The sequence below is a fragment of the Xanthomonas sp. WHRI 8932A genome (assembly GCF_035012785.1).
Classification (GTDB): Bacteria; Pseudomonadota; Gammaproteobacteria; order Xanthomonadales; family Xanthomonadaceae; genus Xanthomonas.
Window position 1 is genome coordinate 346,030 of record NZ_JAYGQQ010000001.1, and the last position, 115,343, is coordinate 461,372.

General features: G+C 64.5%; 98 protein-coding genes, 5 other RNA genes and 2 pseudogenes (2 of these 105 only partly in view). 53 read left to right on the top strand and 52 right to left on the bottom strand.

What is annotated here, in order from left to right:
* The 17 genes from VC212_RS01525 to VC212_RS01605 all read left to right on the top strand — a co-directional run.
* On the top strand, positions 1 to 486 hold the 3' portion of the coding sequence (locus VC212_RS01525; protein WP_323514145.1) for an ABC transporter ATP-binding protein. The gene continues 408 nt to the left of window position 1, outside the view; 486 of the gene's 894 nt are visible here — the last part of the coding sequence; its start codon lies beyond the left edge, outside the window; its stop codon occupies positions 484 to 486.
* Between the two features lie 12 nt (positions 487 to 498).
* Positions 499 to 4,089, top strand: coding sequence for an ABC transporter permease subunit (locus tag VC212_RS01530; RefSeq protein ID WP_323514146.1), 3,591 nt, complete (start codon positions 499 to 501; stop codon positions 4,087 to 4,089).
* Between the two features lie 395 nt (positions 4,090 to 4,484).
* Positions 4,485 to 4,934 carry a DUF2147 domain-containing protein gene (locus VC212_RS01535; RefSeq protein ID WP_055845208.1) on the top strand — a complete coding sequence of 150 codons (450 nt, stop codon included), beginning with the start codon at positions 4,485 to 4,487 and terminating at the stop codon, positions 4,932 to 4,934.
* Positions 4,935 to 5,193: 259 nt separating this feature from the next.
* Positions 5,194 to 7,284, top strand: a complete 2,091-nt coding sequence (gene metG, locus VC212_RS01540; protein ID WP_323514147.1) for a methionine--tRNA ligase — start codon at positions 5,194 to 5,196, stop codon at positions 7,282 to 7,284.
* Between the two features lie 262 nt (positions 7,285 to 7,546).
* The gene (locus VC212_RS01545) at positions 7,547 to 8,137 is read left to right on the top strand and encodes an HAD family hydrolase (RefSeq protein ID WP_323514148.1); all 591 of its coding nucleotides are present in this window, start codon (positions 7,547 to 7,549) and stop codon (positions 8,135 to 8,137) included.
* 6 nt (positions 8,138 to 8,143) lie between these two features.
* On the top strand, positions 8,144 to 8,563 hold the full coding sequence (rnfB, locus tag VC212_RS01550; protein ID WP_323514149.1) for an Rnf electron transport complex subunit RnfB: 420 nt from the start codon (positions 8,144 to 8,146) through the stop codon (positions 8,561 to 8,563).
* Between the two features lie 340 nt (positions 8,564 to 8,903).
* On the top strand, positions 8,904 to 9,692 hold the full coding sequence (locus tag VC212_RS01555) for a hypothetical protein (RefSeq protein ID WP_323514150.1): 789 nt from the start codon (positions 8,904 to 8,906) through the stop codon (positions 9,690 to 9,692).
* A gap of 85 nt (positions 9,693 to 9,777) precedes the next feature.
* On the top strand, positions 9,778 to 10,143 hold the full coding sequence (locus tag VC212_RS01560) for a hypothetical protein (RefSeq protein WP_055845219.1): 366 nt from the start codon (positions 9,778 to 9,780) through the stop codon (positions 10,141 to 10,143).
* A 58-nt stretch (positions 10,144 to 10,201) separates the two neighbouring features.
* Positions 10,202 to 10,765, top strand: coding sequence for a sigma-70 family RNA polymerase sigma factor (locus tag VC212_RS01565; protein ID WP_055845222.1), 564 nt, complete (start codon positions 10,202 to 10,204; stop codon positions 10,763 to 10,765).
* Positions 10,762 to 11,598, top strand: coding sequence for an anti-sigma factor (locus VC212_RS01570; RefSeq protein ID WP_323514151.1), 837 nt, complete (start codon positions 10,762 to 10,764; stop codon positions 11,596 to 11,598). Before VC212_RS01565 ends, VC212_RS01570 begins: the two co-directional genes overlap by 4 nt.
* Before the next feature lie 339 nt (positions 11,599 to 11,937).
* A complete protein-coding gene (locus VC212_RS01575) occupies positions 11,938 to 12,933 on the top strand; it encodes an acyl-CoA desaturase (RefSeq protein ID WP_323514153.1) in 996 nt (331 codons plus the stop codon).
* On the top strand, positions 12,930 to 14,180 hold the full coding sequence (locus tag VC212_RS01580) for an FAD-dependent oxidoreductase (RefSeq protein WP_323514154.1): 1,251 nt from the start codon (positions 12,930 to 12,932) through the stop codon (positions 14,178 to 14,180). The genes VC212_RS01575 and VC212_RS01580 overlap by 4 nt, the downstream gene beginning before the upstream one ends.
* Entirely contained in the window at positions 14,180 to 15,064 is an 885-nt protein-coding gene (locus VC212_RS01585) for a DUF1365 domain-containing protein (RefSeq protein ID WP_323514278.1), read from the top strand. The genes VC212_RS01580 and VC212_RS01585 overlap by 1 nt, the downstream gene beginning before the upstream one ends.
* Positions 15,061 to 16,347 carry a cyclopropane-fatty-acyl-phospholipid synthase family protein gene (locus tag VC212_RS01590; protein WP_323514155.1) on the top strand — a complete coding sequence of 429 codons (1,287 nt, stop codon included), beginning with the start codon at positions 15,061 to 15,063 and terminating at the stop codon, positions 16,345 to 16,347. The genes VC212_RS01585 and VC212_RS01590 overlap by 4 nt, the downstream gene beginning before the upstream one ends.
* 3 nt (positions 16,348 to 16,350) lie before the next feature.
* The gene (locus VC212_RS01595) at positions 16,351 to 16,896 is read left to right on the top strand and encodes a DUF2878 domain-containing protein (protein ID WP_323514156.1); all 546 of its coding nucleotides are present in this window, start codon (positions 16,351 to 16,353) and stop codon (positions 16,894 to 16,896) included.
* Positions 16,893 to 17,675 (top strand): DUF1295 domain-containing protein, encoded by a 783-nt coding sequence (locus VC212_RS01600; RefSeq protein ID WP_055845235.1) that lies wholly within the window; start codon positions 16,893 to 16,895, stop codon positions 17,673 to 17,675. The genes VC212_RS01595 and VC212_RS01600 overlap by 4 nt, the downstream gene beginning before the upstream one ends.
* A gap of 17 nt (positions 17,676 to 17,692) precedes the next feature.
* Positions 17,693 to 18,763 carry a cyclopropane-fatty-acyl-phospholipid synthase family protein gene (locus VC212_RS01605; protein ID WP_115553347.1) on the top strand — a complete coding sequence of 357 codons (1,071 nt, stop codon included), beginning with the start codon at positions 17,693 to 17,695 and terminating at the stop codon, positions 18,761 to 18,763.
* 370 nt (positions 18,764 to 19,133) lie between these two features.
* Here the strand turns inward: VC212_RS01605 and VC212_RS01610 are convergent, their stop codons facing one another.
* Positions 19,134 to 19,481, bottom strand: a complete 348-nt coding sequence (locus tag VC212_RS01610; protein ID WP_055845242.1) for a RidA family protein — start codon at positions 19,479 to 19,481, stop codon at positions 19,134 to 19,136.
* Positions 19,482 to 19,491: 10 nt separating this feature from the next.
* Positions 19,492 to 20,199, bottom strand: a complete 708-nt coding sequence (locus VC212_RS01615; RefSeq protein WP_323514157.1) for a DUF998 domain-containing protein — start codon at positions 20,197 to 20,199, stop codon at positions 19,492 to 19,494.
* 261 nt (positions 20,200 to 20,460) lie between these two features.
* On the opposite strand from VC212_RS01615, the gene mprF reads away from it, so the two are divergent.
* On the top strand, positions 20,461 to 23,025 hold the full coding sequence (gene mprF, locus VC212_RS01620) for a bifunctional lysylphosphatidylglycerol flippase/synthetase MprF (RefSeq protein WP_323514158.1): 2,565 nt from the start codon (positions 20,461 to 20,463) through the stop codon (positions 23,023 to 23,025).
* Between the two features lie 267 nt (positions 23,026 to 23,292).
* Here the strand turns inward: mprF and VC212_RS01625 are convergent, their stop codons facing one another.
* The 7 genes from VC212_RS01625 to VC212_RS01655 form a co-directional block, all read right to left on the bottom strand.
* A complete protein-coding gene (locus VC212_RS01625; RefSeq protein WP_323514159.1) occupies positions 23,293 to 24,666 on the bottom strand; it encodes an AcvB/VirJ family lysyl-phosphatidylglycerol hydrolase in 1,374 nt (457 codons plus the stop codon).
* Between the two features lie 69 nt (positions 24,667 to 24,735).
* A complete protein-coding gene (locus VC212_RS01630; RefSeq protein ID WP_115512170.1) occupies positions 24,736 to 24,918 on the bottom strand; it encodes an oxidoreductase-like domain-containing protein in 183 nt (60 codons plus the stop codon).
* A gap of 64 nt (positions 24,919 to 24,982) precedes the next feature.
* Positions 24,983 to 25,588: a hypothetical protein gene (locus VC212_RS01635; protein ID WP_323514160.1), complete on the bottom strand. Its 606-nt coding sequence runs from the start codon at positions 25,586 to 25,588 to the stop codon at positions 24,983 to 24,985.
* Positions 25,589 to 25,635: 47 nt separating this feature from the next.
* Positions 25,636 to 26,238, bottom strand: a complete 603-nt coding sequence (locus tag VC212_RS01640; RefSeq protein ID WP_323514161.1) for a 2'-5' RNA ligase family protein — start codon at positions 26,236 to 26,238, stop codon at positions 25,636 to 25,638.
* A gap of 278 nt (positions 26,239 to 26,516) precedes the next feature.
* Positions 26,517 to 26,972, bottom strand: a complete 456-nt coding sequence (locus VC212_RS01645) for a PA2169 family four-helix-bundle protein (protein WP_115512173.1) — start codon at positions 26,970 to 26,972, stop codon at positions 26,517 to 26,519.
* Between the two features lie 213 nt (positions 26,973 to 27,185).
* Positions 27,186 to 27,362: a hypothetical protein gene (locus VC212_RS01650; protein WP_323514162.1), complete on the bottom strand. Its 177-nt coding sequence runs from the start codon at positions 27,360 to 27,362 to the stop codon at positions 27,186 to 27,188.
* Positions 27,363 to 27,617: 255 nt separating this feature from the next.
* Positions 27,618 to 28,826, bottom strand: coding sequence for an MFS transporter (locus VC212_RS01655; protein WP_323514163.1), 1,209 nt, complete (start codon positions 28,824 to 28,826; stop codon positions 27,618 to 27,620).
* A gap of 244 nt (positions 28,827 to 29,070) precedes the next feature.
* Here VC212_RS01655 and VC212_RS01660 point away from each other — a divergent pair, with 244 nt between their 5' ends.
* The 3 genes from VC212_RS01660 (at position 29,071) to VC212_RS01670 (ending at position 32,424) form a co-directional block, all read left to right on the top strand.
* Positions 29,071 to 30,165 (top strand): alkene reductase, encoded by a 1,095-nt coding sequence (locus VC212_RS01660; protein WP_323514164.1) that lies wholly within the window; start codon positions 29,071 to 29,073, stop codon positions 30,163 to 30,165.
* A 234-nt stretch (positions 30,166 to 30,399) separates the two neighbouring features.
* The gene (locus tag VC212_RS01665) at positions 30,400 to 31,449 is read left to right on the top strand and encodes a L,D-transpeptidase (RefSeq protein WP_323514165.1); all 1,050 of its coding nucleotides are present in this window, start codon (positions 30,400 to 30,402) and stop codon (positions 31,447 to 31,449) included.
* 174 nt (positions 31,450 to 31,623) lie between these two features.
* A complete protein-coding gene (locus tag VC212_RS01670; protein ID WP_323514279.1) occupies positions 31,624 to 32,424 on the top strand; it encodes a hypothetical protein in 801 nt (266 codons plus the stop codon).
* 115 nt (positions 32,425 to 32,539) lie between these two features.
* Here the strand turns inward: VC212_RS01670 and VC212_RS01675 are convergent, their stop codons facing one another.
* Positions 32,540 to 32,875: a zinc ribbon domain-containing protein YjdM gene (locus tag VC212_RS01675; protein WP_323514166.1), complete on the bottom strand. Its 336-nt coding sequence runs from the start codon at positions 32,873 to 32,875 to the stop codon at positions 32,540 to 32,542.
* Between the two features lie 114 nt (positions 32,876 to 32,989).
* On the opposite strand from VC212_RS01675, the gene VC212_RS01680 reads away from it, so the two are divergent.
* The 5 genes from VC212_RS01680 to VC212_RS01700 all read left to right on the top strand — a co-directional run bounded on the left by VC212_RS01680 (position 32,990) and on the right by VC212_RS01700 (position 36,873).
* The gene (locus VC212_RS01680) at positions 32,990 to 34,036 is read left to right on the top strand and encodes a cation diffusion facilitator family transporter (protein ID WP_323514167.1); all 1,047 of its coding nucleotides are present in this window, start codon (positions 32,990 to 32,992) and stop codon (positions 34,034 to 34,036) included.
* Positions 34,037 to 34,203: 167 nt separating this feature from the next.
* Positions 34,204 to 34,280, top strand: a non-coding RNA gene (locus VC212_RS01685) — sX9 sRNA.
* Between the two features lie 245 nt (positions 34,281 to 34,525).
* Positions 34,526 to 34,999, top strand: a complete 474-nt coding sequence (locus VC212_RS01690) for a peptidylprolyl isomerase (protein WP_055845266.1) — start codon at positions 34,526 to 34,528, stop codon at positions 34,997 to 34,999.
* A gap of 123 nt (positions 35,000 to 35,122) precedes the next feature.
* Positions 35,123 to 36,499: an Hsp70 family protein gene (locus VC212_RS01695; protein ID WP_055845269.1), complete on the top strand. Its 1,377-nt coding sequence runs from the start codon at positions 35,123 to 35,125 to the stop codon at positions 36,497 to 36,499.
* A 188-nt stretch (positions 36,500 to 36,687) separates the two neighbouring features.
* Positions 36,688 to 36,873 carry a hypothetical protein gene (locus tag VC212_RS01700; protein ID WP_010366034.1) on the top strand — a complete coding sequence of 62 codons (186 nt, stop codon included), beginning with the start codon at positions 36,688 to 36,690 and terminating at the stop codon, positions 36,871 to 36,873.
* A gap of 120 nt (positions 36,874 to 36,993) precedes the next feature.
* Here VC212_RS01700 and VC212_RS01705 read toward each other — a convergent pair whose 3' ends face one another.
* The 4 genes from VC212_RS01705 to VC212_RS01720 form a co-directional block, all read right to left on the bottom strand.
* Complete coding sequence (locus VC212_RS01705) at positions 36,994 to 37,878, bottom strand: DUF4097 family beta strand repeat-containing protein (protein ID WP_055846246.1); 885 nt, start codon at positions 37,876 to 37,878, stop codon at positions 36,994 to 36,996.
* A gap of 11 nt (positions 37,879 to 37,889) precedes the next feature.
* Complete coding sequence (locus VC212_RS01710) at positions 37,890 to 38,438, bottom strand: hypothetical protein (protein WP_323514168.1); 549 nt, start codon at positions 38,436 to 38,438, stop codon at positions 37,890 to 37,892.
* Positions 38,435 to 39,019 carry a sigma-70 family RNA polymerase sigma factor gene (locus tag VC212_RS01715; RefSeq protein ID WP_115527398.1) on the bottom strand — a complete coding sequence of 195 codons (585 nt, stop codon included), beginning with the start codon at positions 39,017 to 39,019 and terminating at the stop codon, positions 38,435 to 38,437. Before VC212_RS01715 ends, VC212_RS01710 begins: the two co-directional genes overlap by 4 nt.
* Before the next feature lie 197 nt (positions 39,020 to 39,216).
* Positions 39,217 to 39,293, bottom strand: a non-coding RNA gene (locus VC212_RS01720) — sX9 sRNA.
* An 817-nt stretch (positions 39,294 to 40,110) separates the two neighbouring features.
* Here VC212_RS01720 and VC212_RS01725 point away from each other — a divergent pair.
* Entirely contained in the window at positions 40,111 to 40,704 is a 594-nt protein-coding gene (locus VC212_RS01725; RefSeq protein WP_055845278.1) for a mechanosensitive ion channel family protein, read from the top strand.
* A gap of 148 nt (positions 40,705 to 40,852) precedes the next feature.
* Here the strand turns inward: VC212_RS01725 and VC212_RS01730 are convergent, their stop codons facing one another.
* Positions 40,853 to 41,119 (bottom strand): DksA/TraR family C4-type zinc finger protein, encoded by a 267-nt coding sequence (locus VC212_RS01730; protein WP_055845280.1) that lies wholly within the window; start codon positions 41,117 to 41,119, stop codon positions 40,853 to 40,855.
* A gap of 131 nt (positions 41,120 to 41,250) precedes the next feature.
* Between VC212_RS01730 and VC212_RS01735 the strand changes: the two genes are divergently transcribed.
* Positions 41,251 to 41,505, top strand: a complete 255-nt coding sequence (locus VC212_RS01735) for a DUF2789 domain-containing protein (protein ID WP_055845283.1) — start codon at positions 41,251 to 41,253, stop codon at positions 41,503 to 41,505.
* A 145-nt stretch (positions 41,506 to 41,650) separates the two neighbouring features.
* On the opposite strand, the gene VC212_RS01740 is transcribed toward VC212_RS01735, so the two are convergent.
* Positions 41,651 to 41,824, bottom strand: a complete 174-nt coding sequence (locus VC212_RS01740; RefSeq protein WP_003489471.1) for a DUF1328 domain-containing protein — start codon at positions 41,822 to 41,824, stop codon at positions 41,651 to 41,653.
* A gap of 395 nt (positions 41,825 to 42,219) precedes the next feature.
* Between VC212_RS01740 and VC212_RS01745 the strand changes: the two genes are divergently transcribed.
* The 3 genes from VC212_RS01745 (at position 42,220) to VC212_RS01755 (ending at position 45,296) form a co-directional block, all read left to right on the top strand.
* Entirely contained in the window at positions 42,220 to 42,747 is a 528-nt protein-coding gene (locus VC212_RS01745) for a M48 family metallopeptidase (protein ID WP_323514170.1), read from the top strand.
* A 35-nt stretch (positions 42,748 to 42,782) separates the two neighbouring features.
* Complete coding sequence (locus VC212_RS01750; protein WP_323514172.1) at positions 42,783 to 44,039, top strand: 2OG-Fe(II) oxygenase; 1,257 nt, start codon at positions 42,783 to 42,785, stop codon at positions 44,037 to 44,039.
* Between the two features lie 156 nt (positions 44,040 to 44,195).
* Positions 44,196 to 45,296 (top strand): Glu/Leu/Phe/Val dehydrogenase dimerization domain-containing protein, encoded by a 1,101-nt coding sequence (locus tag VC212_RS01755; protein ID WP_055845291.1) that lies wholly within the window; start codon positions 44,196 to 44,198, stop codon positions 45,294 to 45,296.
* Between the two features lie 101 nt (positions 45,297 to 45,397).
* On the opposite strand, the gene VC212_RS01760 is transcribed toward VC212_RS01755, so the two are convergent.
* Positions 45,398 to 48,238 carry a S8 family serine peptidase gene (locus tag VC212_RS01760; protein ID WP_323514174.1) on the bottom strand — a complete coding sequence of 947 codons (2,841 nt, stop codon included), beginning with the start codon at positions 48,236 to 48,238 and terminating at the stop codon, positions 45,398 to 45,400.
* Positions 48,239 to 48,397: 159 nt separating this feature from the next.
* On the opposite strand from VC212_RS01760, the gene VC212_RS01765 reads away from it, so the two are divergent.
* From VC212_RS01765 to VC212_RS01790, 6 genes are all read left to right on the top strand, one after another.
* On the top strand, positions 48,398 to 49,573 hold the full coding sequence (locus VC212_RS01765; protein WP_323514175.1) for a thiolase family protein: 1,176 nt from the start codon (positions 48,398 to 48,400) through the stop codon (positions 49,571 to 49,573).
* A gap of 123 nt (positions 49,574 to 49,696) precedes the next feature.
* Entirely contained in the window at positions 49,697 to 50,038 is a 342-nt protein-coding gene (locus VC212_RS01770; protein ID WP_104614059.1) for a hypothetical protein, read from the top strand.
* 231 nt (positions 50,039 to 50,269) lie between these two features.
* Entirely contained in the window at positions 50,270 to 50,596 is a 327-nt protein-coding gene (locus tag VC212_RS01775; protein WP_039406588.1) for a hypothetical protein, read from the top strand.
* A 241-nt stretch (positions 50,597 to 50,837) separates the two neighbouring features.
* Entirely contained in the window at positions 50,838 to 52,559 is a 1,722-nt protein-coding gene (locus tag VC212_RS01780; protein ID WP_055845303.1) for a diguanylate cyclase, read from the top strand.
* Between the two features lie 97 nt (positions 52,560 to 52,656).
* Positions 52,657 to 53,217: a polymer-forming cytoskeletal protein gene (locus VC212_RS01785; protein WP_323514177.1), complete on the top strand. Its 561-nt coding sequence runs from the start codon at positions 52,657 to 52,659 to the stop codon at positions 53,215 to 53,217.
* Positions 53,214 to 53,579, top strand: coding sequence for a hypothetical protein (locus VC212_RS01790; protein WP_055845308.1), 366 nt, complete (start codon positions 53,214 to 53,216; stop codon positions 53,577 to 53,579). The genes VC212_RS01785 and VC212_RS01790 overlap by 4 nt, the downstream gene beginning before the upstream one ends.
* A gap of 160 nt (positions 53,580 to 53,739) precedes the next feature.
* On the opposite strand, the gene VC212_RS01795 is transcribed toward VC212_RS01790, so the two are convergent.
* A non-coding RNA gene (locus tag VC212_RS01795) (sX9 sRNA) lies at positions 53,740 to 53,816 on the bottom strand.
* Positions 53,817 to 53,912: 96 nt separating this feature from the next.
* On the opposite strand from VC212_RS01795, the gene VC212_RS01800 reads away from it, so the two are divergent.
* Genes VC212_RS01800 through pdeM form a run of 5 tightly spaced genes read left to right on the top strand, consistent with a single transcriptional unit; the run spans position 53,913 to position 59,886 of the window.
* A complete protein-coding gene (locus VC212_RS01800; protein WP_323514178.1) occupies positions 53,913 to 54,929 on the top strand; it encodes a ligase-associated DNA damage response exonuclease in 1,017 nt (338 codons plus the stop codon).
* The gene (locus VC212_RS01805; RefSeq protein ID WP_323514179.1) at positions 54,926 to 55,153 is read left to right on the top strand and encodes a hypothetical protein; all 228 of its coding nucleotides are present in this window, start codon (positions 54,926 to 54,928) and stop codon (positions 55,151 to 55,153) included. Before VC212_RS01800 ends, VC212_RS01805 begins: the two co-directional genes overlap by 4 nt.
* A complete protein-coding gene (locus tag VC212_RS01810; protein WP_323514181.1) occupies positions 55,150 to 56,754 on the top strand; it encodes an ATP-dependent DNA ligase in 1,605 nt (534 codons plus the stop codon). The genes VC212_RS01805 and VC212_RS01810 overlap by 4 nt, the downstream gene beginning before the upstream one ends.
* A complete protein-coding gene (locus tag VC212_RS01815; protein WP_323514182.1) occupies positions 56,751 to 59,252 on the top strand; it encodes a ligase-associated DNA damage response DEXH box helicase in 2,502 nt (833 codons plus the stop codon). The genes VC212_RS01810 and VC212_RS01815 overlap by 4 nt, the downstream gene beginning before the upstream one ends.
* Complete coding sequence (gene pdeM, locus VC212_RS01820; RefSeq protein WP_115561657.1) at positions 59,242 to 59,886, top strand: ligase-associated DNA damage response endonuclease PdeM; 645 nt, start codon at positions 59,242 to 59,244, stop codon at positions 59,884 to 59,886. Before VC212_RS01815 ends, pdeM begins: the two co-directional genes overlap by 11 nt.
* A 334-nt stretch (positions 59,887 to 60,220) precedes the next feature.
* On the opposite strand, the gene VC212_RS01825 is transcribed toward pdeM, so the two are convergent.
* The 10 genes from VC212_RS01825 to rlmD all read right to left on the bottom strand — a co-directional run bounded on the left by VC212_RS01825 (position 60,221) and on the right by rlmD (position 70,359).
* On the bottom strand, positions 60,221 to 61,492 hold the full coding sequence (locus VC212_RS01825) for an NAD(P)/FAD-dependent oxidoreductase (protein ID WP_323514183.1): 1,272 nt from the start codon (positions 61,490 to 61,492) through the stop codon (positions 60,221 to 60,223).
* 95 nt (positions 61,493 to 61,587) lie between these two features.
* Complete coding sequence (locus tag VC212_RS01830) at positions 61,588 to 61,794, bottom strand: cold-shock protein (protein WP_003488188.1); 207 nt, start codon at positions 61,792 to 61,794, stop codon at positions 61,588 to 61,590.
* An 87-nt stretch (positions 61,795 to 61,881) separates the two neighbouring features.
* Positions 61,882 to 62,634 (bottom strand): S-methyl-5'-thioinosine phosphorylase, encoded by a 753-nt coding sequence (locus VC212_RS01835; protein WP_323514184.1) that lies wholly within the window; start codon positions 62,632 to 62,634, stop codon positions 61,882 to 61,884.
* 229 nt (positions 62,635 to 62,863) lie between these two features.
* The gene (locus VC212_RS01840; protein ID WP_055845328.1) at positions 62,864 to 63,418 is read right to left on the bottom strand and encodes a hypoxanthine-guanine phosphoribosyltransferase; all 555 of its coding nucleotides are present in this window, start codon (positions 63,416 to 63,418) and stop codon (positions 62,864 to 62,866) included.
* Positions 63,418 to 64,419: a beta-N-acetylhexosaminidase gene (gene nagZ, locus VC212_RS01845; protein WP_323514185.1), complete on the bottom strand. Its 1,002-nt coding sequence runs from the start codon at positions 64,417 to 64,419 to the stop codon at positions 63,418 to 63,420. The genes VC212_RS01840 and nagZ overlap by 1 nt, the downstream gene beginning before the upstream one ends.
* A 375-nt stretch (positions 64,420 to 64,794) precedes the next feature.
* Positions 64,795 to 66,366 carry a cryptochrome/photolyase family protein gene (locus VC212_RS01850; RefSeq protein ID WP_323514186.1) on the bottom strand — a complete coding sequence of 524 codons (1,572 nt, stop codon included), beginning with the start codon at positions 66,364 to 66,366 and terminating at the stop codon, positions 64,795 to 64,797.
* A gap of 170 nt (positions 66,367 to 66,536) precedes the next feature.
* Positions 66,537 to 67,544 (bottom strand): FAD-dependent oxidoreductase, encoded by a 1,008-nt coding sequence (locus tag VC212_RS01855; protein ID WP_055845336.1) that lies wholly within the window; start codon positions 67,542 to 67,544, stop codon positions 66,537 to 66,539.
* Between the two features lie 42 nt (positions 67,545 to 67,586).
* A complete protein-coding gene (locus tag VC212_RS01860) occupies positions 67,587 to 68,270 on the bottom strand; it encodes a DsbA family oxidoreductase (protein WP_055845338.1) in 684 nt (227 codons plus the stop codon).
* A gap of 128 nt (positions 68,271 to 68,398) precedes the next feature.
* On the bottom strand, positions 68,399 to 68,923 hold the full coding sequence (locus tag VC212_RS01865; RefSeq protein WP_055845341.1) for a CYTH domain-containing protein: 525 nt from the start codon (positions 68,921 to 68,923) through the stop codon (positions 68,399 to 68,401).
* Positions 68,924 to 69,024: 101 nt separating this feature from the next.
* Positions 69,025 to 70,359 (bottom strand): 23S rRNA (uracil(1939)-C(5))-methyltransferase RlmD, encoded by a 1,335-nt coding sequence (rlmD, locus tag VC212_RS01870; protein WP_055845344.1) that lies wholly within the window; start codon positions 70,357 to 70,359, stop codon positions 69,025 to 69,027.
* A gap of 158 nt (positions 70,360 to 70,517) precedes the next feature.
* Between rlmD and VC212_RS01875 the strand changes: the two genes are divergently transcribed.
* Positions 70,518 to 71,240 (top strand): response regulator, encoded by a 723-nt coding sequence (locus VC212_RS01875; protein ID WP_055845347.1) that lies wholly within the window; start codon positions 70,518 to 70,520, stop codon positions 71,238 to 71,240.
* A gap of 117 nt (positions 71,241 to 71,357) precedes the next feature.
* On the opposite strand, the gene recO is transcribed toward VC212_RS01875, so the two are convergent.
* The 10 genes from recO to rpoE form a co-directional block, all read right to left on the bottom strand.
* The gene (recO, locus tag VC212_RS01880) at positions 71,358 to 72,080 is read right to left on the bottom strand and encodes a DNA repair protein RecO (protein WP_323514188.1); all 723 of its coding nucleotides are present in this window, start codon (positions 72,078 to 72,080) and stop codon (positions 71,358 to 71,360) included.
* Between the two features lie 144 nt (positions 72,081 to 72,224).
* A complete protein-coding gene (locus tag VC212_RS01885) occupies positions 72,225 to 73,001 on the bottom strand; it encodes a hypothetical protein (protein WP_238155896.1) in 777 nt (258 codons plus the stop codon).
* A gap of 26 nt (positions 73,002 to 73,027) precedes the next feature.
* Positions 73,028 to 73,927: a GTPase Era gene (gene era / locus VC212_RS01890; protein WP_115512206.1), complete on the bottom strand. Its 900-nt coding sequence runs from the start codon at positions 73,925 to 73,927 to the stop codon at positions 73,028 to 73,030.
* Positions 73,924 to 74,604, bottom strand: coding sequence for a ribonuclease III (gene rnc, locus VC212_RS01895; protein WP_055845353.1), 681 nt, complete (start codon positions 74,602 to 74,604; stop codon positions 73,924 to 73,926). Before rnc ends, era begins: the two co-directional genes overlap by 4 nt.
* Entirely contained in the window at positions 74,594 to 75,001 is a 408-nt protein-coding gene (locus tag VC212_RS01900; protein WP_115512207.1) for a DUF4845 domain-containing protein, read from the bottom strand. The genes rnc and VC212_RS01900 overlap by 11 nt, the downstream gene beginning before the upstream one ends.
* Positions 75,002 to 75,802 (bottom strand): signal peptidase I, encoded by an 801-nt coding sequence (gene lepB, locus VC212_RS01905; protein ID WP_055845359.1) that lies wholly within the window; start codon positions 75,800 to 75,802, stop codon positions 75,002 to 75,004.
* Positions 75,803 to 75,906: 104 nt separating this feature from the next.
* Entirely contained in the window at positions 75,907 to 77,697 is a 1,791-nt protein-coding gene (lepA, locus tag VC212_RS01910; protein WP_055845361.1) for a translation elongation factor 4, read from the bottom strand.
* A gap of 173 nt (positions 77,698 to 77,870) precedes the next feature.
* Positions 77,871 to 79,472, bottom strand: a complete 1,602-nt coding sequence (locus tag VC212_RS01915; protein ID WP_323514189.1) for a DegQ family serine endoprotease — start codon at positions 79,470 to 79,472, stop codon at positions 77,871 to 77,873.
* A gap of 109 nt (positions 79,473 to 79,581) precedes the next feature.
* Complete coding sequence (locus tag VC212_RS01920) at positions 79,582 to 80,460, bottom strand: sigma-E factor negative regulatory protein (RefSeq protein ID WP_323514191.1); 879 nt, start codon at positions 80,458 to 80,460, stop codon at positions 79,582 to 79,584.
* On the bottom strand, positions 80,457 to 81,077 hold the full coding sequence (gene rpoE, locus VC212_RS01925; RefSeq protein ID WP_005991949.1) for an RNA polymerase sigma factor RpoE: 621 nt from the start codon (positions 81,075 to 81,077) through the stop codon (positions 80,457 to 80,459). Before rpoE ends, VC212_RS01920 begins: the two co-directional genes overlap by 4 nt.
* A gap of 235 nt (positions 81,078 to 81,312) precedes the next feature.
* On the opposite strand from rpoE, the gene VC212_RS01930 reads away from it, so the two are divergent.
* A complete protein-coding gene (locus tag VC212_RS01930; RefSeq protein WP_323514192.1) occupies positions 81,313 to 83,394 on the top strand; it encodes a 3-hydroxyacyl-CoA dehydrogenase NAD-binding domain-containing protein in 2,082 nt (693 codons plus the stop codon).
* 165 nt (positions 83,395 to 83,559) lie between these two features.
* Here the strand turns inward: VC212_RS01930 and VC212_RS01935 are convergent, their stop codons facing one another.
* The 3 genes from VC212_RS01935 to VC212_RS01945 all read right to left on the bottom strand — a co-directional run bounded on the left by VC212_RS01935 (position 83,560) and on the right by VC212_RS01945 (position 88,801).
* Positions 83,560 to 86,412 (bottom strand): TonB-dependent receptor, encoded by a 2,853-nt coding sequence (locus tag VC212_RS01935; RefSeq protein WP_323514193.1) that lies wholly within the window; start codon positions 86,410 to 86,412, stop codon positions 83,560 to 83,562.
* Between the two features lie 316 nt (positions 86,413 to 86,728).
* Complete coding sequence (locus VC212_RS01940; protein WP_115527376.1) at positions 86,729 to 88,309, bottom strand: sulfotransferase; 1,581 nt, start codon at positions 88,307 to 88,309, stop codon at positions 86,729 to 86,731.
* Positions 88,310 to 88,348: 39 nt separating this feature from the next.
* Positions 88,349 to 88,801, bottom strand: a complete 453-nt coding sequence (locus VC212_RS01945) for a hypothetical protein (protein WP_115527375.1) — start codon at positions 88,799 to 88,801, stop codon at positions 88,349 to 88,351.
* 160 nt (positions 88,802 to 88,961) lie between these two features.
* Here VC212_RS01945 and VC212_RS01950 point away from each other — a divergent pair, with 160 nt between their 5' ends.
* On the top strand, positions 88,962 to 90,464 hold the full coding sequence (locus VC212_RS01950) for a sulfotransferase (protein ID WP_323514194.1): 1,503 nt from the start codon (positions 88,962 to 88,964) through the stop codon (positions 90,462 to 90,464).
* Between the two features lie 18 nt (positions 90,465 to 90,482).
* On the opposite strand, the gene VC212_RS01955 is transcribed toward VC212_RS01950, so the two are convergent.
* From VC212_RS01955 to VC212_RS01985, 7 genes are all read right to left on the bottom strand, one after another.
* On the bottom strand, positions 90,483 to 91,766 hold the full coding sequence (locus VC212_RS01955) for an aspartyl/asparaginyl beta-hydroxylase domain-containing protein (RefSeq protein WP_115584398.1): 1,284 nt from the start codon (positions 91,764 to 91,766) through the stop codon (positions 90,483 to 90,485).
* Between the two features lie 153 nt (positions 91,767 to 91,919).
* The gene (locus tag VC212_RS01960; RefSeq protein ID WP_323514195.1) at positions 91,920 to 92,885 is read right to left on the bottom strand and encodes a cation diffusion facilitator family transporter; all 966 of its coding nucleotides are present in this window, start codon (positions 92,883 to 92,885) and stop codon (positions 91,920 to 91,922) included.
* A 627-nt stretch (positions 92,886 to 93,512) separates the two neighbouring features.
* Positions 93,513 to 94,415 carry a 3-hydroxyisobutyrate dehydrogenase gene (gene mmsB / locus VC212_RS01965; protein WP_323514280.1) on the bottom strand — a complete coding sequence of 301 codons (903 nt, stop codon included), beginning with the start codon at positions 94,413 to 94,415 and terminating at the stop codon, positions 93,513 to 93,515.
* Positions 94,416 to 94,534: 119 nt separating this feature from the next.
* A complete protein-coding gene (locus VC212_RS01970; protein ID WP_323514196.1) occupies positions 94,535 to 95,728 on the bottom strand; it encodes an enoyl-CoA hydratase/isomerase family protein in 1,194 nt (397 codons plus the stop codon).
* Complete coding sequence (locus tag VC212_RS01975) at positions 95,713 to 96,510, bottom strand: enoyl-CoA hydratase (protein WP_323514198.1); 798 nt, start codon at positions 96,508 to 96,510, stop codon at positions 95,713 to 95,715. The genes VC212_RS01970 and VC212_RS01975 overlap by 16 nt, the downstream gene beginning before the upstream one ends.
* Positions 96,507 to 97,688, bottom strand: coding sequence for an acyl-CoA dehydrogenase family protein (locus VC212_RS01980; RefSeq protein WP_115512215.1), 1,182 nt, complete (start codon positions 97,686 to 97,688; stop codon positions 96,507 to 96,509). Before VC212_RS01980 ends, VC212_RS01975 begins: the two co-directional genes overlap by 4 nt.
* A gap of 10 nt (positions 97,689 to 97,698) precedes the next feature.
* Positions 97,699 to 99,204: a CoA-acylating methylmalonate-semialdehyde dehydrogenase gene (locus tag VC212_RS01985; protein ID WP_323514200.1), complete on the bottom strand. Its 1,506-nt coding sequence runs from the start codon at positions 99,202 to 99,204 to the stop codon at positions 97,699 to 97,701.
* A 134-nt stretch (positions 99,205 to 99,338) separates the two neighbouring features.
* On the opposite strand from VC212_RS01985, the gene VC212_RS01990 reads away from it, so the two are divergent.
* The 5 genes from VC212_RS01990 to galA all read left to right on the top strand — a co-directional run bounded on the left by VC212_RS01990 (position 99,339) and on the right by galA (position 108,007).
* Positions 99,339 to 100,727, top strand: coding sequence for a short-chain fatty acyl-CoA regulator family protein (locus VC212_RS01990; protein WP_323514201.1), 1,389 nt, complete (start codon positions 99,339 to 99,341; stop codon positions 100,725 to 100,727).
* A 368-nt stretch (positions 100,728 to 101,095) separates the two neighbouring features.
* Entirely contained in the window at positions 101,096 to 103,789 is a 2,694-nt protein-coding gene (locus VC212_RS01995) for a TonB-dependent receptor (protein ID WP_323514202.1), read from the top strand.
* Positions 103,790 to 103,850: 61 nt separating this feature from the next.
* Positions 103,851 to 103,928, top strand: a non-coding RNA gene (locus VC212_RS02000) — sX9 sRNA.
* A gap of 312 nt (positions 103,929 to 104,240) precedes the next feature.
* Positions 104,241 to 105,443 carry an arabinogalactan endo-1,4-beta-galactosidase gene (locus VC212_RS02005; RefSeq protein ID WP_323514203.1) on the top strand — a complete coding sequence of 401 codons (1,203 nt, stop codon included), beginning with the start codon at positions 104,241 to 104,243 and terminating at the stop codon, positions 105,441 to 105,443.
* Positions 105,440 to 108,007, top strand: coding sequence for a beta-galactosidase GalA (gene galA, locus VC212_RS02010; RefSeq protein WP_323514204.1), 2,568 nt, complete (start codon positions 105,440 to 105,442; stop codon positions 108,005 to 108,007). Before VC212_RS02005 ends, galA begins: the two co-directional genes overlap by 4 nt.
* A gap of 4 nt (positions 108,008 to 108,011) precedes the next feature.
* Here the strand turns inward: galA and VC212_RS02015 are convergent.
* Positions 108,012 to 108,087: non-coding RNA, sX9 sRNA (locus tag VC212_RS02015), on the bottom strand.
* Between the two features lie 1,321 nt (positions 108,088 to 109,408).
* On the opposite strand from VC212_RS02015, the gene VC212_RS02020 reads away from it, so the two are divergent.
* The gene (locus VC212_RS02020; protein WP_323514205.1) at positions 109,409 to 110,431 is read left to right on the top strand and encodes a hypothetical protein; all 1,023 of its coding nucleotides are present in this window, start codon (positions 109,409 to 109,411) and stop codon (positions 110,429 to 110,431) included.
* A gap of 313 nt (positions 110,432 to 110,744) precedes the next feature.
* The gene (locus VC212_RS02025) at positions 110,745 to 111,341 is read left to right on the top strand and encodes a hypothetical protein (protein WP_323525939.1); all 597 of its coding nucleotides are present in this window, start codon (positions 110,745 to 110,747) and stop codon (positions 111,339 to 111,341) included.
* Between the two features lie 834 nt (positions 111,342 to 112,175).
* Here the strand turns inward: VC212_RS02025 and VC212_RS02030 are convergent.
* Positions 112,176 to 112,435 (bottom strand): annotated as a pseudogene (locus VC212_RS02030) (hypothetical protein).
* A gap of 131 nt (positions 112,436 to 112,566) precedes the next feature.
* Positions 112,567 to 114,495 (bottom strand): alpha-L-fucosidase, encoded by a 1,929-nt coding sequence (locus VC212_RS02035; RefSeq protein WP_323514206.1) that lies wholly within the window; start codon positions 114,493 to 114,495, stop codon positions 112,567 to 112,569.
* Between the two features lie 439 nt (positions 114,496 to 114,934).
* Between VC212_RS02035 and VC212_RS02040 the strand changes: the two are divergent.
* A pseudogene (locus VC212_RS02040) lies at positions 114,935 to 115,042 on the top strand (IS5/IS1182 family transposase); the annotation flags it as partial.
* A gap of 186 nt (positions 115,043 to 115,228) precedes the next feature.
* Here VC212_RS02040 and VC212_RS02045 read toward each other — a convergent pair.
* A protein-coding gene (locus tag VC212_RS02045) for a hypothetical protein (protein ID WP_055845404.1) crosses the window boundary here: on the bottom strand, positions 115,229 to 115,343 show its 3' end. It continues 179 nt past the right edge of the window; the window shows 115 of its 294 coding nt (coding positions 180-294); the start codon falls outside the window, past its right edge; it ends in the stop codon at positions 115,229 to 115,231.

The following is a 115,343-nucleotide window of genomic DNA, read 5'->3' on the forward strand; positions in this document are numbered from 1 at the left end:
GGCACCTACTCCGGCGGCATGCGCCAGCGCTTCGGTATCGCGCAGGCGCTGCTGGGCAACCCGCAACTGGTGATCGTCGACGAGCCCACCGCCGGGCTGGACCCGGAAGAGCGCAACCGGTTTTTGAACCTGCTAGCCGAAATCGGTGAGAACGTGGTGGTGATCCTGTCCACCCACATCGTCGAAGACGTCACCGACCTGTGCCCGACGATGGCCATCATGAACAAGGGACAGGTGTTGCTGACCGGGAAGCCGGCCGATGCGATCGACATGCTCAACCAGCAGGTCTGGCGCAAACAGGTCAGCAAGAACGCCTTGCCCGATTACGAAGCGCGCTTCACCGTGTTGTCCACGCGGCTGATTGCCGGCCATCCGGTGATCCACGTGTTCAGCGCCGACTGCCCGGAACCGGGCTTCGAACAGGTCTCACCCGATCTTGAGGATGTCTATTTCCAGCGCCTGCGCAAGCAAGCGTTGGCTGCCTGACGGAGCGCCGCGATGATCCTGGCGTTCCTGCGCTTCGAGCTGCGCGAACAACTGCGCTCGCCCTTTTTGTGGTTGCTGGCCGCGCTATACGCATTGCTGGCCTTCGCCGCACTCTCCAGCGATGCCGTGCAGATTGGTGGTGGCATCGGCAATGTGCTGCGCAACGCGCCGACCGTCATTGCCAGCGTACTGGCGATCTTCAGTCTGCTCGGTCTGCTGGTGGCTGCCTTGTTCGTCAGCAACGCGTTGCTGCGCGATTTCGAGCTGGGCACTGCGGAGCTGGTGTTTTCCACACCGGTGCGCCGCCGCGATTACCTGATCGGCCGTATCGGTGCGGCACTGATCGCCGGCACGGTGATGTATCTGGTGATCGCGCTGGGCATGTTCGTGGCGCAGTTCATGCCGTGGATCGACCAGGCGCGGCTTGGGCCAGTCGCGCTGCTGCCATACCTGTGGTCGCTGCTGGTGCTGGTACTGCCCAACCTGCTATTCACCACCGCGCTGCTGTCGGTGCTGGCGGTGACCACGCGCAGCATCCTGTGGGTCTACATCGGCGTCATCGTGTTTTTCGTGTTGTATGGCGTGAGCCGTGCGCTGCTGGCCGATCTTGACAACGTCTGGATCGCCACCCTGGCCGATCCACTCGGCATCCGCGCACTGTCGCAGACATTGCGCTATTGGTCGGCCGAACAACGCAACTTGCAGCTTCCTCCGTTGACCGGTTACCTGCTCGCCAATCGCGCCCTGTGGCTTGGCATGAGCGGGCTGTTGTTCACTGCGACCTTCGCACTGTTCCGCACCGAACGCAGCGGCACGCGTCGTCGACGCGGCGCGGCGCCTGCTGCATCCACCAGCGCACAGGCAGCCAGCGTGCGCGTCACCACCACCCGCCTCGCCGTGACACCCGCCTTCGCGGCTACCACCGCTTTTCAGCAACTGCTGCGCCAGATCCGTTTCGATACGCTCGGCGTGCTGCGCAGCGCGCCGTTCGTGGTGCTGCTGATCCTGGGCCTGGCCAACTTCATCCCGACCGCCCTGTTCAATGCGCGCATTTACGGTACCGCCGTGCTACCGGTCACCTCGTTGATGCTGCAAGCACTGCAGAACAGCTACAGCTTTCTGCTGATCATCGTGGTGCTGTTCTATGCCGGCGAACTGGTGTGGAAAGAACGCAGCAACCGCATCGACGGCATCACCGATGCCATGCCGGTGCCGGACTGGGTTCCCCTGCTTGGCAAGTTTGTGGCCTTGCTGGCAGTGATCGCCAGCTTCCAGCTCGCCGGCGCGTTGACCTCGATCGCGCTGCAACTTGGCCGCGGCTACACCACCATCGAGCCGCTGCTGTATCTCAAGACCCTGGCGCTTGGCTCGGTGCTGTATGTGCTGATGGGCGGCATGGCCCTGGTGCTGCAGGTACTGAGCAACAACAAGTTCGTCGGCTACGCATTGCTGATGCTGGTATTGATCGGGCAATCGGCGTTGTCGCTGCTCGATTACACCCAGAATCTATACAACTTCGGAGGCTGGCCCAACGCTCCGTATTCGGACATGAATGGCTTCGGCCATTTCCTGCCCGGGCAGTTGTGGTTTCAAGGCTATTGGGGCGTGTTCCTGCTGGCCTTGTTGCTTCTGTCCTCGGCGTTGTGGCCACGCGGCGTCGGCCATGGACTGCGTCAGCGGGTGCGCCTGGGATTGCAGCGCTTGCGCGGCGCGACCGGCGTGGCATTGGCGCTCAGCCTGCTTGGCTTTACGGCGATCGGCGGCTGGCTGTACTGGAACACCAACGTCTACAACAGTTTCCTGTCGCCGGAGCAGCAGCTAGATCTGCAAGCGCGCTACGAGCGTGACTACAGCAAGTACAGGGACCTGCCGCAGCCGCGCATCATTGCCGTGGATAACCATGTCGACCTGCATCCGGAAACGCAATCGGTGGTGATCGATGCCACCTGGACCGTGCGCAATTCCCATCGCGCGCCGATCAGCGAAGTGCATATCGGCATGCAGGGACGCACTGGCGACCGCAGCCTGGTCAACGTGGATCTGGGCGGGCAGACGCTGATCACCCACGATCGTGCGGCCGGCTACCGCATCTACCGGTTGCAACGCCCGCTGCAACCAGGCCAAGAGCGCGTGTTCCGCTTCCGCCTGGACCAGCACCCGCATGGCATTACCGCCGGGCAGGCACAGACCGATCTGGTCGCCAACGGCAGCTTCTTCAATAGTCAGGTATTGCCCTGGTTCGGCTACAACAGCCAAAGCGAGATCACCGACCGCAACGATCGCCGCAAGCGTGGTCTGGGTGAGCCCACGCGCATGCCTAAATTGGAAGACCAGGCCGCACGCGCCAACACCTATGTCGGCAACGATGCCGACTGGCTCAGCTTCGCCAGCACCATCTGCACCGCACCGGACCAGATTGCGCTGGCGCCAGGCTATCTGCAGAAGGAGTTCCAGCAGGCTGGCAGGCGCTGCTTCCGCTATGTAATGGATCGCCCGATGCTGAACTTCTATGCCTACCTGTCGGCGCGCTGGCAGGTACGCAAGGCCTACTACAAAAAGATTCCGATCGAGATCTATTACGACCCCAAGCACCCGTACAACGTGCAACGCATGATCGAGAGCGTGCAGAAATCGCTGGCCTATGACGAGGCCAATTTCACCCCGTACCAGCATCACCAGGTGCGCATCATCGAGTTTCCGGGCTATGCGGGGTTTGCGCAGTCGTTCGCCAATACCATTCCTTATTCCGAATCGGTCGGTTTCATCGCCGACCTGCGCGACAAGGACGACATCGACTACGTGTTCTACGTCACCGCGCATGAAGTGGCGCACCAGTGGTGGGCGCATCAGGTGATCGGTGCGAATGTGCAGGGCGCCACGATGCTGTCCGAATCGCTGGCGCAGTACTCGGCGCTGATGGTGATGGAGCGCGAGTACGGGCGTGCGCACATGCGCCGCTTCCTCAAGTACGAACTGGACCGCTATCTGGAGGGCCGCGGCGGCGAGATCGTCGAGGAACTTCCGTTGTACCGGGTGGAGAACCAGCAATACATCCACTACCGCAAGGGGTCGCTGGCGTTCTACCGCCTGCGCGAAGAACTCGGCGAGCAGGCGCTCAATCGCGCGTTGCAGCGTTTCCTGCAGGCCAAGGCATTTCAGCAACCGCCTTACACCACCTCAGCCGAGCTGCTGCAGGCGATTCGTGCCGAGGCCCGCCCGGACCAGCAGGGAATGATCACCGACTTGTTCGAAAAGATCACCTTCTACGACAACCGTGTGGTTAGCGCACAGGCCCGCAAGCGCCCGGATGGACGCTTCGATGTGACCGTGCAGGCGCAGGCGGCCAAGCTGCAGGCCGATGGCCGCGGCAAGGAGCATGCGGTGCCGATGGACGACTGGATCGAAGTCGGGATCTACGGTCTGCCCGCGGGCAAGAACGCGCAGGCGCCGGTACTGGCGCTGCAGCGGCAGCACGTCACCAGCGCCACGCCCAGCTTCACCCTGACCGTCGACGCCCTGCCCATCGAAGCCGGCTTCGATCCCGACAACAAGCTGATCGACCAGGTGCCGGACGACAATCGCAAGCGGGTGACGCTGCAATAGCGGCAATCGCGATCACTGGCCGATGCTCGCTGCTCGGCCAAGACCGGCGACGAGTACAGCCAACGACTGCAAGCGAGCCGAATGATTCCGCGACCGCCGACGTGACGACGCGCCCTGCGCGCATCGTCGACTCAGTCGCATCGAACGGACTGCGTTCGCCCGTGCTCCCGGATGTCGGACAACGCGCGTCGCGTGATGGGATTTTCCGACTCCGCGCCGGACCGCAAGCAGTCAGCCTGCGCAGCCGGCGTTCTCAGTGGAGCGGCTCGGCGACGGCACCGCAGCCGCGCGGCATGAACGCATCCCGCAGTGCGGCTTTCCGCCACCATACCCCACGGTATACATTCGCCATCAGGCCGCCGACGGCGGCCACAGCAATCCCTGGGAGGGGAATCATGCGCAAGACCTTCAAGACCCTGATGGTGGCCCTGCCGCTGGCGGCCGCCTCGCTGCTGGCCCAGGCGTCCGATTCGCCGGTGGGTCGCTGGAAGACCATCGACGACGAGACCGGCAAGCCCAAGTCGGTGGTGCAGATCGAACAGGCCGCCAACGGCACGCTGAGCGGCAAGGTGGTCGAGATCCTGCAGTCCAACAATGGCCCCAATCCGATGTGCGACAAGTGCGACGGTGCACTGAAAGGCAAGCCGATCAAGGGCATGACCATCCTGTGGGGCCTCAAGGCCGACGGCACCGCCGTGTGGGGTGGCGGCTCGGTGCTGGACCCGGCCAAGGGCAAGACCTACAAGGCCAAGATCACCCTGACCGAAGGCGGCAAGAAGCTGCAGATGCGCGGCTACGTCGGCATCGAAGCGCTGGGCCGTACGCAGACCTGGGTGCGTGAGTAGCCGGGAATCGGGAATAGGGAATCGCAAGAGCGGGCGTCCTTCGGGGCGCCTTTTTTTGCGAACCCGGAGTACCGGCAGGCGAAAAGACCTGACATGCAAAGGTGACCGTCATTGCGCTCCCACAGCCGGCGACTAGCCTGCGCACATCAACAGCGCGACAAACCTGGCCTGCTTCAACCGATTCCCCATTCCCAATTCCCCATTCCCGCCCCTTTCCCGACTAGTGCGATAATCGCGTGTCCCCCGCATCACGCCTGCCATGACCCGCACCGCACTTGTCACCACCGCTCTCCCGTATGCCAACGGTCCGCTGCATCTTGGCCACCTGGTCGGTTATATCCAGGCCGATATCTGGGTGCGCGCGCGCCGGTTGCGCGGCGACAAGACCTGGTTCGTCTGCGCCGACGACACCCACGGCACGCCGATCATGCTCGCGGCCGAGAAGGCCGGCGTCACCCCGGAAGCCTTCATCGCCAACATCCAGGCCAGCCATGAGCGCGATTTCGCCGCGTTCGGGGTGACCTTCGATCATTACGATTCGACCAATTCGCCGGTCAATCGCGAGCTCACCGAAGCGTTCTACAACAAGCTGGAAGCAGCCGGCCATATCAGCCGCCGCTCGGTGGCGCAGTTCTACGACCCGGCCAAGGGCATGTTCCTGCCGGACCGCTACATCAAGGGCACCTGCCCCAACTGCGGCAGCGCCGACCAGTACGGCGACAACTGCGAAGTGTGCGGTGCCACCTACGCGCCAACCGAGCTGAAGGAGCCCAAATCGGTGATTTCCGGCGCCACGCCGGAGCTACGCGATTCGGAGCACTTCTTCTTCGAGGTCGGCCATTTCGATGGCTTCCTGCGTGAGTGGCTGGCCGGCGATGTGGCGTTGCCGGGCGTCAAGGCCAAGCTCAAGGAATGGCTGGATGCCGAAGGCGGCCTGCGCGCGTGGGACATCTCGCGCGATGCGCCGTATTTCGGCTTCCAGATTCCCGGCCAGCCGGGCAAGTATTTCTACGTGTGGCTGGATGCGCCGATCGGCTATCTGTGCAGCTTCAAGACGCTGTGCGCGCAGATGGGCGAAGACTTCGACGCGCATCTGGTGGCCGGCACGCAGACCGAGCTGCATCACTTCATCGGCAAGGACATCGTCAATTTCCACGGCCTGTTCTGGCCGGCGGTGCTGCACGGCACCGGCCATCGCGCGCCCACGCGCCTGCATGTCAACGGCTATCTGACCGTGGACGGCGCCAAGATGTCCAAGTCGCGCGGCACTTTCGTGATGGCGCGGACCTTCCTGGATGTCGGCCTGGAGCCGGAGGCGCTGCGTTACTACTTCGCGGCCAAATCCTCGGGCGGCGTGGACGATCTGGACCTCAACCTTGGCGATTTCATCGCACGGGTGAATGCCGATCTGGTCGGCAAATTCGTCAACCTGGCCAGCCGCTGTGCCGGCTTCATCGGCAAGCGCTTCGACGGCAAGCTGGCCGACGCGCTGCCCGATCCGGCGCAGTACGACCGCTTCGTCGCCGCGTTGGCGCCGATCCGCGAGGCGTATGAGCGCAACGACGCAGCCAGCGCGATCCGCCAGACCATGGCGCTGGCCGACGAGGCCAACAAGTACATCGACGACACCAAGCCGTGGGTGATCGCCAAGCAGGACGGCGCCGATGCGCAGCTGCAATCGGTCTGCACCCAGGGCCTGAACCTGTTCCGCATCCTGGTCGCCGGACTCAAGCCGATCCTGCCGCGCACCTGTGCCGAAGCCGAGGCGTTTTTGTCGGCGCCCATGACCAGTTGGGACGATGTGCAGCGCCCGCTCACGGCGCACACGATCCAGCCCTACACCGCCCTGTTCACCCGTATCGACCCCAAACAGATCGACGCCATGACCGACGCTTCAAAAGACACCATGGCTGCGGCTGCGGCTCCGGCTGCGACCAACGCCAGCAATGCAACGGTGGCCAAGACCGATGCAAAAGCAACTACGCCGGCCAATCCCCCCGCCTCCGTCTCGAATCCAGGGCTTATTGGCATCGACGATTTCGCCAAGCTCGATCTGCGCATCGGCAAGGTGCTGGTGTGCGAGTTCGTGGAAGGCTCCGACAAGCTGCTGCGCTTCGAGCTGGATGCCGGCGAGTTGGGCAAGCGACAGATCTTTTCGGGCATTCGCGGCAGCTACGGCGAACCGGAAACACTGGTCGGCCGCAGCGTGGTGTTCATCGCCAACCTCGCCCCGCGCAAGATGCGTTTCGGCATCAGCGAAGGCATGATCCTGTCGGCCGGCTTCGACGGCGGCGCCCTGGCGCTGCTGGATGCCGATAGCAGCGCGCAACCGGGCATGCCTGTCAGGTGAAGCGGGAGTGGGAAGTCTGGCTTGGGATTCGGGATTCGGGATTCGGGATCAGTAGAAGCCAGAGCCGATTGTTGAGGGAGACCTGACACGAGTGCTTGGCGCGTCCCCTCATCCGCCCCTGCGGGGCACCTTCTCCCGCGCGCGGGAGAAGGGAGATAGATCAACGCTGGAGTAGCACCTCCCCCGCATGCGGGAGAGGAGGACAACCAGTCACCGCGCCCTCACCCCATCCCGAATCCCAACTCCCCAATCCCAGCCCCCCATGCACCTGGCCCTGTTCGACTTCGACCACACCATCACCACCTGCGATACCTATGCGCGCTTTCTGCGCAAGGTCGCGGCGCCCGCGCAGTTGGCGTCGGCAAAGTGGCAGGTCGGTCCGTGGGTGCTGGGTTATCGGCTGGGCCTGGTGTCCGCTGCGGCGTTGCGTGCACGTGTGACCCGCATTGTCTTCAGCGGCCGCACGCTGGATGAGATGACCGCACACGGCGTGGACTACGCGCGCAGCGCACTGCCGGGCGTACTGCGTGCAGACATGATGCAGCGCATCGACTGGCATCAGGCGCAAGGGCACGAGGTGGTACTGGTGTCGGCGTCGGTGGATCTGTATCTGCAGCCGTGGTGCACCCAGCACGGGCTGTCGCTGATCTGCAATCGGCTGGAGCACAGCGACGGCCGCCTGAGCGGGCGCTATGCCGACGGCGATTGCGGCCCGCACAAGGCCGCGCAGATTCGCGCACGCTACGATCTGTCGCAGTACGCATGCGTGCATGCCTACGGCGACAGCCGCGAAGACACGCCGATGCTGGCACTGGCGCACCAGCGCTGGTATCGCGGCAATCCGGTGCACTGAGCGCGCATGCCCGACCCCGCGCCCACATTGGTCGAACGGCTCGACCGCCTGCTGCCACAGACCCAATGCGGTCAATGCGGCTACGACGGCTGCCGCCCCTATGCGCAAGCCATGGCCGATGGGCTCGCCGGTGTCGATCACTGCCCACCCGGCGGCGATGCCGGCGCGCGCGCCCTGGCGCAGGTGCTGGAGGTACCAGCACGCCCCTTCGATCGCAGCCGCGGCCCGCACAAACCACAACAAGTCGCCTGGATCGTGGAGGCCGATTGCATCGGCTGCACCAAATGCATCCAGGCCTGTCCGGTGGATGCGATCGTCGGCGGGGCCAAACACATGCATACGGTGATCGCGCCGTTGTGCACCGGCTGCGAGCTGTGTCTGCCGGCGTGCCCGGTGGATTGCATCGAGCTGAACGCCATCGGCTAGGCGCCGCAAGCGCGAGCCGCTACGCCGCCAGCCCAGCCCGACCGTCGCTGGATGCCGCAACTGTCGCAGGTGGTTCTGCCGCTGCCGCGCGCAAGCGCTCAACCGATGACACGCGTGCCGCGATGTGACAGGCAACCGAATGCACGCCACAAGGATGGCGCGGTCTTGCGGCGTGATCGCAGGCAGGTTCCACGCGCAACGCCCGGCATCGCGGCACCGTCCAAACCACCAGCCCGCGCGACCGCGTCCTACATTCCGTCAGGAACGTCCTGACGCCGCCGGCGCATCCATGCTGCGGCGGCGCCCGTATGAGTAGGCACTCCCATCGAGGAATCGGCCGATGCGCCCATTTGCTGCTGTCGTTGCTGCGCTGGCACTCCGCTGCCGGCCGATTCCGCCATTGTTGCTGCTGGTGCTGGGCAGCCTGCCGCTCAACGCGGTGGCGGTCACGCGGGTGGATGGCGACGTCTTCGATGCCGACAAGGGCGCCCTGCGCTACCGCGAATCGCACTGGCTGCTCGACGGTGGCGGGCGGCTGGTGCTGTACCGCTGCCCGAATGGGCAACCGTTCGCACGCAAACAGGTCGATGGCGGCAGCAGCTCGCCCGACTTCAGCCTGATCGATGGGCGCGATGGCTACCGCGAAGGCGTGCGCACGCGCGGCGGCGCGCGCGAGATGTTCCAGCAACAGCCCGGTAAACCCGAACGCAGCACGGCATTACCGGCCGGCAAGGACGAGCGTGTGATCGATGCCGGTTTCGATGCCTATCTGCGCAGCCACTGGGAGGCACTGGCCAGCGCATCGCAACGGGTGGACTTCGTGCTGCCCAGCCTGCAACGGCAGTTGGCGTTCCGGGTCGAACGTCTCGACGACAGCGCCGGCCAACGTCGCTTCCGCATTTCGCTCGATGCCTGGTATGGCTCAGCAGTGCCATCGCTGGAGGTGCGTTACTCCATCGCCAACAAACGCCTGCTCGAGTTCCGCGGCGTGGGCAATCTGCGCGATACGCAAGGGCGCTACCCGCGCGTGCGCATCGTGTTTGCGGACACCGCTGCGCGTGCTGTCAGCGCGGACGAACTGGGCCAGGCACGCGAGCAGCCGCTGACCAAGAGCTGCAACGCGTCGTGAGCCAGGCCCGCGCCATCTTCACGTTCGACCACGCGCCGTTGCGTACAACGGCCCGGGCACCCATTCCCCGTACAGGAGCACCTCCATGGCAAAGGCTTATCTCTGGCTCAACGCAGTGCTCTACGTCGTCCTGGCGATCTGGTGCACGCTGTCGCCGGCCAAGACCGCAAACGCGGTTGGCTATACCCAGCTGTCGCCGGCCGGGCAATCGGAGTATCTGGTCATCTATGGCGGCCTGCAGTTGGGCATGGCGTTCCTGTTCGGTTACTTCGCCTGGATCAATCAACCGCGCACCGGGCTGCTGGTCGCGCTGGCGTTCTACGTCCCCATCGTGCTGTTCCGCAGCGTCTCGCTGTCGCGCTTGTGGCCGGTTTCCGCACCAACCGTCGCGCTTGCCGGTGTCGAGATCCTGTTGCTGCTCGCCGCCGTGCTGCTGTGGCTGCGCAAGTGACAGACAGCGCCTGCACAGTCCGGTAGCATCGCCCCCACCTTACCCAACGCCCGATCGCATGAGTGCCATTCCTGGCCAGGACGACGATGAAACCGGACGCCTGCTGACCGCAACTGCGGGCGGCGACCGGCATGCCTTCGAAGCGCTGTACCGGCAGACCTCGCCCAAGCTGTTCGGGGTCTGCCTGCGCATGATTCCGCAACGTGCCGAGGCCGAAGAGGTGCTGCAGGACGTGTTCACGCTGATCTGGCACAAGGCCGGTCAGTTCGATCCCAGCCGTGCCCGCGGGCTGACCTGGCTGGCGATGATCGCGCGCAACAAGGCGATCGATCATCTGCGTGCCAACGCGCCGCAGCGCCGCAACGTGGCGCTAGACGATGCCGGCGAACTGCGCGATGGCGATGCGTCTCCGCTGGAACGCACCGAGCGCGCCAGCACGCGTCGTCGCATCGACCACTGCCTGGCCGAACTCGAACCGCCGCGCAGCGAACTGATTCGCACCGCGTTCTTCGAAGGCATCACCTACGAAGAGCTCGCCGCGCGCACCGACACACCGATCGGCACGATTAAAAGCTGGATCCGTCGCGGCCTGGCCAAACTCAAGGCATGTCTGGAACGATGAGCACGCCCTTTCCCATCGACCAGGAACCGCCGCGCGACGTGTTGGCCGGCGAATACGTGCTCGGTCTGCTGAGCGCAGAAGAACGTCTGGCGGCAGAACAACGCATCGCGACCGACGGCCAGTTCGCCCAGGCGGTGCTGCAGTGGCAGGATCTTCTGGCCCCGTTGCTGGAAGAAATCTCCGCCGTGACCCCGCCCGATCAGGTGTGGGCGCAGGTGCGCCAGACGCTTGGCTTCGATACGCCGCTCCGTGCGGTGACATCGGCCGCGCCTGCAGCCACCACCGACAAGCCGGCCGCGCCATTGTGGAACAACGTGCGCGTGTGGCGTTGGGCCAGCGCTGGCGGCCTGGCGACCGCTGCAGTGTGCGTGCTCGCGTTGTTGAACCTGCGCACGCCGCCGGCACCGGTACCGCCTGTTGGCGATACGCCGGTGGTACAGACCCCGGTCACCCCGCCTGCGGCCACCACACCCCCGGCCACCGGCATTGCAATGACCTCCACGCTGGCCACCGAAGACGGGCGTCCGGGCTATGTGGCGCTGATGGATGCCGACAAGCACACCATCACGGTGACGCCGCTGGATCGCACCGCAACGGCCGACAAAGTACCCGAGCTGTGGCTGATCACGCCGGACGGCAAGGCGCATTCGATGGGCATCTTCGACGATCAGCGTGCGCGTCGCGCGCAGATCCCGGATCAGCTGATGCCCATGCTCAGCAACGAGGCGATTCTGGCGGTGACGCTGGAACCGCCGGGCGGTGCACCGGGTGGCGTGGCCACCGGCACGGTGGTTGCCAAGGGCGGCATCAGCACGCTGGCAATGGCGCCCTGATCGGGCGCATGAGCACCTGCTGCGCGGCCGCAAGACGCGGCGCAGCAGGTGCTTGAGAGGGCCACCTCTCCTCACTGGCAATGCGTGCCATCCGTCCGGGATGAGCACGGCTGCGTAGCGCTGCTCCTGCACGCTCGCCTGCGACACCCACGCAGGCAACTTCACAAGCCACCTCATCAGCGTCAGTGATACTGAGCGCACACATCCGGGTGCGCGGTTGCGTCATTGCGCTGCGCAAACGCGCCAATCCTGTCCTTGCATGCGACGATCAAGCGACCTGGTGCATCTGTTTGCCGGCAGCTTGCGTAAAGGGTGTCGATAACCTACGGAGAACCACGCGTGCCGAGCACTGGACTCGACCCCCGCGCCGCAACGCCTCAACCCTCGCCCACACGTCGTGGCTGGGTTGCATCGCGCATCGGTAGCCTGCGTCGCTGGGTAGATTCGCAAACCGATGAGCCATTGGACGAGGCGCGCGCCGATCGTATCGACTGGCTGCGCGCCCTGCCCTTCATCGCGCTGCATGTGGCCTGCCTGTCGGTGATCTGGGTGGGCGCATCGTGGTTTGCGGTCGCCCTCGCACTGGCGCTGTACGCGCTGCGCATGTTCGCGCTCACCGGCTTCTATCACCGCTATTTTTCTCATCGCGCGTTCAAGACCTCGCGCGTGTTGCAGTTCGTGTTTGCCGCCATCGGTGCGACCTGCGTGCAGCGCGGGCCGCTGTGGTGGGCGGCGCATCACCGCAACCACCACCGGCATACCGACACCGGCCGCGACCCGCATTCGCCGGCCCAGCACGGGTTCTGGTGGAGCCACACCGGTTGGTTCCTGACCCCGCGTAACTTCCGCACCGATTGGGAGGTGATCCCGGACCTGCGCCGTTTCGGCGAGCTGCGTTTTATCGACCGCTTCGACATCGTGATGCCAGTGCTGCTCGCGCTTGGCCTGTATCTGCTTGGCGACTGGCTGGCCGAGGCTGCGCCCGCGTTGCACACCAACGGCCCGCAGCTGCTGGTATGGGGATTCGTGCTGTCCACCGTGGCGCTGTTCCATGCCACTTTCACCATCAATTCGCTGGCGCACCGCTTCGGTAGCCGGAGGTTCGAGACGCGCGACGACAGCCGCAACAACTGGCTGCTGGCGCTGATCACCTTCGGCGAAGGCTGGCACAACAACCACCATTTCTTCCCCGGTTCGGCGCGGCAAGGCATGCGCTGGTGGGAGTACGACGTCACCTGGTACGGCCTCAAGGCGATGTCGTGGGTGGGGCTGGTGTGGGATCTCAAGCCAATGCCGGCAATGCTCACCCGCCGCGCGCAACGGGTGGCGCGATGAGCGAGGGCAGGATTGCCGTGGTCGGCAGTGGAATCGCCGGCCTGGGTGCAGCGTGGCTGTTGTCGCGTCGCTATGAGGTTTCCCTGTTCGAGGCGGCCGATTATCTCGGCGGCCACACCCACACGCACGACATCCAGCTGGATGGGCAGCGCTATGCGGTGGACAGCGGCTTCATCGTGTTCAACCCGCAGCACTATCCGTTGCTGACCCGCATGTTTGCCGAGCTGGACGTGGCATCGCAGCCGACCACGATGAGTTTTTCGGTGCACGATGCAGGCACCGGGCTGGAATACAACGCCGGCAGTCTGGATGGATTGTTTTGCCAGCGGCGCAATCTGCTCAGCCCGCGCTTCTGGCGCATGCTGGCGGACCTGCGGCGTTTTTATCGGCAGGCGCCGGCCGTGCTGCACAGCGACGAGCGTTTCAGCACGCTGGGCGCGTATCTGCAACGGCATGGTTACTCGGCAGCGTTTCGCGACCAGCACCTGGTGCCGATGGCGTCAGCGCTGTGGTCCTCGCCGTCGCAGACCATTCTTGAATTTCCGATGGGCCAGCTGATCGGCTTCATGGCCAACCACCACATGCTGCAGATCAGCGGCCGGCCGCAGTGGCAGGTGGTGCGCGGCGGGTCTAACAGCTATATCCGTGCATTGCGTCGGCGCTGGCAGGTGCTGGAGCGCCTGTCCACGCCGGTGCATGCGATCCGGCGCACGCCCGATGGCGTCATGCTTGCCTCGCTGCGCGGCGAAGAGTACTTCGACGAAGTCGTGCTGGCCTGCCATGCCGACGATGCACTGGGATTGCTGAGCGATGCCACCCCGGCCGAGCGAGAGATCCTGGGCGGCATCACCTACCAGGACAACGACACCGTGCTGCACACCGATGCCCGCGTGTTGCCGCGCGACAAGCGCGCCTGGGCAGCGTGGAATGCACATGTGCCGGCCGACCCGCAGGCGCCCTGCACAGTGAGTTACTGGATGAACGCGCTGCAGTCGATCGATGCGCCGCAGCCCTTCATCGTCAGCCTCAATCGCGACCACGACATCGACCCGGCCAAGGTGCTGCGGCGCATGCGCTATCGCCACCCGGTGCAGAATGCTGCCGCGCTGGCGGCGCAGGAGCGCAAGGCGGAGATTCAGGGCCGCCACCACACCTGGTTTGCCGGTGCGGCGTGGGGCTTCGGCTTCCACGAAGACGGCCTGCGCAGCGGTGTGGACGTGGCCCACGGCCTGGGAGTGAATTGGTGATGCAGCTGCTGCGCGAAGCCAGCACCGATGCCGTGCCGCTGCCTCCCGGTGAGGACAGCGGCACCGGCAGCGTGGCCGGCGGCTTGCGCAGCGCGATCTACACCGGATGGGTGCGGCATCGCCGCTTCGCGCCCAAACCGCTGGATTTCCGTTACCGCCTGTTTTTGATGTACCTGGACCTGTCCGAACTGGATCAGGTGTTCGCCCATCGCTGGCTGTGGTCGGTAGGTCGCGCCAATCTGGCGCAGTTCCGCCGCAGCGATTACCTGGGCGACCCCACTGTTCCACTGGATCAGGCAGTGCGCGATTGCGTGCAGGTGCAGACCGGCGAGCGCCCGGACGGCGCCATCCGGCTGCTGACGCATCTGCGCTACTTCGGCCATGTGTTCAATCCGGTGAGCTTTTATTACTGCTTCGATCGGTACGACGGTTTGCGCTGGATCGTGGCGGAAATCACCAATACACCTTGGCAGCAACGTCACACCTATGTGCTGCCGGTCGCGCAGGCACGCACACATCGCGATGTGCACGCATGGCGGTTCGACAAACGCTTCCACGTATCGCCGTTCATGGGCATGCAGCACCGTTACGATTGGCGCTTCAGCGTGCCGGATGCGCAGCTGCGCGTGCACATGGATGTGCTGGACGCCAATGACGACGACGCTGCCGGCGCAATCGACAACAGCGGCACGCGCCGCTTCGATGCCACGCTGGTCTTGCAACGTCAGCCGCTGACCGCACGCACGTTGGCGCGCACCTTGCTCGCCTATCCCTTGATGACCGTGCAGGTGGTGCTCGCCATCCACTGGCAGGCCTTGCGCCTGTGGCTGCGCGGTAACCCCGTCCACGATCACCCCCATCCGCCTGTGCGAGATCCCCGATGAACGCCACGTCCCTGCCCGATACTGCTGCGCCACGCGCGGCTTCCTGGACGGACCGCCTGCTGCGCAAGCGCCTGCTGGCCACCTTGGGCGAACTGCGCGACGGGCAGCTGCAGCTGCACGAAGGCGACGCGGTGACCACGCTAGGCAATGCCAGCGGAGCGCACGCGCTGCAGATGCAGTTGCGCGTCATCGACCCGGACTTTTATCGACAGGCCGCACTCAACGGTAGCGTCGGTGCGGGCGAGTCGTACATGGATGGGCAGTGGCAGTGCGACGATCTAGTCGGCCTGATGCGCCTGCTGCTGCGCAATCGCGACCGGCTGGACGCAATGGAAACCGGCACCGCGCGCCTGGGTGGCTGGGCGATGCGCAGCCTGCATGCATTCGCTCGCAATACCCGCAATGGCAGCCGACGCAACATCGCCGCGCATTACGACCTGGGCAACCCGCTGTTCAAGCTGTTTCTGGATGACAACCTGATGTACTCGTCGGCGATCTTCGTCGATGGCGAAGAAGCGCAGGGCGAAGCGGCGCTGGAACGTGCGGCCACGCGCAAGCTCGAACGCATCTGTCAGAAATTGCGTCTGGGGCCGCAACACCACGTGGTCGAAATCGGCACCGGCTGGGGCGGTTTTGCACTGCATGCGGCGCGCGAACACGGTTGCCGGGTCACCACCACCACCATCTCGCGCGAGCAGTTCGATCTGGCGACGCAGCGTATCGCCGATGCCGGCTTGAGCGACCGGGTCACCGTGTTGCTGAGCGACTACCGCGATCTACAAGGCCGCTTCGATCGCGTGGTCTCGATCGAGATGATCGAGGCGATCGGCCACCAGTATCTGGACACTTACTTCGCCAAGGTCGGCAGCCTGCTTGCCGACGATGGCGAGGCGCTGATCCAGGCCATCACCATCGAAGATCACCGTTACAAGCAGGCGCTGCATTCGGTGGATTTCATCAAGCGGCATATCTTTCCCGGCAGCTTCATTCCATCGGTCGCGGCGATGACCGGCGCGGTGGCGCGTGCAAGCGATCTGCGCTTGTTCCATCTGGAAGATATCGGCCCGAGCTATGCGTTGACGTTGCGCGCCTGGCGGCAGCGCTTCATGGCGCAGCTGCCGCAGGTGCGCGCTCTGGGCTACGACGAACGCTTTATCCGCATGTGGGAGTTTTATCTGGCGTATTGCGAAGCCGGCTTTCTGGAGCGTTCGATCGGCGACGTGCACCTGTGGCTGAGCAAGCCCGGTGCGCGCCCGCCGCAGTTTGTGCCCGGTCTTGCGTGACGCATGAAGCAGCTCGGCAACTACCTCGGCTTGCAGGTGCTCTGGGTGGTGGCAGTGGCCGCCGCCGCGCACGGGCGCGTGTGGCCGCCGCTGCTGGTACTGGCGCTGTTTGCGCTGTATCAACTGTGGCCTCCGCGACGCGCGGTGGGCGACGTGCCATTACTGATCGCGGCATTGGCGCTGGGTTTGCTGCTGGACACCACGCTGGCGGCCGGGGGCTGGGTGCGTTATGCCGCGCCCTGGCCTGGCAGCGTGCTGGCTCCACCGTGGATTCTGGCGCTGTGGCTGGGCTTTGCGCTCACGCTCAATCATTCGCTGCGCAGCGTGATGCAACGCCCCTGGCTAGCGGTGTTGCTGGGCGCCATCTTCGGCCCGTTCTCGTACTGGCTGGCGCAACGCAGCTGGCATGCGGTGGAACTGGCGCCACCGTTGCTGCATGCGGTCCTCGCGGTCGGCATCGGCTGGGGCGTGGCCTGCGGCGTGTTGTCGCTGTATGCACGGCGTCTGGCGCGACCATTGCCGCACCATAAGACCGGAGAACTGCAATGACTGTTTGGCCGCTGCTGCATGTGGGCGTATTCGCAAGTGGGGTGATGGTGCTGGGCTGGCTCTGGCAGCGCCGCAGCGGCAATGCCGGCCCGGTCGACGTGTTGTGGGCCGCCTGCCTGGCGGTGGCTGCGCCGTATTGCGCGTGGATGTCCGACGGTGCGCTGCTACCACGCGTGTTGGTGGCAGTGCTTGGCGGTCTATGGGGCGCACGTCTGGCCTGGCATCTGGGCGTGCGCGTGTTCGGCGACCCGCACGAAGACGGCCGTTATCGCGCGCTACGTGAGCATTGGAACGGCGACCAGCGCAAGTTCCTCGGCTTCTTCCTGGCCCAGGCGGTGGTGGTGGTGCTGTTTGCGGTGCCGTTCCTGGCTGCGGCCAGCAACCCGAACCCGGCGTGGAGCGTGTGGAGCACGCTGGCGATCGTGGTGTGGTTGATTGCGGTCGGTGGCGAGGCACTGGCCGACCGGCAGTTGTCTGCGCACAAGGCCGACCCGGCCAATCGCGGCAAGACCTGTCGCACGGGGCTATGGCGATATTCGCGTCACCCCAATTATTTCTTCGAGTTCGTGCACTGGTTCGCTTATCTGGCCCTGGCGGTCGGCGCAGGGCCCTGGCCGGTGGCGCTGTGCGCGCTCGGGCCGGTGGTGATGTTCGTGTTTTTGTATCGCTTCACCGGTATTCCCTACACCGAGCAGCAGGCCCTGCGCTCGCGTGGTGAGGATTACGCGCAGTACCAGCGCACCACCAGTGCGTTTTTCCCGCTTCCCCCTTCGTCCTGAGTTGCCTGGAGAGTTGCATGTCCACCGTCACCGCCCCGCCCTCCGCGCTGCCCGAAGAAGCTTTCGCCACCCGTCTGGCCGAATCCGGCGTGCTGCCCGACGCTGCGTTGCGTCACGGCATCCGGCGTCTGTGCGCGCAACGCCTGCGCGATGAGCGCGGCGGCGATGCCGATGCCAACGGCGAGCGGCAGCGCGCTTTCATCGACAGCCTGCGCGCCAGCGCGATCGCGATCGAAACCGATGCTGCCAATCGCCAGCACTACGAATTGCCACCGCAGTTCTTCACCCTGTGCCTGGGCAAGCGACTGAAATACAGCAGCTGCTATTGGGACGCGAGCACGCCGAACCTGGACGCGGCCGAAGAACGCATGCTGGGGCTATACGGCGAACGCGCCGAGCTGGCCGACGGCCAACGCATTCTGGAGCTTGGCTGCGGCTGGGGCTCGCTGACCTTGTGGATGGCCGAGCGCTACCCCAACGCCACCATCACTGCGGTGTCCAACTCGCGCCCGCAGCGCGCGCATATCCTGGAGCAGTGCCGCGTGCGCGGTCTGGGCAACGTGCAGGTCATCACCGCCGACGTCAACGCGCTGGCACTGCCGCCGGGCAATTTCGACCGCGTGGTATCGGTGGAAATGTTCGAGCACATGCGCAACTACCGCGATCTGCTTGCACGCGTGGGCAGCTGGCTGGCGCCAGGCGGCAAGCTGTTCGTGCACATCTTTTGTCACCGCGATCTGGCCTATCCGTTCGAGGTGGCCGGCGAAGACAACTGGATGGGTCGGCATTTCTTCACCGGCGGGCTGATGCCGGCGGCCGATACGCTGCTGCATTTCCAGCAGGACGTGGTGATCGAACAGCGCTGGGTCTTGTCGGGCGAGCATTATGAAAAAACCGCCAATGCCTGGCTGGAAAACCAGGACCGCCACCGCGCGCAGATCATGCCGCTGTTGAAGCAGACCTACGGCGACGACGCGCAGCGCTGGTGGCAGCGTTGGCGCATGTTCTGGCTGGCCTGCGCGGAGCTGTTCGGCTACGACCACGGCCGCGAATGGGGTGTGGCGCACTATCGCTTCGTCAAACGCTGAGCGCACGGCGCGTTCAAACGCCTGCGTGGCGATGACTGGCAGGCAGGGGCGCACCTCGATAGGCATCCTACGCATCACGCGAGCCGTCGCACGGTTTGGCAATGCAGCGTAGGCGCAACCCGCGAGCCGCACCGAACGCGCGACGGGCGCAACGCGTCGCAAGCCAGGTCAGCGGCCAACGCGCTTCAACCGCCGACGGTGATGCGCGCCCTGCACAACGCGGCTGACCCAATGCCATGCAGCGTCATTGGTGCCAGGCGCGTACGGCGTTTACGAAAACGCAGTGCGCGGGGATGACAAACCGATGCTGGACACCGCCGCACATCCTGGCGGATGCGCGGCCGTGTTGGTTACCGCATGGAGTGCGCGATCAGCCCGCTGCTGCGGTGATCACGATCTCCACTTTCCATTCCGGCCGCGCCAGTTTGGCTTCGACCGTGGCGCGCGCGGGCGTGAAGCCGTGCGGTACCCATTCGTCCCAGGCGGCATTCATGCCGTCGAAATCGGCGATATCGGCCAGGTAGATTTCGGCGCGCAGGATCTTGGTCTTGTCGCTGGCCGCCAGCGACAGCAGTTTGTCGATCTCGGCCAGCACCTGGCGGGTCTGCCCGGTGATGTCTTCGCTGGTGTCATCGGCAATCTGGCCGGCCAGGTAGCACACGCCGCCATGGACGGTCATCTCGGACATACGCGGACCCGCATCGAATCGCTGCAGCATTTCAGACTTCCTACGGTTGATTGACCCGGCCATTGTCACGCGAATGCGCGATGCGTGCAGCCCCGCCCCGTACGGTGCGCGTCAGCCACAGCCCCACCCGCACCATCCAGACCACGATCAGCACGATGGCGATCTTCTGGCTGATCCCCAGCGGTGCGCTGGTAACCGTGACGTGGAACAGCAAGGCCGCAAATGCCGCCCAACCGAGCACGCATGCGCTGAAAGCATGCGCGCGCCACGCCCGATCGCGGCGGAAGTACCACGACTGCAGCAACACCGCTGCGATCACGCACAGAAACGTGGCATCGGCCGACAGCACATGCACCAGCTTTGCCGCGTTAGGCGCCAGCACCGGCATCCAGCTATCGCCGATGGAGACCGCGCACAAGCCCAGCGCTGCCAGCCAGAACAATCCCAGCACCGTGCGGCTGCGTGCCGTCGGTGCCAGTGCCGCATACAGACCAGCGGCCAGCCATGCCATCGCCGCAGCCAACAGGCAGTAAGCGGTGCGCAGCAGAAGACCGTAGGCGCCATGCAGATAGGCGCTGAGTTGCGCATCGATCCACCACAGATCGCCACGCAGCCATTGCAGCGCGAGCACCAGGCCGATGAACGCCATGCCGGCAACTGCAGCCACCCCACCGGCATGCCCGCTCCAGCGTGGCGCGCGTCCCGGCAGGGTCTGCGCAACATGCGCGCGAAGGTCGGTCGTGCGCATCAGCAGCCTGTCTGCCTTGCAACGGTGACGCCGTTCATCGGGTTCGCCTGCGGCACGCATATGCGTCTTTGCCCTATGATGCGCGCGGCCGTCCCGGACCGACAGGTGTCGGCTCTTACGAGCCTGCGTTCACCCCCGTTTCGGCACATCGCGATCACGCTGCATGCTTCTTCAACCCGCCTGGCACATGCAGATCTTTGCGCACGCGGCACGTATCGTGCATGCGTCCTTCTTCCCTCTTATGCAGATCCCGTTGCCCTCATGACGGATACCCCCGTGTCTTCCGAAGCGTCTGCCAGCGGTTGGCGTCGCGCCCTGCCGGTCATCATCAGCCTGGCGATCCTGGCGATGGCGCTGCACGCGCTGTCCTCGCAGTTCACCGACCATGGGTACCGCCAGATCCGCCAGGCGTTCCGGGCGTTGGGTGCGGGGCAGATCGCACTGACCTTGCTGCTCGGGTTAAGCAGCTACGCCTGCCTGGTGGGCTTTGACTGGGTGGGGCTCAAGCGCACCGGTAAGCGGCTGCATCCGGCGCGGGTGGGCATCACCGCCTTCATGGCGCATGCGGTTGGCCAGACCCTGGGCTTTGCCGCGCTGACCGGGGGCGCGGTGCGCTTGCGCGGCTATGGCAGCGTCGGGCTGACCCTGGCCGAGATCGGCCAAGTGGTGCTGATGAGCACGCTGGGCTTCATCTTCGGTGCCTGGGTGCTGCTCGGGCTTGCCCTGATGCTGGAACCGGAAGCGGCCGCGCGTGCCCTGCCGATCGCTGCCGAAGGCATCCGCATTGCCGGCATCGCCTTACTTTTCGGCTATGTGGCGATGCTGGTATTGGTCGGCAAACAGGGCCGCGAATTCGGCATCCGCAGCCATCGCTTCTGGCTGCCCGACCGCACCACCGTGCTCGGCGTCACCGCCCTCAGTCTGGTCGAGCTGGGCCTGGCCGCGGCGGCGTTCTACGTGCTGCTGCCGCCGGACCCGGGCACCGGCTACTTCGGTTTTATCGGCATCTGGCTGGTGGCGGTGGTGGCCGGCCTGATCTCCACCGTACCGGCCGGGCTGGGCGTGTTCGAGTGGAGCCTGCTCAAGCTGCTGCCGCATGTAACGCCTGCCGCCTTGCTGGCCGCGGCGCTGGCGTATCGCGTCACCTATTACATCGTGCCGTTGCTGATTTCAGTAGCGATGGCGGCTGCCTCCGGGTTGGGGGCACCGGTCCGCGCCAGCGCCAGCACCGCACGCACGGTGTGGAAGGCGCTGCGCCCGTGGCTGCCGCAGATCCTGGCCCTGGCGGTGTTTGCGGTAGGCGCGGCGCTGGTCATCGACGGCACCCTGCCAACACCCCGCGCGCGGCAGCAGGTCGCGCCGCTGCCACTGATCGAAACCTCGCATCTGCTGGTCAGCCTGGGCGGCATGCTGCTGCTGTTGATCGGCCAGGGCCTGCAGCGCCGCAGCCATGCGGCCTGGATGCTGGCGCTGGGCGTGTGCGTGCTGCTGCCGCCACTGTCGCTGCTGCGCGGCAGCCATATCTCGGTGTCGTTGTCGGCGGCCCTGGCAGCGGTCGCGCTGTGGGCCGCGCGGCGCGAGTTCTACCGCCAGGGGGCGCTGCTCGACGAAGCCTGGTCATGGCGCTGGCTGAGCAATCTGGGCCTGGTGCTGGTGGCCACTTTCTGGCTGCTGTTCTTCGTCTACAGCCATGTCGAATACAGCAACGACCTGTGGTGGCAATTCGCCACCTCGGCCAACGCACCGCGTGCGCTGCGCGCGGCGTTGATTCTATGCGTGGGCGTGATCGTGTTCGGCATGGCGCGGCTGCTGCGTGGCGGGCGCCGACCGATGCCGGCTGCCGATGCGCAAACCCTGCAGACGCTGGCCCCGATTCTGGAGATCAGTACCGACACCCAGGCCTGCCTGGCGTTGACCGGCGACAAGGCGTTTCTGTTCGATGCGCAAGGCCGTGGCTTTGTGATGATGCAGCGCTACGGCGGCTCGCTGATTTCGATGGGCGACCCGGTCGGCCCGCCGGAGGTGGCACGCGCACTGATCTGGCGCTTCCGCGAGGAGGCCGACCACATGGGCCTGCGCCCGGTGTTCTACCAGGTCGGCGAAAAATACTGGCAGACGTATCTGGACATGGGCCTGACCCTGGTCAAGCTTGGCGAAGAAGCGATCGTGCCGCTGGAGGGCTTCACCCTGGAAGGCCGCGACCGCGCCGATCTGCGCCAGGCCTGGAATCGCGGCAAGCGTGGCGGCCTGACCTTTCGCATGCTGCAACCCGAGCAGGCGGACGCGGTGTTGCCGCGCCTGGCCGAGGTGTCCGAACAGTGGCTGGAAGAAAAATCCGGCGAAGAAAAAGGCTTCTCGCTCGGCAGCTTCGATGCAGAGTATCTGCGCCGTTTCCCGGTGGCAGTGGCCGAGGCAGAAGGGCAGATCGTGGCCTTCGCCAATGTGTGGTGGGCACCGGCCGGCGGCGAGCTGTCGGTGGACCTGATGCGGCATAGCGCCGAGGCGCCCAAGGGCACGATGGATTTCCTGTTCATCGAGCTGTTCCTGTGGGGCCAGGCCAATGGCTATACGCGGTTCTCGCTGGGCATGGCGCCGTTGTCGGGGCTGGCCGAACACCGCCTCGCTGGCCGCTGGAACCGCTTCGCCAGCCTGGTCGCACGCCATGGCGAGCGCTTTTACGGCTTCAGCGGGCTGCGTCGGTTCAAGTCGAAGTTCGCCCCGACCTGGCGCCCGCGCTATCTGGTCGCTCCCGGCGGCATGCATCTGCCCGCCGCGCTGCTGGACGTGACCCGGCTGATCTCGGTGGACCCCGGCCGGCAGGAGTAAGGCCGCTGACGCACCTGTGCCCTCTTCGGCACAGGTGGGTTCATCGCTCGCACAATGTGGTTGCACGGCTTGAAGCGGCTGGCAGCACGTAGCGAGCCGCCGTCGGGTTGGCGCACGCAGAACCAGCGCGTGCGGCTGGCAGCTGTCATACCGAAGACCGGCCCCGCCCGCCTGGCGGTGAGCGCAGGCGTGTCGTTAGCCGCTCTTGATTGCGTGCTTGCCGCAGCGACGGATCAGCAGGGGGCATCATCGCGACGCCCCGCACTTTCAGGGTTTGGACAAGCCGTGCATCTGCTCCATGATCACCTTGGCCAGGGTGGCGTAGTCGCCCTTGAAGTGGTGATCGCCAGGCAGCGCCACGCGCTTGGCGGCCTGCGTAGGCAGGCTCGGGCACAACGCATCGTCGTCGTCCTGGCCATAGATGCACACCGTGGTGCCGGCCGGCAGACGCTGTACTTCCGGCGCGATCGGCAGGCCTTCGTCGTCCGAGCCCAGCCAGTTGCTGACATGGAATTCGTAGTCGGCCAGCTTGCCCACCGACAATAGCGCGGTCATGCGGATGTTCTGCTTGGTCTCCGCCGGTAATTTATTGATCGCCGCCGGCAACACATCCGCGCCTTGCGAGAAGCCGATCAGCACCACGCGCTTGCGCTGCCAGCGCTGCGCATAGACGCGCGCAATGCGGTCCAGGTCGGTGGCGAAGCCTTGCGGCGTGCGCTCGGTCCAGAAGTAGCGCAGCGAATCCAACCCGACCACCGGGATGCCCTGCGCGGCAAGCGCGTCGGCCACTTCTTCGTCCAGCCCGGCCCAACCGCCATCGCCGGACACGAAGATCACGAAGGTATCGTCGTCGCTGTCGCCGTCGGGTTTGGCCGGCAATTCGACCACCGGCAGGTCGGTCAGACCGCCCGGTGGCGGTGGCAGGGCGACCCCCTTCTGCTCGCCCAGCGAACGGGCGGCGGCGCGCAGTCCGGGCACGATGTCGCCTTGCGCAGACCGCTTGAAGGTGCGGGCCTGCGGAATCTGTTTGAGAAAGGCGTCTTCAGCTGCCGCAGGGCAGCGCTTGTCCTGGCTGCCGGCCAGCACCCAGGGAATCTGCAACGTCACCGGAACCAGGCTATTGCTGCCCGGGCGCACACCCGGCTGACAGATCGCCTGATCGGACACCGTGGCCGGGCACAGGCCGTCGGTGAGCACGCCAGCCAGCACATGCGGCTTGGCCTGCGCACCGATGGCGTACGCCAGCGCCGCACCTTCGCCATCGCCCACCAGCAACGGCAGACGATACGTGGGGATGTGATAGAAGGCCTGCAGATAGCGCGAGAAGTTCTCCACATCGCCTACCGAAAACGTGCACGTGCCGCCGGCCTTGCGCAGGACCGCGTACAGATGCGCGGTATCCACCACCGCCACCATCGCGCCATCGTCGCGCAGGGCTTGCGCCTGAGCCTGACGCGTGCCGGCATTGCCCGCGCCCGCCAGCCAGATCACCACACGCTGCGGCTCGCCCTTGGGCATCAACACCGGGATCTGTTCAAAACGCCCGTGGCTGACCGGTTCCGGAGCCTGTGCGGCGGCCACTCCCGACAGCGTCAACACCGCCGCGCCGCAGAGCGCACTCCATCGTTCAAGTCGTCGCATGTCGCACCATCGGGAAAAGTGATCCAAAGATAATCGTTCCGGCAGTCGCCGCGAAGCGCGACGTTTCGCTCATCGCGCCTGTGCCGCCTGACGTTCTTCCCAGGCGGCCAGGGCCTGGCGGTAACGTGTCAGTTCCTCGGCATACAGATCGTGCACGCACAACGGGCAGCCGCTCTCGCAACACTCGTTGGGCGCGGGTGCCTGCGGCGCTTGCGGACGTGGATCGGAGGCGGAACTGGCGCTGTCGTGCATGCGGCCATTGTAGCGTGCGCATCCGCAGCTTCTGGTTGACGCGGCGCGCGGCAGAAGCGCCGGCTCAGCGGCCCAGCCGGCGACGCAGATTGTCGCGCGCTGCCGAATCGATGCGTGCGTGAAAATACGCGCTGAGAAAGATGCGCGGCCGCTTGAGCAGCCCGGCCAGGAAGCGTCGGCGATTGAGCCGGAACAGCAACGCGGGGACATGCCCGCGGTATTCCTCGGCGATCGCACGGTCGTAGGCATCGAAAATGGCGGCGGGCGCGGCCAGAATTGCCATGTCGCAATCCAGGAACAGTGCCGCCTCCTCGTCCACATCCTGGGGTTGCAGTTGCCCATGGCGCGCGGTGAGCAGGATCAGCGCCTGCACGCGTTGCAGATCCACTTCGGCCTGCGGCCACCAGCGCGGGATGCAGTCCATGGCCCACTGCGCAGATTCGGCTTCGTTATCGCTGCGCCCGGGCTGATAGATCGCATCGTGGAACAGCACCGCCAGCCAGACCTCTACCGGCTGCTGCCACCCCGGCCCGGCAGCCACCTCGACATAGTGTTGCAGCAACGCGCGCACATGGCCGAAGTGATGGTAGGCGCGCGGCGGCGTGGCATAGGCCTGCTCCAACGCGGCCAGATGGTCGGCATGCAACGGCAGGGGTGTGGTGGCATCCATGCGCGCAGGCTACCGCGTGTGTGCGCGTCTGCACACACCGTTGCGGCTCAACGGAGCGGCCAGCGGCCTTCGATCTGGTAACGCGACTGGCCCAAAAAGCTGCGCACCAACGCAAAGTCGCGCACCGTCCAGGCAAGCGCATCGCAGCGCCGTTGCGGCAACGTATGGTTGCAATACAGCAGCGTCATATGCGGCGTGTACTGCGCATCGCCGGCGATGCCCACATGCGCCAGCTGACGGCCAAGCGCCCCTTGCAACGCATACAGTCCGCGCACGCGCTCTTCGCCACGCAGCACGCACGGCAGTTGCGAGCGTCGCCCGCCGAAGGTGCCGACGCGATCGAACTCGACGTCGAAGGCTTCCATCGCCACACGCTCGGCCGCTTGACTGGCACGGCTCACCAACGAAGGCGGCAGCCCACCGGCGTAATCGCCCAGATGGTGCAAGGTCACATGCAGCCGCTCGCGCCCCAGCGGTTTGCCATCCACCTGCCCGCTCTGCAGCAGCCCCTCGGCGATGCCGGCCGCAAGCCCGGCAGTGGCCGCATCGGCCATCACCGCAAAAAACAGCCGCTCGGTGGTCTTCTCTTCCCCCAGGCCCAGCGACAACTGCGCCTCGGCCGATGACAGATATAGAAACTGCTGCTTCATGGGTAATTCCACGACCGCCTGCGCGGGCCTGGCTGAAGAAGGGCGGCGGATACTAGCAGACCTGATGCGTGTGCGAATACGCCGCGCAACCCCGCGCCCACGTGGAACACTTCGTCAGCGTGGAACGGGACTGCCGCCGTGGTGATTTGTTCGCCAGCTGGCGCGCGGCATGCTGCACGCACAAAAAGAAACGGGCAGCTTGCGCTACCCGTTTCCCGCCTGTATCGATTTACTCCGAGAGCTGCATCAATGCAAATGCACTTCGGTCTTGCGACGCCTTACGCGGCGTTCTTCATCGCATGCTTGCGGTTGCGCATCACGTCGTGACATGCACGCACTTCCGGCAACAGACGCAGTGCAGCGTCGCGTGCGGCGACAGGGGTGTCTGCATCGGCGATGGTTTCATCGAATGCCTTCAGCAGGCGGTCTTCGGATTCTTCCAGCTCGGCCACGTAGCCGTACTTGGTATCGCCCAACGTTGCGCGCACCTTGCCGTAGAACTGCTGCATGCTGCCGACCATGGTGCCGTGTTTTTCCGGCGTGCCGCCGGCCGATGCGACCACGCTGCTCAGGCTGCTGACGATGTCGGTCTTGACCCCGGCAATGCGGCGGAACAACGTCGCCAGCTCTACATCGCCCACTTTGGCAGCGGCTTCGTCGTAGAAGTCTTTGCCGTCGCGGGAAATGGCGATGAGGTCGTTGAGGCTATGCTCGGTCTTGCTCTGAATGCTCATGTGTCGCTCCTTGTTGGATACACCAGCGTCGCGAGGGATGCAATGCGCTGGCTTTCGGGGAGAAGCGCAATCGATGGTTTGATTGCGATGCCGTGACCTTGTGTACGACTGCATCCTGGCGGCGCGACCATAATCGGCATGTGAGCGATACGGGTATCGTCCTCACGCCATCGTGCGGCCGATGAATTGCGATTCATCGTTGGCAACGACGCATCAAGATCCCTTCGGCTGGCGACTCGCCCACATGTTGTCGACCAGATTCGGATAGGGGCGCCCGGCATCTTCTGCACGCTGCTTCGCGGCGGCCTTCTGTGCGTCGGTCAACGGTGTGGAGGCGGTCTTTCGCTTGGGATTGGGACGCTTCCACGGCGGTGGAGTGAGGTCGGTCATGGCGCTGTTCGGTCCGGTTGCAGTGCGGGCAGTCTCGACGCGCGGCCGTGAGTTGTTTGTGGATGCGATGCTCGCACGCAGTAGCCACTTGCATCTGCAGCGAACGCAAGCGCAATGGGTCGCTGCTCAACCACTCGTACTGTCAGCGAGCACGCGCCGTGCACGTCACAGATGCAGGGATCGCACGTAGATCACCAGGGTCTACAAAGCGCCGCGATCAGCGGCGCAGCGCACGCAGCTACGACGGGTAGCCACTCAGTCGTTGGTCACCACACTGCGCTGACGTTGCTCCTGCCACACCGCCAGCGCGTAGACCAGCAACCCGCCGAGTGCGGTGGCTGCACCCACATACCCGGTAGAGGTCCAGCCCCAGCCTGCGGTGATCGCCATGCCGCCCAGCCAGGGGCCCAAGGCATTTGCGGTATTGAAGGCGGCGTGGTTGGACGCTGCGGCCAGCGTCTGCGCTTCGGCTGCCACGTCCATCAGGCGGGTCTGCAACGCCGGCGCCAGAGCGCCCATCGTGCCGACCGCCACAATGGAAACGAATACCCACAGGCCCGAATGCGCAGCCAGCGGGAAGGTCAGCATCACCACGATCGACCACACCAACAGCACCGGCACCGCGCGGAATTGCATGCGGTCGAACAACCACCCGCCCAGGATGCTGCCGAGCACGCCACCGACGCCGAATGCGGCCATCGCCAACGGAATGCGCGCAGGCGCTACGCCAGTGACCGCGGTCAGGGTCGGCGCCAGATAACTGAAAACGCAGAACATCCCGGAAAACCCCACCGCGCCGATCGCCAACGCCAACCACACCTGCGGCTGGTTGAACGCACGCAACTCGCGCAATGGCTGCTGACGTGGCTCGTCCGGCGCAGGCGGCAACAATGCAGCCACCGCCGCGACCGTGCCCAGCGCAATCACCGACACCGACGCATACGCCCAGCGCCAACTCACGATCTGCCCCAGCCAGGTCGCCAGCGGGTTGCCCACCAGCAAGGCAACGCTCAAGCCCAGCAGCACGCGCCCCACCGCAGTGGCGCGTTGATTGGGCGGGCTGATCGAAGCGGCAACCAGAGAGGCAACGCCGAAATACGCGCCATGCGGCAGCCCGGCGATGAAGCGACACAGCAACATCGTGTGATAGCTGGGCGCCAACGCACTGGCAAGGTTGCCAACCGCGTAGAACACCATCAGCAGCAACAACAAGGTGCGACGCGGCCAGCGCGCGCCCAGGATCGCCAGCAACGGCGCGCCGACCACCACACCCAGCGCATAGGCGCTGATGACATGGCCCACCTGCGGCTCGCTGATCTGCAGGCCCTGCGCGATCTGCGTCATCAGGCCCATTGTGGAAAACTCGCTGATGCCGATCGCAAAACCGCCCATCGCCAGCGCAAGCAGGATCAGCACGTAATCGCGCCGTGGCACACGCGGCATAGAGAGATCGATATCGGACATGCCCGACTCCAGGATGACGGGGCGGCTTATTATTGTGCAATGCAGCAATCAGCGAAAGGCTTCTGCTCGCAGCGATTCAGCGCCAACCCGCAGCACATCACAGTTCACCGCGCGTTGGCGTGCTGGAGACGCAGTGTCCTACTGGCATCGCTCGAATCTGCCTGGGTCCGCCACCATCGCTGTGGGGCACCGCGATCGGCGTGGTGCCGCGCCTGGCGCGCGATCCAACTCGAACTGGTTGCTGATGTCCAAATCCACTGAATCTCCGTTGTTCTCCCCGGTGCGCCTGGGCGCATTGGATCTTGCCAACCGCGTGATCATGGCGCCGCTGACGCGCAACCGCGCCGGCGCCGGCCAGGTGCCCTCGCCGCTCGCCGCCGAGTATTACGGCCAGCGCGCCACCGCCGGCCTGATCGTTGCAGAAGGCACGCAGATCAGTCCGCTCGGCCAGGGGTATCTGGACACCCCCGGCATCTACACCCAGGCGCAGGTCGAAGGCTGGCGCGTAGTCACCGACGAAGTACATCGCCGTGGCGGCAAGATCGTGCTGCAGCTATGGCATGTCGGCCGCGTCTCGCACATCAGCGTGTTGCCTCCGGGCGAAGTGCCGGTTGCGCCCAGCGCCATTCGTGCCGAAGGCAAGACCTACACCAAGAGCGGCTTTGAAGATGTATCCGAGCCGCGCGCCCTGGAACTGGAAGAAATTCCCGCACTGATCGAGGATTACCGTCTCGCTGCGCGCAACGCGATCGATGCCGGTTTCGATGGCGTGGAAGTGCACGCCGCCAACGGCTATCTGCTCGACCAGTTCCTGCGCGATGGCTCCAACAAGCGTACCGATGCCTACGGCGGCGACATCGAAAACCGCACACGCCTGCTGAGCGAAGTGGTGCAGGCCATCGCCGACGAGATCGGTGCCGAGCGTACCGGGGTGCGGTTGTCGCCGGTGACCCCGGTGTACGGCGCACACGACTCCGATCCGCAGCCGTTGTTCGAACGTGCGGTCGAGCGGCTCAACCTGATCGGCGGGCTGGCCTTCGTGCACGTGATCGAAGGCGCCACCGGTGGCGCGCGCGACAACATCGCCTTCGACTACGCCGCATTGCGTACCAAGTTCGATGGTGCATGGATTGCCAACAACGGGTACGACCGTGGCATGTCCGAACACGCCATCAGCAGCGGCTACGCCGATGCGATCGCTTACGGCCGCCCCTTCATTGCCAACCCGGATCTGGTGCGTCGCCTACACGAGAAAGCGCCGCTGGCAGCCGTCGACCAGGCCACCCTGTACGGTGGCGGTGCCAAGGGCTATACGGATTACCCCGCTCTGGCGGACTGATTCCGACCACAGCTCGCCCGATCACCGCTGCAACGAAGCGGCGGTGATCGGGCAGCGAATGCATCGCGCGTACAACGCGCGACGCCGTGCAGGGCGGCGACCGCAGGCCAGCCCAGTTAATCGGCCTGCGTGCAAGGCCACCCTTCGCGTCTCGCGCCGACACCACAGCGTCGCTACATGACGCGCCCGTTGCATCCGGATAGCATCCAGGCGGCCCTTGCTGCTGGAATTCCAATGCGCCGCTTTTTCTCGTTTGCCCTGTGCTGCACGCTGCTGATCGGCGAGCAAGCGCTTGCCGTGCCGTTCTGGGGCGCGCGCCAGTCCAGCCCTGCCGATACCCTGCCCACGCAGCTCAAGCCGGGCGAATGGATCTGGGGTGGCGTCAGCAAAGGCTGGGGGCCGATGGCGGTGATCGTCAGCCTGACCGAACAACGTGCCTATGCATATCGCAACGGCATCCTGATCGGTGTGTCCACCATCAGCTCCGGCAAGCCAGGGCACGAAACGCCGACCGGTGTGTTCACCATCCTGCAGAAAGACAAAGACCACCGTTCCAACATCTACAACGCGGCCCCCATGCCGTATCAGCAGCGGCTGACCTGGGACGGCGTCGCCCTGCACGCCGGCGGCCTGCCCGGCTATCCGGAATCGCACGGTTGCGTGCATCTGCCGTCGGAATTTGCGCGATTGCTGTTCGACAATTCCAACATGGGCGTGGTGGTGGTGGTTGCGCAGGCCGGCATCAGTGCCGACGATGTGGTGCATCCGCGCGCGCTCAGCCCGATCGATCCCACCACCGGCGCCGAGCGCGCCCTGCTGCCGCTACCCAACGGCCAGGCATTTGCCTGGCAGCCGGATCTAGCGCCGGCCGGCCCGATCTCGATGCTGATCAGCAGTACCGACCAGCAACTGGTGGTCTACCGCAACGGTGTGGAAATCGGGCGCGCGCAAGTCGCCTTGCACGCAGAGCCCGGCGCCGCACCGCTGGGCACGCAGGCTTTCATCGTCGGCCAGGGCTTTTTGCCGGGCGACCTCCCCGGGCTGCCCGGTCAGCGCATGCCCAACTGGATGCGGATCGGCATTCCCGGCAGTACCGCCGCGGCAGGACAGGCGCTGGATGCCAGCACCGTCGCGCGCCTGCAGGTACCGCCCGCATTTCTGGCCGGGCTGTTGCCGCTGCTGACCCCCGGCGTGGTGTTGGTCGCCACCGACCAGCACATCCTGCCCGAGACCACCGGCGCAAAGCTGCAGGTGCTGGATTCGGACCCGCCTGAAACGCCATGAGCGCGCTATCAGCGCGCTGCCTGGACAGGCCGGCCACTGCGGCGTTCGCTGCGTACTGCATGCCGCCATCCCCAGCGCGCGGCGTGTTGTTTCGACCGGGTGTTCCTTTGCTGCCGATGCGCGATTGTCAGCACAGCGCTGCTGGCACATGATGCGGTTACCTCATTGCCAAGGATGTGCGTGATGCGCCTGCTCGCTGCGGTTCTGTTCGGCATCAACGTGATGGCATGCACCATGGCCGATGCATCGGCACAAACCACGCGTCCTGCGCCGCCAAGCGCGGACTGCCTGGATGCGCGCCAAGTGACGGAATTGCATCAGGCCGATGCGCGCACGCTCGCTGTAGCACAGCACGACGGCCGCTTGTTCCGCCTGCAATTGGCGCAGGACTGCCCACAGCTCGCCGCGCAGGCAGATGCCAATCTGCTCGCGCCGCACGGTTGGGTCTGCAATGGCGCGCCGGCGTATGTCAGCGCCGGGCAGCAACGGTGCGCGATTGGCCAGGTCACCACGCTCAGCGCGCGCGACTACGCCGGCATTGCCCGGCAGCGCGACCGCGACGGTGTGCCCACACTGGAAGGCGTCAGCGTGCGCGAAGCACGTCGTCGCAACTTCGCCGGCTCGTCTAGCTACTGCTTCAATCCCAGCATGCTGCGCGCATGGTCGGAAGACGCGCAGGGCCTGGTGGTGGAAGTGTCGCCGCGCCATCCCGGCACGCATCGCCATTATCGCGTCGAGTTAATGGACAGCTGCCGCGAACTCAGCGGCGCACCGCCGATCCGCTTCGTGTCCGGCATGGGCTTGAATGCGATCTGCGGCAATCCCGGCGACAAGGTCGATGTCCTCGACGAAATCGGCCTTGCCGGCGCAGGCGTCGGAACGGGCCAGCAAGGCGACCTGAGCACCATGCGCGGCGGGCAGTTTGCGCGGATGCGCCAGAGCTGCATGGTGGCGGCGGTGTATCCGCGCGATTGATGGCACCTGCAAGACAGGCGCTGCACTGCACCGCGGGAGCGCGCGCGGTGCAGCTCTGCTGCCCGCATCGCGCACAAGCGCATTCCTGCGCGAGCGACTTACCCGCGGGTGACGCTCACGCCTTGCGCAAGAAGCAGGTCTTCAACACCAGCCCCTTGATCTTTTCCGAGTTGCCTTCGATATGTTCGGCATCGTCTTCGACCAGGCGGATATTGCGGATCACCGTGCCCTGCTTGAGCGGAATCGACGCGCCCTTGACCTTGAGATCCTTGATCACCGTCACCGTGTCGCCGGCCTGCAACACGTTGCCGTTGCTGTCGCGCACGACCGTCACGCTCGCGGTGGCCTCGCCTGCACTCCATTCGAAACCGCACTCCGCGCAGATCGACAACGCGCCATCGGCATAGGTGTTGTCCTGGCCGCATTGCGGGCAGGCGGGAACGGTAGACATGCGATTCCTTGATCGAAACGGGCGTGGATTGTAGCTCCCCGGCGCTGCGATCACGCACCCGGCACGGCGGCGGCGCGATAGTGCAGCGCTTATCGAATACCCCGCAGGTCGCACGTGTCCAACCCGCCAGTTCCCCCCACATCGAGCGCCGCACACGCTGGCAACGCCGGCGGCGGACCCAGCGATGCCGGATCCGGCGGCCCTGCAAAGCCCAAGGGCTCGCACCTGGTGGTTTACGTCGCGCTGGCCGGCAATCTGGCCATCGCAGTGGCCAAATTCATTGCTGCAGGCATTTCCGGCAGCTCGGCCATGCTCAGCGAAGGTGTGCATTCGCTGGTGGACACCGTTAACGAGGTGCTGTTGCTGTACGGCTTGCGTCGTGCCGCGCAAGCACCCACGCCGACACACCCATTCGGCTACGGGCGCGAGCTGTACTTCTGGAGTTTCATCGTCGCGTTGTTGGTGTTTGCGATGGGCGCCGGCGTTTCGCTATACGAAGGCATCGTGCATCTGCGTCATCCCGAGCCGGCCAAGAGCCATCTTGTCGCCTACTGCGTGCTCGGTGTCTCGATCGTGTTCGAAGGCATCTCCTGGGTGGTGGCACTACGCGAATTCCGCGCCAAAAAGGGCCGCATGGGCTACTTCGAGGCGTTTCGCCAAAGCAAGGATCCCAGCACCTTTACTGTCTTGCTGGAAGACAGCGCGGCGTTGATCGGACTGTTCATGGCACTGCTTGGCCTGGCCGGCGCGCAGCTGTTCGACATGCCCGAGCTCGACGGCATCGCATCGATCGGCATTGCCGGTGTGCTCGCTTTCACCGCGTTCCTGCTGGCGCGCGAAACCAAGGGCTTGCTGATCGGCGAACCCGCGCATGCGCATGTCACCGAGTCGCTGCTCCGCATTGCCGCCAGCGACCCGGATGTGCGCGCCGCCAACGGCGTGCTGACCATGCAGATGGGCCCGAACCAAGTGGTTGCCGCGCTCAGCGCCGAGTTCGAAGACAGCCGCACCACGCCGCAGATCGAAGCCTGCGTCGGGCGCATCGAAGCAGCAGCCAAGCGCCAGCATCCCGAGCTCACCGCGTTGTTCATCAAACCGCAGACACCGGAAACCTGGCGCGCGCGCCGCGCACAGATCGAGCGTGGCGCGCAGACGGAGTGAATGCGCACACAGTCGGCTAATGCAGCTGCGCTGCGCGCTCGATGTGCGGCGTTTTAGCGCCATGCGCGCTGTACCGTGACGCAGCGAAACGACAGCAAACGCATAAGAGCAGCCAACAAAACGACTGTACTCACCGCCAGGCGAGCGCGGCGGGTGCGCGGTGCGACATGGACCACGCGTGCACTCCGGTGTTGAGCACGCCGTCCACACCTCTCTGACCACTGCTCGCTATGCGTTGCTAGCCGCTCTTGATACACGAGCCGTGTAGCGAGCCGAACCGCACAAACTTCGCATATAAGCCTGCCTGGCACGGCACTGGCTTGCAGCAGCGCCGTGCCATGCAGTGCACCAAGCTGATCCTCGCCCAAACCGCAACGCCTGCTGCGGTTGCATGATCCGCTGCGATTGCCTACGGTGTGCATGCAGCATTTCTTCGCATCGTGAATCAGCCGATGCACTCCCCTCGATCACCCGTCATGGAGGTTTCCAATGGAAATCAGCCAAGGTCGCGTTGCGACCATTCACTACACGCTGTCCGATGACAGCGGCCTGGTACTGGACCGCTCCACCCCGGACACCCCGCTGAGCTATCTGCACGGTGCCGGCAACATCGTTCCCGGGCTGGAGCAGGCACTGGACGGCAAGCGCATCGGCGACACGCTCACTGCCGACGTTGCGCCCGAACAAGGCTATGGCCCACGTCATGAGCAGCTGATCCAGCACGTGCCGCGCGATGCCTTCCCCACCGATGTCGACGTCGTGCCCGGCGTGCAGTTCGAAGCCCGCACCCAACAGGGCCCGGTCCTGGTGACTGTGACCGACGTCGGCCCGGAGCAGGTGACTGTGGACGGCAATCACCCGCTGGCCGGGCAGACCCTGCACTTCGCAGTCGAAGTGGTTGAAGTGCGCGAAGCCACTACCGATGAATTGAACCAGGGCCACGTCGACGACATCGCGGCCTGATGCAAGATGCCGCGTGCCGCCCGGCACGCGGCACATCGGCCCGGGCGCAATGCCTGCGCGCCGGTCTGGACGGTGGACGCGGCAGCCGTAGTAAAGTGCGCGGCCCGCTCTCAGGCACTCTGCATGAAACTCGGCATCGACTTCGGTACTAGCAACTCCGCCGCCGCGGCGATCGTCGACGGGCAGGTGCAACCAGTGCGCTTCGGCGAGGCCTTGCAGTTCCGCACCACGGTGTATTTCCCCGACACCATGCGCGATCCGGAGAATTTCAGCCTCACGCCCGCACTGGAATACGAGATGGAGCGCTTGATCGACTCCGCCCGCCGCGATGCGACTGCCGCCGGCCGCACCCCCAATCAGGACAGCCTGCGCCGCGAGGCGTTGCGCATCGTGCGCCGGCAATGGATGGAAGAGCAGGTGCGCGAGCCGCGCAGCTCGGCGGCGCTGCTGCAGAACGCGGTGTACGGCGACGACGCGCTGGATGCCTACTTCCTCGAAGGCGAAGGCAATCTGGTGCAAAGCCCCAAGTCGATGCTGGGCTACAACCTGCACCCGCGCGCGCGCCAGACCATCACCGGCATCGCCACGCACGTGCTGGAACATATCCGTCTCACCGCCTCGCGCCAGTTCGATCTCAACATCCGCAACGCCGTACTCGGCCGCCCGGTGCAATTTCGCAGTTCGATCGGCGAAGCCGGCAATGCACAGGCGCTGGAGATTTTGCAGACCGCCGCCATCGCCGCCGGTTTCGACAGTGTGGAGTTTCTCGAAGAACCCGCAGCGGCAGCGATGCACTATCACGTCAGCCACGACACCCGGCACGACACGGTGGTGGTGGACATCGGCGGCGGCACCACCGACATCGCGCATGCCAGCGTCGGCGGCAGTGCCCCGCCGCAGGTGCACCGCGCCTGGGGCATTCCGCGCGGCGGTACCGATATCGATCTGGCGCTCAGTCTCGCCGCCTACATGCCGCTGTTCGGCCGCGGCATCACCCGCGTGCCGGCGCACCACTATGTGGAAGCGGCGATGGTGCAGGACATGACCCGTCAACGCGAATTCCGCCTGCACAAATACCAGGACGTGCCTGCCCCGTTCGACAAGCGCCTGCAGGCATTGCAGGACACCGGCAATACCGCGCGCCTGTATCGCGGCGTGGAAGCCTGCAAGATCGCGCTCAGCGAGCTCGACCAGCACCAGGCATCGCTGGAGTTCATCGAACGCGGGCTGGGCGTGGACGTGCAGGCCAGCGCACTGGTGGCGTCCGCTTCCAGCTATTTGCGCGAGCTGGAAGGTTTGCTTGCGCAGGTGCGGGCCGACATGGCCGCACCGCCGGCCACCCTGTTCCTGACGGGCGGCATGTCGCGCGCCGGCTATATCCGCGACACCGTGGCGGCGGCCTTTCCGGAATCGCGCATGGTGCATGGCGATCCCTCGTTCGGCGTGGTGCAGGGCCTGGCTTGGGCGGCGGCTCAGGGCGCCCGCCCGTCGGACGGTTAACACAAATCGGCGCTCAGCGCCTATAATGCGCGGTTGCTGCCTGACGCTCAGCCGTCTCGCCTGCAAGGCACGCCCGTCGTGCCGCCGCGATTGCGCACCGAACGCGATCGCACTTCTCGACACCGCTTTCGCGCGCACCACCCTCGCCGCACGCGGTGTCATTGCACTTCCCCGCTACAGGAGGCCACATGGCACGTCCCGCGACCAAGCAGAAATCCCAGCCCAGCATCGCTCGCAGCGAAGGCAAGTCGCAGCCGCTCAGTCGTGAGCGTATTGCTGCCGACATCGCCGCGTTCCGCAAGACCGGCGGCCGGATCGAAGTGCTCACCACCAACTTCGGCCCCGCCCGCAACGACGGCGACAAGATCGCGTAAGTAGCGAGCACGCTGTCACTTGCGCCCGCATCGCAGCGCGCGCTCGCGACAGTTGCAGCCAAGGGTTGCCTTGAAGTGTTACCGACGTGCCACCGCAAGGTGGCACGTCTGTTTTCGGCGTCAGTTGCTGTAGTCGATACGCACCGAACCCGAGTGCGACTCCAGTTTGATATCGCCGTTGCCGGCCCCCAGCGTCGCGCGCAGGCTCTTGCCAGGGCCGTACTCAGGCCGCTCCACCCGCCCGGCCACCGAGTGGATGTCGCCACTGAAGACCTCCACATTCAGCGCCGCCGAGACGTTGCGCGGCACGCCCAGCGTGATCGTGCCGCTGACACTCTCTGCAGAGATGCTGCCGCCCGGCGCCAGCCCGGCCACCGTGACCGAGGCTGAGCCAGACACGCTTTGCGAACGCAACTGCGAGACCTGTCCCGCGCCGATCCGGATATCACCGGAAACGGACTCGGCCGACACCACGCCGCTGGCACCGGCTTGCGCGTCGATTTGCCCGCTGACCGTGCCCAGCGTCACCCGCCCGCTGCTCACCGTGCTGCGCAACGTCCCGCTGACCGTCTCCAGCTGTGCTTCCTTGGCGCGGCCGCGTGCCACTACGTCGCCACTGACGGATTTGAGCCGCAGCTGCGCAAGATCGACCTGGTCCACGTCCACCGAGGCGCTGACCGCAGCCACCTGCAGCATGGCGCCGCGCGGCACGCGCAACTCCAGCTGCGCTCCCTTGCTACTGCGGCTGGTATGCGGATAGATCACCTCCAATTGCAGACGGTTCGAACTCGCATCGACCTCCAGCCGCTGGCCCTCGCCCAAGGTGCCGGTCAGCGCCACCTCGTCGCGGTCCCACCCACGCACACGGATCTGCCCGGCGATGTTTTCCAGCTCCACGCGCCCGCCACGTGCCAACGGATGACTCTGATTGACCGCAGTTTGGGCCGCCGCCGGCGCAGCGCAAACCGCAGCCAACAGCAACAGGGAAAGATGTGCGTAGCGCATGAACATGCTCCTCAACTTGGGAAGGATGTCTCGCCCTGAGAGGCAAGACGGGTCAATTGCAGCCGTTTGGCGTAGGTGCGCTGAAGTTGCGACAACAAAAAGGCGGACTGCGGGCTCTGCGCGATGGCCGCGTGGATGGCCCGCGCGCTTTGATCCAGCTCGTCCAGCGCAGGCCGCAGATCGGCTGGCACCTGCTGCAGCGGAACCTGGGCGATGGCCTGCTGGTATTGCCCGGCCAGCGCCTGCGCCTGCGCCACGAGCGCCGGCTGCGCAGCACGCGGCGGCGGCGGTGTGTGCTGCCTGATGCCGGGCACGACAGCGACCAAGGCCACGACCGCTGCCAACGCAACCCCAAGCACCGGCAGCGCCCAGCGACGACGACCCGGCCGGCGTGCCACCACAGTGGCATGCGGCACCAGCGCCGGCGCGATGCGCTCCCACAGCTGCGCAGGCGGCAAGCGCTGCTGCGGCAATGCCTGCAAGCGCGCGACCAGCGCAGCGTCTTCGGCCCGGGACTCGGCTTCGATGCGATCAGGGTGGTCGGGGTGGTCGGGGGTCATGCGTGTTCTCCAAGCCGCGCGCGCAGCAGACCGCGCGCGCGATGCAGTTGTGCCTTCGAACTGCCGACTGCCATCTGCAGTTGATCGGCAATTTCCTGGTGTTTCCAGCCTTCGATATCGTGCAGCACCAGCACCGCCCTGGCGCGCGGCGGCAGCGTTTCCAAGGCGCGCTCCAGATCCATCCGGATCGAGTGACAACCCGCTGCGTCGGGAACTGCCGCAAGCATCGCATCGGTGTCGTCACTGGCCTGATCGCCAAACGCCGCACGCGCGCGCAGCTCCATCAACGCGGTATTGACGGCAAGCCGATGCAACCAGGTGCCCAACGCACTCTGGAAGCGAAACTGCGGCAATGCCTTCCACGCGGCGATGAAGGTGTCCTGCAGTACGTCGTCGGCGCGCGCGGCATTGCCGCCACACAAACGCCAGACCAGCGCATACAGCCGCGGCGAATGGCGGCGATAAATCGCCTCATACGCAGCGCGTTCGCCAGCCGCAGCTGCACGCGCCAACGCCGCATCGTCGCGGTCGGCGGGGGTGGCGCATGGCAGGGCATCGATGGGCACGGAGGTGTCGAGCATAGCCAGTTGGATGCGCCGAACAGCGCAATGGTTTAAACCCGCGCCAACTTTTTTGGAAGCCCGCAGAACGGCGCGAGACCTGGCTGGTGTGCTGGCGGTGCGCATGGCTGGATCCGGGGCGAACAGCCGTCTCGCCACTGCAATCGCTGCAGTGCTCGCTAATCCTCAGCGCAGCAGCCGATCACCACTGCGAGAGCGGCCGACAAAGCGTGGCGAGCAGTCGTCAGGTGGTGCGCGGGCAACGCACTCAGAGCCGGGCTTACGAGTGGCACCTGCCGATTCCCGGCCACGGCCGCCTGCCGGTAAGCGCAGGACGCGCAGGACGCATATTCGCAGCTCTAAACCTTTTGGCCGGCCGCCGCATCCAAGGCTGCAATGGCGCACTCCCGCGCCGCATCGCCGCCCGCCGACGCCAACGCCAACGCGGCGTAGCGCCTGGTTTACGTTGGAGATCGTCATGCCACACCTGCTTGGACTGGCTCTGGCCTTGTGCACGCCCCACTGCCCCCAAGTGCAGCGACTGGACACAGTGCAGCTCAGGGTGACGCCTGCCCGAATCGATGTCCGCCTACTGCATGCCCCCTTGGCGCAGGCCTCCTGCATCGGTGCCAGTAGACCGGATCAGTGGGCACCGGTCCACGCGATTGCGCAGACCTGGCAGCGCTTGGCGGTCTTGGTCGCGGATGACGTGCGTATCGGCACTGAATGGCCACGATCGGATACAGCGAAGACGAGTTGGCTCCCAGCCAGCGCGCCTCCGCCATTGGCAGGACGCGATTGCCTCGAGGTTCGACCACTAACGCATCTGTAGAGCCGCTCGGCAAGCGTCGTACGACGCTGTCATGCCAGGCACTTGGTTAGGCGCGTCTGGCGTCGCCGCGGCCGTGAGCAGCGCTGCGTCGCAGGAATACCGTCGGTTTGGCCAGTCCGCACCCACCTCACCCACCTTAAAAAAACAGTACAAGCACTAGGTGTAGCAGCACCTGCTGCAGCCGGACGACTCAGACGCGCACGCACGTTCATCCCCTGCACCTGTCGCGTGCAGGTTGCGCCGTTACAATGGCAGTCCACCCCGCTTTTTGCCTGATCTGATGTCCGCGTCCGACCCCTTGCCCGCCATGATCCGCAGCCTGTTGCCTCACTGGAACCCGGAGTGGCTGGCAGTCGCAGTGCCAACGATCAAGATCGTGCTGATACTTGCCTTGGCGGGCCTGCTACGCCTGCTATTGCGGCAATTGCTGCGGCGCGTATGCACGCGCTACAACGTGCCCGCCGAGATGATGATCGGTATTCGTCGCGTTGGCAGTTTCATCATTTCGACCAGCGCGTTGCTGATGGTCTTGCACGTTGCCGGTGTCTCTAGCGAAACGCTATGGACGGCATTCACCGGCTTTGCTGCGGTTGGCGCGGTGGCGTTTTTCGCCGCATGGAGCGTGCTGTCCAATATCTTCTGCACCTTCCTGATCATCACCACACGTCCGTTTCGCCTGCACGATCACATCGAGCTGCTCGAAGGTGGCGACAAGCCCGGCCTGAAGGGACGGGTGATCGATATCAACGTGATCTACACGACATTGGAAGAAACCGGCGACCATGCGGGCAGCGTGTTGCAGGTCCCAAACAGCCTGTTCTTCCAGCGCACCACGCGTCGGTGGCGCGAAAGCAGCGGCTTCAACGCGAACTGAGCACGCATTGGCGTGGAGGGCATGCAGCCACCGTTCTTGCCGACCGCAAAGCTCCCGAACGTCAGCAGCGCTGCCGGAACAACGTGCTCTCGGCAACGCATGTTTGAGGTCAACAGGACACCCGCCGTTCGCGAGCGCGCCAACGCACTCAACGCAGTTGGCTGTCCTTGCTGCCGCGACGGTTGAATCCGCCTTGCGCGCCCTGTTCCAGGTCGTGCGCCTCCTGACAGTTCACGCACAACTGAACGCCAGGCACGGCCTTGCGTCGCGCTTCGGGAATCGGCGCATCGCAGGCTTCGCAATGGGTCAGGCTCGGCCCCTGGTGCAGCTGACTGCGCGCACGCTTGATCGCGTCTTCGACGGTGGCATCGATCTGGTCCTGCACTGCCCCATCACCCGCCCATCCGGTCGCCATGATCGTCTCACCCTTATCTGGTCAGGCTGGATAGATGGTCATTGGCGCAGGCAAATCCAAGCCGGCCGTGCACAGTGCCCTCAAACTGGGTGCTCTAACATTCAGGCATCCGCACCCACGAGGGATTTGCAATGGAACACCCTGTCCACCCGTTCTCCGAATTGTTCGCCCAACTTGGCTTGGCATCCGATGAGGCCAGCATTCGCACCTTCATCGCCGAACACTCGCCATTGCCGGGCGATATGCGCCTGGAAGAAGCGCCGTTCTGGACGCCCGCACAAGCGCAGCTGCTGCGTGAAGAACGTCTCGACGATGCCGACTGGATCGTGACCATCGACCAGCTCAATATCGCCCTGCATACGACCGCTGACGATACCGGCGTCTGACGCAGGCCCGCTCGATGCCTACGGTCGAGATCGCCTTCAGCGATCGCGCTGTACAACGCGCTGATAGAAAAAGAGCGGCCAATGGCCGCTCTTTTTTGCAGAAGTGCAGCTAACAGCGCAACACTGTCCAGCTGCACACTGCGCGTCAGGTCACCTTCTTGGCGATCGTCATGCCCAGCACAAACAGCACGATGGCGATGATGATGCCGGCCCAGAACAGGAACTTGGCAATTCCCATCGCAGCGCCTGCCATCCCGCCGAACCCGAGCGCACCGGCAATCAGTCCGATGATGGCGAAGATAATGGCCCACTTGATCATGTTGTTGTCTCCTAATCCGGCACGCTGCCGTTGTTCAATCGTGTGCTTGCGACACAGCGCCGCAAAACATGCGCTGCACGCTACCCATCCACATGTGCCGCATTCGTGAATACACCTGACACACGCTGCCACACGCAGACGGCGTTCAGCGCTACCGGCGCACATGTTTCCTGCAAAGACACTGCACGTTGACGGTTCGTCGACGTCACCAGGCAACTCGCGATCGATGCTGTTTTCAACACTGATCGAGTCGATAGCGACCACTCAGCAAACGAGCTGATCGCGCTCCACTGCATGAAACTGATGTCATTGACCGCAATCATCGGGAACCATCCGAATGCTCTGCAGCGCGCCTGCTCCTCACGGTTAAGATAGATTCGCCAGCATCGGCGATCATGCAGCTCTTGCAGCAGTCGATCGCCATGGACACTCTTCGCTATCTCACCGGTTACCCGCCCGCCGTCCTGGATCAGGTGCGCGAGCTGATCGCACAGGACAAGCTCGCCGCGGTCCTGGCGCGGCGCTATCCGGAGCGGCACAGCATTCGCACCGATCGCCATCTGTACGATTACGTCAAGGCGATGAAGGAGCGTTACATGCGCTCCTCGCCCACCTTGCACAAGGCGATTTACGACAACCACCTGCAGGTGGTGAAGCATGCGCTGGGCACGCACACGGCCATCTCGCGCGTGCACGGCGGCCGGCTCAAGGCCAGTCGCGAAATCCGGATTGCCTCGGTGTTTCGCGATGCGCCGGAGCCCTTCCTGCAGATGATCGTCGCCCACGAGCTGGCGCACTTGAAAGAGGCCGATCACAACAAGGCCTTCTATCAGCTGTGCAACCACATGACCCCGGACTACCACCAGCTCGAATTCGACCTGCGCCTGTATCTGACCCACCTGGCACTCGCAGCAGGCAGCTGATCGCGTTGTGCCGGGTCACGGATTAGGATGCAGCCATGCACGCCTCGTCCCTCGCGCAACTCACCCTCGCCGCACAAGGCCGACAGCCCGCGGCCATCAATGCGTTGGCGCAGGCGCTGGTGCGCGCTGGCGAGACGGAGCAAGCTCTCGCCTGGTACATCCGTGGCGCAGCCGCAGGCGATGCCACCGCCCAGATCGAAGCCGGTCGCATGCTGGCCTACGGCATCGGCGGCCCAGTGGATGTCGCTCAGGCCATCGCGCACTGGCAACATGCCGAACATAACGGCGTGGCTGCAGCGTCGTATCTGCTGGCGACGCTAGCTGTTGGCGAGGACCCTGGGCAGTTGGGAACACAAGCGCATGCGCGGTTGCACGCGGCTGCGACCGCACACTACCCGCCGGCGCTGCGTGCGCTAGCCATTCAATACGGTCGAATCGATCACCCGCATCAGCAACAACACTGTGTGCGCCTGCTGGAGCAGGCTGCATCGGCTGGCGACGTGCCAGCTGCGGTGCTGCTCGCCGAGCGCCTGCTGCGCGGCGAAGGCATTGCCGCCCAGCCCGACGCAGCCGAGCACCTGCTGCGGCAACTGCAGCCGCTGGGAGTCACGGCCCTCCCCGAAGTCCAGATCGCGCCTCCCGATCCGGTCGATGACAGCGCGCGCGAGCACATGCACTTCACCCCGCGCAGCGCACCGACGCGGCTCCACCAGTGTCCAACGATCGAAAGCCACTCCGCCGTGCTGTCCGCCGACGAGTGCCGGCTATTGATCCTGCTGGCACGCCCACATCTGCGCGCCTCCCAGGTGGTCGATCCGAATGATGCAAGCAGCCAGCGCACGCCGATCCGCACCAGCCGCGGCGCGACGCTGGACCCGATTCTGGAAGACTTCGCCGCCCGCGCTGCGCAGGCGAGGTTGGCCGCTTGTGCGCGGCTACCGCTGACGCATGCCGAGCCATTGTCGGTGCTGTGCTACGCACCAGGGGAGCACTATCGCGCGCATCGCGACTACCTGCCGGCCAGCAGAATCGCCGCTGATCGTCCCGCTGCCGGTAATCGCCTGCGCACGGCCTGTGTGTATCTCAACGCGGTCGAGGCAGGTGGCCAGACCGATTTCCCGCTCGCAGGTGTCTGCGTGCCGCCCTGCGCAGGGTCGGTGGTGTGTTTCGACAACCTGCACGCCGATGGCCGGCCCGATCCTGATTCGCTGCATGCCGGCCTGCCGGTCGCGGCCGGGAACAAGTGGCTGGCGACGCTGTGGTTCCGGCAGCGACGCTATCGGGATTGGTGAACAGGTTCATACACTGCGCCCCACTGACGTGGTTTAAAATGTTGCAGCGCGACGTGATCGGACAGGGTCTGCAGACGTCGTTTTTTTGTTTCCCCATTGCACGGGTGCATGCCCGGCGTCAGGGGAGGCACATCACGCAGCCCCGCGGAGCCTTCGATGCTTTTCGAAACCCTCGATACCACCGGTCACGAGCAGGTGATCTTCTGCCACAACCGCGACGCCGGCCTCAAAGCCATCATCGCCCTACATAGCACGCGGCTCGGGCCGGCCCTGGGCGGCGTGCGCATGCGCCCCTACCCCGATAGCGAAGCGGCGCTTACGGATGCGCTGCGGCTCAGCCGCACCATGACCTACAAGAACGCGTTGGCGGGGCTGAATGTCGGCGGCGGCAAAGCGGTGATCATCGGCGACCCCAAAACCGACAAGAGCGAGGTGCTGTTCCGCGCATTCGGCCGTTTTGTCGACACCCTGGGCGGGCGCTACATCACCTCCGAAGATGTCGGCACCGACGTCAACGACATGGAACAGATCTACCTGGAGAGCGAGTACGTCACCGGCGTGCATCAGGTGCATCGCGGCTCCGGCGACCCGGCGCCCTTCACCGCCTACGGTGCGTTGCAGGCGCTGATGGCCTCGCTCAATCGCAAGCTCGGCCACGAAGAGGTGGGCAAGGCGAGCATCGCGATCCAGGGCCTGGGCCATATCGGCATGGAACTGGTGAAATTGCTCAAGGAACGCGGCGCAAAGCTCTATGTGGCCGATCTGAATCAGGCGCTGGTGGATCGCGCAGTGGCCGAGTACGGCGCCGAAGCCGTGCGCCCGGACGAGATCCATCAGGTGCCGGCCGACGTATTTGCACCGTGCGCGCTGGAAGGTGCGATCAACGAAAACACCTTGCCGCAGCTCAAGGCCAAGATCATCTGCGGCACCGCCAACAATCAGCTCGCCAGCGCTGCGATCGGTGACGAGCTGCACAAGCGCGGCATTTTGTATGCGCCCGATTACGTGGTGAATGCCGGCGGGGTGATGAATGTGTCGCTGGAGATCGACGGCTACAACCGCGAACGCGCCATGCGCCTGATCCGCAGCATTTATCACAATCTGGAAAAGGTCTTCGACCTGTCCACGCAGTTGAACGTATCGCCGCAGCAGGCAGCCGACCAGATTGCCGAAACGCGCATCGAGGCCATCAGCAAACTCAAACTGCCGCTGGGCCGCACTGCACCGCGTTTTTTGCATAAATTGCGCGGCGAATAAGCACGCCAACAGGCGGGCCGCATTTAACGACACGTGCGATGACGCAACCGCGGCCGCACACACGACGCCCGGGCATTGCGCCCGGGCGTCATGCACACTGATCAGAAATCGGCGCTGTACTTCAGGCTCACCGCACGGTCGTCGCCGCGCTCGCCCACCCGCTGGTCGTAGCCGAAGCGTAGCTGGCTCTGCTGGCCCAACGGCGCCGAGGCCGCAATGCCGAACACGCCGCCCGAGCGCGCCGGCTGCATGCCGCGCAGCGGTGCCCATGCCTCCACACCGATGAAGCTGGCATCCAGCATCAATCCCTGGCTGCTCAACGCCTGCTGCCATTCGGCATAACCACCCAACTGCAGGCCGCGCCAGCGATAGGCCGAACGCATGCCGGCCAGCACTTGCGTGCTTGAGGACGTGCTTGCATCGGCACGCAAACCGAAACCATCGCCACCGCTTTCGCGGAACCCTTCGCTACGCAGACGCACGTAATCCAGGCCCATGTACGGCGTCAGCGACGCAGCTGCATGGCCCCAGCGATACCCGGTTTCCAGGTTGCCGCTGAGATAGCTGCCGCTGTAATCGCTGAAGGCACTGCTGCGGTCTTCGCCCAATTGCAGAGTGCGCTCGATCTGCCGGTTGACGTTACCGAAGCCCAGCTGGGCCAGTGTGTACGCCGATCCCAACGTGGTGCCCCAGTACAACTGCGCCTGCACCTGCCGATCGCGGCCGCGTGCGCCATCCAGATCGCCCAGGCTGTTGGAACGCGTTTCGCCGAAAGCAAAGCCGGTGACTGCACCAGACGCCAAGCGCAGATCGTTGCCCATCATCCAGCCGGAGGTAGCGAATCCTGCGGTGGTCACCCCACCCTCGCCCGGCCCGCCCAGTGCACGCTGCCATGTACCCAGCAGGCGCGGCTGTTGCGACAGACCATCGAAATGCGCGGCCAACGCGCGCCGGCCCAGATCGATGGTGTCGAAGGTCATCGCCGCAGACGCCGCATGCGCACGTCCGGACAGACTGCGCAGTGAATCCGCTGCGGTCTTGGCATCAGGTGATTGCTGCAACGCCGCCGCGGCACGAATGAAGTCGCCACTGATGCCGCCGCTGCCCTGCAGCTGCTGCGCGTCCACCTTCTGGAACGCCTGTTCGACGCGAATTGCCGACTCCATCGATGCCGTGCCGATTGCGCCCAGCGATGCGGCGACCGCCGTGACATCCATGCGCTGCAGCGACACGTACGCGTTGTTGGCGTCGTAGCTCAACGTGGCATTGAGAAAGGTGACTGCAGGCCCGCTACTGAGACTGGCAAACGTTCCCTGCAGACCGTTGGTTGCTTGTAGCACAGGATAGGTAGTGTTGTTGACCACATAATCCCGCCGCCCGAGCAACTGCAGGTCACCGTCGATCGTCGCTGTACCGCTCACGTTCAAGCGGTCGCCCACATTTAATGCCAAGCGTCCGAAGTCATCTTGGGTGTAGTTACCTCCGATTGCCAAAACCGCGCCACCGACCTGCAGCGTACTCCCGCGATTGGAGACCGTGCCGGCAATGCGTCCTGCTCCGATCAACGTTGCACCATTGAGGACGTCAACCCGCGCGCTCTGCAGACTGGCCGTTTGCAACGTGCCATCCAGCACCTGGGTATCGCCGGCAAACGTATTGTTGCTACTGCTGAGGATCAGCGTGCCGGATCCGCGCTTGGTTAATCCGCCGCTGCCAGTGATGTCGTTGGCCCAGGTCGAACGCAAGGTCGTGACCTCGACATCCACCGTCCCCCAATCGAACAGCGCCGGCCCCAGCACCGCCTTGCCCACGTTGAGCAGGCCGTAACCGAACGTCGGATCGACGCCAGGCGCGCCCAGATCGGTGGCTGTTCCCAGCAACGTCTGACGCACCAGATCGTTGTTGAAATACGGAAACGCCTGCCACACCAATGCCGCCGCACCCGATACCAGCGGCGCAGCGTAGGACGTACCGCTGCCATAGAAATAGCGGATGTTGCTGGCGGTTGCATCGGGATCGATAAACAGCGCCGTGCCCGGTGCCACCAGGCAATAACGCATCGCCACGCCGCATGCATTGGAGTACGACGCCAGCTGCGTGGGATTGGCGGTATCCAGCGCGCCAACCACTAGCCAGCCACGCTCCAGGTCTGCGGCCGGAAGCGTACCGTTCGGACCCAACTGACTGGGAAGCGCCGCCGTGTCGGACGGCTGCGCACGCGACTCGTTGCCCGAGGCAAATACCACCAGCCCATCGTTGCCGATGATGAAGGATCGATATTCCTGCGCGATCTGATTGGTGACCGTCGGGTCGTTCCAATACAGGCCGCCCCATGAGTTATTCATGATGCGCACGCCGGCGCTGATCAGATCGGCATGCACTGGGCCCAGACCGAGCGGCCCGTCGACTTCATTGCCTTGGCCACTGCCATCGTCCACCGGCGCGCGGTCGCTGATGATCCGCGCAGACACCAGGCCTGCACCCGGCGCAATGCCGCCTGGCCATTGCCCCACCGCACGCCCGGCCGCCAGTTCGGCGACAGCCGTGCCATGCCCGAGCACATCGCCCACTGCGACATTGCTGGTGCGCGGGTCGACATAGAGGAAGCTGTCGCTCACCCGCCCCTGCAAGGCCGGATGATTGGTATTGATACCGCTATCGATGATGCCGATGCGATAGCCCGCGCCAGTGAACCCCAGCGCCTGCGCTGCACGTGCATTGGTCAACGCCAGATGTGCGTCGATTGCCGGTTGCGGTGCAGTGACCGGCGGTGGAGGCGGCGGCGGTGAGGTGGGCGGCGGCGGAGGTGGTGGCGAGGTCGGTGGCGGTGCAGTCGGCGTGGTCGGACGAATACCGCCTCCACCACCGCCGCCGCCACACGCGGTCAACGCCACAGCTAACGCCGAGGCCAGGACAGTCCTGGCGACGTTTCTCTTCTTCATTCAAGTGTTCTCCCCGAACCCATTCCATGGATTGGGCCCCATCCCGGACCCTAGTCTCATCATATACGGCATCGCTTGGGGTCTGCAGCCGCACGTCAGCTTGCTGGCGCGAATCGGCCATGAGGCAGATAATCGTTTCACTTTAAACGGTATCCCCTTATGTCCGACATCGTCATCGTTGCTGCCAAACGCACTGCCATCGGCTCGTTTCTCGGTCAATTCAACGGGGTGCCGGCGCCGACGCTCGCCGCTGCCGCCATCGAAGGCGCGCTGGCGCAATCGGGAATCGCACCGGCCGACGTATCCGAGGTCATCGTTGGCTGCGTGTTGCCGGCCAACCTCGGCCAGGCCCCGGCGCGTCAGGCGGCCATCGCTGCAGGCATCCCGACATCCACCGGCGCCACCACCATCAACAAGGTGTGCGGCTCGGGCATGAAGGCGATCATGTTCGGACACGACCTGATCAAGGCCGGTTCGGCCAGCATCGTGGTGGCTGGCGGCATGGAGTCGATGAGCAATGCCCCGCACCTGCTGCCGAACTCGCGCACCGGCAATCGCTATGGCAGTTTCCAGGCGGTGGATCACATGGCATGGGATGGCTTGACCAATCCCTACGATGGTCAGGCGATGGGCGTGTTCGGCGAAGCCACCGCAGAAAAGTTTGGTTTCAGCCGCGCCGATCAGGATGCTTTCGCCATCGCCTCGGTCGAGCGCGCGCAGGCCGCGCAGCGCAGTGGCGCGTTCGCCGATGAAATCGTTCCGGTGACCGTGGTCACGCGCAAGGGCGAGATTGTTGTCGACAGCGATGAGCAGCCGGGCAAATCCGACGTTGCCAAGATCCCGACCCTGAAGCCGGCCTTCAAGAAAGACGGCACCGTGACGGCGGCAAGTTCGTCGAGCATTTCCGACGGTGCGGCAATCACGGTGCTCATGAGCGCCGACGATGCGCAGCGCCGTGGCGTGACGCCGCTGGCGCGCATCGTCGGCCACGTCACCCATTCGCAGGACCCGGAATGGTTCACCACCGCGCCGGTGGCGGCGATCCAGTCGCTGGTCGACAAGATCGGCTGGACGCTGGACGCGGTCGACCTGTTCGAAATCAACGAAGCCTTCGCCGTCGTGGCGATGACACCGATCAAGGAACTGGGCATCGTGCATGCCAAGGTCAACGTGCATGGCGGTGCCTGTGCGTTGGGTCATCCGATCGGCGCGTCTGGTGCAAGGCTGGTAGTGACATTGGTGAATGCGTTGCGCACGCGCGGCGGCAAGCGCGGAATCGCAACGCTGTGCATCGGCGGCGGCGAAGCGACCGCCATTGCTATCGAATTGATTTAATTGCCATTAACAGCGATTTTGCAAAGCTGAATGGGCGCGCGCTTGACACTCGTCTTCGGGCCGTCATCATGTCTGGGGCGCGCAATAGCGCGTTGCCTAATCTAATCGACGAGGATTGAAACAATGACCATCAACAAGCTGCTGATCGCAATGGCTCTGGGCCTGGCCCTGACCGCTTGCTCGAAGCCGGAACAGGCTCAGGACGCTGCTGCTTCGGCTAACGAAGCTGCAACCGACGCTCAGACCGCTGCTGACCAGGCTGCTGCCTCGGGCTCGCAGTCGGCTGACGCCGCTCAGGCTGCTGCCAACACCGCCGCTGCTTCGGCCGACACCGCTGCTGACGCTGCCCAGGCTGCTTCCGGCGCCGCGACCGACGCTGCTGCCGACCAGGCTGCTGACGCTGCCAAGACGGCTGAAAACACCGCCGAAGCTGCTAAGGACACCGCCGAAGAAGCCAAGAAGTAATCACTTCTTAGCTCCAAGCGAGTTCGGAAAAAGCCGCTGGTTTCCAGCGGCTTTTTCTTTGCCTGCGCGGCAGGCGCGACCGCCGGTTTGCACGGTGGCGCGGCTGCTCCGTTGGCCACTCCAGTCCGTATGCTGCCCGTGAGCTGAATGCGCGATCGCGTGTTGACGCGGACTGCATCGGCGCCTGCATAAGCTCCGCGTTCCAACACCGGAACAGGAACAGGACTACCCATGAAGACGATCCGCATGCTGTCGTTGAGTGCCATCGCCGCACTCACTCTCGCCGCCTGCCAGGGCCCTGATGCCGAGCAGGCGCGTCGCGATGCCGCGTCCGCTGCCAAACACGCTGCCGCTGCCACCGAGCAGGCCGCCGACCGCGCTGCGGTACAGGCCAAGGCCGCCACGGCCGATGCGCGCGTGGCCGCACGCGACCTGGCTGCAGACGCCAGCCGCGCGACCGCAAATGCTGCCGACGCCACCGCCGACAAGACCCGCGAGATGGCCAACAAGGCCGAGCAGAACGCCGACAAGCACGACGCCGAGCATCCGCAGCACTAAGCACACCGAAAACCGCGCTGCGCTCACCGACAGGTGGGCGCAGCCTGCCGCAAGAGTGGCGTTTTCTCATGCACACGAGTGCCAGCGCAGCGCCAGCCAGCCGACTGCAGCCTGCAAGCAATGTCAGCTGCTATGAACCGCTCACACTGCTGCGTCTATGCGCACACAATTTCGTGCCGATGCACACGTCTTGCATCGAGATTGATCTCGTGTTGTCGAGCTTGGCAGGCTAGCATTCGGCATGCCCACCTCTTTTACATCGCGGCGCCGCAATCAGCTGGCGCTGGCCTTCTCTGCGCTGATCTTTATCGTCATCGGCATCGGCATCTTTGTCGGCGCGCGCCGCTCGCTGGCCGATGCGGCGTTGGTCTCGCATACGCATGAAGTGATCGGGCGGGTCGACGAGATCCAGGCGCGCTTGCTGGATGCCGAATCGGCGCAGCGCGGTTTCCTGCTCACCGGCAATGAGGCCTACTTGCTGGATTACCAGACCAGCGTGGAGCGTCTGCCGATTTTGCTGTCCAATCTGCGTAGGCTGATTGTCGACAACCCCGCGCAAGAGCAGCATCTGGATCAACTGCAAACCCTGGTGGAGACGCGGCTGCGGCAAATCCAGCACACGCTGGATGTCTATGCACAGGGCGGCCTGGAACCGGCACGCGCAGGCATCCGGCAGAGCGCGTTCCGCACCACCAGTGCCATCCGCGAGCAGGCGCTGACGATGGTGCAACGCGAGCAGGAGCTGCTGGCACAGCGCGCGGAAAGCAGCCGGCAAAGTGCCACTTTGTTGCTAACGCTGGCCCTGGCCGGCATTCCGTTCGGGCTGCTGGTGGTCGGCGGTGTCTATGCGCTGCTGATGCGCGAACTGCGGCATCGCGCGCAGGCCGAACGCCTTGCCGCAAACGCCAATCGCGAGCTGGGCGACAGTGTCGGCGCGTTACAACGCAGTACCGCCGATCTCAATCTGCTCAGCCGCTATACCGGCCTGCTGCAAAGCTGCATCAGTGCCGAAGAAGCATTGGTGGTGACCAGCCGCACCCTGGCCAGCCTGCTACCGGGCATTGCCGGAAGCGTGTACCTGCTGCGCGCCTCGCAGGATCGCGCCGAGGCGATCAGCCACTGGGGCGAGCCACTGGTGCAGAGCGCGCCGCATCTCTTGCCGGAAGAATGCTGGGCATTACGCCGCGGCCAGCCGCACATCATCGAGGACCTCGCGCGGGATGCGCTGTGCGCGCATATCGACGTGCCGGACACTCAGACACCGATCACCACCGCATGCCTGCCGATGTCGGCGCAGGGCACACAGCTCGGCTTTCTGTTCTTGTCGTCACCCGGTCCTGGGCCGATGCCGCGCCTGGAAATCGCCGAGGCGGCCGCCGAGCAGTTGTCGTTGGCGTTGAGCAATCTGCGCCTGCGCGAGTCGCTGCGTCGCCAATCGATCCGCGACGCGCTGACCGGGCTGTACAACCGCCGCTATCTGGAAGAATCGCTGAGTCACGAACTGGCGCGTTGCGCGCGGCGCGGCCTGCCGTTGTCGGTGCTGATGCTGGACGTGGACCACTTCAAGCAATTCAACGATAGCCAGGGGCATGCCGGCGGCGATCTGCTGCTGGCAGCGGTCGGCGAGCTGTTGCTGACCCGGTTGCGTGCCGAAGACGTGGCCTGCCGCTATGGCGGCGAAGAATTCACCGTGATCCTGCCCGAGGCCGATAGCGAGGAAGCCATGCGCGTGGCCGAGCAGATCCGCGGCCATATCGCGGCGCTGGCAGTCAGCGATGGCCAGCGTGCGTTGCCGCGCGTGACCGCCTCGATCGGCGTGGCCAGCTTTCCGGTCGATGGCGAGCTCGGCGCAGGTCTGATCCAGAAAGCCGACGCAGCGCTGTACGCAGCCAAGCATCGCGGGCGCAACCGGGTCGAGCGTCATGGTGCCGCACAGCCGCGCGGGACTGACGCGGAGGCGTGAGCAGGCACGGCGTCGATGTCGGATTGCGCGCTCTGTCACACAAAAGATCGATTGACGCAGCGATAGTCGGCCTTGACCCCCGAAGCGAGGCAATCCGATGTCGATGTGGCGCGATCAAGGTCCCAACAAGAAAGACGGCGCTCCCGCAGCGCCGGATGCTCCTGCCGCCGATGGGCGGCTGTTCAACGCCGACGCCAGCCCTGCCCCGCCGGTGCCGGCCGCCGCCGCTGCGCCCAGCGTCGTCCCCACCGCCGCGCCGCCGCAACGCCAGAGCGAGGCCAAGGAATCGCTGATCGCCGCCGACATCAGCATCGAAGGCAAGATCGAAGGCGCCGGCCACGTACGCCTGGCCGGCCGCTTCAAAGGCGATGTCAACGTCAAGGGCGATCTGACCATCGAACGCGGCGCCAAGCTCAATGGCGGCGTGCGCGCCAACAAGGTCATCATCGCCGGCGAGCTGGAAGGCAATATCGAATCGGCGGCACAGGTGGAGCTGCAGACCTCCGGCGTGCTGGTCGGCGACGTCAAGGCCGGTAGCCTCACCGTGGCTTCGGGCGCCCGCATGCGCGGCCAGGCCGACTTCGGCTGGGGCGAGGACACCGGCAAACCGACCGCCACGCCCAAGCCGGTGGTGAGCGGAGACAGCGACGCCACATGAGTGCACCCCGCCCGGGCACGCCCGGAGCCACGCGCAGCTGCCCGCATTGCAAGGCGACGATTCTGGAAAGCGCCATCATTTGCCCTGCCTGCAAGCATCATTTGCGCTTCGACTCGGCGGCTGCGCAACACGCGCAGCCGGCGCCGATCGTGCCATTGAAGGTCGACGGCACCATCCGTCATCCCGCCGACGGCGATCCGTGGGAATACACCGTGGTGGTGGTGGTGCGTAACGGCAAGGGTGAGGAGATCCGCCGCCACGTGGTCGATGTGGGCGCGATGCATGGCGGCGAAGAACGCGGATTTACCCTGGCGGTGGAAGCTAGCGCGGTGCGTGGATCGGGACGACGGACGCGGCATTAGCGCGCTGGGTGCGGCATCGCCGCTGTGGAATCAGACTGGCGCAGCTTTCGCAACAGCAGTGACGCTGAGGACAACGGCGTCCATCGCAAAGCCGCGTATCGCTTTGCCGTTGCGCGCCGACGCAGGCTGACTATCGGCATCGCACTCCAAAGCTTGGAGCGGCTAACACCACCTAGCGAGCAATCGTCAGGCGAGTGTAGACGGCGCGCTCAGCACCGGAGCGTACGCGCGCTACATGGTGACTCGGCGCATCCGCTGCGCCCGCATGGTCGCGCCGATACGCGCCATTCCCATTCTCAGGATCTGCACACCGGCTTGGCCAGAGTTGCGGGCATGCGCAACGGTAACGACACGAACACACACGGCGATCTGGTGGTGCTTGGCCCCGAGGGGCTGTATTGCCCGCGGGGCGACTTTCATATCGATCCCTGGCGGCCGGTGCCGCGTGCGGTGATCACACACGGCCACGGCGATCACGCGCGTGGCGGCATGGGCGAATACCACTGCACGCGCGACAGTCTGCCGATCCTGCAATGGCGGCTGGGCGAGCAGGTCTATCACACGCATGCCGATGGCGAAGCGTTTACGTTGGGACGCGCGCGTGTTTCGCTGCATCCGGCCGGACATGTACTGGGCTCGGCGCAGGTGCGTATCGAAGTGGATGGCGAGGTCTGGGTGGCATCCGGCGATTACAAGCGCCAGCACGACCCCACCTGCACGCCGTTCGAAGTGGTGCCGTGCGACACCTTCATCACCGAAGCGACCTTTGGGCTGCCGGTGTATCGCTGGCCGGAAACATCTGAGGTAGCGGCCGATATCGTCGCCTGGCGGCGCGAATGCGCCGAACGCGGCGAGGCCGCCATCTTGTATTGCTACGCCTTAGGCAAGGCGCAGCGTGTGCTGGCCGAATTGCGTGCCTGGGACACCCAGCCTGCGCTGTTGCACGGTGCGATTGCAGCCGGAGTGGAGGTGTATCGCCAGGCCGGCATCGCGATGCTGGACACCCAACCGGTGAGCGAGCATGCGCGCGGCGCCGACTATGCCGGCCAACTGGTGCTGGCACCGCCGTCGGCGGCAGGCAGCCCCTGGATCCGCCGCTTCCGGCATGCGCAACAGGGATTCGCATCGGGCTGGATGCGCATTCGCGGCAATCGGCGTCGGCGCAATTACGACCGCGGCTTTGTAGTGTCCGATCATGCCGACTGGCCGGATCTGCTGCGCACCATCGAAGACACCGGTGCGCGCCGGGTGATCGCCACCCATGGCAATACCGATGCGTTGATCCAGCACCTGCGCGAGCGCGGCGTTGCGGCGGAAGCCTTCCGCACCGATTTTGGAGCCGAGGAATGAACCCGCTCCCCGCCTGCAGTGATGCACGCGCGCGTCTGCGCTGGAGCGGCGCGCTGGCGTTTGGCCGGCACGCATTGGTATGTCGCGTGCATCGCAGCGCGCCGGCCGCGTCAATCGGCCCACTCCGCCTGCTGCGCCGTGTGCGCATGTCAGGCGCATGCACTCGCCGTGCGCCGGAGCTGCGCGCTGCAACTCCCGACACAACGACCCAGGCGCGGCCGTGAAGCGTTTTGCCGCGTTGTACCGCACCCTCGACCGCAGCACCGGCACGCTCGACAAGCGCGCTGCGCTGGTGGCGTATTTTCGTGAAGCGCCAGCGCTGGATGCGGCCTGGGCGCTGTATCTGCTGGCCGGCGGCAAGGTCGCCGGCGCACGCATGCGCATCGCCAGCAGCGGCGAGCTGCGCGAGTGGATCACCGACACCGCCGGCATTGCCGATTGGTTGGTCGCCGACAGCTACGACCATGTCGGCGATCTGGCCGAAACGCTGGCGTTGTTGCTGGACGACCCGATCACCGAAGCGCCCGATCTGCCGCTGGCGGAATGGATCGAACAGCGCTTGCTACCGGTCGCCAACCAGGACGTTGCGCTGCGCAAGGCATGCATCGTGCAGGCCTGGCGCAGCCTGGCCTTCGATGAGCGGCTGGTGTTCAACAAACTGTTGACCGGCGCATTGCGCGTGGGCGTTTCGCAGCGGCTGGTGCAACAAGCGCTGGCCGAACTATCGGGCGTGGACATCGCACGCATCGCCCAGCGCATGCTCGGTAGTTGGCGACCGCACCCGACCTATCTTGCCGATCTGCTCACCAGCGAAGAACTGCCGGGCGATCGTCAGCAGCCCTACCCGTTCTTTCTCGCCTCGCCGCTCGAAGCCGAGGTCGACACACTGGGCGCCATCGACGACTGGCTGCTGGAATGGAAATGGGACGGCATCCGCCTGCAGCTGATTCGGCGCGCCGGCGAAGCGGCGCTGTGGTCGCGCGGCGAAGAACGCCTGGATGGCCGTTTCCCGGAAATCGAACATGCCGCGCTGCAGTTGCCCGACGGCACGGTTATCGACGGCGAGCTGCTGGCCTGGCAACCCGAGCAGCCGTTACCGATGCCGTTCACCGCCCTGCAAACGCGCATCCAGCGGCTCAAGCCCGGTCCCAAGACATTGGCGGCCGCGCCTGCGCGCGTGGTGGCCTACGACCTGCTCGAACTGGACGGCATGGATCTGCGCGAGCGCCCCTTGCACGAGCGGCGTGCGCTGCTGGAGGACGTGCTCACCGCGCTCGACGATCCGCGCATCGTCGCCTCGCCACGGGTGCAAGCCGGCGATTGGCACGCCGCCGCACAGCTGCGCGTACAAGCACGCGAACGCGGCGTGGAAGGGCTGATGCTCAAGCGCGCCAACTCGGTGTATCAGGCCGGCCGCCGACGGGGCGATTGGTGGAAATGGAAGATCGACCCGCTCACCATCGATGCGGTGCTGCTGTATGCGCAGGCCGGCCATGGCCGCCGCAGCACGCTGTATACCGACTACACCTTCGGGCTGTGGCACGAGGGGCAACTGGTGCCGATCGCCAAGGCGTATTCGGGGCTGGACGACAAGGAGATTTTGCAACTGGACCGCTGGATTCGCGCCAACACCACCGAGCGTTTCGGTCCGGTGCGCGCGGTCAGCCCGCAGCATGTATTCGAGCTGGGTTTTGAAGCGGTCAACCGCAGTGCGCGGCACAAATCCGGCATTGCGGTACGGTTTCCGCGCATCCTGCGCTGGCGGCACGACAAGCCGTTTGCCGAGGCCGATCACCTGAGCACTCTGCAGGCATTGGCGCGGTGACGGCGACGCAGCAGGCACGCGGCACGCCATTGCAGCAGTGGCGCGACTGGTTCGCACAGCGCGGCTGGGCGCCGTTGCCGTTTCAACGCGATGTATGGAAGCGCTATCTCGCTGGCGAATCCGGGTTGCTGCATACGCCGACCGGGAGCGGCAAGACGCTGGCAGCATTCGGCGGCCCATTACTGGACGCCCTGGCCGCGCGTGGCTGCACGCTGCCGGTCACATCGGCCAAGCCTGCCGCTGCCGCACGCCGACAGCAACAACGCAACTTGCAGGTGCTGTGGATCACGCCCTTGCGTGCGCTGGCCGCCGACACCGCACGCGCACTGCGCGAACCGGTGGACGCGCTGGGACTGGATTGGCAGGTGGGTTTGCGCACCGGCGATGCCAGCGCACGCGACAAGCGGCTGGCGCGCAGCGGCAAGCTCGATGTACTGGTCACCACCCCCGAATCGCTGGCCTTGTTGCTGTCGTATCCGGACACCGCACCGCAGCTATCCGCGCTGCGCTGCGTGATCGTCGACGAGTGGCACGAACTGCTCGGCAACAAGCGCGGCGTGCTGCTGCAGCTGTGTCTGGCGCGCCTGCGCGGTTGGGCGCCTGCGCTGCGCATCTGGGGCCTGTCGGCCACGCTGGGCAATCTGGCGCAGGCACGCGATGTGCTGCTGCCGCATCGCCCCGATGCGGCGCTGGTGTCGGGAGTCAAACCGCGCGCCATGACGCTGGAGACGCTGTTACCCAACAGCGGCGAACGCTTTCCGTGGGCCGGCCATCTGGGCCTGGCACAGTTGGCGCGCGTGCTGCAAAAAGTCATGCAGCAGCGCACCAGCCTGGTCTTCACCAATACGCGCGCACAGGCCGAGTTGTGGCACCAAGCGTTGAGCGCGGTATGGCCGGACGATCTCGCCACGCTTGCGCTGCATCATGGCTCGCTGGACCCCAGCCTGCGCGCCGCCGCCGAACAGGGGCTGCGCGACGGCAGCCTGCGTTGCGTGGTCGCCACCTCCAGTCTGGATCTGGGCGTGGATTTCCCGGCGGTGGATCAGGTGCTGCAAGTCGGCAGCCCCAAGGGCATCGCGCGCCTGCTGCAACGCGCCGGCCGCGCGCGGCACCGCCCCGGCGAATCCGGGCATGTGGTGTGCGTGCCCTCGCACGCCTTGGAACTGGTCGAATACGCCGCGGCACGTCGCGCAATCGCGCACGGCCATATCGAAGCGCGGCCGCCACCGCGTTTATCGCTGGATGTGCTGGCCCAGCACTGCGTCACCCTCGCATTGGGCGGCGGCTTCGATGCCGCTGCGTTGTTCGAGGAAGTGCGCGGCACCGATGCCTTCGCTGCGCTGGACACACCCACCTGGAACGCGGTGCTCGACTTCATCGTGCAAGGCGGCAGCGCATTGGCGCATTACCCGGATTTCCACAAGGTGGTGCACGACGAGGACGGCGTGTATCGCGTCACCGATCGCCGCGTTGCGCTGCGCCATCGTTTGTCCATCGGCACCATCACCAGCGATGGCAGCGTGCGCGTGCAGTTCCTGCGCGGCGGCCGACTCGGTGCGGTGGAAGAACAATTCGTCGGCCGCCTGCGCCGCGGCGATCGCTTTCAATTTGCCGGGCGTTTGCTGGAACTGGTGCGTCTGGAAGACATGACCGCCTACGTGCGCGTGGCCAAGGGCGGCAGCGGTGTGGTGCCCAAATGGATGGGCGGACGCATGCCGTTGTCGTCGGCATTGGGCCGCGAAGTGGAAGCGCTGTTCGCCGCGCCCGGCGATGCGCCTGAAATGCAGGCGCTGGCCCCGCTGCTGCACTTGCAGGCATCGCTCTCGGCGCTGCCTGGCCCGGACCATCTGCTGGTGGAAAGCATCAAGGCGCGTGATGGCCGGCACGTGTTTGTGTATCCATTCGCCGGACGGCAGGTCAACGAAGGGCTGGCCGCGCTGCTGGCCGCGCGCTGGGGACGACGTCAGCGCAATACCTTCAGCTTCGCTGCCAACGACTACGGCTTTGTGCTCTCGCCCGCGCAGGATGTGGAGATCGACGCCGACGTGCTGCGCGCCTTGCTGTCGCCGGCAGGGTTGTTGGACGATCTGCGCGACAGTCTCAACCTGGGCGAGCTGGCACGCCGGCAGTTCCGCGAAATCGCGCGCGTGGCCGGGTTGCTGTCGCCGTCCCTGCCCGGCCGTGCGCCACGCAGCCTGCGCCAGCTGCAGGCCTCCAGCGGACTGCTCTACGACGTGTTGCAGCGTTTCGACCCGGAGCATCTGTTGCTGGCCCAGGCCGAGCGCGAAGTCTTTGAAGGCCAACTCGAACTGGCACGCCTGGCGCATGCATTGGAGGACTGCGCACGCCGCGACCTCCGCCTGTGCACGCCACGCAGCCTCACCCCGTTGTCGTTCCCGCTGTGGGCCGAACGCATGCGTGGTCAATTGAGTACCGAGGACTGGAAGGCGCGTGTGTTGCGCGCCGCAGAGCAACTGGAGCGCAAGCATGGGCGATAGCGTGCAGCTGCAGTTGGCCGGCGAAACGGTGGAACTGCTCGGCGAACGTGCGTTGTATCGACCCGCGCAGCGGGCCTTGCTGATCGCCGATCTGCATCTGGGCAAGGCCGACGTGTTCCGACGCGCCGGTATCGGCCTGCCCGCAGGTGGCACCGCGCACGATCTCGAGCGCCTCGATGCACTGCTCGCGCAGCGCCAGGTCGAGGCATTGTGGATACTCGGCGACCTGCTGCATGGTCCTGCGCCGCGCGCAGCCTGGCATCGCCGTTGGAGCGCATGGCGCGAGCAGCATGCCGACCTGCGCGTGATTGCCATCCGCGGCAACCACGACCGCGCCGTGGCCGGTGCCGATCTGCAGATCGAAGCGGCCGGCGAACAGGTCGAAGACGGGCCGTTCGTACTGCGCCACGACCCGTTGCCGCATCACACCGGCCACGTGCTGTGCGGGCATCTGCATCCATTGGCGGCACTGCCGGGCCTGTCGCGGCGTTGGCCGGCATTCTGGTTGCGCGACCGCGTCACCATCCTGCCGGCGTTCTCGCATTTCACCGCGGGCGTGGTGCCGACACTGCTCGAAGGCGAGCGTCTGGTGGCCTGTGTGGAAGGCGATGCGGTGGCCTTGCCGGTGCGTTAGCCACTGCGCCGCTGGGAACAGTCAACAAAAGGACTGCGCACTGCCAGGCGGGCGCGGCGGGCGCTCGGTACGGATGGATTCCTCGCGCACTCCTACTTGCGCACTCAGGTTCTGAGTGCGTGGCCTACACCCGACGCCTGCTCGCCAGGCTTTTTAGCTGCTCCTGGCAGCCGTGCGTACACCCGCTACGTCAGCGTTGCTAATACGCGTAATGGCACCACACACAGCCCCGAAGCATCGTCGAGCGGTGTGGCCGATACGCTCGACACCGAAGCATCCAACGATACCTGCCCCTTCCAACTACCCGCCGCGCGCGGCGAGCACCTCCGTGCGCTCAGCCGCTGTTGGCAACGCTCTGCGGCCGTGGCAGTGCTTGCGGTAATGGTTGCGACAACGCGTCCACGAACTCCGGCGCCAGCGCCAACTTGCCGAACCAGCCATGCTGGGTGCCGCTGAGTACGCGCAGCATGTGACCACGACCGCCCGGTACGCGCCCCATCGGCTGCAGCAACAGGTCGCGCCCGCGTGCCCATACATCGCGCTCGGATTGAAACAGCGGCGTGAGCCAGCGGCTCCAGCGGTGATAGATCGCCACATGCGCCTGGCGCTCGCGCTGATAGCGCTGCAAGGCGTCATCGATATCCTCGCCCGCGCGCAAGGCATCGCGCATGGCCAATGCATCCAGCAATGCCATGTTGACGCCCTGGCCCAGCTGCGGGCTCATCGCATGTGCGGCGTCGCCGGCCAGCACGAAACGGCCACGATGCCAGCGCGTCATCACCGCATCGCGGTAGCTGGCGCGTGCCAGCGCGGTGTGCACCTGCACGCTGTCCAGACGCAGATGCGCGTCCGGCCACATCTGCGCCACCTCATCGCGCCACGCGCCGATGCCGCGCTGCTCCCAGGCGGCAAAATCGCTGCACGGCAGGCTCCAGAAAAAACTCAGGCGCGGGGTGTCGTCGCCAGGCCGCGTGCCTACAGGCAGCAGCCCGATCATCTTGCGCGCACCGATATAACGCTGGCGCAGTTCGTCGACAAACGGCCAATCCTCGCGCGGCAACAGACACCACAGCGCGCCCCACGGATACACCCGATCCAGCCGGGTGCCCTGCACCTGCGCGCGCAGTGTGGAAGCCGAGCCATCGGCAGCGATGATCAGATCGTACGGACCATGCCATTGCCCGCGCTGGTCCTGCACACGCCTGCCCTCGTGATCGATTGCGGTGATCTGGGTATCGGTCTGCAGCTGCGCGTACTCGGGCCAGGCATCGCACAACAGCGAGAACAAAGCACCGCGCTGCATGCCCAGACCCATCAGGCGGACATCCAGATCGCGGTATTGCATATCCATCACCGCGCGCCCGCATGGCGTTTCGCCATACAGGCGGCGCACCGGCGCGCCATGCATCAGGGCCTGCGACAACAAACCCATCTTCCACAACACCTGCAGGCCGCTGGGCTGCAGCAGGAAGCCGGCACCGACCGGCCCCGGCTTGGCGGCGCGCTCGAAGACGTCCAGTCGATGGCCATCGGCGCCCAGCAAGACCGCCAGCGCCTGCCCTGCCGTTCCATAGCCCACTACCGCAATCCGTAATGCTTGTTGCATCGTCCCTGCTCTGGTTCGCGAACACCGTCCTGCGTGGACCGGTGCAAAAAAAACCCCGCCGTGGCGGGGTTCTTCAACCGCACAATCGAGTCAGATTACTCGACCGGCGTGATGTTCGAAGCCTGGGCACCCTTGGGACCCTGGGTCACGTCATAACTGACGCGCTGGCCTTCCTGCAGGCTGCGGAAGCCCTTGGAATTGATCGCGGAGAAGTGCGCGAAGACATCGGCGCTGCCGTCCTCCGGTGAGATGAAGCCAAATCCCTTGGCGTCGTTGAACCACTTGACGGTACCGTTCGGCATGGTGATGCGAGACCTTTGCAATAATTAATGGGTGGTGTACGGCGGTGCGTACGCGCCGAGTATGCAAAGCTTATTCCCCAATGACAATCACCCGCGTGCAAGTTCGCCAATCAGTTCGGGCAACCCGGACGAGGCGGCATCCACGTTGGCCAACACCTCGGCCATGGTGATTTCCTGCGCGTCGCCGCAACCGGCCGCCCAGTTCGCCACGATCGCCAAACACGCATATTCCAGGCCTTTTTCGCGCGCAAGCCCGGCTTCGGGCATGCCGGTCATGCCGACCAGATCGCAGCCGTCGCGACGCATGCGGGCGATCTCTGCAATCGTTTCCAGACGCGGCCCTTGCGTCGCGCCATAGCACCCGCCGGGCACCATCGTGACGCCGGTCACCTTGGCCGCAGCGATGACCTTGCTGCGAAACATCGGCGAATACGGATGACCGAAATCCACGTGCTGCACCTCGCTACCCGGCTCCTCGCAGAAGGTGGACACGCGCCCCCAGGTGTAATCGATCAGCTGATCGGGGCATGCCAGCACGCGCGGGCCGAACTGTTCGGTGATGCCGCCGACCGTGTTGAGCGCAAGCACGCGCGAGACGCCAATTTGCTGCAACGCAGCGATATTTGCGCGGTAATTGACCTTGTGCGGCGGCAGCGAATGGCCTTCGCCATGCCGGGCCAGGAACGCCACCCGATGGCCGAGCAGCATGCCGACGCGGATCGGCCCCGACGGCGCGCCGTAGGGCGTGTCCAGTTCGTGGGCCTGCACGTCATCGAGCTGCGCGAGCTTGTAGACACCAGTGCCGCCGATAACGGCCAATGCGATGGAATTGGAAGACACAACCGACCTCTGCAACGTAACGGACGTGGAAGCGCGCAAGCGCGCACGAGTGCCCGCGCAGTGGCGGGCCAGTGTTTCAAGAGCGACCAGTAAAGCGTAGCGAGCGATCGTCCGGCCGCGATGGGCGCCAAGGCAACACCGGGAGACACAAACCGTGCACGCCGATTGCGCGCAGCGGCCGCGTCCGCCTGGCGGCTACGCCGCCGCGTTGCTGATCACCGCGCGCGCTTTACTGCTTCATCGCATAGATGGCAGGAATACCGCGCAGCTGTTCGTTGACGTCCATGCCGAAGCCGAACACATAGCGGTCGGCCACTTCGACGCCCACGTAATCGGCGGTGACGCCCGGCACGCAGCGGTCGTGACGCTTGACGGTCAACACTGCCACGCGCACGTCGGTGGCGCCCTGCTCCAGGCACCACTGGCGCACGCCCTGCAGCGTGTAGCCCTCATCAAGAATGTCGTCGACCAGGATCACCCGGCGGCCGAACAGCGCGGTGGCCGGGCGGTGCTTCCACACCAGCTCGCCGCCAACGGTTTCGCCACGGTAGCGGGTGGCATGCAGGTAATCGAACTGCAGATCCTGCCCACGTGCGCCCAGTTCCAGCGCCAACTGGCCGGAGAACGGCAGCGCGCCGTGCATGATGGTGAGATACACCGGCACTTCGCCGGCGTAGTCGCGCGCGATGGCATCGGCAATGGTGCCGACGGCGGCATCGATGGCCGGGCGGTCGACCAGCAGATCGGCTTGGGCCAGGGCCTGGGAAATGGTGAGCGTGGACATCAGGCAATTGATCCGAAAGGGGCGGAAGGAGTGTTGAAAGAGGCATCGGTGCCGGCAAGCAGGCCGTCCCAGCCGAGCGCGCCGCGACCGATCAAGCCGATCAGCGCTGCGGTATTGAGGCTGCGGCCTTGCACGGCCTGCAGCGATTCGTCGACCAGTTCTGGATGGCAGACCAGCACCACGTCGCAGCCGGCATCCAGGTGCGCATGCACCCGGCCCGCCACGCCGCCAGCGCTGAACGAAGCGGCCATGCCGATGTCGTCGGAAAACACCACGCCGCGGAAGCCCATCTGGCCGCGCAGGATCTGCTCGATCCAGCGCTGCGAATAACCGGCCGGTTCCGGCGCGACCTGCGGATAAACCACGTGCGCCATCATCACTGCGTCGGCACCGGCCTCGATGCCGGCCACGAATGGCAGCAAATCGTCGGCCTGCAATTGCTCCAGCGAACGCGGGTCGCTGGCGTGATCCACATGGGTGTCTTCGAGCACCGTGCCGTGGCCGGGGAAATGCTTGAGCGTGGCGGCCATGCCGGCGCTGTGCAGCGCCTGCACATAGGCGCGGGTGAAGGTGGCCACGATCTGCGGGTCGTCGCTGAAGGCGCGATCGCCGATGGCGCGGTTGCCGCGGCCCAGGTCCACCACCGGCGCAAAGCTCAGGTCCACGCCGCTGGCACGCACTTCAGTGGCCATCAGCTGCGCGTGCGCACGGGCGGCGGCGAGCGCGCCTTGCGGATCCTGCAGATACTGCGTACCGAAACTTTGCAACGGCGCCAGCGCGCTGAAGCCGTCGCGAAACCGCTGCACGCGGCCGCCTTCCTGGTCCACGCACAGCAACACCGGGCGCGGCGCGGCAGCGCGGATGGATGCCGACAGCTCGGCCACCTGGGTGCGCGAGGCGAAGTTGCGCTTGAACAGCACCACGCCGGCAACGGCATCGTGCTGCAGCCAGTCGCGTTCCTGTGCGCTGAGTTCGGTACCGGCAACGCCGATCAGAAGCATGTTGGGGGACTCCCGGGCCAGGCGCCACGAGGGCGCAGCGCGGCATTGTCGCAGATGCGCGTTGCAGCGTCAGATCGCGCATTCAGGCGGGGGCTGACGTCCACTGACCGAAGCGCCTTGCGGTCAGGCGTTGCGGCGCCCGCGCACCGATACCGCAAGCCACGTGATCGCCTTTGAGCTCGGGTACCTGCGCTGACAGCGCCGGTGCCGTCATTCGCACCGCGAACGCAACAGCCTGCGTCCCCGGGCAGACACCGCCGCTGTGCTGCCCAGCTCGCCAGCGGCTTACGGCATGCAGCGGCCTGCAGCGGAGACGCATGCGGCAGGTTTACGACCGCGCTGGCCGTCCAGCAGACGACTTCGGTCTTCGCCGCCTCAAAGACGGTCCAGATTCGCCCGCCAGTGTGCGGCCTGGATCTGGATACCCTCCAGCACCTCGGGCGCCATGTCATCGAGCTGCCGATACGGCATCGCCAGGCGTTCGTTCGTGCCTAGCAGCGGACGCTGCCGCGCGAGGAAATCCCAGTACAGCGCGTTGTACGGGCAGGCCCGCGCACCGGTGCGCGCCTTGCGCTGATAGCGGCAGCCGCTGCAGTAATCGCTCATGCGATCGATATAGGCCGCACCACTGATATACGGCTTGCTGCCGAGCAGGCCACCGTCGGCAAACTGACTCATGCCCACCGTGTTGGGCAACTCCACCCACTCGAACGCATCGATGTAGACACCCAGATACCAGCGATGCAGCGCCTGCGGGTCCAGCCCCGCCAGCAGCGCAAAATTGCCGATCACCATCAGCCGCTGGATGTGGTGCGCATGCGCATTGGCCAGCGAGTTACCGACGGCGTCGGCCAGGCACCGCATGCCGATCTGCCCGTCCCAGAACCACTGCGGCAGCGGCGCATGCTGATCGAGCTGATTGGACTGCGCATAGCCGGGCATCTGCGACCAGTACACGCCGCGCACGTATTCGCGCCAGCCCAGGATCTGCCGGATAAAACCTTCCACCGAGGCCAGCGGTGCGTGTCCTTGCCGCCATGCCGTTTCGGCACGCGCAATCACTTCGGCCGGGTGCAGCATCTTGACGTTGAGCGCGAACGACAGCTGCGAATGGAATAGCCGCGGGCTGCGCGTGCTCATCGCATCTTCGTAGCGGCCAAAATCCGGCAACGCAGTGGCGATAAAGGCATCCAGATGCTGCAAGGCTTCATCGCGGTCCAGCGGCCATGGCAGCGCCTGCGCATTTGGCATACCGAAACTGCGCACGCCGGCAGCTTCGATGCGTTGCCACAACGCGCCATGGTCGTGCGCGGCACGCCACTCCTGCGGCGCTGGCGGATCGCCGGGCCACGGCGCGCGATTGTCGTGATCGAAATTCCAGCGCCCGCCTTCCGGTTGGCCGGAGGCATCGAGCAGGATGCGATGGCGCGTGCGCATCCGTCGATAAAAGACCTCCATGCGCCACTGGCTTCCGGCGCGGAAACACGCCGCCACCTCATCGCGTTCGGTCAGGAAATGCTCGCTGTCGACCATGTGCGTGGCAAATGCGCAGCCAGCGCTCCAGTGGCGCAGCGCCTCATCCAGCCGCCATTCGTCCGGCGCCTGATACTGCAGATGCTCGGCGCGGTAATGCGCCATCAACGCTTCAAGATTGGCCGGAATGGATTGCCGATTACTGGCGGTATCGATCGCGACATAGCGCACGCGATGCCCGTGCTGCCGCAAGCGCGCGGCAAACGCGCGCATTGCCGCAAAGATCGCCAGGATCTTCTGCGCGTGATGCAGCACGTAATCGGTTTCCTCCCGCACCTCCATCAGCACGTAGACCACGCCGGGGTCGTGCGTCGCAAACCAGCTGTGCTGAGGGTTGAGCTGATCGCCCAGGATCAGGCGCAGCGTGTGCGCAGGCGTTTGCGAAGCGCTGGTGGTCGTATCGGAGTCACGCATTGGTGCTGAGCTCACGCATGCAGACAGGGCGCGCTTGCATCAGTCAGGCGCTCGGGCAGGCATTCGGCAGCGCTGCGCACGGCATCTGTGCATCTGCGCTGTCTGCAAGGCAAAAGCCGCTCTGCCATTGGGCGACATTAAGGCTCAAACACCACGACTGCACCACCGGCTTATGCATCTGCATGGTGCGTGACACCGTCGGCACACACCCGCTGCGCCAAGGCGGTTCCGCTTTGCCACGCGCCCTCGACCTTGCCGCCCGCCAGCCAATCGCCGCACAGGCCAAGGCCAAGCGGCGCATCCCAGACACAGCCGATCTGCAACGGCGGGTCGGTGCTGGCCACCTCCCACCGATAGGCGTCGCAGGCCTGCGGCGGCGGCAGGCCGAGCGCGGCCAATTCTGGCAGTAGCGTGGCGATGACATCCTCTGGCCTGGCATCGAAATGCAGCTGGCTCCAGTCGGCGGTGGCATGCAGCAGCCAGGTCTCGGCGCCGTGCCGTGCCGGTTTGCTGGCGTCGCGCGCCACCCAGCGCACTGGTCCTGCATTGACGAACAACGCGTCATAGCCAGGATCGATGCACGCATCGAACCGTAACACCACCGCCCAGGCCGGCTGCATGTTTGCATCGCGTGCGATGGTCGCAAGCGCAGGCGCGTTCTCTGCCAACAGCGCGGCCGCATCCGGCGCAGCAAGCGCGAGCAACACCGTATCGACCACATGCAGCGCGGGCACGCCGTGCACGCCCAACGCCCAGCCCTGGCCACTGCGTTGCAAGCTGCGGACAGACGCCTGCAACCGAACATCCAGCCCTGCCGCCAGCGCACGCGCGGGAGCGGCCATCCCCGGCACTCCGACAAAACGCGTCAGCGCGGTGTGCGAAGCGCGCATTGCACGTCCATCCCAGCTTGCGATGCGCGCAGGCCAACGCGCCGCGACGCCGGCGGCGACCCAGCTGTTCACCACTGCGGCAAAATCCGGATCGCGTGCGGTGAAATACTGCGCGCCCACATCGCACTGCCAGCCGGCGCCCATGCGAGCACGCATGCGCCCACCAACCGCATCGCTCTGCTCGTACACCGTCACTACCGCGCCGGCCGCCTGCAGCGTTTTGGCACACGCGAGCCCGGCCAGGCCGGCGCCGATCACCGCAACCGTTCGCGGGCGGTGTGGCTGCATCGCCCGGTCAGTCGCCGGCACGGGCATGACGCAGGCGATCTGTCACACCGCACATCCATCGGGCCCGCACGCATCGGCGCCGCCAATCGGCACCGATTCGGCCGCCAATTGCAGCAGCGCCTGCGCAAACGTCTCCGACGGCTGCGCGCCCTGGATCAGGCTACGCCCGTCGATCACGAAGCTGGGCACTGCACGGATGCCCAGCGCGCTGGCCTGTGCCAACTGTGCCTGTACCTCCACAATGCCTTCGTCGGAGTCGAGCATCGCCTGCACGCGCGAGGCTGCAAGCCCGCCGGCCTCACCCGCACGCAGCAGCGTGTCGGTGGCAGCCACGTTCTGGCCTTGCGCAAAATGCGCATGAAACAAGGCTTCCATCACCGCACCGACATCGCCCTCGTGCGTGGCCAGCCAGAGCAAGCGATGCGCCCGCAACGTGCTGACCTGTACCTGGCCACGCCCGAAGTCGAATGGCAGGCCTTCCGCGCGTGCGGTGTCCTGGGTCTGCGCAAGCATCTGATCCACGCGCGCCGCACCGCCGAACTTGCGCGCCAACGCATCGCGCAATGGCACCGGTTCGGCACCGGCATCCGGGTCGAGCTCGAACGCGTGGTAATGGATGTCCAATGCCGGCAGCTGCGCCCCTAGCGCAGCGACCGCCTGTTCAAAACGGCGCTTGCCGATCCAGCACCAGGGGCAGACCACGTCGGACCAGATGTCGATGCGCATGAGCGGGGATTCGTCGGTGGGGATTTTAGGATTCGCAAAGCATAAGCCCAATACCGAGACAGGGATTGGAGAATCGTGATTGGTGATGCGCAAGGCATCGCCCAGGGCCGACGCATGCGCCTTGGCTTCTACGAATCCCGAATGCCCAATCCCGAGTCCCGGCTCTCCACCCACTGCGAGAACGGATGGGAGGCCAGTGCCAGGTTGTAATAGCGCACGTCGTCGGTGACTTCCGCACCGATCCATTGCGGCTTGGCGAACGCCTCGTCAGCACTGCCAAGCTCGATCTCGGCCACCACCAACCCTGCGTTATCGCCCAGGAATTCATCCACTTCCCACACATGCCCCTGGTACTCGACCAGATGCCGGCGCTTGTCGATCAAGCCGCCCACGCACAACGCCAGCAGCGCGCGCGCATCGGCGAGGGAGATCGGGTACTCGAATTCCTGACGGGTATGCCCGACCTCGCGCGACTTCAGATTGAGAAACGCACTTTCGCCCTGGATGCGCACGCGCACCGACGCGTTCTGCGCGCCACTGCGCAACGACGCCTGATCGTTGATGTACCCCTGCGCCATCGGGATCACCGCATGCGCAGCGCTACGCCAGCCGTCGCCGGTGACAAGAAACTTGCGTTCGATTTCTGTAGGCATGGGAATCGGGAATCGGGAATCGGGAATCGGGAATCGGGAATCGCAACAGCATACGGCGAACCGCCTTCACCATTCCCGATTCCCTATTCACCATTCACCATTCACCGCCGTTCAAACACCGCAATGCTTTCCACATGCGCGGTGTGCGGGAACATATCCATCGCACCGGCTGACACCAGCGTAAAGCGCTGCTCGTTGACCAGGTAGCCGGCGTCGCGCGCCAGCGAACCCGGGTGGCAACTGACATACACGATGCGCTCGAATTTCTTCAGCGGCAGTTGCTGCAGCACTTCCAATGCGCCCGAACGCGGTGGGTCCAGCAGCAGCTTGTCGAAGCCCTGCCGCATCCAGGGCGTATTGCGCTGATCCTGGGTCAGATCGGCTGCATAAAACTGCGCGTTGTCCAGGCCATTGCGTTGCGCGTTTTCCTTGGCGCGCGCCACCAAGCCGGCATCGCCTTCCACGCCGACCACCTCGCGCACCGTTCTTGCCAGCGGCAGGGTGAAATTGCCCAACCCGCAAAACAGATCCAGCACGCGGTCATCGGGTTTGGCATCGAGCAGCGCCAGCGCGTGCGCAATCATCTTCTGGTTGAGCGAGGCATTGACCTGGATGAAGTCCAGCGGCCGGAACGCCAGCTCGACGTCCCATTGGGGCAGGCGGAACGACAGCGGCACGTCCTGCGGCCACAACGGATGCACGCTGTCCACGCCGCCGGGCTGCAAGAAGATCGCAAACCCGTGGGTCTGCGCAAATTCCACCCAGGCCTGCCGATCGCGCTCGCTAAGCGGCTGCATGTGGCGGATGGTCAACGCCACCGCATCGTCGCCGGCGATGAACTCGATCTGCGGGATGTCGCGCTTGCCATCCATGTTTTCGATCAGAGCCGCCAGCAGCGGGATCTTTTCGCCGATCTGCGGAATCACCGTGTAGCAGACCGACAGGTCGGCCACGAAGCGCGGGTCAAGTTCGCGAAAACCGACCAGGGTCTTGTCCTTTTTCTCCACCCGCCGCACCGAGAAGCGACCTTTACGCCGATAGCCCCAGGTGTCGCCGACCAGCGCCGGCAGCACCGTCTGCGGGCTGACGTGGCCGATGCGCTCCAGGTTGTCCATCAGCACGCGCTGCTTGGCCACGATCTGCTGCGACTCCTCCAGATGCTGCAACACGCACCCGGCGCACACGCCGAAATGCGTGCAGCGCGGGGTGACCCGCTGCGGCGAAGCCTCCAGCACGTCCACCGTCTTGGCTTCATCAAAATGGCGGCTGCGCGCGGTGGGCTCGGCACGCACCAGTTCACCGGGCAAGGCGCCACTGATGAAGGTGACCTTGCCGCCCTCGCCGTCGCGGCGCGCCACTCCGCGGCCGTCATGGCTCAGGTCGGTGATCGCGGTCTGGAAGGGGGTACGGTCGAAACGGTTTCGGGTTCTGGCCACGTGGCGACAAGCTGCGGGCAAAAAGGGTGCGTATTGTCGCAGATGCGATCGACCGAGGCCGCCTTGCGTGGCGTGGCAATTGTCGTGCCCCGCAAACACAGGCAAACTTCGCCTGCGCGCGGCAGCTCAGGACGCGGCATCGCTGACAAGGAGGCAGCATGAACATGGCGACACGTCAGGAACCCCATCCACGACTCTTGTTGGTGGAAGACGACCCGATCAGCCGCGGCTTTCTGCAGGCTGCCCTGGAAAGCCTTCCGGCCCTGGTGGATTGCGCAGATTCGTTGTCGTCGGCGCTGGACCGCGCGCGCGAACGTCGCCACGACCTGTGGCTGATCGACGTCAATCTCCCCGATGGCACCGGCAGCGGCCTGCTGCGCGCGTTACGTCTGCTGCACCCGGACGTGCCTGCGCTGGCGCATACCGCCGATGGCGACATGGCGATGCAGCGTGGTCTGCAGTCCGATGGCTTTCTGGAAATGCTGGTCAAGCCGCTGACCACCGAACGCCTGCTGCAGGCGGTGCGTCGCGGTCTGGCGCGTGGCCGCTACAGCGTGGCGCCGGTCGGTGTGGTCGACATCGCCGCCAGCGATTGGGATGAGGCGGCAGCGCTGAGCGCGCTCAACGGCCAGCAGCATCACCTCAACGCACTGCGCGAACTGTTCCTGGCAGAGCTGCCGGGCACACGCGACGCGGTCACCTCGGCACTGAACATCAGCGATGAGCAGGCGCTGCGCAATCATCTGCATCGCTTGCAGGCCAGTTGCGGTTTCGTCGGCGCCGCCCGGCTGGCCGGCGCGGTCCGCCTGCTGCGTGGCGACCCGCAATCGCACACCGCGCAGACCCAGTTTCATGCGGCGGTGGCGGCGTTATTGCACTGAACTGAGGTTGTAGTCGTCAGCGCCACCCGCGGGTCAGGCGCTGACTGAATGTCGGCAGGATCGGATACGCGATTCGTCAAATGACACGCGACACTGGACTTGGCCGCGTCGTGCAGATCAACGCCGCCGCGCCAGATCCTCCAGCATTTCCCAGGATTTCAGGCCGCGTCCGTTCAGATGATGCAACAGCACGCTACGCATGCTGCGGCGCAAGCCGGGCATGTCATCAGTAGCCGGCATTGTGTCCTCCCCCAGCGCCAGCAACGCCGCACCGGTGACAGTCTCACGCCGATCCTGCGCCAGACGCTCGCTCAGTACCCGCATGGCACCTTCCTGCGGATCGAGTCGATAGCGCGCCGCCGGGTCGATCGGCTGCCCGTCGCTGTCGTGCTGCAGATCGAAGGCAAACCCCAGCCCCTCCAGCACATCGCGCTCGAACTGGCGCAACCCCCATGCCAGCGACAACTCCGAGGCCAGATGCGCACGTGCCTGCGCGTAGCACGCATAAAGCTCGGGAACCGCATCATTGCGTGGGGCCAGACGCAGCAACAGCTCGCTGATATAGAAGCCGGCGAGCATGCGTTCGCCGACCAATCGCGGCGCGGTATCCAGCGCTTCGGCCTGGCGCAGTTGCGCAAGTTCTCCGCGCTGCACGGCGGTGAACTGAATCAGTTGCAGCGGCTGCAGCGCCGCACGCAGCGCCTGCTTGCGCGGGCCTTGCACGCCACGCGCCAGCAACCCCACCCGCCCGTGCTGCTCGGTCAGCACTTCCACCAGCAAGCTGGTCTCGCGCCAGGCGCGCACATGCAGGACGAAGCCGTGTTCGTGCTCGATCAGCATCTCAGGCTAGCGCTCACCAGCACACTTCCAGCCCAGGCCATGCGGTCATCATGCGTTCGGTAGTGCAGGTGCCAGTGCCCCTTGCGGCATTTTTCCGTACGTTCCTGAGGACGACAGACAGGGCACATGCAACGCTGCAATCGGCTACGAGGCGCTGCCTGCGGCAATACACCGCCTCAATTCATCTCTGGCCTTGTGGCCGTCGTGCCACTCGATCTCGAATACCTGCTTATTGTCGATGAGTAATCTGTAGCGCGCCTTGTCGTCTATCCCGTCAAGCATTGCCTCCGCGCTGGGGACCGCGAAGGCGATCGTGACCAAGTCAGTACCTGGAGTGAGATAGTGAAAGGCGCGTACGGTCGCCGGCTTTCCATCGCCATCATCCAAGGTCACCTTGATCAAGCCGTCTTTCTTGGGCCGCGGCAATCCGGGACCGGTGAACGCAATCAGCGCACGGCGATAGTCGCCTGCAGGGCCGGCCAGGGTCACAATGCCTTGCAGATTACCGTAGGCCGCAACGCAGTTATCGCCAGGCTTCGCGTCGGCACTAGGGTCGAAGTGTTGCCAGAAGCCCTTGCTGAAACGCTGATAATTTGGATCACTCGCAAGCTTGGCTTTTTCGCTCAGGAGCATCTGCGCCATGCCCAGGGCAGCGGTCGCGCGCGCCTTGAGCGGGTCGTATTCTGGCTGCGCCGCACCAGTGGACGCAGCACCATCACGGACACACAGCGGTGTAGGTGCAAGGCCGGGACCACCGGGTGCCGTCCCTACCATGCGCTCACCTGCTCCGGGTGTATTGGAACATGGGAAGGTCTGCGCACTCACTGCAAATGGCAGCAACCCCAGCACCAGCGCGCTAGCCACCAGCCTGCCGACACCACAAGACCTTAGACCACTAAAGTTCGCTTTCTTGAGCCACATCGTGCACCTCCCTGTTGATTCCAAGATTAGTCGCCGTACCCAAATGCCTTGAGCGCGCTCTCGTCATCCGACCAGCCTTCGCGCACGCGTACCCAGGTTTCCAGAAACACTTTTGCACCGAACAGCCGCTCCATCTGCAGACGCGCCTTGCCGCCGATTTCCTTCAGACGGGTGCCGCCCTTGCCGATCACGATCGCCTTCTGACCTTCGCGCTCGACCCAGATCACCGCACCGATCCGCAGCAGCGCGCCGTCTTCGGCAAAGCGCTCGATTTCCACGGTGGTGGCATACGGCAGTTCTTCGCCCAATTGACGCATCAGCTGCTCGCGCACCAGCTCGCCTGCCAGAAAGCGCTGGCTGCGGTCGGTGATTTCGTCTTCGCCGTACATCGCCTCGGCTTCGGGCACCAGCTTGAGCAGATCGCTCACCAACGCTTCCAGCCCCTTGCGCTTGAGCGCGGACACCGGATGCACGGCGGCGAACGTACGGCCCTCGCTGACCTGCGCCAGAAACGGGAACAACGCAGTCTTGTCCTTGAGCCGGTCGACCTTGTTGACGACCAGCACCACCGGCACCCCCGCGTCGCTGAGCACGCGAAACGCCAGGGTGTCTTCTTCGTCCCAACGGCCGGCCTCGATCACCAGCACCGCGGCGTCCACGCCTTCGAGCGAACCGCGCGCGGCGCGATTCATCACCCGGTTCATCGCGCGCTTTTGCTCGCGGTGCAGCCCGGGTGTGTCGACCAGCGCCAGCTGCCCTTCCGGGAAGGTAGCGATGCCCAGCAGCCGATGCCGCGTGGTCTGCGGGCGATTGGACACGATGCTGACCTTGGCGCCCACCAGGGCATTGGTCAGAGTAGATTTGCCGACATTCGGCCGGCCGATAATGGCAACGCTGCCGCTACGGTGGGGAGTGGTTTCGCTCACGTGTTTACATCCAGTTGTGCGATGACGGTAGCCGCCGCCTGTTGCTCGGCAAGACGGCGCGACGTGCCCTGGCCCTCGGCGCGGGCGATGGGCTGCTCCAGAATGCAGGCGACGTGGAACTGCTTGGCATGTTCGTCGCCGCTCTCGCTGATCAGAGCGTAATTGGGCAACGGCAGCTGCCGTGCCTGCAGCCATTCCTGCAGCCGCGTCTTGGGATCTTTTTCGGCCTTGCCGACCGGTAACGCCGCAAGCGATGACTCGAACCACGGCAGCACCACCGCGCGACAGCGCTCGAATCCGCAGTCCAGATAGATGGCCGCAACGATCGCCTCGACCGCATCGGCCAGGATCGAATCGCGCCGATGACCACCGGACTTGAGTTCGCCCGGGCCCAGCGTCAACCGCTCGCCCAGATTGAGCGTGCGTCCAATCACCGCCAGTGCGCCTTCGCGCACCAGCTCGGCGCGCGCGCGCGTCAGCGCGCCTTCGTCGGCCTTGGGCCAGCGCTGATACAACGCCTCGGCGATCAGCAGATTGACGATGCCGTCGCCGAGAAACTCCAGCCGCTCGTTATGCGGCGTCCCGGCGCTGCGATGCCGCAGCGCCTGGGCGAGCAGACCCGGATCGGCGAATGCATGACCGATCGGATCGCCACGTTGGAAGGTTCTATTCGACACCGCGTTTCGTCATGTCCTGCGAGGTATCGAACTTGCCGACAATATCCAGATTGCCGATCAGCTCGCGACGCACTTCGTAGTTGACCTTCATCCGCCAGCCGCCTTCAACACGCTCGAACTTGACGTCTTCTTTTTTGACGTTCTCCGAGTAATTGATGTACAGCCGACGAAAGAACAGATCCTGCAGCTTTGACGGATCCATGTCGGCACTGCCGGGCTCATTGGCCAGGCCCTTCATTGCGGTGCGGACGGAGTAATACTCCTGATACATCGGAAACAGCTTCATCCCGATGTACAGGCCAAATCCGACCACCGCCAGCACCACCACGAACGACGTCAACGTCATACCGCTTTGCTTGCGCTTCATTGTGCTATCCCCGGCACGCCGTGCGTGCATTTACTGGATTCCAGTCCCGATCCGCGACGGATCGAAACTCCCCTTACAGAACCACCCTTCGCAATTGAGCCAGATCAGAAACGCCTTGCCGCGCAGATTGGCTTCCGGCAAGAAATGCGTCTGGGTCCAGAACCGACTGTCTTCACTATTGTCGCGATTGTCCCCCATCACGAAATAGCTGTCTGCCGGCACCGTCCAGTCGCCCTGGCCGGCCGGCATGTTGCGGTCCACCCACTCCAGCACGGTATGCGTACGGCCCGGCAGGTCCTCGACCAGCAAGGTGGTGCCGGTCATCTCGGCGCCCTTGCCCTTGCCGATGTACTCGCCCTTGACCGTATAGCGCATCGGCTTGTCGTTGATATACAGCGTGTCGCCGTGGAAGCCGATCTTGTCGCCTGGCAGGCCGACCACGCGCTTGATCCAGTTCTGATCCGGCGCATGCGGGGGTTTGAACACCACCACGTCGCCGCGCTTGGGCTCGCTGGTCGGAATGAATTTGGTGTTGGTGATCGGCAGACGGAAACCGTAGGCGAACTTGTTGACCAGGATGAAATCGCCGATCAGCAGGTTGGGCATCATCGAACTGGATGGAATCTTGTACGGCTCGGCCACGAAGCTGCGCAGGATCAGCACCACCGCCAGCACCGGAAAGAACGCGCGCGAGTAATCGATGATCGCCGGCTCGCTGTCCAGCAGCCCGGCACGTGCGGCACGGCGCTTGGCCAGGAACAGCTTGTCCAGCAGCCAGATAAAGCCGGTGCCCAGCGTCAGCACAACCAGGATGATTTCAAACCATTTCATTGATGTTCCTTTCGGAAAGGGAATCGAGAATCGAGAATGGGGAATTGGAACAGCGGGAGCACGTGCACCCTTACGATTTCCGATTCCCGATTTACCATTCCCTGCTACTTATCCATCTGCAGCACGGCCAGGAAGGCCTCCTGCGGAATCTCCACGCGGCCGACCTGCTTCATGCGCTTCTTGCCTTCTTTCTGCTTTTCCAGCAGCTTTTTCTTGCGCGAAACGTCGCCACCATAGCACTTGGCCAACACGTTCTTGCGCATCGCCTTGACCGTGGAACGCGAGATGATCTGCGAGCCGACGGCGGCCTGAATTGCGACGTCGAACATCTGCCGCGGGATCAGTTCCTTCATCTTTTCGCACAGCTCGCGGCCGCGCCGGTCGGCATGGCTGCGGTGCACGATCAGCGACAACGCATCGACCTTGTCGCCGTTGATCAGCACGTCCACTCGCACGAACGGGCCGGCATCGAAACGCACGAAGTGATAATCCAGCGAGGCATAGCCACGGCTCACCGACTTGAGCTTGTCGAAGAAATCCAGCACCACTTCGGCCATCGGCAGCTCATAGCTGATCTGCACCTGGCTGCCCAGATAATTGATGCTGATCTGGGTGCCGCGCTTTTCTTCGCACAACTTGATGATGTTGCCGATGTATTCCTCGGGCGTCAGCACGTTGGCGCGAATGATCGGCTCGCGAATCTCCTCCACCAGGTTCAACTGCGGCAGCTTGGCCGGGTTGTCCATGTTGATGATGGAGCCGTCGGTCTTGAGGACTTCATACACCACGGTCGGCGCGGTGCTGATCAGGTCCAGGTTGTACTCGCGCTCCAGACGCTCCTGCACGATTTCCATGTGCAGCATGCCCAGGAAGCCGCAACGGAAACCAAAGCCCATCGCTTCGGAGCTTTCCGGCTCGAAACGCAGCGCCGCATCGTTCAGGCGCAACTTGTCCAAAGCCTCGCGCAGATCCGGATAGTCCTCGGCATCCACCGGAAACAGGCCGGCGAACACGCGTGGCTGCATTTCCTGAAAACCCGGCAACGCATACGGCGCGGGGTCGGCAGCCAGGGTCAAAGTGTCGCCGACCGGCGCGCCATGCACGTCCTTGATCGAAGCGTTGATCCAGCCCACTTCGCCAGCACCCAGCGAAGGCAGATCCTTGCGCTTGGGGGTGAACACGCCGACCTTGTCGACCAGGTGCGTGCGCCCGGTCGACATCACCAGAATCTTGCTGCCCGGCTTGATCTGGCCCTGCATCACGCGCACCAGCGACACCACGCCCAGGTAATTGTCGAACCAGGAATCAATGATCAGCGCCTGCAGCTTGTCGGTATCGCGCGGCTTGGGCGGCGGGATGCGATGCACGATCGCTTCCAGCACCAGATCGATGTTGAGACCGGTCTTGGCACTGACCGCGACCGCGTCTTCGGCATCGATACCGATCACCGCTTCGATCTCGGCCTTGGCACGGGCGATGTCGGCAGTCGGCAGATCGATCTTGTTGAGCACCGGCACCACTTCCAGCCCCTGCTCCACCGCGGTGTAGCAGTTGGCTACCGATTGCGCTTCCACGCCCTGGGCGGCATCGACCACCAGCAGCGCGCCTTCGCAGGCGGCCAGCGAGCGGCTGACTTCATAGGAGAAGTCGACATGCCCGGGGGTGTCGATGAAGTTCAGCTGATAGACCTGCCCGTCCTTGGCCGTGTACGGCAAGGACACCGACTGCGCCTTGATCGTGATGCCGCGTTCGCGTTCGATCGGGTTGGAGTCGAGAACCTGGGCCTCCATCTCGCGCGCCTGAAGGCCGCCGCATAGCTGGATGATCCGGTCGGCCAGGGTGGATTTCCCGTGATCGACGTGGGCAATGATGGAGAAGTTGCGGATGTACCGCATTGAATCAGAGGACATTGAGGTGGGCGCCGGCGGGGCCGTCGTCAGGGTAACGCAGCATTATCGCACGGCCGGCCCCATTGGGGCCGGGGGAATTGGGAATCGGGAGTAGGGAATCGTGAAAGCCAAGGCAGGCCGCGCTCTTACGATTCCCGATTCCCGATTCCCGGCCTCGATCACCCGCCGGCCTTCAGCGCCACATAGCTGGTGGCCTTGCCGTCGGTGACCAGCAGCATGACCACGTCGCCCTTCTTGTAGCTGGACAGCGCGCGGTTGAGTTCGGCGACGCTGCCGACCTTGGTCCGGCCGACGCGGGCGATGAGCAGGCCCGGCGACAGCGGCGGTTGGGTGCTACGCGCTGCTACGCCAGTGACCGCGGCAATCCGCACGCCCTCGCCCGCTTCCAGGCCCAGCCGACTGCGCTCGGCGGCGGTCAGGTCTGCCACCTGCAAGCCGAGCAAGGCCACACTGGCCGGAGCCTCCGGCTTGGCGTCGGCCGCTGCGGTGCGTGGCGCGGTGTCTTCGCTGCCATCCTGCAATGGCGCCAGCACGACTGACACCTGACGCGGCTTGCCGTCGCGCAGTATGTCCAGGTTGACCTTGGCGCCCGGCGGCATCAGGCCGATCATCGGCGGCAGATCGCTGGCCACCTCGATCGGCTTGCCATTGACCGCACGGATCACATCGCCCACCTCGACACCGGCCTTTGCGGCCGGGCTGCCAGCGGGAATGTCGTTGACCAGCGCGCCGCGGCTATCCGGCAGGCCCAGCCCTTGCGCCTTGAGCGAGTCGATCGCGCCAACCTGCACGCCCAGCATGCCGCGGCTGACCCGGCCGGTGGCCTTGATCTGCTCGGCCGCACTGAAGGCCAGGTCGATCGGGATCGCAAAACTGATCCCCATGTAGCCGCCCGACGCGGAGAAGATCTGCGAATTGATGCCGACCACTTCGCCGCGGGTGTTGAGCAGCGGACCACCGGAGTTGCCCTGGTTGATCGCCACGTCGGTCTGGATGAAGGGCACATAGCGTTGGTCGGCGTACGGATTGCTGCGGCCGGTGGCGCTGACGATGCCGGCGGTGACCGAGTGATCCAGCCCGAACGGCGAACCGATCGCCACCACCCACTGGCCGGGCTTGAGCGTATTGGAGTCGCCCAGGCGCACGGTCGGCAGCCCCTTGGCCTCGATCTTCAGCAGCGCTACGTCGAACTGTTCGTCGCTGCCCACCACCTTGGCCTTGAACTCGCGGCGGTCGGTGAGCTTGACGGTGACTTCGCTGGCGCCATCGACCACGTGGTGATTGGTCAGCACATAGCCGTCGGCAGAAATGATGAAGCCCGAGCCCATCGACTTGCCGGCGATGCCGCCATCGTCATCGCCACCACCCTGGCCCGGCCCCTGCCGCGGGCCGCCCGGCATCTGAAAATCCGGGCCGAAGAAGCGCTTGAAGAACTCCGGCATCTGCTCGTCGTCCGGCATGCCGCCCTGACCGGGCATCCCACCTTGCCCGCCGCGCCCGCCACGCGCCGAACGCGCCATCGCATCCTTGCGGGTGATGGTGGTTTCGATATTGACCACACCCGGGCCGACCTGTTCGACCAGATTGGTGAAGTCCGGCAGGCCGGCGACCAACTGCGGCGCCGGGGTGGTGCTGCGATTGGCGGCAATCGGCGCACTGGCCTTGGCGGCCGGCGCTGGCGCGGTTTGCTGAGCACAGGCTGCCAGCGGCAACGTCATGGCGATCAGGCCAAACATCTGGGTACGCATGCGGTGATTCATCGAGTTGCCTCCGATGGCAGGGCGACAGGGGCCGGAACCCGCGAGATGACACGGGCCCGGCAAGTTAACGGGAGGAAGCGCGCCGACTGGATGAAGATCGGCGGCCGGATCAGTTCTGCGGGACCTGCACCGGCAGCGGCCGGCTCTGCGCAGGGTTGCCGGTCGCCTGGGGCGCAGGCTCGAACGGATAGAACGCCGGACCCTGGCGGCTCTGGCTGAAACTGGCGTTGAGCGGGCTATCGCCTGCGCCGGACAACGCCGCGCGTGGCCACGGGCGCGCCTGCAGTGTCGTGTCCGGATGGGTAAATGGATTGGAGGTTGCTGCCGGGCTCACCGCTGCCGCAGGAGCCGGGGTAGCCGACGCCACCATCCGGGCAGGCGCCTGTTGCTGCCGTGCCGCTGCACTGCGCGCCACCTGCTGATTGCGGGTAGCGGCACCGCGGCGCGTGGACGCCAGCGCAGCGGCCGGCACCGCCGCGACAAGCGCGCCGCCATCGCCGGGATTGGCCGGGGCGGGCGTTGCCGGCGCTTGCGGGGCAACCGGCGGCGAGGCGACGGGCGGCAGCTGCGCCGCAGTCGCGTACACCGGCACAGCGGAGGCTGGCGGTGCCGTCTCCGGCAAGCGCTCGCGCGCCATGAACAAGGCGATTGCGGCAACCGACGCAGCAATCGCTGCACCGCCACCCCAACGCCAGCGTGCGGCCGAGCGCGGTGCCGGCTGCGCCTGCGGCGCTGGCTCATCGGCAATGGCGCTGCGCACACGCGCGGCAAAATCCAGCGGCGCCGGCGCGCTGGCCGCACCGCGCAGCACATCGCCGCACAGCTGCCAGCGCTCGTGGCAGCCGGCCAGCTCCTCATCGTGCGCCAGACGGCGCAGCAAGAAGCGCGACTCGTCGGCGTTCAACTCTCCGTCGACCAGCGCAGACAACTGCTGCCGGTAGTGACGTTCGAATTTGTCGGTGGTGGACATGGCAGGGTTATCGCTCATACACGGTGTCGCTCACGGGTAGCGCTTTCGGTCTCCAGCAGAGGCCGTAGCTCGATGTCGATGGCCTCGCGCGCCCGGAAGATGCGCGAGCGCACCGTTCCGATCGGGCAATCCATCTTTCGCGCGATGTCCTCGTAACTCAGCCCCTCCACCTCGCGCAGGGTGATGGCCGACCGGAGTTCTTCCGGCAGTGCTTGGACCGCACGCATCACCGTTTGTTCCAGCTCCTGTCGCATCAATTCGCGCTCCGGGGTGTCGTTGTCGCGCAACCGGGTCGCTCCATCGAACTGCTCGGCATCGCTGATCTCGATGTCGTCGGTGGGCGGGCGGCGGTTGTGCGCAACCAGATGGTTCTTGGCAGTGTTGACGGCAATGCGGTGCAGCCATGTATAGAACTGGGAGTCGCCGCGGAAACTGTTGATCGCGCGGTACGCGCGCACAAACGTATCCTGGGCCACGTCCTGACATTCGCTCCAGTCGGCGATGTAGCGCCCGATCAACGCAACGATCCGGTGCTGGTATTTGCGCACCAGCACGTCGAACGCTGCGCTCTCGCCGCGCTGCACACGCCGGACCAGTTCCAGGTCCAGCTCCTGAGGTGTATCGACTTCGGCCATGATGGGCCGCACTCCTGTCAGCCCACCGAAGTCGGGCAATGAGACCGCCATTGAAGAGGAAAGTTCATACCGATCGGTTCGATCGTCACGTAGCAGGGTAGCGGCTCCACTGCGCCGCTGGCGACGCCTCCCGCGAAGCGCATGCCGCCCTGTCGACTGGTATGGGTATTTGACGTGATGGAAACAACCTCTGGATGATAACGGCCTTTCCTTATATCGCCGGACGGCCAGACGCATGCTTCCAGGTTTCGACGGGCTCCGATTCAGCCATTGGCAGGCCGACCTGCGCGAGGACGGCGTGGTCGTCCTCAGCCTTGATCGACAAGGCGCACCGGTCAACGCGTTTTCGCAGGAGGTGCTGCTCGAACTGGGCGCGCTGGTCGAGCGGTTGGCACTGGACCCGCCCAAGGGCGTGGTGCTGCGCTCGGCCAAGGCCAACGGCTTCATTGCCGGCGCCGACCTGAAGGAGTTCCAGGACTTCGACCGCAAGGGCACGGTCAACGATGCGATCCATCGCGGCCAACAGGTGTTCCAGAAACTGGCCGAACTGCCCTGCCCTACGGTAGCGGCGATCCACGGCTTCTGCATGGGCGGCGGCACCGAAATCGCGCTGGCATGCCGGTACCGGGTGGCATCGGACGACGCCAGCACACGCATCGGCCTGCCGGAAACCAAGCTCGGCATCTTCCCCGGCTGGGGCGGCAGCGCCCGCTTGCCGCGTCTGATCGGCGCACCGGCGGCGATGGATCTGATGCTGACCGGTCGCACCGTCTCGGCCAAGGCCGCGCGGGCGATGGGGCTGATCGACAAGGTCGCCGCGCCTGCGGTGCTGGTCGATGTTGCCGCCGCATTGGCCTTGAACGGCACCACGCGCCCTTTCAAGCAACGCGCGACCGCCTGGGCCACCAACACGTTGCTGGCACGCAAGCTGCTCGCGCCGCAGATGCGCAAGCAGGTCGCACGCAAGGCGCGCAAGGAGCATTACCCGGCGCCGTATGCCTTGATCAACGTGTGGGAGCGCGCGGGCGGCAGCGGCATCCAGGCGCGGCTTGCGGCCGAGCGCAAGGCGGTGGTCAAGCTCGCCAGCACGCCGACCGCTCGCAACCTGATCCGCATCTTCTTCCTGACCGAGCGTTTGAAGGCGCTGGGCGGCAAGGAGGCAGGCGTGGCCGCGTTGCCGCCGATTCGCCATGTGCATGTGATCGGCGCCGGCGTAATGGGCGGCGATATCGCCGCGTGGGCCGCCTACAAGGGCTTCGAGGTCACCCTGCAGGACCGCGAGCAGCGCTTTATCGATACGGCACTGACGCGCGGCGGCGAGCTGTTTACCAAGCGGGTGAAGGACGACGCCAAGCGGCCGGCGGTGGCAGCGCGCCTGCGTGGCGATTTGGCTGGCGCGGGCGTAGCGCAGGCGGATCTGGTGATCGAGGCGATCATCGAAAATCCGCAGGCCAAGCGCGACCTGTATCAGTCCATCGAGCCGCAACTCAAGCCCGATGCAGTGCTGACCACCAATACTTCGTCGATTCCGCTGACCGAGCTGCGTGGTCACATCCAGCGCCCCGCGCAATTTGCCGGCCTGCACTATTTCAACCCGGTGGCGATGATGCCACTGGTGGAAATCGTGCAGCACGATGGCCTGGATCCGGCCAACGTGGCGCGCCTGGCGGCGTTCTGCAAGGCGCTGGACAAGTTCCCGGTGCCGGTGGCGGGCACGCCCGGATTCCTGGTCAATCGCGTGCTGTTCCCGTATCTGCTCGAAGCGGCCACCGCGTATGCCGAGGGCATTCCGGGACCGGTGCTGGACAAGACTGCGGTGAAGTTCGGCATGCCGATGGGGCCGATCGAGTTGATCGACACGGTGGGGCTGGACGTCGCTGCCGGCGTCGGCGCCGAGCTGGCGCCGTTCCTGCACCTGCCTATTCCCGCCGCGCTTGCCACGGTGGACGCCGGCAAGCGCGGCAAGAAGGACGGCCAGGGCCTGTACAAATGGGAGAACGGCCGCGCGGTCAAACCCGAAGTGGCCAACGGCTATGCCGTGCCCGCAGATCTGGAAGACCGCCTGATCCTGCCGCTGCTCAACGAAGCGGTCGCCTGCCTGCACGACGGCGTGGTGGCGGATGCGGACCTGCTCGATGCCGGCGTGATCTTCGGTACCGGCTTCGCCCCGTTCCGCGGCGGCCCGATCCAGCACATCCGCAGCGTCGGTGCGGATGCCTTGCTCGAACGTCTGCAGGCACTGCACGCCCGTTATGGCGAACGCTTCGCCCCGCGCCCGGGCTGGGATTCGCCGGTGTTGCGGGAAGCGGTGGCATGAGTCTCCGGTAACGGGATTTTGTCTGCGAAAGCACGCGCGCCGATTGATCGTCGGCTGATTCGAATCAAGGTGCGGCGACACAACGATCGAACGGGTCGTCACCGCCCAACAACAGAACGGCGAGCCAAGGCTCGCCGTTCTTTTTTACCGGTGCCGCAACGCAACTTAGAAGCGCAGACCCACACTGGTGAAGATGTAACGCCCCGCTTGGTCGTAACCCCCCAGGGAGTTACCGTTGAAGGTGAGGCTCCCACCCACCAGCGGCGGTTCCTTGTCGGCGATGTTGTTGACGCCCAGCGTCCAGGTGACGTAATCGCCCAACTGCATCGAACCGGACAGGTCGAAGTAGTTGTACGCCGACACCTTGTTGTCCTGGTTCACTAGGCGCACGTCGGTTGTGCCACGGGTTCCGTCGGTGTTCTGGTAGTCCAGCTCACCGATGTAACGCCAACGCAGACTTACTGTGTAGCGATCGAAGTTGTAGCGCGTGCTCAGCACATGCCGCCACTCGGCACTATTGCATGCCACGTTGACCACGCCAGCGCAGTCGTAGGTCACTTCCTGCACGCCCGGAACCGGCTCGTATTCCTGCTTGAGGGCATAGCTGCCCATCATCGAGGCGGTCAGGCGGCCCGGGCCGACACTCCATGCATACGACGCGGTCAGATCGATCCCCTGGAAGTGCAACGAGCCGAAATTGTCCTGGGAATTGAAGATCAGGCCAGAGACATCGGGGTCGCTGCCGCGGAACAGATCGCCGGTGGTGGCGTTGCGGCGGACGCGGCTGCAGATGTCCGCATTGCCGGTGACACCGCATGCGGTCAGGATGTTGGAAGAACCGATGGCGCGGATGGCGTCGTCGATCTTGATGTCGTAGTAGTCCACGCTCAGATCGAGCCCCTTGATCGGGCTGGCCGCAAAGCCGACCGTCCAGGTGTTGGCCGTTTCCGGTTGCAGCGCGGTATTACCACCAGCAATTTCGTTGTACTGCCCCGCTGGATTTGCTGCCACACGCCCGTATTGCACGGCCGTCACACCGGTGTTGGCGCACTGGGCCTGGGTAAAGGTCGGATTGGCGCCAGCGCAGGGGTCGCTACCGCTCCATAGCCCGATCGTATTTTCGTTGTACAGCTCGGTGACGTTCGGAGCGCGGATCGCACGGTTCCAGCCTGCGCGCAAATGATATTTGCCATCGACAAATGTCGCACCCAGACCGGCCTTGTAGGTGCTGACGCCACCGGAGATGTCGTAGTCCGAGTAGCGATAGCCAAGCTGCATATCCAGATGATCCAGGCTACCTGCGTTAGCCAGAAGCGGCACGGCGCCTTCCAGGAACAATTCCTTGACGCTGATATCACCGGATACATTGGAGGTCGGGCCACCGAGACCGGTGAAGTTACCGGTCTGCATATTGCTGTCGGCGACGCGTTTGAAGGTTTCAGTACGGGTTTCCACGCCACCGACCACGCTAATCGGATTCTCGCCGGCCCATGGCAGGCTGTAACCGAAGTTGCCGGTCACATATGCATTGAACACGCGCATCGAGGTTTCGTAATTGACGATACCTACGCCCTGTAGCGCCTGCGCTTCTGCTGCGGTCACGCTGTCATTCCAGACGCTGTACGGCACGCAGCCGTCGAATGCGCCAGGCTGACAGCCCAAAAGCGCATCGCGCACCCGGGTAGTGACAAAGTCGTTGATATTTTCCGACTTGGTGGTACTGCGGTTATAGGTAAAGGAGGCGTCGTACGACCAGTTGTCGTTGATATCGCCCTGCGCACCAGTGGTGATGCTGAAGCTGTTTGTGTCTGAATCGGTAATGCGCGGACCACCTTCGACGTTGCGCTTGGCAACGTAGACCGTGAACTCGTCGTCGGTGATACCGACATCGTTACACAGACTGCCGATCACCGATGTTGCGCAGTTGACGTTGAGGTCGGTAAAGAATGCACCGGATGGAGCGATCTGGGTGGAACTCTTGCGGTTGACGAAGAGTGTTTCGAGGTAGGGCTTGAAGTGCTCATTGACCTCGTACTTGATGCTACTGCCAGCCGTATAACGCGTGTCAGGCCGTTGGTAGTAATTTAACGGCGCAAAATTGTAGAGATTGGGCGAAGCGACCTGCGACCAGGTCCCGCCCGCGGACGGCTGCACATAGAACGCGCCGGCAGACGGAGCAACAACGTAGAAATTGGCAGGGTCTGCAGTCGCCGAACCGCCGCATGCAGTGCCCGCATTGCTCAATGCACAGGCAGAGTAATCGCGCTGCCCCTGCAGCAAGGGATCATTCTCGCGCCAGGTTGCCCAGGCGGTCGCATGACCGGATTCGCCGAAACTGCCGCCGATCGCCAGATCCACATTGCGGGAAATACCATCGAAACCGGAATTGCCGGTTGGATAATCGTACCCCGCATCATCCATCAGGCCGCGCATCAGCTTATTGCCGTTGTCGTGCTGAAAGGCGTTGTAGCCCATATCGACACTGACACCTTCAAACTCGTCGTCCAGTACGAAGTTGACCACGCCGGCGACTGCGTCCGACCCGTACACCGCAGAAGCACCGCCAGTGAGAACATCCACCCGGCGCACCAGTGCGGCAGGAATGATGCTGATATCCGGGCTTTCGCCGATGCCCTTGGGGATACGCCTGCCGTTGACCAAGGTCAGGGTCCGCTGCGCACCCAAGCCACGCAGATCGACGGTTGCATATCCATCCGAACCGTTGTTGGCAAAGTTGTCGAAGCTCGCGGCAAGCTGGGGATACTGATTGATCAGATCTTCGACCTTGGTCGCGCCGGTGTATTGAAATTCTTCCTTGTTGATTTCTGCCACGGGGCTGGAGGCAGTCATCGTCTGGCTTTTGATGCGCGTGCCGGTGACGTTGACCGTGTCCAGGCTTTTGGCATCCATCGATGGCTGCTCCTGCGCCATCACGGACCCTGTGAACGCCAGTGCAGCGGCGCCAACCGCGAGCGATACCCTGATGGCATCGCGCAACTTGCTGGTCTTCAATCTCATCTCTCTCTCCGACAGTGCGAACGGGTGGCGCAGGGCAAGACACGCCACCGGAGAGCGGCAGGTGCGCAACCACTGCGACGACGCGGGCGAGCGCAGTAAACGGCGCTGACCACATTGGCTAGCGGGGGGCGAAATAAGCGCCCGAAAAATGCTGCCAAGCCGATGCTAAGGCGATGTCAAAGAAAATTAAAGCCCTGTTCAGCAATGCTCTGAAAGGGTGCGCAAAAGCCCCAAAACGGTGCGTGGATCACACAGTCATTGGCTTGCAGGGCTCATCGCACCATTGGCCAACGGTCTATGTAGGCCGATGCACCGATCACCTTGCAGTGGGCACTTCAACACCGGCTATCTGCAGCCGCTTCACCAGTGCGCCAAGTCCAGACAAATGCCGACGTGAGCCATGTACCGAGCGCTGATGTATCTCTCCGCGTACTTGAGCCGCACTCGCAGTGACAAAGGCCACTTCCGTCATCTCGGGCACAGCCTGGCGCGAGGCAAGCCCGCACCACTGCAATACCTGGGCGATCTGATGACCGGTATCGCGCACCAACTCCTCGTAGTGCACGTCCAAGATCTTCGCCGGCAGCAGGGCATGCCAATGACGCATCGTCTGCTGATAGGCCAGGTAATACTCGCCAATTTCGTCGAGCGCGTAAGAGAACGGATAAGCGTTGTAGAACAGGGTTTTGTACATGGCGTAGCAGGTATCGAGCGGGTCACGTACCAGGTGGATGATGCGCGCCTTCGGCAAGGCCGTTGCGATCATGCCGCAGTAGAGATAGTTGATCGGCATCTTGTCGATCAACAGCGGATGCCCATGAACAACCTCACGCGCGCCGCGAAGGTAATCCTCACCGAGCGCGGCAAAATCGATCTGCAGCGATGCCTGCGCCGCCGTCAGCACCGGGTTGCTTGACACGATTGGTGACGTTGCAGCGCCCAGCAGTGCACCGAAGTCCATCAGTTCCCCCGCCGAACGAGCGTCGGCGTGCTGTACGAGCAGCCGTTCAAGCAACGTGGTGCCCGAGCGCGGCAAGCCAACGATGAAGATGACACCCTCGCCACCCTGGCCCGAGCGCAGCGTCTGTACTGCCGCCGGACCGTAAGCGTCGCGTATCTGCGCGATACGCGCGCACTCGGCAGCGACGTCGTATTGCAAGGTCGCGCGCTTGCTGGCAGCCGCGACTGTCAGTGTCTGAAACGACCGCTCGTGCCGACCAAGATCCTCCAGCTCCTTGGACAGCGCAAACAGGGCCGCCGCCCTTGCCTGCGCATCGAACGAGGTCGATGCCAACCTGCGGCGCAGATCGTCCAGGTGGTTCTGCTGCGCGGTCTGTCGTCGCAAGCTGGCACGCAGGTACAGCGCATCGCCGGCGTTGGGCACCAACTGCAACAGCCGATCCAGAATACGCTCTGCTGCGTCGAACTCACCGCTGAAAAATTGCATCGTCGCAAGGTCGTACATCAGCCGCGGCTGCTCTCCGAGCAATGTCATTGCCTGCCGGTACGCATCGCGTGCGGCAACAACATCCTGACAGCCGCTATGCAGAGTACCAATCTGCCAGAGCGCAGCTCCATCTGCCGCCGACAGTGCCTGTGCTTGACGAGCCACGCGCCGGGCCTGGTGGCGGCGACGCAGCTGCACTAGCAAGCTGCCGTACTTGATCAGGAGAGGAACCGGCGACACCGCAACCGCCGCGGCACGCGCGATGCGCTCGGCCGCAGTGTCTGGATCGCCGTTCGCCAGCCAGGCTTCGCTTGCCAACTCAAGCAGATGCGCATCATCGGGATGGTGTGCGCAAGCACCCTCGGCCAGTGCAACCGCATCGCGGTAGCGGCCCTGGCGCAACAACCGATATCCGTCTCGCAGAATGCTGTTGGGCTCAATCTCGGTCAATCAGGTCTCTCCCGGTCACGGACGCTGGTATCGGCGATGTCAATCGATGCGGCGAGCACGCAGTGCGACGCCGCCGGGTGTGACCAACATGTAGCTCCCCAGCGCAGCAGTGCGAATCGTCACTGCATCGCCCTCGGCCAGATGACCGCGACTGCTGGATTCTGTCAGCGCCCAGCGCTGCTGGCTGTCCAACACAACGACGCGGGTACCGTCGGTCTGATAGGCCACCGCGCGGACGGTGGCGCTCACCTGTGCTGGCGACTGTCCAGGCGAGGTCACCGATGCGCGCGCCGGGTCGTGACCGAATTCCCGTAGCCCCCTGCTGGCTTCAGCGGCGCGCACTGCAGGCGATGGCGGGAAGCTCGCGTCGTAACAGGCCAGCCGTGGCAACGGATCGAGGACCGACGCACAGGCATGCGTGACAACCTCCTGCGCCGCCGCACTCGTTGCGCATACCATCAGCAGGATTCCGAGGGATTTCCACGTTGGCATTGCGTGTCTTCGCTGTAGACGATGACCGAGCATACAAGGCAACCGTGTGGCCGGGTACGGGAACGGCCGCGTTTGCGTCGGCAAGCCGATTGACACACCGCACATGCATGCTCAAGCATGCGGCAATACCACTTCTCCAGCTACGTTCCGGGAGCATGTATTGAACGCCTTGTTGCAGCAGGCCGCAAAACTCCTGCAGCAGGGACATCTGCAGCAGGCAGCCGAGGCCTATCGACACGTGCTGCAAGCCCAGCCCCGCTGCGCCGATGCCTGGTACAACCTGGGTTACCTGCTTCGCCGTCATGGCGATGCACTCGGGGCACTCGATGCTTACGGGCAGGCCCTGTCCTGCGGCGCTACGGAGCCGGAGCAAATTCACCTCAATCGTGCCGCACTGCTGAGCGAACATCTGCACCGGGACGCGCTGGCGCTTGAAGAACTCGAGCTTGCCCTGCAGTGCCATCCGGATTATCCGCCGGCGCTGCTCAACCTCGGCAATTTGCACGAGGAAATGGGCGCGCGCGATCGAGCGATCGCAGCCTATGCTCGACTTTTGGTCCTCGTTAGCGCCGAAGCATCCACCCACGCGCTGCAACTGCAGGCGACCGCCCGCTTGCTGCACCTGGACCCACCCACGCATGCGCAGGATCCGCGCCTGAGCAGGCTTGCCCAGGCTGTCGCGTTGCCGGGCCAAGATGCAGCGTTATCGGCCACCGTCTCGCATGCGCTGGCGCAGGCTTACGATCGCCTGGGGCTGCACCAGCGCGCATTCGAGACGGCAAGCGCCGCCAACCGTGATGGCTACGCACAGTCGCGCCGCTACGACCCAAAAAGGACACAACAGCGCTTCAACCATCTCAGCGCAGTGTTTGCCGACGGCGGCAGCTTGAGCGAGCAATCCGATCGGCTCATTGAGCAAAACGTGGCGGCTCCGTTATTCATCTGCGGCATGTTCCGCTCCGGCTCCACCTTGCTCGAACAGGTGCTGTCGCGTCATCCCTGCATTGCTGCAGGGGGCGAGCTGGACACGCTGCCCCGTCTGGTTGCACAGGCGTTGTCACCGTTTCCGCAAGCCGCGCAAGACCTGTCTGCACAAACCAGGGCACGCCTAGCGGCAAGCTATCAACAACGCGTCGCGCTGGCGGTTCCGCAACATTCGCAGTTGCGCTACATCACCGACAAGCGGCTGGACAACTTTGAACTGGTCGGCTTGATCAAGCAGCTCTTTCCCTCCGCAAGGATCGTGCACACGCGTCGTCATCCGCTGGACAACGGGCTGTCGATCTTCATGCAGCAACTCAATCCGCGTCGATTCGCTTACGCCGGCAGACTGGAAGACATCGGGCATTTCTATGGCGCGTCTGCGCAGTTGATGCAGCACTGGCTGTCGCTGTATCCGGACAGCATCCACACATTCGACTACGACGCCTTCGTTACCGCGCCAGAATCTACATTGCGGGCGCTGCTCGATTTCCTGCAGCTGCCATGGGAACCGCAGTGCCTGGAGTTCCACCGCGCGCAGAACGCGGTCAGAACCGCCAGCTACTGGCAGGTGCGCCGCCCGCTGCATGCCGAGGCATCGGGCCGTTGGCGAGCGTATGACGCGCAGCTTGGGCCACTACGTCAGGCACTGGCAGCAACCGGCGTCGCGATCGAAGACTGATCGCCGGCTGGCGCGCACTCATCCAGCGCGATGGCGTGCGATGGTCGCTTCCATGGCATTGACCATGGCGCGCTCTTCCTCGCTCAACTGGGGATTCCACACGTCGAAGATCAGCACCACGCGCGCATGCGCACTCTCGTTGCGCGCTTCGTGCTCGATCGAGTCATCGAACACTAGCACCTTTCCGATCTCCCAATGCCGCCAGTCGTAACCCACCCGAAAGCTGCAACCCTCCGGCACGATCAACGGCAGGTGCGCCACCAAGCGCGCATTGGTCTCGCCATGGTGCGGAGGAATCACCGTCTGCGGTGCCAATACCGAAAACATCGCATTGGGGCAGACTCCCGCAATCTGCGCGGCATCCACCGATGCCAGCGCGGCAGCGGTTGCTGGACACCGCTGTAGATGGGACTCCACAGGCTGGCCATGTTGCCACAGCGGGTACGAGCTCCAGGCGGGCGAGTGGTTGAGCGCTTTCCACTGATTCACCGGCTGATCGGCCGCGTAGGCGATATAGGGAGCAAAGCCACTGCTATCGGCCGCCATGACGGCATGCAGCTCCTGTGCGATGGCATCGGTGCGTTCCTGCAATGCATCGACCCAGGGAAACGCCGCCGTGTCATGGAAGGGCAAGGCAGGCAATCGCGGAATGAGCAGACGGTTGGACTGCGAATGGAATGGGCGGGATCGGCCACTTGCGATCGCCGCCGCCTCATCCCAGCGCCCCTGGAGCGCCGCATTCACCGACTGACGTGGCACCTGTAGCGCAGTGCGCAACTGTGCTTCCAGTTCCAACGTGTCCTGCTCGACAGCCTGACTGGCGCGCGCCAGTTTGCGGCGCAGAACGGCCGGCCATTGCGGCTGGGGCGGTGCAACCTTCAAGGCATCGCGGTAGACACCGGCAGCCGCGCGCGGCCTGCCACGCGCTTCCAGAAACTCGGCTTTCGCCAGCAGGCCAGGTAAAAAGTACGGATCCAGCGCCAGCGCCGCGGCAATGGCCTGCCATTCGCCGTCCACGTCTCCCTGCGCCTGCTTCACCACGGCGATGGTCAGCACGATCATCGGATCGGCCGGGCTGGTTGCCAGCGCGCCATCCAGGTACGCAATCGCAGACTGCGTGTCGCCCCGTTGGTAGGCGTGAACTCCTAAGCTATACAGCGCCTGCGGATGTGCCGGCGCCAGTTTCTGCACGCGCTGCCATAAGGCCTCGGCTCGCTGCCAGTCCCCTGCCGATGCTGCGGCACCGGCCTCTTGCACGAGTGCGGCAACCCGCTCGTTCACCTGCTCGACCTCTAGCGCCATGACATCCGCCGTGTGCAGAACTCATCCCGGGCCGATCATACGATGGAGGCGGCAACGCGCCAGCTGGCCGTGAGGCCGGAAGCGTAGGCGCCTGCCGCGCGTACTACCATCCGTACACTGGCAACACGCTCAAGCTACAACGCCAGCCACCGCTCAGTGCGAGTGGCCGCCATGTCCATGCGCATGCCCGTGGTGATCGTCATGCGCGGCGTCCGAGGCGATCTTTGGCGTACCGCAGGGTTCGGTACCGCAATCGCCGCTCTCTACTTGCAAGGTGACGTGGGCGATGTCGAAGCGGTCGTGCATCAAGGTGCCGAGGGCGTCGCGCAGGCGATCACGGTCGATGGTGTCGCCGACCACCACGTGCGCGGTGAGTGCGGGCGTGCTGGAGGCCAGGGCCCAGACGTGCAGGTCGTGCACGTCGTCGACGCCGGGGTAGCTGGTCAAGGCCTGACGCACCTGCGCCAGGTCGATGCCTTTGGGGACGCCTTCGAGCAGGACGTTGATCGCTTCGCGCAGCAGCACCCAGGTGCGTGGTAATACCCACAGGCCGATCAGCACCGCCAGCACCGGGTCGATCCATTGCCAGCCGGTCCAACGAATCAGCAAGGCGCCGATGATCACCGCCACCGAGCCGAGCATGTCGCTCCAGACTTCCAGATAGGCGCCCTTGACGTTGAGACTTTCGCCGCTGCCGGCATGCAGCAGTTTCATCGCGATCAGGTTGATCACCAGGCCGAAACCGGCAATCAGCAGCATGCCGTTGGAGGAAATGTCCTGCGGTGCGCGGAAGCGTTGTGCGGCTTCCCAGAGGATGTAGGCACCGACACCGAACAGCAGCGCGCCATTGACCAATGCCCCCAACGCTTCGAGACGGACATAGCCGTAGGTGCGGCGCGCGTCCGCCGGGCGACGGCTCAAACGCACCGCGAGCAGCGCGATCATCAGACCGAGCGTGTCGGTCGCCATGTGCGCCGCATCCGACAACAGCGCTAGGCTGTTGGACACGAACGCGCCGATGACTTCGGCCACCAGAAAGGTGGCGGTGAGGCCAAGCGCCCACCACAACGGTGTTTCGTGGCGGATTTCGCTGGGTGCGTGGTTGTGATCGTGTCCCATGGGGTGCAGTGGCCTTGTGCGATGCGCGCACCTTAGGCGCGTGCGATGGCGGAGACTATTACACCTGGGCGTGATGACATCACATCACGTGAGCGCGACACGACGCCTGATTGTCCAGGCCGAGTAGCGACTCGGAGCGGCTAACAAACGCTCTCGAACGCCGCAGCAATGGCGGCAATGTACTGACCCCACTGCCTTCGTTGGCGGGTGGAGTGATGTCGTCTTGGTAGTTTAGTTGCTCAGATGGAACGAAGCCGACCAGACCGCACCTCATCAGACGGCCGCGCTGCATGCACTGCTTGCCATGCATGCATTGCTTGCCCTACTTGCACTGCTTGCACTGCTTGCACTGCTTGCACTGCTTGCACTGCTTGCAATCATGCCCGACCGGTCCTTGCCCGCCCAGCGTCGCGAGACCTTACGCGGCATGGATGCCGCGTAAGGTCCTACACGGACGTACTTGCGGCGTGTCCCGCGATGGTGGGCGGGCAAGGGCCTCGCAGCCAAGCCGCAGATCATTCGCTCTACAGCCGATTCACCCAGTTCGATCAACTCTCCAGACGGATGCCAACTGCCACTCCGGCTACGCCTCCTTGACGGTGGAAGTAGACGCTTTGTTAGCGGCTCTCAAACCTTGGCCACCAGCTTGATCACGCTGGAGAAATCCAGCGCGCCGTTGCCGGCCGTGCTGTTCATGGCATACAGGTTGCGTGCCAGTTCGCCCAGCGGGATCGATACGCCGGCCTGCACCGCAGATTCGGCCACCAGGCCCAGGTCCTTGAGCATCAGATCGTTGCCGAAGCCGCCGCTGTAGCCGCGCGAAGCCGGTGCGTTGGGCAGCACGCCGGGCCATGGATTGCAGACTTCGGTGGCCCAGCTACGTCCGGTGCTGACCGCCATCATTTGCGACAGCACCGCCGGGTCCAACCCCTGCGCGACGCCAAGCGCCAGCGCTTCGCCGGTGGCGGCCATGATCACGCCCAGCGCCATGTTGTTGCATAACTTGGCGACCTGGCCGGCGCCGTTGTCGCCGACGTGGAAAATGTTCTTGCCCATGGCTTCCAGCACCGGACGGGCGCGCTCCAGCACATTGGCGTCACCACCAACGATAAAGGTCAGCGTGCCGGCGGCGGCACCCGCGGTGCCACCGGACACCGGCGCGTCCAGCATCGCCAGCCCGCGCGCGCGCGCGGCATCGGCCACCTTGCGTGCGGACACCGGCGCAATGGTGCTGCAGTCGATCACCAGCGCGCCGTCGGGAATCTGCGTCAGGATGCCGCCATCGCCCAGATACAGCCCTTCCACATGCCGGCTGGCCGGCAGCATCGAGATGACGATCTCGGCATCAGCCAGGGTGTCGTGCGCCGAGGTTGCTGCGTGCGCGCCAGCGGCCGATGCCGCATCCAGTGCGCCCTGCACCAGATCGAAAACGCGTAGCTGGTGCCCGGCCTTGATCAGGTTGGCGGCCATCGGGCCGCCCATGTTGCCCAGGCCGATAAAAGCGATCTTGCTCATCGTGTCGATCTCCAGAGTGGAGCAGGTATCAAAAGGGTCGGGAGGCGCTCAGCGCGCAATGCCGCAAACAGCGTTACGCACGCAACGTGCGCGGTGCTTGCATGGTTGCGCCAGACCTGCGGAGCACGCGGCTGTCATGCCTGATGCGCGCCGAGATCTGCCAACGGATGTTGCGCTGCCGGCCATGGCGCGTTGAAAAAGTCAGCCGCCCATTGCGTATTGGCGTTGCTCAGCGATGCCGGCTGCCACTGCGGCTGGCGATCCTTGTCGATCAGCAACGCACGGATGCCTTCGGCAAAATCGCCGTGGGCGGCGGCGTGCAGCGCCACCACATATTCGGTGCGGAAGGTATCGGCCAGCGTCGCAGTGCCGGGATGACGTTGCAGCTCCCATGCCAGCCGTGCCGAGCCGGGCGCGCCAGCGGCCAGGGTCGTGCGCGCGGCTTGCAGCCAGCTGTCCTCGCTTTGCAGGGCCTGGATCGCATCCACCACCTGCTCCAGCGTGTGGCCGGACACCAGTTGCTCGATCAATGCCGCATGCAGCTGCAGCGGGCCCGGCTCCAGCGGCTGCGCGATTCCATGCAAAAACGCACCGAGTTGCTCACGATCGTTGCCGGCATCGCCGGTCCACGCGTGCGCGCTCAAGGCATCCAGCACGGCGCTGTATTGCGCGTGCTCCAACCGCACATCGGCCAGACCGGCGTAGATGGCATCGCTGGCATTGAGCGGTGCGCCGGTCAAGGCGAGAAACACACCAGCGCCGTGCGGCACGCGACGCAGCAACCAGCTGCCGCCCACATCGGGAAACAAGCCGACGCTGATCTCGGGCATCGCCAGCCGCGAACGCTCGGTGACCACGCGATGGCTGGCGCCGGACATCAGGCCGATTCCGCCCCCCATCACGATGCCATGGCCCCAGCACAGCAGCGGCTTGGCATAGGTATGGATGCGGTAATCCAGCCGATATTCTTTTTTGAAAAATGCGGCGGCGTGCGGATTATCTTGCGGCCTTGCACGGCGCTGGGCCGCATCTGGTACCGCATCGCGATGTGCGCGCATGCTCTGGTAGAGCCCATGCAGATCGCCGCCAGCGCACAAGGCTTTATCGCCGGCACCACGCAGCACCACGCAGGCAATCTGCGCATCGTCGGCCCATGCACTTAGCTGCGCATCCAGCAGCCGGGTCATCTGCAGCGACAGGCCATTGAGCGTCTTGGGCGCATTCAAGGTTGCAATGCCGATGCGATGCCCGTCGGCACAATCGCGCTGCTCGAACAACACCGGCGCCTCGTCGGTTGCGCTGACGTCCGTCATCAGCGGTTGCTCCACTGCGGCGCGCGCTTTTCCAAAAATGCGGCAACCCCTTCGGCCTGGTCGGCCTGCTCGAACAGATCGACGAAGGCTTCGCGCTCGGCAACCAAGGCTGCGGCGTGCGTGCCATGGCGGGTGGCTTGCACCAGCCGCTTGCAGGCGGCCACGCTCACCGGACTCTGCTTGCCGGCACGCTGCGCCCACGCAATTGCCAGCGCGCGCGACTCGCCCTTGCCGACCACCTCTTCGACCAGACCGATACGGTGTGCGGTGGCGGCATCGATACGCTCGCCCAGCAGGATCATGCGCTTGGCCCAGCCTTCGCCGACCAGGCGCGGCAGGTTCTGCGTGCCGCCCGCGCACGGCAACAACCCGACGCTGGCTTCCGGCAGCGCCAGATGCGCCTGCTGCTCGGCAATGCGCAGGTCGCAGGCCAACGCGCATTCCAGACCGCCGCCCATGGCATAGCCGTTGATCGCGGCGATCGACACGCCACGGAAAGCGCTCAACGCCTCGAACGCTTCGCCGAAGCGACGCGCGGCTTCGCGTGCAGCGGCCTTGTCGCCGTCGGCAAACTGTTTGAGGTCGGCGCCGGCGCTGAAGAATTTTTCGCCTTCGCCGGTGATCACCAGTGCATACACGCTGCGGTCGGCGTCCAATGCATGCACCAGGCCGCGCAAGGCGGCCAGGCTCTGCACGGTCCAGGTGTTGGCCGGCGGGTTGCTCAAGGTGACGATGGCGACATGCCCATCGCGCTCGACCTGCAAGCCGGTATGCACACGTCCTTCCCACGCGCTCATCGCAGTTCCTCCTCGCCGTTGAGCAGATGCCGCGCAATGATCATGCGCATCACCTCGTTGGTACCTTCCAGGATGCGATGCACGCGGCTATCGCGCAGCAGTCGTTCGATCGGGTACTCGCGGATATAGCCGTAACCGCCGTGGATCTGCAGTGCGTCGTCGCAGATGGCAAACCCGGCATCGGTGGCGAAGCGCTTGGCCATTGCGCACCACACGGTGGCGTCGTGGCTGCCGGCATCGAGCTTGCGGGCGGCGGTGTGCACCATCTGCCGCGCGGCCACCAATTGTGTGGCCATGTCGGCCAGCTTGAATTGCAGCGCCTGGAAATCTGCCAATTTTTTGCCGAACTGACGGCGCTCGCCCATATAGCGACGTGCGGCATCCAGTGCACCCTGCGCGGCCCCCAGCGAGCAGGCGGCGATATTGATGCGGCCGCCATCCAGCGCTTTCATCGCCATCTTGAAGCCCTCGCCTTCCTTGCCGAGCAGATTGCCGGCCGGGATGCGCACATCGGTGAATGTCACCCCGCGCGTGGGCTGGCTGTTCCAGCCCATCTTTTCTTCCTTGCGGCCATAGCTGATACCGGGCGCATCGGCCGGCACCGCAAAGGCGCTGATGCCGCGTGCGCCATCGTCGCCGGTGCGTGCCATCACCACCAGCACATCGGTGGCGCCGGCACCTGAAATAAAGGCCTTGCTGCCGTTGAGCACGTAGCTGTCGCCATCGCGCTGGGCGCGGGTTTTCAACGATGCCGCATCCGAGCCGGCACCCGGCTCGGTCAGGCAATACGAGCCCAGCTTGGCGCCGCTGGTCATCGCCTCGCCCCATTGCGCACGCACGCCGTCGTTGCCGTAGCTGGCAATCAACCATGTCGCCATGTTGTGGATGCTGATGAAGGCCGAGGTGGACGGATCGACGGTCGCTAATTCTTCGAACACCACCGCCGCATCGAGCCGACGCATACCCAGGCCGCCCACGCCTTCGTCGGTGTACAGGCCGCAGAAACCGAGTTCGGCGGCCTTGGCAATCGCCTCGCGCGGGAAGTGGCTTTCTGCGTCCCACTGCGCCGCGTATGGGGCGAGTTCCTTGTCGGCGAAGTCGCGCGCGGCGGCGCGGAACGCTTCCTGCTCGTCGTTCAGATCGGCCGCGTTGGCGTGTAGCTGGATGGCTGCATTCATGGCGTTGGGGTCACTTGAGAGAGATGGTGGTGTTGACGCCATGGCCCAGCGTCTGGTCGTCGAACCAGCGCGCGGTAACGGTCTTGGTCTGGGTGTAGAACATCACCACCTGCTTGCCGTAGGGGCCCAGGTCGCCGAGCTTGGAGGCGCGCGAGCCGGTGAACGAAAACAGCGGCACCGGCACCGGAATCGGCACGTTGATGCCGACCTGGCCCACGTCGATGTCTTCCTGAAAACGCCGCGCGGCGGCGCCGGACTGGGTGAACAACGCGGTGCCGTTGCCGTTGGGATTGGCGTTGACCAGCGCGATCGCATCGTCCAGCGTGTCTGCGCCCAGGATCACCAGCACCGGCCCGAAGATTTCTTCGTCGTAGATGCGCATGCCCGGCGTGACGCCGGAGAAGATCGTCGGGCCAACGAAGTTGCCCTGTTCGAATCCAGTCACGGTGGGGCTGCGACCATCCAGTTCCAGCGTGGCGCCCTGCTCCACGCCGGAGGCGATCAAGCTCTCCACACGCTCGCGCGCCGCACAGGAAATCAGCGGACCGACGTCGGTGCCCTGGGCGTTGCCTGCACCCAGTTTCAAGGTCTTGGCCTTGGCGACCAGGGCGGGGATCCACTGCTGCGCTTCGCCCACCAGCACCAGCGTGGAGGCAGCCATGCAGCGCTGGCCGGCCGCACCGAATGCGGCGCCGACCATCGCATTGAGGGTCTGCTCCTGATTGGCGTCCGGCAGCACCACGGCGTGATTCTTGGCGCCCATCATGCATTGCACGCGCTTGCCGGCCAGCGATGCGCGGCGATAGACATGCGTGCCCACCTTGGTGGAGCCGACGAACGACAGCGCCTTGATGTCCGGGTGGTCGCACAGTGCGTTGACCACGTCTTCGCCGCCGTGCACCACGTTGAGCACGCCCTTGGGAATGCCCGCTTCCAGGGCAAGTTCGACCAGCCGCATGGTGACCATCGGGTCCTGCTCGGACGGCTTGAGTACGAAGGTGTTGCCGGTGGCAATCGCCATCGGGAACATCCACAACGGAATCATTGCCGGGAAGTTGAACGGGGTAATACCCGCGCACACGCCCAGCGGTTGCAGCAGGCTGTAGGTGTCCACGCCGTTGGCGACGTTGTTGGCCAGTTCGCCCAACTGCAGATTGCCGATCGCCGCGGCGTGCTCCACCACTTCCAGCCCGCGGAACACATCGCCTTCGGCATCGGCCAGGGTCTTGCCCTGCTCGGCGCTGAGCAGCGCGGCCAGCTCGGGCATGTGCTCGCGGATCAGCTGCTGATACTTGAGGAAGACGCGTGCGCGGGTGCCGATGGGCGTCTTGCGCCAGCTGACGAAGGCGCGGCTGGCTGCGGCCACTGCGGCGTCGACTTCGGCCGTGGTGGCGAACGGCACCTGGGCCAGCACCGACTGGTCGGCCGGGTTGACCACGTCCTGCCACTGGTCGCTGGCGGAGACCAGCATTTGTCCATCAATCAACAGGGACACGCGGGGAACGGATTCGCTCATCACAGGGTTCGCTCGCAGAAGACATCGGGCCGGCTGGCCCAGTAATTCGCATTGTTCGCAGCCCAACCTGCCATTCCCAGCCCACATCTGCTTAATCGCGCTAAGCTGGCCGCACAATTTTGCGAATCTTGCGAATGCCCCAGTCCTCGCCGCCCGTCCTCCGCCATCAACTCGGCCTGCGCCTGCAGCGGCTGCGGCAGCGCCACGGCCTGACCCAGGCCGAGCTGGCGCGCCGGCTGGCGTTATCGCCCAGCTATCTCAACCAGATCGAGCGCAACCAGCGCCCGCTGACGCTGGCGATCCAGCAGCGGCTCAAGGCCACGCTGGGCGATCTGGACGGCCTGCTGGATCTGGACGACCCGGCCGCCCTGGCCGACCCGCTGGACGAATCGCTGCGCAGCCTGGGCCACACGCTGTCGCCGGCCGAGCTGCGCGCGCTCACCGGCAACCTGCCGCAGGTGGCGCAGGCGCTGCTGGATCTGCACCGCGCCCATCAGCATCTGCTGGAGCGCAATGCCGCGCTGCAAATGCAGATCGGTATTGAGCATGCGGCGATGCCGTCGCTGTCGCCGGGCGAGCAGGTGCGCGATTACTTCAACCGTGCGCACAACTACCTGCCCGAACTGGATGAGCGCGCCGAGGCGTTGTATGCCGAACTCGGCCTGACCCCGGAAAACCTGCCGCTGCGGCTGCGCCAGCGCCTGGCCGATCGCCACGGCCTGCTGGTGCAGGAGGCGCCCGATCTGCACAGCGACAAACGCAGCGTGGACGCGCAGGCACGCGTGTTGTGGCTGCCCGCCCATCTGCGGACCGGCCAGCAGGCGTTCCAGATGGCCGCGCACCTGGCCTTGCTGGAATGCGCACCGTTGCTGGACGCGCGCATCGCCGATGCCGGGTTCGAAGATGCCGAGCGCATCGCGCTGTCGCGGATCGGGCTGTCGAATTACTTCGCCGGCGCGCTGGTGATGCCGTACAGCGATTTCCTGCACAGCGCGCAGCGCTCGCGCTACGACATCGAGTGGCTGGCGGACCGCTTCGGGGTGGGCTTCGAGGCGGTCTGCCATCGTTTGAGTACCTTGCAGCGACGCGGCTCAGCCGGGTTACCGATTTTCTTCATGCGGGTGGATCGCGCCGGCAATGTCTCCAAACGCCACTCGTCCACCGACTTCCACTTTTCGCACGTGGGCGGCGCCTGCCCGCTATGGATCGTGTACGAGGCGTTCAACCAGCCCGACCGCATCCTCACCCAGATCGCGCGCATGCCCGATGGCCGCCGCTATTTCTGGCTGGCCCGCCAGGTCAGCAGCGGCGCCCCCGGCTACGGCCGCCCGCGCAAGACCTTTGCGCTGGCGATGGGCTGCGACCTGCGTCATGCCGACCAGCTGGTCTATGCGCGCGGCTGGGACCTGGGCGCGGTGGACGATGCCGTGCCGATCGGGCCGGGCTGCCTGACCTGCGAGCGCAGCGACTGCGTGCAGCGCGCATTCCCCGCCCTGCCCCGGTTGCCGGTCAGCACGCGCTAGCGAGACCACACCACGCAATTGCGACCTGGACAACGTTTGATCGCCTGGCACGCACCCACGCCAGACTGTGACGAAGCAAACGCTAGCGCTGCACTGCAGCATTCCAAGCCGAGATAGCTCACGCAAAATGCTTCATTGGAATGGAATGACTCGCGCTTCTACCCTGAAGCGGACACATGCAGGACAGGGGGACGCCAGCGCGATTGTCGATTGTCGATCGTGACAGCGCCGCAGCAACGCACTTACCGCAACCGCACCACCGCACCACGCCATGTCCGCTCGATCGCGCCAGACCTACATCGGCACCGGCGGGCCGCACCAGCCGCCATCACCTTATTCGGTCACTTAGTCCTGGGAGGGATCAACCGATGCCTGTTCACCACACCGGTCACTCGGCCAGCCGGCGCCTGCGCCGCACGCCGGTCCGCGACGTCCTCTGCACCACCATCGCCTTCGTGCTGGCCACCGCGTTCAGTGCGCAGGCACAGGACACCGCGCCCGCCGCGCCGCCGGCCAACGCCACCAGCAGCAGCGCCGCCAACGCGCAGGCACCGGTGACGCTGGACAACATCACCGTGATCGGCCAGCGCGCCAGCCTGAATCAGGCCGTGCAGGCCAAGCAGATGTCCGATCACGTCATGGAAGTGATCTCCGCAGACAACATGGGCCAGATGCCCAACGTCACCGTGGCCGAAGCGCTGGTGCGCCTGCCCGGCGTCAACGGCACCCGCGACCGCGGCAACGAGAGCCTGGCCACCGTGCGCGGCCTGGGCCCGCGCATGACCATGGGCACCGTCAACGGGCGCGAGATCGCCTCGTCCGAACCCAATCGCGCAGTGCGCTGGGAAGTGTTTCCCACCGAGATCGTCTCCACCGTCAAGGTTTACAAAACCCAGTCGGCCGACCTGGTCGCCGGCGGCCTGGCGGCGACCGTGGACATCTCCACCATCAGCCCGCTGGACTACACCGGCCCCGGCTTTGTCGGCACCGCCGGGCCGGTGTTCTACGACCACGCCAAGGACGTGGATGGCTACACCCCGTGGGGCAGCCGCTTCGGCGCCAGCTGGGTGCACAAGTTCAACGACAATCTGGCGGTGGCCTTTGGCGCCACCTATCAAAAGCAGAAGAACGCCAGCTCGTCGATCGGCAGCTGGGGCTATACCGATGCCACCACCTCGCGCGACGTCGATGGCGATGGCACCGTGGATCCCACCCCGTGGGGCGCGGCCGACCAGCTCAAGCTGATCGAGCAGACCCGCACCGGCGCGATGGGCACCGTGCAGTGGCGCTCGGGCAATTTCGAGTTGAAGTTCGACGGCCTGTATTCGCGCATCGAGATCGACGAAGACCAATTGCAGAACTGGTTCAACGGCCTGGCCTTCAGCACCTTTTCCGGTGCGACCAACCCGTACACCACGCCGGGCTCGTCCTACACCATCGTCGATGGCGATGTGGTGGCCGGCACCTTGGCCAATTCCAACCTGCAGGTCGACCATGTGGTCAGCCACTACAACGAGGTCAAGACGCTCACCGCCGGTGGTTTGAACGCCAAGTGGAACGGCGATGTGTGGACCTTGGGCAGCGACCTGTCGTTCTCGCAGGCCAAGCGCGACAACGTTTGGCAGGCAGTGCGCTTCGGCAGTAACCCGGACACGGTGTCGTTCGATTTCCGCCGCAGCGTCACGCCCACCATCAGCACCAGCTCGGACACGCCCGAATACGGCATTGCCGGGCAGACCCAACCGCAGGCGCTGCGCGACAAGATCGCCGCGCTGGCGCTCAATGCCAGCCGTGCGGTGGACGCAGGCCCGTTCACCTCGCTGGAGTTCGGCGCACGCGCCGCACGCCGCGAAAAGCAGAACCGGAATTTCATCGGCAACCAGTCCGGCTACGACCAGCCGATTTCGGCGTATCAGGGCTTGATCTACCCGGTCACCATGCCGGACTTGAATGTGCCCACGCTCACCGGCGGCAACATGGCCGAGATCGCACGCATTGGCTTTGGCGGCTTCGATCCGAGCACGCTCAATGAGCAGATGCTCGACCACTGGAACGTCAAGGAAGACGTGCGCGAAGCCTTCGCCAAGGCGGTCTTCAGCTCGCAGCTGTTCGGTACCGATGTCACCGGCAATATCGGCGTGCGCCTGGTCAACACCAAGACCACCAGCGACGGCTTCGATTCGGTCGGCGGCACCGTGCAGGCCAGCAGCGACAGCAAGGAGTACACCGACGTGCTGCCCAGCGCGACGCTCAACTTCTTGATCGACGATCAACGCATCCTGCGCTTTGCGGTGGCCAAGGTCATCGCACGCCCGCCGCTGGACGAGCTGCGCACCGGCCGTCGCCTGGACGACCCCACCGTAACCGTCGGCCAGCTGACCGGCAGCGGCGGCAACCCGCAGCTGGACCCGTTCAAGGCCACCCAGGTCGACGTGTCGTACGAGTGGTACTTCCACAAGGAAGCGCTGGCGGCGTTGGCGGTGTATCGCAAGGAAGTGGATTCGAGCATCGGCTACCGCACCGACCGCGAAGTGATCAACGGCCTGGATTACCTGGTCAGCGCGCCGTTCAATGGCGGCGGCGGCTACATCAATGGTGTGGAACTCACCTTCCAGACGCCGTTCTTCTTTATCCCGCACATGGAAAACTTCGGCGTCTATTCCAACTATTCGTTGGTCGATTCCAACCTCAAGGAATTCTCGCCGGAAAACAACCCGCTGCCGCTGAGCGGCCTGGCCCGCAAGACCGGCACCTTCGACCTGTGGTACAGCAACGGCACTTTCGAAGCGCGTGTGGGCTACAAGTACCACAGCCCCTACACGGTGGTGTACGGCTGGAATGCCGCGCGTCTGGCACGCCTGCAGAGCGAAGGCACCGTGGATCTGAGCTTGAACTGGCAGTACAGCAAGCAGCTGGGCTTCCGCTTCCAGGCCGGCAACCTCACCAACGAGCCGCTGCGTGCCTACACCGACAACAAGCCCAACCGTCTGGCCAATCAGGACGATGGCGGCTACCAGCTGTTCGGCCGTCGCTACCAGCTGGAAGCGACGTACCGGTTCTAAGAGCAGCGAACAAACCTACTGTGCTCACCGCCAGGTGGGCGCGGCCGGTGCTCGATGCGGCATGTACCACTCGTACACTCCGCTTCTGAGCGCGCCGTCCACACCCACCTGACGACTGCCCGGCTACGTTTTTTTAGCTGCTCCAAGCATGGTGGCGAACGCATGACGCGCAGTCGGCGGCACTGCATGAACGGCACGCAGGAACCGGCAGATACGCGTTGTAGCTGCCGGTTCCATGCAGACCGCTATGCGCCTGGCGCCTGCACCGTCGTGTTCGATCGCCACCCCACAGAAACATCCGGCGCCTGCTGCGCCGGGCAGCAGGCGAGTGACGTCGATACGCGGGAACGCACTGCGACTCTGGTTGCGATTCCGCACACCGCCTGCGCTGCACGATGGCCACATGCAGCATGCTGTTGGCCGCTCCATGGTTGATTTGTCGAGGAATTACATGCGCTCTACACGCCGCTTCTGGACGCCGACGCTGCTGGCGTTGGCATTATCCGTTTCCGCACACGCCGCCCAGCCTCCCGCCACGTTGTATCTCGGCGCGGACCTGTCCTACGTCAACGAGATGGAGGAATGCGGTGTGCAATATCGTGAGAACGGTGTGGTCACCGATCCGTTCGAACTGTTCCATGCGCATGGCGCCAACCTGGTGCGTGTGCGGCTGTGGAACAATGCGCGCTGGACCAAGTACAGCGACCTGACCGACGTCAAAAAGACCATTGCGCGCGCACGTGCACAAGGCATGCAGGTGCTGCTGGACCTGCACTATTCCGACGATTGGGCCGACGGCGAAAAACAGCTGATCCCCAAGGCCTGGGCCAGCATCACCGATACCGACGAACTGGCCCGCACGCTCTACGGCTTCACCTACGACACGCTCAGTGCGCTCGACCGCGCCGGGCTGATGCCGGAGCTGGTGCAGGTGGGCAACGAAAGCAATTCCGACCTGATGGACAGCCAGCCCTGGGACAAGAAGCGCCCCATCGACTGGCAGCGCAACGCCAAGCTGTTCAACGCCGGCATCAAGGCAGTGCGCGACATCAGCGCGCGCTCCACGATCAAACCGCGGGTGATGTTGCATATCGCCCAGCCGGAAAATGTGGAGCCGTGGTTCGCCGCCGCCACCAAGGCCGGCGTCACCGACTTCGACCTGATCGGCATCAGCTACTACCGCAAGTGGTCCACCCAGTCGATGGCGCAGTTGGGCAAGACCATCCAGCGCTTGCGTGGCCGCTTTGATGCCGACGTGGTGGTGGTGGAAACCGCCTACCCGTGGACCCTGGAGTCCGGCGACACTTCGCAGAACCTGCTCGGCGAAGACTCGCTGATTGCCGGCTACCCGGCCACGCCGCAAGGCCAGTCCAAGTACATGATCGACCTCACCCAGCTGGTGATCGACACCGGCGGTGCCGGCGTCGTGTACTGGGAACCGGCATGGACCAGTAGCAGCTGCAAGACGCGCTGGGGCACCGGTTCGTCGTGGGAAAACGCCAGCTTCTTCGATTTCAAGCATGGCAATGACGTGCTGCCGGCGATCGATTTCATGCACCATCCATACACCGGCGCGCCGCCCTCATACACGCCCGCAGCGCATACACCTGCATCGGCACAGCCAGCAGGCGCCAGCATGAGGACACAGCCATGACCGGCATCAATCGCCGCGAGCTACTGCGCGGCATGCTTGCAAGCAGTGTGAGCGCCGCACTTCCGGTCGGCGCGGCTGCCGCGCTGGTGCCAGGCATTGCCGGCGCCGCATCGGCGACTGCCAAAAACACACCACCGGCTGGCCCATTAGGTGACGCAACGCTGGCGCCACGCGAGCGGCTGCTGTTCGACTTCGGCTGGCGCTTTCATCTGGGCCATGCCAGCGACCCGTCGCGCGATTTCGAATTCGGCACCTTCCAGCGCACCTTCGCCAAGGCCGGCAAGGACACCGCCACCGCTGCGCAACTGAGCTTCGACGACAGCAGCTGGCAACAGGTAGATCTGCCGCACGACTGGGCCGTGACCCTGCCCTTTCGCCCGGAGCCGATCTCCGCTTCGATGACCGAGGAAGACCCGGCGGCCGCACACGGCTATAAGGCGCTGGGAACGAGCTTTCCCGAAAACAGCGTGGGCTGGTATCGGCGGACGCTGCAGATTCCAGCCAGCGATCTGGGCAAGCGCATCTGCCTGGTGTTCGACGGCGTGTTCCGCGATTGCGTGGTGTTCTGCAATGGCCACATCGTCGGGCGCAATGCCAGCGGCTATTGCGGCTTCGAGGTCGACCTGAGCGAAGTGCTGGACTACGGCAAGCCCAACCTGATTACCGTCCGCGTGGATGCCACGCTGGGCGAAGGCTGGTTTTACGAAGGCGCCGGCATCTATCGCCATCTGTGGCTGCAGAAGACCGACCCCTTGCATCTGCCGCAGCACGGCGTGTTCGTGCGCAGCACCCTGCAGCGCGACAACGCCACTGCGCAGGTCTCTGCCGAAGTGCGCAACGACGGCACCGCCCCGCGCCAATGCAGCGTGCAGGCCCGCATCACCGCACCGGATGGACGCGTGGTCGCGCAGGCGGTGAGTGCTTCCATCACGGTGGCGCCAGGCCAGGTGCAACAGCTCGAACACACCCTCCCGCTGGGTCAGGCGGCGTTGTGGTCGATCGACACCCCACAGCTGTACACCCTGACCACCAGCGTGCACAGCGACGGCAAGGCCACCGACGCCGTGGTCACCGCCTTCGGCGTGCGCAGCATCGCCTTCGACGCACAACGCGGCTTCCTGTTGAACGGCACGCCCCTCAAGTTGCACGGCACCAACAACCACCAGGACCATGCCGGCGTCGGCACCGCCATCCCGGACGCCCTGCACGAATGGCGCCTGCGCCAGCTCAAGTCGATGGGATGCAATGCCTATCGCAGCTCGCACAATCCGGCCACCCCCGAATTGCTTGCCCTGTGCGACCGGCTCGGCATGTTCGTGATCGAAGAAACCCGCCGCATGTCCACCGACCCCGAAGCGATGGGCGAACTGGAGACGATGGTGCGACGCGGGCGCAATCATCCCAGCGTGATCCTGTGGTCGCTCGGCAACGAAGAACCGCAGCAGGTCACCGAGCGCGGTGCGCGCATCGTGTCGCGCATGCAGCAGCGCGTGCGCCAGCTAGACCCCACCCGCCCCACCACCTTTGCCATGGATAAAGGCTTCGGCGACGGCGTGGGCCAGGTGGTGGATGTGGTCGGCTTCAATTACCGCACCAGCCAGATGGACGGCTTCCACGCGCAATACCCCAACATCCCCATCTACGGCAGCGAAACCGGCAGTACCGTGTCGGTGCGCGGCAATTACCAACGCGACGACGCACGCGGCTATACCCGCGCCTACGATCTGGACCACCCCTGGTGGGCGAGCACCGCCGAAGCGTGGTGGAGCTACGTCGCCCAACGCCCCTATATCGCCGGCGGTTTCATCTGGACCGGCTTCGACTACCGCGGCGAACCCACACCCTACAACCGCTGGCCAAATGTCGCCTCCCAGTTCGGCGTGCTCGACAGCTGCGGGTTTCCCAAGGACAACTACTGGTACTACCGCGCGCAATGGACCAGCGAACCGGTGCTGCATCTGTTCCCGCACTGGAACTGGGACGGTCTGCTGCAACCCGACGACAACGGTCACCTCGCGGTCTGGTGCCATAGCAATCTCGACGCGGTGGAGTTGCTGGTCAATGGCGTCAGCCAGGGCCTGCAGCAGGTGCCGGCCTACGGCCATGTCGAATGGCGGGTGACGTACGCCCCCGGCGTGATCGAAGCGCGCGGCTATCGTGGGGGCGCACTGGTGCTCCGCGAACGCCGTGAGACCGTTGGCAAGCCCGCCGCGATCCGCCTGAGTTGCGACCGCAACGCATTGCGTGCCGATGCCGAAGATGTGGCAGTCGTGAAAGTGGAGATCGTCGATGCGCAAGGCCGCTTGGTACCCAACGCCGACAACCAGGTGCACTTCGCCCTGCGCGGCCCCTCGCGTCTGATCGGCGTCGGCAACGGCGACCCCAGCAGTCAAGAAGACGACAAGGCGCCGCAGCGCAAGGCCTTCAACGGACTGTGTGCTGCGCTGTTGCAGACCACCAGAAGCAGCGGCGATATCGTGCTGCAGGCCAGCACGCCCGGATTGCGCCCGGCTACGCTGCGCCTGCAGGCTGCCAAGTCGGCCCTACGGCCGTCGGTGGGCTAAGCGCGGCTACCAAAACGTCGCGAGCAGTCGTCAGGTGGGCGTGGACGGCGCGGAGGAACCGGAGTGTACGCGTGGTACATGCCGCACCGAGCACCGGCCGCGCCCGCCTGGCGGTGAGCACAGTCCTGTTATTAGCTGCTCTAAACCCCGGCCATCAAGTGCAGTTCGCCGCTGCACAGGCCCGCGCCTCGAATCGGAGCAGGCAATGAAGAGCTAGCTCGCCACGGAAACGATAGGGCACGGCAGTAAAGCGTTGCACGGCTTGTGTATGGCTCTCCTGCAACCCGAATGGACTTCCGTGCCGCACGGAAATTCGCTCGCCCGACATCCAGAAACCGCGCCTGACCACCGCGCATGAAACTTTCTGCCTGAGTCGCCTGCAATACTCTCCAGGGACACCACCGGTCATCGCTCCATGCTGGCAGCAGCCCATGCCCGACGGCCAGTCTCGAAGCAATACCGCTGACGGACATACCTGCCGAGAGACAGCCCCGCCGCAAAGCGGTATCAGGCCGTTCTTGCTCGTCTCTTCGCTCTGACAACCAATCGAGAAGACGACCGCCGGGTTTCTCTCGCTGAGTTCGCCCAAGGTCACGTCTCGCGTTCTGGACGTCAGCGCACATGGCGTTGGCCAGCTCGCGCGTAACGCCGCCAAACCAGCCAAGTCACCTGGTCATTCGAGAACGGGGCGATCCAGTCGTCATTGCGTCTGTCTCCCGGCGTACGGTGGCACTGACGTTACGGAGAGAGGCCGGGCAGAGAGGTGGCCTAGCTTGGCCGAAAGCAAGACGAGAAAAATTTATTCTCTTGACTGCTGCAACTTGCTTGACGCGCCGCCCTATCAATGCCGGATCATCCGCCGCTATTCCACAGCCATACAAAACCCATCCATTTTCATCATGGCAGAGAGAAAACTTGCATCAACCATCAGCTACTGCATCGCTTAAATAAAACCAACTTCGCAATTTTGCATTATTTTTCAATGCAAAGATTTGGTTATCTTTTGAGATTAACGAACACCTTTTAACACCTGTGAATCCCATGCTTTTCGCTTGAAGTAAATTACCCAAAGATAGTAACCGACTTTATCGCAGCAACTGACGATTCGTGGCAATAACTGACATAGATAACGCTACTTGAACATGTACGTTTATCGAAAGCAGCAATAGTTCGAACCTGATTCGGGAAGTCATAAAGACCCATCCGAATTAGATAAAGTCTCGAAACCGCACTGCTGAGATCACGACTTAGAAACAAAAAAAGACCTAGTCACAGACCCCACGTCGGCAGATGCATACCCCATTAGCCAGAGCAACTAGCATTCACGCATACCGCAATGTTATGCCCCGTCAATTTCAAATTTACTGAATATCCAGCTAATTATACGCCCGAGAAAAATCAATGACTGACAACATTAGATATACCCATCCGGGAAAGCCGGCCGCGCCATTCGTCATCGGAGGACTCGTGGCAGTCATTGGAGTGTGCTCATTGGCTTATCTTGGATTTCAATCAAGCAGCGACAACAACGTTGACGCAAGCCGCGTACCCCAGACGCTCAACCCTGTCGGAGGTCGCCACGCTCCGCAGACGGAGCATGCAAAGATGAGCGGGAGCGAATTCAGCGATTTCATAGATGCTGACAGCGAAAAGCCCTTTGGCCCGAGCGAAGTCCAGCACCGCTTACAGGATTTTTTTGATCGTTGGGATCAAGGTCATGCCATGTCCCAGGCGCAACAAAAAATCTTCATGGCCCGCTTACTCAACACAATCGACTCCAGCCCGGAAGCACGCAAGGCGGTGGCTGATTATTATGCAAAAATACCCGCAAAAGACGCTGCCAATCGCGAAATTATTCAAAACATGATTGTTCGCAGCGAGTCCGGCAGAAAAATGATGGTAGACGAGGCGAGTCGCATCTGGAAAAGCAAGGACTCCAGCCTCTACACTGCGATGTACAAAACGTATTCAAACTTTCCTGGCACAGCTTCCAGGGAAACGCTGTCCGAAGCGATGTCCACTCTCAATAGCCACGCCAGCGACGTACCTACATCGGTCGCTGCGTTGAACTTTATTGGCACGATCGAAGAAGACACATCCAAGGATGCGATGTCCCTCAGAAGAAACGCGATTTCCCAGCTGAATTCGGTTGCCACTGGAAACGGCGACGATGTGGTGAAGGCATTGGCGGCCCAGAAGGTTTACCGACTCTCCGCCCCCGATGCCGCAGCAGATGCTGCGGTCGACTACCTGAGAGGCGGTGCAACCGAACCGCTGGTGAGACAGACGCTCAATGCGATCGCAAGTGGAGAGGTTGAACTCACTCCTCCACTAAAGTCGACCCTGCTGACCGCAGTAGCACGCCCCTCTGCGTCGCCTCAAGAACGGAAAATGCTGGAATCTTTGCTGCAGGGTCACAGCTGAGAGCACTCGTCCAACTCCAACCAGCACGCACATGCATGACCTAGCCAGCTGTGCTGCGGGCCATGCAATAAATAATCTTAAACACCAAGAAATTACCCGCCGTTTTTTTAAAGCACATTGATCCGGACCAACCGGATCAATTGATAGAGCAGCAATGCACGTAACGCTTGAAAAAACCCACATATAAAAAAATAAAAAACACCCATCACCTATTGCGCACCTGCAGATTATTGATATCCAGCGAAATTTAACCCGCATTGGGCCAAGCCACACCAGAAATACCCCCCCTAAAAATTTAAACAACCGAACAGAGATGATCATGATCAAAAAAATAAGTAAGTACCTAGTCCCCGTTCTATTGGCGTTGACTTTGGTGGGAACCACCCAGGCGGCATCACCACCGGACAAACACATGTTCACCACCTTCGGAGGATGGCTAGGAAAAAATCAAAAGTCTTTCTACGAAGATCACGGAACCCTTTCGGTATGCTACGGGGACGAAGCACATTGCCCGACCTCCACGGAGTCCACAACGCGCGGCGCATGCCGAGACCAAAGCTTCGACATGGGCGGAAGCTGGGAACTGCCGCTCAAGATTCCCGGATTATCCCTTTCGGGGAACTTCAGTAATAGCTGGACAGAATGCAATGAAAAGGCTGAAGAGAACTCCTGCCCTCCGAAAGCGCACTCGGCATACGCTCCAGCGATCTTGGTCGGCGAACGGTGGGGCCGCACCCATGTCACACATGTCAATACCGGATGGTTCCAGAATGGCAGTTGCGAAGCTGGCTATAAGAAGACCTGGATGGGTGGCGCTAACTTTCGCTGCGAATATAACGGCGCTCCGTACGACAAGGATGGCTACCTCCCTGAATTTCGCTACAAAAGTTGCGAATACATCCCGACCTGACAGAAAATATTGAGCAGCAATCAGCTCGTTCACTCAAAGTAACGGTCGCGTCCGTGTCTGCTCTGTTGAGCAGGCACGGACGTCATAGGAAGCGTGGCAGAAGGCAAACGCCAATGCTTCGCGCCGAGCTGGTGACGGAGCAATTTAACCACTGACTGACTGCAGCGCCGAGGATGGCGAATGATTGCACAGCAAATGCGTCGTTGGCATCTTGCCGCAGAATCATTGCGATGGTCATGCAGGATGCACGCAGATGTGTCATGCAATGATGTCTGCGATCTCGCGAAGATGGTGTAGCCCCCCAGCTGCCCACTATTGACGCATCAGGATCGCGCTAAAAATAGCGGAGAAATCCATATCCCCCCCTGAAATCGCTCCAGCGTGCAGCCATCAAGATGGTCTTCGTTATCGAAATGAAGGCACTACCGCTTCCGGGCTGATTTGGGAAGCCTGCACCTGCCGGCGATGCGAGTTGGCTAACCCGCCAGGCTGTCTTCGGGCAACACTCAGCTCGTCAGTACTGTGTTGATTGCTATTGGTCGCGATGCGGCGCTCGATACCACTGACAAACACTGCTCTATTCCGCCGAGTCTGATCCAGCTAGCAACGACGGTACACAATGGCATTGCCGCTGAAAGCCTGGCGCATGCATCCCAGCCACCGACAGTGAATGACAATCGGTGCCTTGCGACGATGCCAGCTCGAATGAGACCCGCAACCGACGTCCTGTACCAGTTGCACACCGTGCTCAGGTCAGGCGATTCAATCTTGCTTATCGCCCATGTCCAGACACCGGGGGAAACAACGATTGAGCGTCTCATCCCATGCCAGGAACTACGCAAGCGTGTGATGTACCCCTCCATGGGACGTGGATCGTCGGCCACCGTTTTTTGCTTGGCCACGTAAGCGATGCGTTGCGACGACAGCTCGTCCCACGCTTTGCGGCGCATGACCGGATCCGGATGCGACACCGGCATCACTTCGAACAACGGTCGTGGCCACGCGCGCGTCCAGCAGATCGCCAGGCGCTTCGGTCGCGGCCTGCATCCGCTCATGCTGTTTCTGTTCCATACCCACCAGGTTGCCTGCGTAATGCGCCACGCACCATCGCGCGTCGTCCGGGAGGCACAGCTTCACCGCCGCTCGCGCATTCTCACGCCTGCGAAACTGCCTCGCTCCAGCGATGCACTCCCTCGCAGCGCTTGGCCGCGAGGGAGGCAAGCGCTTAGCGCAAGCGCGAAAACGCACCGATACCCGCGATCGCCAGCCGCTCTGCGGGCACCGCCGTTTCAGCGAACGACAGCCGTAGGTAGCGGATCTGGCGGACCTCGGGGAAATTCAGGCGCTGGGTCGAGAGCGCGTAGGCGATATTGGATAGCTCGCCGGCGCCGGCCGGCTGCCAGCGTTGACCATCTTCGCTGGTTTCGGCGCGATAGCCCTTCGGTGGCGCCGCACCGTTCATCACCGTGCGCGAGGGCGTGAGGCTGAAACCGGCCACCTGATGCAGCGCGCCGAGGTCCATGGTCACCTGCGCGGGATGGCCCGGCGTGGGAGCGGGCGTGATCCAGATCGTGCTGGCATTGTCGTCCAGCAACGTGTCCGCCCCTGGCGCGCTTGCCTCGACGATGCGCCAACCGGCGGTGGACAGCACGTCCGGCGCGTTTGCCGTGGGGCGTGCCACCGGCACCGGCGCCACGGCGCGGAACAGCGCGAATTCGCTGATCGCCGGGCACACCGGCGCCTCAAGCACGACCAGGCGCACCCGGCGCGCGGCAACCGGGCGCTCCAGCCGCACGATCCGCTGTGCACCGATGCACTGCGCTTCGGCCAGCCGCTGCCATTGCCCATCGACCTCGGCTTCGACCGCAAAGCGGGTGACGCGCACGCCCAGCGGCAGGTACTCGCGCAACCGGATCAAATCGAAGCTGTGCACCGCCGACAGGTCCAGCGTCAGCGTCGGCGTGGTGACGTCATCCGGTGTGGACCAGTAGCTGTCCGGCTGCCGATCAAGCACGCGCGCCGGCTCGAACCCGGGACCGCGCGACGCGCTGGCGCTGGCCTTGGCGCCCTTGGCCAGATCGATGGCGAAGCTGGCGCGGATTGCGTCGCCGAAACTCTGCAGCACCGCCACGTCGTGGTCGGCGATGCGGCCGCGTCGGTCGGGCGGGAGATTGAGGTTCATGTTGGTGCCGCGCGCCACCGAGGTGTCGAAATAGCGCACCAGATTCTCCGGGCTGCGCACCTTGCCGTCTTCATCGGCATGGTAGAACCAGCCCGGGCGGATCGAGGTGTTGGTTTCGGCCGGCCACCACAGCGCCCCTCCGCGCACCCCGGAATTGCCGTTTTCCTGTGTGTAGGGCGCATTGGGCATGGTGGGCCAGGACGGATCGCCGGCGACACCGTCCTCGTTGCCGCCCCACCGGATATCGGCGCCGAGCGGGTCGAAGGTGCAGGCCATCGGCTGGTGCCGATGCACCAGCTCGATCATGCGTGGCCAGTTGTAGTAAGCGGGCGCATCGATCTTGCGCGCTTCGCGCGCTCCACCGTAATAGCCGTCGCCACCATTGGCGCCATCGAACCAGAACTCGAACAGGTCGCCATAGCCCGTGCAGAGTTCGACGATCTGCTTGCGGAAATAGTCGAGATAGCCGGGCCGCCCATACTCGGCGTGGTTGCGATCCCAGGGCGAGAGATAGAGGCCGAACGCCAGGCCAGCGCGTCGACACGCCGCGGCCATCTCACCAACGATGTCGCCTTTGCCGTTCTTGTACGGCGAGTTCCGGATGCAATGCTCGGTCAAACGCGTCGGCCAGAGACAGAACCCATCGTGGTGCTTGGCCGTAAAAATGAGCCCTTTCAGATTGCCCGCCTTGGCAGCAGCGACGATCTGATCGGCTGAAAAATCGCTGGGATCGAATTTGCGCGGATCCTCGTCGCCGTAGCCCCATTCCTTGTCAGTGAAAGTATTCATCGCAAAATGCACGAAGGCGTATTGCTCCCACCGATGCCACCGTAGCTGTCGCTTGCTGGGCAGCGCACCCCACGGTGCCGGCCCGTTTGCGCGCGGCGTCTGCGTGATCCGCGCCGCCGGGGAACTGAAGCTGGCGGCAGCGGCCACCACACCCGTGGCAAGAAAAGTACGACGATCGATCATTGGCGCCTCCGATTTTGCACAAGTTTCGATCTTAGCTTTTCCAAAGGCGAAAGAGTCCTACCCCCGAAGCAACAGGCGGTGATGCAAGGCACCGCGCACAGGCCGCTGCGCGGCTGGCCTTGAACCGCGTGCGACGCACGCTGCGCGGAAGTCTGGTTTGACGGCCGATTGTCTTTCCACACTGCGCTGTTGGCGCTTGCATGGCGACTCATCTTCCGCACGCGAAGCGAGCTGCGTGAACAGCGACAACTAATGACTGACTGATGACACCCAACAAAGACCGCACGACAGCCTGGGCGGGCCAACATCCGCCATTTTTTGTCATCACGATTGACCGCAGGCGCCCTATTTTGGCTGCACTGAAGTGCGCGGGCCACAGAAACGTTGCGTCATAGCAATTGCTTGGGCTGCTTGTGCAGCCCCCTCGATGCCAAGAAGCCCTGGTCGTCAGCCGTACGCACTAACGAGGATGCTGCGGATTGATCTGCTGCAGCATTGGGACGCCAGCGATCCGGCAATGGATAAAACGCTGCACGAGTCCCCATCTCGCGACATTTGCCAAGCTCAAGCCCACGACGCGCGTCATCTCGACCGTAGCATTTGAACTTCAAGCATCCCGCAGGTTGTGCGGAGCTTTCATCGTCGGGGCCAGCAAGCAGGCGTCACGGAGATACACCGCTCTCCGTCTGTTGCTTTGCGTTTTCTACAGCGGCGAGAACGCTCGACCGCGAATCTATTGCCTATCCACATCGCGCGGAAAATAGCGACGAAACTTTTCTTCCCAGGCCTGGAATTGTTCCAGCGTGTACTCATCCATTGGCCGTTCCACCGAGGCGACTGCCTTGTTC

Excerpts from the sequence above, each read along its gene's own strand:
- VC212_RS01935 (WP_323514193.1), bottom strand. The coding sequence starts at position 86,412 with ATGAGATTGAAGACCAGCAAGTTGCGCGATGCCATCAGGGTATCGCTC.
- VC212_RS01755 (WP_055845291.1), top strand. The coding sequence starts at position 44,196 with ATGCTTTTCGAAACCCTCGATACCACCGGTCACGAGCAGGTGATCTTC.
- VC212_RS01980 (WP_115512215.1), bottom strand. The coding sequence starts at position 97,688 with ATGAATGCAGCCATCCAGCTACACGCCAACGCGGCCGATCTGAACGAC.
- VC212_RS01775 (WP_039406588.1), top strand. The coding sequence starts at position 50,270 with ATGAAGACGATCCGCATGCTGTCGTTGAGTGCCATCGCCGCACTCACT.
- VC212_RS01850 (WP_323514186.1), bottom strand. The coding sequence starts at position 66,366 with ATGCGTGACTCCGATACGACCACCAGCGCTTCGCAAACGCCTGCGCAC.
- VC212_RS01875 (WP_055845347.1), top strand. The coding sequence starts at position 70,518 with ATGAACATGGCGACACGTCAGGAACCCCATCCACGACTCTTGTTGGTG.
- VC212_RS01840 (WP_055845328.1), bottom strand. The coding sequence starts at position 63,418 with ATGTCCACGCTCACCATTTCCCAGGCCCTGGCCCAAGCCGATCTGCTG.
- VC212_RS01555 (WP_323514150.1), top strand. The coding sequence starts at position 8,904 with ATGCGCCCATTTGCTGCTGTCGTTGCTGCGCTGGCACTCCGCTGCCGG.
- rpoE (WP_005991949.1), bottom strand. The coding sequence starts at position 81,077 with ATGGCCGAAGTCGATACACCTCAGGAGCTGGACCTGGAACTGGTCCGG.
- VC212_RS01625 (WP_323514159.1), bottom strand. The coding sequence starts at position 24,666 with ATGCGACGACTTGAACGATGGAGTGCGCTCTGCGGCGCGGCGGTGTTG.
- VC212_RS01860 (WP_055845338.1), bottom strand. The coding sequence starts at position 68,270 with ATGCGCATCGACATCTGGTCCGACGTGGTCTGCCCCTGGTGCTGGATC.
- VC212_RS01985 (WP_323514200.1), bottom strand. The coding sequence starts at position 99,204 with ATGAGCGAATCCGTTCCCCGCGTGTCCCTGTTGATTGATGGACAAATG.
- VC212_RS01745 (WP_323514170.1), top strand. The coding sequence starts at position 42,220 with ATGCAGCTCTTGCAGCAGTCGATCGCCATGGACACTCTTCGCTATCTC.
- VC212_RS01735 (WP_055845283.1), top strand. The coding sequence starts at position 41,251 with ATGGAACACCCTGTCCACCCGTTCTCCGAATTGTTCGCCCAACTTGGC.
- VC212_RS01990 (WP_323514201.1), top strand. The coding sequence starts at position 99,339 with ATGCCCCAGTCCTCGCCGCCCGTCCTCCGCCATCAACTCGGCCTGCGC.
- VC212_RS01615 (WP_323514157.1), bottom strand. The coding sequence starts at position 20,199 with ATGCGCACGACCGACCTTCGCGCGCATGTTGCGCAGACCCTGCCGGGA.
- VC212_RS01655 (WP_323514163.1), bottom strand. The coding sequence starts at position 28,826 with ATGTCCGATATCGATCTCTCTATGCCGCGTGTGCCACGGCGCGATTAC.
- VC212_RS01640 (WP_323514161.1), bottom strand. The coding sequence starts at position 26,238 with ATGAAGCAGCAGTTTCTATATCTGTCATCGGCCGAGGCGCAGTTGTCG.
- VC212_RS01920 (WP_323514191.1), bottom strand. The coding sequence starts at position 80,460 with ATGAGCGATAACCCTGCCATGTCCACCACCGACAAATTCGAACGTCAC.
- VC212_RS01830 (WP_003488188.1), bottom strand. The coding sequence starts at position 61,794 with ATGCCGAACGGTACCGTCAAGTGGTTCAACGACGCCAAGGGATTTGGC.
- VC212_RS01785 (WP_323514177.1), top strand. The coding sequence starts at position 52,657 with ATGTCGATGTGGCGCGATCAAGGTCCCAACAAGAAAGACGGCGCTCCC.
- VC212_RS01705 (WP_055846246.1), bottom strand. The coding sequence starts at position 37,878 with ATGCGCTACGCACATCTTTCCCTGTTGCTGTTGGCTGCGGTTTGCGCT.
- VC212_RS01665 (WP_323514165.1), top strand. The coding sequence starts at position 30,400 with ATGCGCCGCTTTTTCTCGTTTGCCCTGTGCTGCACGCTGCTGATCGGC.
- VC212_RS01740 (WP_003489471.1), bottom strand. The coding sequence starts at position 41,824 with ATGATCAAGTGGGCCATTATCTTCGCCATCATCGGACTGATTGCCGGT.
- VC212_RS01700 (WP_010366034.1), top strand. The coding sequence starts at position 36,688 with ATGGCACGTCCCGCGACCAAGCAGAAATCCCAGCCCAGCATCGCTCGC.
- VC212_RS01600 (WP_055845235.1), top strand. The coding sequence starts at position 16,893 with ATGACTGTTTGGCCGCTGCTGCATGTGGGCGTATTCGCAAGTGGGGTG.
- VC212_RS02005 (WP_323514203.1), top strand. The coding sequence starts at position 104,241 with ATGCGCTCTACACGCCGCTTCTGGACGCCGACGCTGCTGGCGTTGGCA.
- VC212_RS02035 (WP_323514206.1), bottom strand. The coding sequence starts at position 114,495 with ATGATCGATCGTCGTACTTTTCTTGCCACGGGTGTGGTGGCCGCTGCC.
- VC212_RS01610 (WP_055845242.1), bottom strand. The coding sequence starts at position 19,481 with ATGCTGCAGCGATTCGATGCGGGTCCGCGTATGTCCGAGATGACCGTC.
- VC212_RS01645 (WP_115512173.1), bottom strand. The coding sequence starts at position 26,972 with ATGAGCATTCAGAGCAAGACCGAGCATAGCCTCAACGACCTCATCGCC.
- mprF (WP_323514158.1), top strand. The coding sequence starts at position 20,461 with ATGACGGATACCCCCGTGTCTTCCGAAGCGTCTGCCAGCGGTTGGCGT.
- VC212_RS01690 (WP_055845266.1), top strand. The coding sequence starts at position 34,526 with ATGGAAATCAGCCAAGGTCGCGTTGCGACCATTCACTACACGCTGTCC.
- VC212_RS01535 (WP_055845208.1), top strand. The coding sequence starts at position 4,485 with ATGCGCAAGACCTTCAAGACCCTGATGGTGGCCCTGCCGCTGGCGGCC.
- VC212_RS01650 (WP_323514162.1), bottom strand. The coding sequence starts at position 27,362 with ATGACCGACCTCACTCCACCGCCGTGGAAGCGTCCCAATCCCAAGCGA.
- VC212_RS01760 (WP_323514174.1), bottom strand. The coding sequence starts at position 48,238 with ATGAAGAAGAGAAACGTCGCCAGGACTGTCCTGGCCTCGGCGTTAGCT.
- VC212_RS01715 (WP_115527398.1), bottom strand. The coding sequence starts at position 39,019 with ATGCTCGACACCTCCGTGCCCATCGATGCCCTGCCATGCGCCACCCCC.
- VC212_RS01675 (WP_323514166.1), bottom strand. The coding sequence starts at position 32,875 with ATGTCTACCGTTCCCGCCTGCCCGCAATGCGGCCAGGACAACACCTAT.
- VC212_RS01945 (WP_115527375.1), bottom strand. The coding sequence starts at position 88,801 with ATGCCAACGTGGAAATCCCTCGGAATCCTGCTGATGGTATGCGCAACG.
- lepA (WP_055845361.1), bottom strand. The coding sequence starts at position 77,697 with ATGCGGTACATCCGCAACTTCTCCATCATTGCCCACGTCGATCACGGG.
- VC212_RS01595 (WP_323514156.1), top strand. The coding sequence starts at position 16,351 with ATGAAGCAGCTCGGCAACTACCTCGGCTTGCAGGTGCTCTGGGTGGTG.
- nagZ (WP_323514185.1), bottom strand. The coding sequence starts at position 64,419 with ATGCTTCTGATCGGCGTTGCCGGTACCGAACTCAGCGCACAGGAACGC.
- VC212_RS01885 (WP_238155896.1), bottom strand. The coding sequence starts at position 73,001 with ATGTGGCTCAAGAAAGCGAACTTTAGTGGTCTAAGGTCTTGTGGTGTC.
- lepB (WP_055845359.1), bottom strand. The coding sequence starts at position 75,802 with ATGAAATGGTTTGAAATCATCCTGGTTGTGCTGACGCTGGGCACCGGC.
- VC212_RS01855 (WP_055845336.1), bottom strand. The coding sequence starts at position 67,544 with ATGCAGCCACACCGCCCGCGAACGGTTGCGGTGATCGGCGCCGGCCTG.
- pdeM (WP_115561657.1), top strand. The coding sequence starts at position 59,242 with ATGGGCGATAGCGTGCAGCTGCAGTTGGCCGGCGAAACGGTGGAACTG.
- metG (WP_323514147.1), top strand. The coding sequence starts at position 5,194 with ATGACCCGCACCGCACTTGTCACCACCGCTCTCCCGTATGCCAACGGT.
- VC212_RS01765 (WP_323514175.1), top strand. The coding sequence starts at position 48,398 with ATGTCCGACATCGTCATCGTTGCTGCCAAACGCACTGCCATCGGCTCG.
- VC212_RS01955 (WP_115584398.1), bottom strand. The coding sequence starts at position 91,766 with ATGGCGCTAGAGGTCGAGCAGGTGAACGAGCGGGTTGCCGCACTCGTG.
- recO (WP_323514188.1), bottom strand. The coding sequence starts at position 72,080 with ATGCTGATCGAGCACGAACACGGCTTCGTCCTGCATGTGCGCGCCTGG.
- VC212_RS01530 (WP_323514146.1), top strand. The coding sequence starts at position 499 with ATGATCCTGGCGTTCCTGCGCTTCGAGCTGCGCGAACAACTGCGCTCG.
- VC212_RS01605 (WP_115553347.1), top strand. The coding sequence starts at position 17,693 with ATGTCCACCGTCACCGCCCCGCCCTCCGCGCTGCCCGAAGAAGCTTTC.
- VC212_RS01585 (WP_323514278.1), top strand. The coding sequence starts at position 14,180 with ATGCAGCTGCTGCGCGAAGCCAGCACCGATGCCGTGCCGCTGCCTCCC.
- VC212_RS01545 (WP_323514148.1), top strand. The coding sequence starts at position 7,547 with ATGCACCTGGCCCTGTTCGACTTCGACCACACCATCACCACCTGCGAT.
- VC212_RS01995 (WP_323514202.1), top strand. The coding sequence starts at position 101,096 with ATGCCTGTTCACCACACCGGTCACTCGGCCAGCCGGCGCCTGCGCCGC.
- VC212_RS01865 (WP_055845341.1), bottom strand. The coding sequence starts at position 68,923 with ATGCCTACAGAAATCGAACGCAAGTTTCTTGTCACCGGCGACGGCTGG.
- VC212_RS01825 (WP_323514183.1), bottom strand. The coding sequence starts at position 61,492 with ATGCAACAAGCATTACGGATTGCGGTAGTGGGCTATGGAACGGCAGGG.
- VC212_RS01805 (WP_323514179.1), top strand. The coding sequence starts at position 54,926 with ATGAACCCGCTCCCCGCCTGCAGTGATGCACGCGCGCGTCTGCGCTGG.
- VC212_RS01635 (WP_323514160.1), bottom strand. The coding sequence starts at position 25,588 with ATGGATGCCACCACACCCCTGCCGTTGCATGCCGACCATCTGGCCGCG.
- VC212_RS01730 (WP_055845280.1), bottom strand. The coding sequence starts at position 41,119 with ATGGCGACCGGATGGGCGGGTGATGGGGCAGTGCAGGACCAGATCGAT.
- VC212_RS01750 (WP_323514172.1), top strand. The coding sequence starts at position 42,783 with ATGCACGCCTCGTCCCTCGCGCAACTCACCCTCGCCGCACAAGGCCGA.
- VC212_RS01960 (WP_323514195.1), bottom strand. The coding sequence starts at position 92,885 with ATGGGACACGATCACAACCACGCACCCAGCGAAATCCGCCACGAAACA.
- VC212_RS01770 (WP_104614059.1), top strand. The coding sequence starts at position 49,697 with ATGACCATCAACAAGCTGCTGATCGCAATGGCTCTGGGCCTGGCCCTG.
- VC212_RS01660 (WP_323514164.1), top strand. The coding sequence starts at position 29,071 with ATGTCCAAATCCACTGAATCTCCGTTGTTCTCCCCGGTGCGCCTGGGC.
- VC212_RS01710 (WP_323514168.1), bottom strand. The coding sequence starts at position 38,438 with ATGACCCCCGACCACCCCGACCACCCTGATCGCATCGAAGCCGAGTCC.
- VC212_RS01570 (WP_323514151.1), top strand. The coding sequence starts at position 10,762 with ATGAGCACGCCCTTTCCCATCGACCAGGAACCGCCGCGCGACGTGTTG.
- VC212_RS01780 (WP_055845303.1), top strand. The coding sequence starts at position 50,838 with ATGCCCACCTCTTTTACATCGCGGCGCCGCAATCAGCTGGCGCTGGCC.
- rnfB (WP_323514149.1), top strand. The coding sequence starts at position 8,144 with ATGCCCGACCCCGCGCCCACATTGGTCGAACGGCTCGACCGCCTGCTG.
- VC212_RS01900 (WP_115512207.1), bottom strand. The coding sequence starts at position 75,001 with ATGCACGCACGGCGTGCCGGGGATAGCACAATGAAGCGCAAGCAAAGC.
- VC212_RS02025 (WP_323525939.1), top strand. The coding sequence starts at position 110,745 with ATGATCATGATCAAAAAAATAAGTAAGTACCTAGTCCCCGTTCTATTG.
- VC212_RS01930 (WP_323514192.1), top strand. The coding sequence starts at position 81,313 with ATGCTTCCAGGTTTCGACGGGCTCCGATTCAGCCATTGGCAGGCCGAC.
- VC212_RS01915 (WP_323514189.1), bottom strand. The coding sequence starts at position 79,472 with ATGAATCACCGCATGCGTACCCAGATGTTTGGCCTGATCGCCATGACG.
- VC212_RS01790 (WP_055845308.1), top strand. The coding sequence starts at position 53,214 with ATGAGTGCACCCCGCCCGGGCACGCCCGGAGCCACGCGCAGCTGCCCG.
- VC212_RS01670 (WP_323514279.1), top strand. The coding sequence starts at position 31,624 with ATGTGCGTGATGCGCCTGCTCGCTGCGGTTCTGTTCGGCATCAACGTG.
- VC212_RS01695 (WP_055845269.1), top strand. The coding sequence starts at position 35,123 with ATGAAACTCGGCATCGACTTCGGTACTAGCAACTCCGCCGCCGCGGCG.
- VC212_RS01725 (WP_055845278.1), top strand. The coding sequence starts at position 40,111 with ATGTCCGCGTCCGACCCCTTGCCCGCCATGATCCGCAGCCTGTTGCCT.
- VC212_RS01975 (WP_323514198.1), bottom strand. The coding sequence starts at position 96,510 with ATGAGCGCGTGGGAAGGACGTGTGCATACCGGCTTGCAGGTCGAGCGC.
- VC212_RS01565 (WP_055845222.1), top strand. The coding sequence starts at position 10,202 with ATGAGTGCCATTCCTGGCCAGGACGACGATGAAACCGGACGCCTGCTG.
- VC212_RS01800 (WP_323514178.1), top strand. The coding sequence starts at position 53,913 with ATGCGCAACGGTAACGACACGAACACACACGGCGATCTGGTGGTGCTT.
- VC212_RS01590 (WP_323514155.1), top strand. The coding sequence starts at position 15,061 with ATGAACGCCACGTCCCTGCCCGATACTGCTGCGCCACGCGCGGCTTCC.
- VC212_RS02020 (WP_323514205.1), top strand. The coding sequence starts at position 109,409 with ATGACTGACAACATTAGATATACCCATCCGGGAAAGCCGGCCGCGCCA.
- galA (WP_323514204.1), top strand. The coding sequence starts at position 105,440 with ATGACCGGCATCAATCGCCGCGAGCTACTGCGCGGCATGCTTGCAAGC.
- VC212_RS01560 (WP_055845219.1), top strand. The coding sequence starts at position 9,778 with ATGGCAAAGGCTTATCTCTGGCTCAACGCAGTGCTCTACGTCGTCCTG.
- VC212_RS01580 (WP_323514154.1), top strand. The coding sequence starts at position 12,930 with ATGAGCGAGGGCAGGATTGCCGTGGTCGGCAGTGGAATCGCCGGCCTG.
- VC212_RS01630 (WP_115512170.1), bottom strand. The coding sequence starts at position 24,918 with ATGCACGACAGCGCCAGTTCCGCCTCCGATCCACGTCCGCAAGCGCCG.